This is a genomic window from Paractinoplanes rishiriensis (genome assembly GCF_016862375.1).
GTDB classification, from domain to species: Bacteria; Actinomycetota; Actinomycetes; order Mycobacteriales; family Micromonosporaceae; genus Actinoplanes; species Actinoplanes rishiriensis.
On record NZ_BOMV01000073.1, the window covers coordinates 115,344 to 203,969 of the forward strand.

The 88,626-nt window shown below is 72.9% G+C and carries 66 protein-coding genes (1 of these 66 cut by a window edge); 32 read left to right on the plus strand and 34 right to left on the minus strand.

Annotated elements, in window-relative coordinates; translation table 11 throughout:
- The 6 genes in view from Ari01nite_RS34770 to Ari01nite_RS34795 are tightly spaced (at most 33 nt apart) and all read left to right on the plus strand, a layout consistent with a single transcriptional unit that may run on beyond the window.
- Positions 1 to 4,345 carry the 3' portion of a non-ribosomal peptide synthetase gene (locus Ari01nite_RS34770; RefSeq protein ID WP_203786500.1) on the plus strand. Its footprint begins 2,786 nt before the window's first position, so only the last 4,345 of its 7,131 coding nucleotides appear in the window; its start codon lies beyond the left edge, outside the window; its stop codon occupies positions 4,343 to 4,345.
- Complete coding sequence (locus Ari01nite_RS34775; protein ID WP_203786501.1) at positions 4,342 to 5,091, plus strand: SDR family NAD(P)-dependent oxidoreductase; 750 nt, start codon at positions 4,342 to 4,344, stop codon at positions 5,089 to 5,091. Before Ari01nite_RS34770 ends, Ari01nite_RS34775 begins: the two co-directional genes overlap by 4 nt.
- Before the next feature lie 33 nt (positions 5,092 to 5,124).
- A complete protein-coding gene (gene vioD, locus Ari01nite_RS34780; protein WP_239163289.1) occupies positions 5,125 to 6,231 on the plus strand; it encodes a capreomycidine synthase in 1,107 nt (368 codons plus the stop codon).
- Positions 6,228 to 7,253: a Rieske 2Fe-2S domain-containing protein gene (locus Ari01nite_RS34785; RefSeq protein ID WP_203786503.1), complete on the plus strand. Its 1,026-nt coding sequence runs from the start codon at positions 6,228 to 6,230 to the stop codon at positions 7,251 to 7,253. The genes vioD and Ari01nite_RS34785 overlap by 4 nt, the downstream gene beginning before the upstream one ends.
- Complete coding sequence (locus tag Ari01nite_RS34790) at positions 7,250 to 8,020, plus strand: thioesterase II family protein (protein WP_203786504.1); 771 nt, start codon at positions 7,250 to 7,252, stop codon at positions 8,018 to 8,020. The genes Ari01nite_RS34785 and Ari01nite_RS34790 overlap by 4 nt, the downstream gene beginning before the upstream one ends.
- A gap of 2 nt (positions 8,021 to 8,022) precedes the next feature.
- Positions 8,023 to 8,748 (plus strand): thioesterase II family protein, encoded by a 726-nt coding sequence (locus Ari01nite_RS34795; RefSeq protein WP_203786505.1) that lies wholly within the window; start codon positions 8,023 to 8,025, stop codon positions 8,746 to 8,748.
- Here the strand turns inward: Ari01nite_RS34795 and Ari01nite_RS34800 are convergent.
- Both Ari01nite_RS34800 and Ari01nite_RS34805 read right to left on the minus strand, forming a co-directional pair.
- Complete coding sequence (locus tag Ari01nite_RS34800) at positions 8,742 to 9,740, minus strand: D-2-hydroxyacid dehydrogenase (protein ID WP_203786506.1); 999 nt, start codon at positions 9,738 to 9,740, stop codon at positions 8,742 to 8,744. The genes Ari01nite_RS34795 and Ari01nite_RS34800 overlap by 7 nt on opposite strands.
- Entirely contained in the window at positions 9,689 to 9,895 is a 207-nt protein-coding gene (locus Ari01nite_RS34805; RefSeq protein ID WP_203786507.1) for an MbtH family protein, read from the minus strand. Before Ari01nite_RS34805 ends, Ari01nite_RS34800 begins: the two co-directional genes overlap by 52 nt.
- 174 nt (positions 9,896 to 10,069) lie before the next feature.
- Between Ari01nite_RS34805 and Ari01nite_RS34810 the strand changes: the two genes are divergently transcribed.
- Genes Ari01nite_RS34810 through Ari01nite_RS34855 form a run of 10 tightly spaced genes read left to right on the plus strand, consistent with a single transcriptional unit; the run spans position 10,070 to position 25,910 of the window.
- Positions 10,070 to 11,869: a non-ribosomal peptide synthetase gene (locus Ari01nite_RS34810; protein WP_203786508.1), complete on the plus strand. Its 1,800-nt coding sequence runs from the start codon at positions 10,070 to 10,072 to the stop codon at positions 11,867 to 11,869.
- A gap of 3 nt (positions 11,870 to 11,872) precedes the next feature.
- Positions 11,873 to 13,174: a cytochrome P450 gene (locus tag Ari01nite_RS34815; RefSeq protein ID WP_203786509.1), complete on the plus strand. Its 1,302-nt coding sequence runs from the start codon at positions 11,873 to 11,875 to the stop codon at positions 13,172 to 13,174.
- Positions 13,161 to 14,432: a cytochrome P450 gene (locus Ari01nite_RS34820; protein WP_203786510.1), complete on the plus strand. Its 1,272-nt coding sequence runs from the start codon at positions 13,161 to 13,163 to the stop codon at positions 14,430 to 14,432. Before Ari01nite_RS34815 ends, Ari01nite_RS34820 begins: the two co-directional genes overlap by 14 nt.
- Before the next feature lie 9 nt (positions 14,433 to 14,441).
- On the plus strand, positions 14,442 to 15,455 hold the full coding sequence (gntD, locus tag Ari01nite_RS34825; protein ID WP_203786511.1) for a guanitoxin biosynthesis L-enduracididine beta-hydroxylase GntD: 1,014 nt from the start codon (positions 14,442 to 14,444) through the stop codon (positions 15,453 to 15,455).
- Positions 15,455 to 18,631, plus strand: coding sequence for a condensation domain-containing protein (locus Ari01nite_RS34830; protein ID WP_203786512.1), 3,177 nt, complete (start codon positions 15,455 to 15,457; stop codon positions 18,629 to 18,631). The genes gntD and Ari01nite_RS34830 overlap by 1 nt, the downstream gene beginning before the upstream one ends.
- The gene (locus Ari01nite_RS34835) at positions 18,628 to 19,788 is read left to right on the plus strand and encodes a pyridoxal-phosphate-dependent aminotransferase family protein (RefSeq protein ID WP_203786513.1); all 1,161 of its coding nucleotides are present in this window, start codon (positions 18,628 to 18,630) and stop codon (positions 19,786 to 19,788) included. The genes Ari01nite_RS34830 and Ari01nite_RS34835 overlap by 4 nt, the downstream gene beginning before the upstream one ends.
- Entirely contained in the window at positions 19,785 to 23,423 is a 3,639-nt protein-coding gene (locus tag Ari01nite_RS34840) for a non-ribosomal peptide synthetase (RefSeq protein WP_203786514.1), read from the plus strand. Before Ari01nite_RS34835 ends, Ari01nite_RS34840 begins: the two co-directional genes overlap by 4 nt.
- Positions 23,420 to 23,722 (plus strand): phosphopantetheine-binding protein, encoded by a 303-nt coding sequence (locus tag Ari01nite_RS34845; protein WP_203786515.1) that lies wholly within the window; start codon positions 23,420 to 23,422, stop codon positions 23,720 to 23,722. Before Ari01nite_RS34840 ends, Ari01nite_RS34845 begins: the two co-directional genes overlap by 4 nt.
- The gene (locus Ari01nite_RS34850; RefSeq protein ID WP_203786516.1) at positions 23,719 to 24,987 is read left to right on the plus strand and encodes a cytochrome P450; all 1,269 of its coding nucleotides are present in this window, start codon (positions 23,719 to 23,721) and stop codon (positions 24,985 to 24,987) included. Before Ari01nite_RS34845 ends, Ari01nite_RS34850 begins: the two co-directional genes overlap by 4 nt.
- On the plus strand, positions 24,984 to 25,910 hold the full coding sequence (locus tag Ari01nite_RS34855) for a thioesterase domain-containing protein (RefSeq protein ID WP_203786517.1): 927 nt from the start codon (positions 24,984 to 24,986) through the stop codon (positions 25,908 to 25,910). The genes Ari01nite_RS34850 and Ari01nite_RS34855 overlap by 4 nt, the downstream gene beginning before the upstream one ends.
- Here the strand turns inward: Ari01nite_RS34855 and Ari01nite_RS34860 are convergent.
- From Ari01nite_RS34860 to Ari01nite_RS34915, 12 genes are all read right to left on the minus strand, one after another.
- Entirely contained in the window at positions 25,900 to 27,045 is a 1,146-nt protein-coding gene (locus Ari01nite_RS34860; RefSeq protein WP_203786518.1) for a winged helix-turn-helix domain-containing protein, read from the minus strand. The genes Ari01nite_RS34855 and Ari01nite_RS34860 overlap by 11 nt on opposite strands.
- 15 nt (positions 27,046 to 27,060) lie before the next feature.
- The gene (locus Ari01nite_RS34865) at positions 27,061 to 27,837 is read right to left on the minus strand and encodes a thioesterase domain-containing protein (RefSeq protein ID WP_203786519.1); all 777 of its coding nucleotides are present in this window, start codon (positions 27,835 to 27,837) and stop codon (positions 27,061 to 27,063) included.
- Positions 27,834 to 30,917, minus strand: a complete 3,084-nt coding sequence (locus Ari01nite_RS34870; protein WP_203786520.1) for a non-ribosomal peptide synthetase — start codon at positions 30,915 to 30,917, stop codon at positions 27,834 to 27,836. Before Ari01nite_RS34870 ends, Ari01nite_RS34865 begins: the two co-directional genes overlap by 4 nt.
- Positions 30,914 to 31,537, minus strand: coding sequence for a hypothetical protein (locus Ari01nite_RS34875; RefSeq protein WP_203786521.1), 624 nt, complete (start codon positions 31,535 to 31,537; stop codon positions 30,914 to 30,916). The genes Ari01nite_RS34870 and Ari01nite_RS34875 overlap by 4 nt, the downstream gene beginning before the upstream one ends.
- Positions 31,455 to 32,711 (minus strand): hypothetical protein, encoded by a 1,257-nt coding sequence (locus Ari01nite_RS34880; RefSeq protein WP_203786522.1) that lies wholly within the window; start codon positions 32,709 to 32,711, stop codon positions 31,455 to 31,457. Before Ari01nite_RS34880 ends, Ari01nite_RS34875 begins: the two co-directional genes overlap by 83 nt.
- Before the next feature lie 9 nt (positions 32,712 to 32,720).
- Complete coding sequence (epsC, locus tag Ari01nite_RS34885; RefSeq protein ID WP_203786523.1) at positions 32,721 to 34,910, minus strand: serine O-acetyltransferase EpsC; 2,190 nt, start codon at positions 34,908 to 34,910, stop codon at positions 32,721 to 32,723.
- A gap of 7 nt (positions 34,911 to 34,917) precedes the next feature.
- Positions 34,918 to 36,066, minus strand: a complete 1,149-nt coding sequence (locus Ari01nite_RS34890) for an NAD(P)/FAD-dependent oxidoreductase (RefSeq protein WP_203786524.1) — start codon at positions 36,064 to 36,066, stop codon at positions 34,918 to 34,920.
- Positions 36,053 to 36,400, minus strand: a complete 348-nt coding sequence (locus Ari01nite_RS34895; protein ID WP_203786525.1) for a cupin domain-containing protein — start codon at positions 36,398 to 36,400, stop codon at positions 36,053 to 36,055. Before Ari01nite_RS34895 ends, Ari01nite_RS34890 begins: the two co-directional genes overlap by 14 nt.
- On the minus strand, positions 36,394 to 37,767 hold the full coding sequence (locus Ari01nite_RS34900) for a diaminobutyrate--2-oxoglutarate transaminase family protein (protein WP_203786526.1): 1,374 nt from the start codon (positions 37,765 to 37,767) through the stop codon (positions 36,394 to 36,396). Before Ari01nite_RS34900 ends, Ari01nite_RS34895 begins: the two co-directional genes overlap by 7 nt.
- Positions 37,764 to 39,077: a SidA/IucD/PvdA family monooxygenase gene (locus Ari01nite_RS34905; RefSeq protein WP_203786527.1), complete on the minus strand. Its 1,314-nt coding sequence runs from the start codon at positions 39,075 to 39,077 to the stop codon at positions 37,764 to 37,766. The genes Ari01nite_RS34900 and Ari01nite_RS34905 overlap by 4 nt, the downstream gene beginning before the upstream one ends.
- Positions 39,078 to 39,283: 206 nt before the next feature.
- Positions 39,284 to 39,526, minus strand: a complete 243-nt coding sequence (locus tag Ari01nite_RS34910; RefSeq protein ID WP_203786528.1) for a hypothetical protein — start codon at positions 39,524 to 39,526, stop codon at positions 39,284 to 39,286.
- Positions 39,527 to 39,766: 240 nt separating this feature from the next.
- Positions 39,767 to 40,864: an alpha-hydroxy acid oxidase gene (locus Ari01nite_RS34915; RefSeq protein WP_203786529.1), complete on the minus strand. Its 1,098-nt coding sequence runs from the start codon at positions 40,862 to 40,864 to the stop codon at positions 39,767 to 39,769.
- Positions 40,865 to 40,963: 99 nt separating this feature from the next.
- Between Ari01nite_RS34915 and Ari01nite_RS34920 the strand changes: the two genes are divergently transcribed.
- The 4 genes from Ari01nite_RS34920 to Ari01nite_RS34935 all read left to right on the plus strand — a co-directional run bounded on the left by Ari01nite_RS34920 (position 40,964) and on the right by Ari01nite_RS34935 (position 49,069).
- Positions 40,964 to 43,309 (plus strand): glycoside hydrolase domain-containing protein, encoded by a 2,346-nt coding sequence (locus Ari01nite_RS34920; RefSeq protein WP_203786530.1) that lies wholly within the window; start codon positions 40,964 to 40,966, stop codon positions 43,307 to 43,309.
- Between the two features lie 5 nt (positions 43,310 to 43,314).
- The gene (locus tag Ari01nite_RS34925; protein ID WP_203786531.1) at positions 43,315 to 44,331 is read left to right on the plus strand and encodes a hypothetical protein; all 1,017 of its coding nucleotides are present in this window, start codon (positions 43,315 to 43,317) and stop codon (positions 44,329 to 44,331) included.
- A 74-nt stretch (positions 44,332 to 44,405) separates the two neighbouring features.
- Positions 44,406 to 46,139: a methyl-accepting chemotaxis protein gene (locus Ari01nite_RS50325; protein ID WP_239163285.1), complete on the plus strand. Its 1,734-nt coding sequence runs from the start codon at positions 44,406 to 44,408 to the stop codon at positions 46,137 to 46,139.
- A 74-nt stretch (positions 46,140 to 46,213) separates the two neighbouring features.
- Positions 46,214 to 49,069: a toll/interleukin-1 receptor domain-containing protein gene (locus tag Ari01nite_RS34935; RefSeq protein ID WP_203786532.1), complete on the plus strand. Its 2,856-nt coding sequence runs from the start codon at positions 46,214 to 46,216 to the stop codon at positions 49,067 to 49,069.
- On the opposite strand, the gene Ari01nite_RS34940 is transcribed toward Ari01nite_RS34935, so the two are convergent.
- The 9 genes from Ari01nite_RS34940 to Ari01nite_RS34980 are packed head-to-tail and all read right to left on the minus strand — an operon-like array spanning position 49,066 to position 59,725.
- A complete protein-coding gene (locus Ari01nite_RS34940; RefSeq protein WP_203786533.1) occupies positions 49,066 to 49,572 on the minus strand; it encodes a flavin reductase family protein in 507 nt (168 codons plus the stop codon). The two genes, Ari01nite_RS34935 and Ari01nite_RS34940, sit on opposite strands and share 4 nt — an antisense overlap.
- A complete protein-coding gene (locus Ari01nite_RS34945) occupies positions 49,569 to 50,714 on the minus strand; it encodes an LLM class flavin-dependent oxidoreductase (RefSeq protein WP_203786534.1) in 1,146 nt (381 codons plus the stop codon). Before Ari01nite_RS34945 ends, Ari01nite_RS34940 begins: the two co-directional genes overlap by 4 nt.
- A 3-nt stretch (positions 50,715 to 50,717) precedes the next feature.
- Positions 50,718 to 51,923: an SfnB family sulfur acquisition oxidoreductase gene (locus Ari01nite_RS34950; protein ID WP_203786535.1), complete on the minus strand. Its 1,206-nt coding sequence runs from the start codon at positions 51,921 to 51,923 to the stop codon at positions 50,718 to 50,720.
- On the minus strand, positions 51,920 to 53,584 hold the full coding sequence (locus Ari01nite_RS34955; RefSeq protein WP_203786536.1) for a dipeptide ABC transporter ATP-binding protein: 1,665 nt from the start codon (positions 53,582 to 53,584) through the stop codon (positions 51,920 to 51,922). The genes Ari01nite_RS34950 and Ari01nite_RS34955 overlap by 4 nt, the downstream gene beginning before the upstream one ends.
- Positions 53,581 to 54,417 carry an ABC transporter permease gene (locus Ari01nite_RS34960; RefSeq protein ID WP_203786537.1) on the minus strand — a complete coding sequence of 279 codons (837 nt, stop codon included), beginning with the start codon at positions 54,415 to 54,417 and terminating at the stop codon, positions 53,581 to 53,583. The genes Ari01nite_RS34955 and Ari01nite_RS34960 overlap by 4 nt, the downstream gene beginning before the upstream one ends.
- A complete protein-coding gene (locus tag Ari01nite_RS34965; protein ID WP_203786538.1) occupies positions 54,414 to 55,346 on the minus strand; it encodes an ABC transporter permease in 933 nt (310 codons plus the stop codon). Before Ari01nite_RS34965 ends, Ari01nite_RS34960 begins: the two co-directional genes overlap by 4 nt.
- 7 nt (positions 55,347 to 55,353) lie before the next feature.
- Positions 55,354 to 56,973, minus strand: a complete 1,620-nt coding sequence (locus Ari01nite_RS34970; RefSeq protein ID WP_203786539.1) for an ABC transporter substrate-binding protein — start codon at positions 56,971 to 56,973, stop codon at positions 55,354 to 55,356.
- Positions 56,970 to 58,364 carry an NtaA/DmoA family FMN-dependent monooxygenase gene (locus Ari01nite_RS34975; RefSeq protein WP_203786540.1) on the minus strand — a complete coding sequence of 465 codons (1,395 nt, stop codon included), beginning with the start codon at positions 58,362 to 58,364 and terminating at the stop codon, positions 56,970 to 56,972. The genes Ari01nite_RS34970 and Ari01nite_RS34975 overlap by 4 nt, the downstream gene beginning before the upstream one ends.
- Positions 58,361 to 59,725, minus strand: coding sequence for an LLM class flavin-dependent oxidoreductase (locus Ari01nite_RS34980; protein ID WP_239163286.1), 1,365 nt, complete (start codon positions 59,723 to 59,725; stop codon positions 58,361 to 58,363). Before Ari01nite_RS34980 ends, Ari01nite_RS34975 begins: the two co-directional genes overlap by 4 nt.
- 41 nt (positions 59,726 to 59,766) lie before the next feature.
- On the opposite strand from Ari01nite_RS34980, the gene Ari01nite_RS34985 reads away from it, so the two are divergent.
- The 10 genes from Ari01nite_RS34985 (at position 59,767) to Ari01nite_RS35030 (ending at position 74,028) form a co-directional block, all read left to right on the plus strand.
- Positions 59,767 to 60,786, plus strand: a complete 1,020-nt coding sequence (locus tag Ari01nite_RS34985) for a LysR family transcriptional regulator (protein WP_239163287.1) — start codon at positions 59,767 to 59,769, stop codon at positions 60,784 to 60,786.
- Between the two features lie 66 nt (positions 60,787 to 60,852).
- Positions 60,853 to 62,475, plus strand: coding sequence for an ABC transporter substrate-binding protein (locus tag Ari01nite_RS34990; protein ID WP_203786541.1), 1,623 nt, complete (start codon positions 60,853 to 60,855; stop codon positions 62,473 to 62,475).
- A complete protein-coding gene (locus Ari01nite_RS34995; protein ID WP_203786542.1) occupies positions 62,472 to 63,401 on the plus strand; it encodes an ABC transporter permease in 930 nt (309 codons plus the stop codon). Before Ari01nite_RS34990 ends, Ari01nite_RS34995 begins: the two co-directional genes overlap by 4 nt.
- Positions 63,401 to 64,231 (plus strand): ABC transporter permease, encoded by an 831-nt coding sequence (locus Ari01nite_RS35000; RefSeq protein ID WP_203786543.1) that lies wholly within the window; start codon positions 63,401 to 63,403, stop codon positions 64,229 to 64,231. Before Ari01nite_RS34995 ends, Ari01nite_RS35000 begins: the two co-directional genes overlap by 1 nt.
- Positions 64,231 to 65,835: a dipeptide ABC transporter ATP-binding protein gene (locus Ari01nite_RS35005; RefSeq protein ID WP_203786544.1), complete on the plus strand. Its 1,605-nt coding sequence runs from the start codon at positions 64,231 to 64,233 to the stop codon at positions 65,833 to 65,835. The genes Ari01nite_RS35000 and Ari01nite_RS35005 overlap by 1 nt, the downstream gene beginning before the upstream one ends.
- Positions 65,832 to 66,995 (plus strand): acyl-CoA dehydrogenase family protein, encoded by a 1,164-nt coding sequence (locus tag Ari01nite_RS35010; protein WP_203786545.1) that lies wholly within the window; start codon positions 65,832 to 65,834, stop codon positions 66,993 to 66,995. Before Ari01nite_RS35005 ends, Ari01nite_RS35010 begins: the two co-directional genes overlap by 4 nt.
- Entirely contained in the window at positions 66,992 to 67,168 is a 177-nt protein-coding gene (locus tag Ari01nite_RS35015; RefSeq protein WP_203786546.1) for a hypothetical protein, read from the plus strand. The genes Ari01nite_RS35010 and Ari01nite_RS35015 overlap by 4 nt, the downstream gene beginning before the upstream one ends.
- A gap of 89 nt (positions 67,169 to 67,257) precedes the next feature.
- Positions 67,258 to 69,603, plus strand: a complete 2,346-nt coding sequence (locus tag Ari01nite_RS35020) for a hypothetical protein (protein ID WP_203786547.1) — start codon at positions 67,258 to 67,260, stop codon at positions 69,601 to 69,603.
- Positions 69,604 to 69,616: 13 nt separating this feature from the next.
- On the plus strand, positions 69,617 to 71,389 hold the full coding sequence (locus tag Ari01nite_RS35025) for a M20/M25/M40 family metallo-hydrolase (RefSeq protein ID WP_203786548.1): 1,773 nt from the start codon (positions 69,617 to 69,619) through the stop codon (positions 71,387 to 71,389).
- 560 nt (positions 71,390 to 71,949) lie between these two features.
- Positions 71,950 to 74,028: a glycoside hydrolase family 2 TIM barrel-domain containing protein gene (locus Ari01nite_RS35030; protein WP_203786549.1), complete on the plus strand. Its 2,079-nt coding sequence runs from the start codon at positions 71,950 to 71,952 to the stop codon at positions 74,026 to 74,028.
- Between the two features lie 199 nt (positions 74,029 to 74,227).
- On the opposite strand, the gene Ari01nite_RS35035 is transcribed toward Ari01nite_RS35030, so the two are convergent.
- From Ari01nite_RS35035 to Ari01nite_RS35045, 3 genes are all read right to left on the minus strand, one after another.
- Positions 74,228 to 74,620: a hypothetical protein gene (locus Ari01nite_RS35035; protein ID WP_203786550.1), complete on the minus strand. Its 393-nt coding sequence runs from the start codon at positions 74,618 to 74,620 to the stop codon at positions 74,228 to 74,230.
- The gene (locus tag Ari01nite_RS35040; RefSeq protein ID WP_203786551.1) at positions 74,604 to 75,518 is read right to left on the minus strand and encodes a glycoside hydrolase family protein; all 915 of its coding nucleotides are present in this window, start codon (positions 75,516 to 75,518) and stop codon (positions 74,604 to 74,606) included. Before Ari01nite_RS35040 ends, Ari01nite_RS35035 begins: the two co-directional genes overlap by 17 nt.
- A gap of 79 nt (positions 75,519 to 75,597) precedes the next feature.
- Positions 75,598 to 76,599 (minus strand): pectate lyase family protein, encoded by a 1,002-nt coding sequence (locus tag Ari01nite_RS35045; RefSeq protein WP_239163288.1) that lies wholly within the window; start codon positions 76,597 to 76,599, stop codon positions 75,598 to 75,600.
- A gap of 139 nt (positions 76,600 to 76,738) precedes the next feature.
- On the opposite strand from Ari01nite_RS35045, the gene Ari01nite_RS35050 reads away from it, so the two are divergent.
- The gene (locus Ari01nite_RS35050) at positions 76,739 to 77,962 is read left to right on the plus strand and encodes an RNA polymerase sigma factor (protein WP_203786552.1); all 1,224 of its coding nucleotides are present in this window, start codon (positions 76,739 to 76,741) and stop codon (positions 77,960 to 77,962) included.
- 70 nt (positions 77,963 to 78,032) lie between these two features.
- Here Ari01nite_RS35050 and Ari01nite_RS35055 read toward each other — a convergent pair whose 3' ends face one another.
- The 8 genes from Ari01nite_RS35055 to Ari01nite_RS35090 form a co-directional block, all read right to left on the minus strand.
- A complete protein-coding gene (locus Ari01nite_RS35055) occupies positions 78,033 to 78,257 on the minus strand; it encodes a hypothetical protein (RefSeq protein WP_203786553.1) in 225 nt (74 codons plus the stop codon).
- An 85-nt stretch (positions 78,258 to 78,342) separates the two neighbouring features.
- Positions 78,343 to 78,756 (minus strand): S26 family signal peptidase, encoded by a 414-nt coding sequence (locus Ari01nite_RS35060; protein ID WP_203786554.1) that lies wholly within the window; start codon positions 78,754 to 78,756, stop codon positions 78,343 to 78,345.
- Complete coding sequence (locus Ari01nite_RS35065) at positions 78,753 to 79,424, minus strand: ABC transporter ATP-binding protein (RefSeq protein ID WP_203786555.1); 672 nt, start codon at positions 79,422 to 79,424, stop codon at positions 78,753 to 78,755. The genes Ari01nite_RS35060 and Ari01nite_RS35065 overlap by 4 nt, the downstream gene beginning before the upstream one ends.
- A gap of 48 nt (positions 79,425 to 79,472) precedes the next feature.
- Positions 79,473 to 82,316, minus strand: a complete 2,844-nt coding sequence (locus Ari01nite_RS35070; protein WP_203786556.1) for an FtsX-like permease family protein — start codon at positions 82,314 to 82,316, stop codon at positions 79,473 to 79,475.
- A 17-nt stretch (positions 82,317 to 82,333) separates the two neighbouring features.
- On the minus strand, positions 82,334 to 83,101 hold the full coding sequence (locus tag Ari01nite_RS35075) for an AfsR/SARP family transcriptional regulator (RefSeq protein WP_203786557.1): 768 nt from the start codon (positions 83,099 to 83,101) through the stop codon (positions 82,334 to 82,336).
- A complete protein-coding gene (locus Ari01nite_RS35080) occupies positions 83,098 to 84,933 on the minus strand; it encodes an ABC transporter ATP-binding protein (RefSeq protein ID WP_203786558.1) in 1,836 nt (611 codons plus the stop codon). The genes Ari01nite_RS35075 and Ari01nite_RS35080 overlap by 4 nt, the downstream gene beginning before the upstream one ends.
- The gene (locus tag Ari01nite_RS35085; protein ID WP_203786559.1) at positions 84,930 to 85,448 is read right to left on the minus strand and encodes a peroxiredoxin family protein; all 519 of its coding nucleotides are present in this window, start codon (positions 85,446 to 85,448) and stop codon (positions 84,930 to 84,932) included. Before Ari01nite_RS35085 ends, Ari01nite_RS35080 begins: the two co-directional genes overlap by 4 nt.
- Before the next feature lie 60 nt (positions 85,449 to 85,508).
- On the minus strand, positions 85,509 to 86,045 hold the full coding sequence (locus tag Ari01nite_RS35090) for a MauE/DoxX family redox-associated membrane protein (RefSeq protein ID WP_203786560.1): 537 nt from the start codon (positions 86,043 to 86,045) through the stop codon (positions 85,509 to 85,511).
- A 582-nt stretch (positions 86,046 to 86,627) separates the two neighbouring features.
- Here Ari01nite_RS35090 and Ari01nite_RS35095 point away from each other — a divergent pair.
- The gene (locus Ari01nite_RS35095) at positions 86,628 to 88,493 is read left to right on the plus strand and encodes a rhamnogalacturonan lyase family protein (protein WP_203786561.1); all 1,866 of its coding nucleotides are present in this window, start codon (positions 86,628 to 86,630) and stop codon (positions 88,491 to 88,493) included.
- The last annotated feature ends 133 nt before the right edge of the window (positions 88,494 to 88,626 follow it).

Sequence of the window (88,626 nt, forward strand, 5' to 3'; positions counted from 1 at the left end):
CGCGGCCCAGCTGCGCACCTACCTCGGCGACGTGGTGCCGGCGTACATGGTGCCGTCCGCCTATCCGCTGCTGCCGGCTCTGCCGTTGAACCGCAACGGCAAGCTGGACCGGGCCGCGCTGCCGGAGCCGTCCTTCGACAACGACGAGCGGCAGGCCTTCGTGACCCCGCGGACCGACGAGGAACGCCTGGTCAGCGAGGTGTGGGCGGAGGTGCTCGGCGCCGGGCGGGTCGGCGCGCACGACAACTTCTTCGCCCTCGGCGGACACTCCCTGCTGGCCACCCGCGCCATCACCCGGCTCCGCGAGGCCACCGGCCGGCGCATCCCGTTGTGGATCATCTTCCAGTCGCCGACCGTGGCCACCTTCGCCGAGCAGTTGGCACAGGCGCCGCCGGAGGTGTCCGACCGGGAGCCGATCACCGCCCGGCCGCGGCTGGGCGCGGCGCCGGCCGCCTACTCGCAACGCCGTCTCTGGTTCCTGGAACGGTTCTCGCCCGGCACGGCCACCTACCACATCCCGTCCGCCGAACGGTTGCGCGGCCCGTTGGACGAGCGGTCGCTGCGCCGTGCCCTGCGCGAGGTGGTGCGCCGGCACGAGGCGCTGCGCACCCGGTTCGACGACACCGGCGGTGACCTCGTGCAGATCGTCCTGCCGGACGCGCCGTTCGACCTGGCGGTCGAGGCGGTGCCGGGCACCGGCCCGGCCCAGCTGGCCGCCGCGCTGGCCCGGCTCGACGAGGAGGCCCGGACGCCGTTCGACCTGCGGCGCGGGCCCCTGCTCCGGGCCCGGCTGCTGCGCCTCGGCGCCGAGGACCACCTGCTGACCATCACGGTGCACCACATCGCGTTCGACGGCTGGTCCGCCGGGATCTTCTACGCCGAACTGGCCGCGCTCTACCCGGCCTACCTGCAGAACCGCCGGTCACCGCTGCCCGAGCCGGCCCTCCAGTTCAGCGACTACGCGGTCTGGCAGCACGAGCGGCGGCAGCGGTCGGCGTACGCCCGGCAGCTGGACTACTGGACCACCCAGCTCGCCGGCGCGCCACACCGGCTGGACCTGCCGTACGACCGGCCGGCGCCGACGATCCGGTCGCACCGCGGCGGGGTGGTCGAGGGCCCGATCGACCCGGCCGTCTGGCAGCGGCTCGACCGGGTCGCCTCGGCCACCGGCTGCACCCGGTTCATGGTGCTGCTCGCAGCGTTGCAGGCGGTGCTCACCCGGTACACCGGACAGTCCGACATCTGCGTCGGCTCGACGGTGGCCGGCCGGACCCGGCCCGAGCTGGAACCGCTGATCGGGTTCTTCGTCAACACGCTGGTCCTGCGCACCGACCTCGGCGGCGACCCGACCTTCACCGAGCTGCTCGGCCGGGTACGCCGGGTGTGCCTGGACGCGTTCGACGCGCAGGACGTGCCGTTCGAGCACCTGGTGGAGCTGCTGCGCCCGCACCGCGATCCCGGCACCACGCCGCTGTTCCAGGTGATGCTGACACTGCACAACACACCCGGTGGCTCCTTCACGCTGCCGGGAGTGACCGCCGAGCCGGTCGAGCCCGACCTGGTGACCGCCAAGTTCGACCTCTCCATCCACGTGTCGCCGGTCCGGGACACGGCCGCCGTCCTGATCGAATACAACGCCGACGTCTTCGAGGCCGGTACGGTCCGCCAGCTCGCCGGCTACTTCGACGCGCTGTTGCAGGCGGCCCTGGTCAGCCCGGACGAGCGGCTGTCCGACCTGGACCTGCCCGGCACGGACGACACCCCGGCGGCCGGGCCCGCACCGCGGCGGGCGACCCTGGTCGATCTGTTCGCCGCTCAGGTCGCAAGCCGCCCGCAGGCGGTGGCTCTGCGGTGCGCTGGCGAGTCGTTGACCTACCGGCAGCTGGACGAGCGGTCCGACCGGCTCGCGCACCGGCTGGCCGCCCGGGGAGCCGCCGCGGAGCACCGGGTGGCGATCTGCCTGGACCGCTCGCCCGAGCAGGTCGTCGCCATCCTGGCCGTGCTCAAGGCCGGCGGCACCTACGTGCCACTCGACCCCGGCCACCCGGACGAGCGGCTGCGCCTGATCCTGGCCGACGCGGCGCCGGCGCTGCTGCTGACCGATCCGGTCACGGCCGGACGCATCGCCGGCGGCTGCGCCACCCTCGACCCGTGCGACGAGACCGGCGAGCTCACCCGGCCACCGGCAGGTCCGCTGCCCGGCACCGCCGCCTACGTCATCTACACCTCCGGCTCCACCGGCCGGCCCAAGGGCGTCGTCGTCGAGCACGACCAGGTGGTGCGGCTGTTGCGGGCGACCGAGGCGCACCTCGCCTTCGGGCCGGACGACGTGTGGACGATGTTCCACTCGTACGCCTTCGACTTCGCCGTCTGGGAGATGTGGGGCGCGCTCGGCTACGGCGGAACGCTCGTGGTGGTGCCGCGGGACGTCGCCCGGGCCCCCGAGGATTTCGCGCGGCTGCTGGCCGCCGAACGGGTGACCGTGCTCAGCCAGACCCCGTCCGCGCTGCGCGAGCTCGGCAGAGTCCTGCCGGCGGAGACATCGCTGCGCTACGTCGTGCTCGGCGGCGAGGCCGCCGTCCCCGCCGACCTGAGGCGCTGGTTCGACCGGCCCGGTGATCAGTGCCCCTCGATCGTCAACCTCTACGGCATCACCGAGACGACCGTGCACACGACGGTGCGCCCGATCACCGCCGCCGACACCCGGCTGAGCCGCAGCCCGATCGGCCGGGCCCTGCCGCACGCCCGCGTCCACCTGCTGGACGAGCGGATGCGGCCGGTGCCGCCCGGCGCACCCGGCGAGCTGTACGTCGGCGGCGCCGGACTGGCCCGCGGCTACCTCGGCGCCGCCGGGCTGACCGCCGACCGGTTCCGGCCCGACCCGTTCGGCGCGCCGGGTGACCGGTTGTACCGCAGCGGCGACCGGGCCCGCCGCGGCCCGGACGGCGACCTCGCCTACCTGGGCCGCTTGGACGACCAGGTGAAGGTGCGCGGCTACCGGATCGAGCCGGCCGAGATCGAGGCCGTCCTCGGCGACCACCCCGCGGTGCGCTCCAGCGCCGTCCTGCTGCGCCGGGTGGCCGGTGAGCCGGCACTGGTGGGCTACGTGGACACCAGCGTCGAGGTCGCCGCCGGCGAACTGCGCGCATACCTGGCGCGGCGGTTGCCGCAGCACCTGGTGCCCGCGGCGATCGTCCCGGTCGGTTCGTGGCCGCTGACCCGCAACGGCAAGCTGGACCGGTCCGCGCTGCCGGAACCCGGCACGCTGGCGGGCCCGGCCGGCGCCTCGGCACCGCCGCATTCGGCGACCGAGCGGCAGCTGGCTGACCTGTGGAGCGAGCTGCTGGGGGTCAAGCGGGTCGGGCGGGACGACGACTTCTTCGCCCTCGGCGGGCATTCGTTCCTGGCCCTGCGGCTCATCGACCGGATCCGGCGCGACCTCGGCGTACCGGTCGGCGCCGCGACCATCTTCCAGGCTCCGACGGTGGCCCGGCTCGCCGCGGCCATGGCAGCGCCGGACCGCGACACCGGATCGCCGCTGGTTGCCCTGCGCGGGCCCGGCGAGGGTGCCGCCCCGGCGCTCGTGCTCGTCCACCCCATCGGCGGCAACGTGCTGTGCTACGCCGGCCTGGCCCGTGCCCTCCCACCCGGGTACCCGGTACACGGGCTGGTCGCCGCGGGCCTGGACGGGGAGGCGGCGCCGGCGATGTCCATCCCGGACATGGCCGAGAGCTACCTCGCCGCCCTGCGCGACGCCGGCCTCGATCCGCGCCGCATCGTGCTGGCCGGCTGGTCGATGGGCGGCGTCGTCGCCTTCGAGATGGCGCGCCGGCTGGCCCGCGACGGCGTACGGCCGCCGGTGCTGCTGATCGACACCTACCCGCCCGATCCGGAGCCGGGTGCGGAGCCGGACGACGCCGAGCTGGTGGCCGCGTTCGCCGCCGACTGGGGCCGCACCGCCGGCGTCGACCTGGGCCTGGACGCCGCGGAACTGGCCCGGATACCGGCCGGGCGACGCCTCGGACGCCTGCACGAGCGGGCGACCGGGCACGGCCTGGTCCCGCCCTCGCTCCTCGCGGCGGCGTTGCGGGTGTTCGCCGCGAACGCCGGCGCCCTGGCCGGGTACCTCCCCGGCGGCCGCTACGACGGCGAGGTCGTCCTGCTCGCCGCCGGCGACGGACCGGCCGGCGAGGACGGTCCGGCACCGGGCTGGGCGCGGTGGGTGGACGGCATCCTGACCCTCGAGCGGGTGCCGGGCGACCACTACCGCCTGCTGCACCCGCCGGGGCAGGCGGCCGTGGCCGCGGCCGCCGCCGCGCTGCTCGACCGGACCGGTCGCCGATGAGCGGCTCGCTGGCCGGCCGGGTGGTGCTGGTCACGGGAGCGGCCACCGGCATCGGTGCGGCCACCGCGGTGGCCTTCGGACGGGCCGGCGCCGGCGTCGCGGTCAACCACTGGCGGCAGCCGGCCGAGGCCGCCGGGGTCGCCGCCGCGATCGAGGCGGCCGGCTCCCCCGCCGTCGTGCACGAGGCGGACGTCCGGGACGCCGCCGCGGTGGCCGGCCTGGTCGACGACGTCCGGCAGCGGCTCGGGCCGGTGGACATCCTGGTGAACAACGCGGGGGTGATCTCCCGGTCGACGTGCGCCGAGCTGGGCGAGGACGAATGGGACCGGGTCGTCGACACCAACCTCAAGGCCGTCTACCTGTGCAGCAAAAACGTGATTCCGGAGATGACCAGGCGGGGCTGGGGTCGCATCGTCAACATCGCCTCCGAGCTGGCGTTTGTCGGCGAGGCCCGGCTGGTGCACTACTGCGCCGCCAAGGGCGGGGTGCTCGCACTTACCCGGGCGCTGGCCCGGGAGCTGATCGGCGCGGGCATCAACGTCAACGCGGTGGCGCCCGGGATGACCGAGACACCGATGCTGACCGCCAATCCGGTCACCTTCAACGACCGGGTCCGCGAGACGATCCCGGCCGGTCGCTGGGGGCGGCCCGCGGAGGTGGCCGAAACCGTGCTGTTCCTGGCCTCGGACGCCGCCGACTACTACGTCGGGTGGACGTTCAGCCCCAACGGCGGCGTCGTGATGTGACCGCCCGGCACCGGAAGGAGCAACGACGTGCGGATGGGACCGGCCCGGCTGGAGGACTGGCTGCGCGACCGCTATTTCACCGCGACCTACGACCTGAGCAGCAGCGGGGTCGAGCCGTGGAGTTACGGCGAGCTGCGCGACCGGCTCGGCCTCGACCCGGCGCGGCTCGACCGGATCCGCTTCACCGACAATCCCTCGCTGGGCAACGGGTGCCTCCGCGAGGCGCTCGCCGCCCGGTTCGCCGGTGGTGACCCGGACCGGGTGATGACCACGCACGGGTCCAGCGAAGCCGCCTTCCTGGTGTTCAACGAGCTGCTGTCGGCCGGGGACCGGGTGGTGGTGGTCGAGCCCGCCTACCACGCCCTGCGCGACGTACCCGAGGCGATCGGCTGCGAGGTGGTGCCCTGGCGGCTGCCGGCCGAGCGGGACTTCGCCGCCGACCTGGCCGAGCTGGACCGCCTGGTCGCCCCGGGGACCCGGATGGTGATCGTGAACCTGCCGCACAATCCGACCGGCGCCACGATCACCGCCGCGCAGCAGCGCGAACTGGTCGACGTCGTGCGCGGCGCCGGCGCGTACCTGCTGTGGGACGCGGCGTTCGCCGAGCTGACCTACGGCGGGCCGGCGCTGCCCGACCCGGCGCTCACCTACCGCCGGTGTATCTCGCTGGGCACGCTGTCCAAGGCGTACGGCCTGCCGGGGCTGCGGGTCGGCTGGTGCGTGGCCGACCCGGACCTGTTGCCCCGGCTGCTGCCGCTGCGCGATCGCATGACGTTGGCGCTGTCCCCGCTCGTCGAGTTCGTCGCCACCGCCGCGGTGCGGCGGGCCGGCGTGCTGCTCGCCGATCGGCTGCGGCAGGCGGCCGAGAACCGGGAATCGCTGCTGGCGTGGGCGGCGACCGCACCCGGCGTGGCGCCGCTGGCGCCGCCGGCAGCCGGGGTGACCGCGTTTCCCCGGCTGCTGGTGGACGACGTGGACGCGTTCTGCACCGGGCTGCTCGCCGCCGAGGGGGTGCTGCTCGCGCCCGGTTCCTGCTTCGGCCATCCCGATCGGGTCCGGCTCGGTTACGGCGGCAACCGGCGAGATTTCGAGCTGGGCCTGGAAAGGACGTCGGCGATGCTGGCCAAGGTGGCGCGATGACGGCTCTGGAAGCGATCGAGCGACGGTTCCTCCGGCACGTCTGGTTCCCGGTCGCCCGGCGCGACGACGTCGGCGAGGCGCCGGTGCGCGCCACCCTGCTCGGCACCGACCTGGTCGTCTACCAGGCGGGTGACCGGGTCGTGGTCGCCGCCGGGCACTGCCCGCACCGGGGGATGGCGATGTGGCTCGGCCGCCCGACCGCCGACGGGCTGGAATGCCCGTACCACGGCTGGGTCTTCGCCGCGGACGACGGCCGCTGCGTACGGATCCCGTCGCTGCCGGACGGCACCGCGGCGGGGCCGCCCCGCCTGCGCACGTATCCGGTGGCAGTGGCGTACGGGCACGTCTGGACGTCCCTGGCCGAACCGTACCTGCCGATGCCTGAGCCCGCGGTGCCGGCGGACCGCGGCTGGCGGTTCGCCTACGGCGTTCCGCACGACCTGCGGTGCGGGATGCGCCAGCTGACCGAGAACTTCCGCGACATCTCGCACTTTCCGTTCGTGCACGCCGGCACGATGGGCGACCAGGCGCGCCGGGTGGTCGATCCGTACCGGGTGGTGCGCGACGGCTGGCGCCTGCGGTGGGGCATGACGACCGACCTCGGCGGCACGGCGCTGGGCGGCAACACCGCACTGGCCAACAAGATCCGGTTGACGCACGGCGTGGTGCTCCCGATGGCGGCGACCGTGCACACCGAGTTTCCGGACGGCGGCCGCCGCTTCCTCGCCCAGTTCGCCACGCCGCTGGACCAGGACGGCGGCCGGGTACGGCTGTTCTGGACGCTCGGCATCGACCACATCGTGCGGGAGAAGCACGGCGTCGACATGAACGAGATGTGGGACTACGAGCGGCGCATCTTCGAGGAGGACTACCCGATCGTGGAGAACCAGGTGCCCGCCGAGGCCCCGCTCGATCTACGCAGCCAGCAGCACACGGCGGCCGACCGTTACAGCGTGGTGTACCGCCGGACCTACGCCGAGTTGCTCCGCGCCTTCGCGGCCGACACCGGGACGCAGTCGTGACCATCGCCGCGGGCACTTGGACCGTACCCGTGCGACGCCTGGCCTACCCCCGGGCCCGGCTGATCGGCGTGCCGTACGCGGGCGCCGGAGCGGCCGCGTTCCACGGCTGGCCCGCCGAGCTTCCCGAGTGGCTGGAGCTCTGGGCGGTACGCCTGCCGGCCCGGGAGACCCGGATCGGTGAGCCCCCGATGGCCGACGTACACGCTGTGGTTGCCGCCGTCGCGGACGCCCTCGCCGGGTTCGACGACACCCCGTATGCCCTCTACGGGCACAGCATGGGCGCCCTGGTCGCCTTCGAGCTGGCCCGCGAGCTGCGCCGGCGGGGATCACCCGCGCCGGTGCGCCTGTGCGTGTCCGGCCGGCGGGCGCCGCAGCGGGCAGACGACCTGCCCGGCATCTGTCACCTGCCGAAACCGGAGTTCCTGGCGGCGGTCCGCCGGCTCAACGGCATACCGGAGCAGCTCTTCGACGAGCCCGGGCTGATCGACGTCCTCGAGCCGGCGCTGCGGGCCGACTTCGCGGTCTGCGAACGGTACCGGCACACGGCCGAGGAGCCGCTGGCGACCGGGCTGTCGGTGTTCGGTGGCGACCGCGACCCGACCACCGACCTGGAGCAGCTGCACGCCTGGCGCCGGCAGGCCGCCGGCCCGTTCGTGCTGCGCACGTATCGCGGCGACCACTTCTTTGTCCACACCCGCCGCCGGGAACTGCTGACCGATCTGGTCGGCGACCTGGGCCGGGTAGTCAGCTCGACGGAACGGGCCTGAGCATGGCCGGACGGTGGTCACTCAAGCCGGTGCCGGCGCACGCGCGCCGGTTGCTCTTCGGTTTCCCGTACGCCGGTGGCGGCGCCTCGCTGTACCGGCAGTGGCCCCAGGAGGTGGCCGGCTCCTGGTTCTGCCCCCTCCAGCCGCCCGGGCGGGAACACCGGTTCGGCGAACCGCCGGTGCGCACCCACGCCGAGTTCACCGCCGCGCTGGTGGAGTTCCTCGCCGGTTATCGCGACCGGGAGTACTCGTTCTTCGGGCACTGCGGAGGCGTACCGCTGGCACTGAGCACGGTGCTCGCGCTGGAGGACGCCGGCCTGCCGTTGCCGGTCCGGGTGTTCGCCTCCGGGTGGGGCGCACCGCACCGCGGTCTCTACGGCCCACTGAACTTCGTCGACCTGCGGACGGCGGACCTGCACGCGGAGGTACGCGGGCTGTTCCGGCGCATCGGGCTGACGGCCCGCCCGGACGTCGTCGACATCGCCGCCGCGAATCTGCGGGTCGACCTGGAACTGCACCGGCCGCACCGCTACGACGCCGCCCGCTTCCTGCCGGCGCCGGTCACCGTGATCGCCTGGAGCGACGACGACGTGGTGCCGGTCGACCAGGTATGCGACGGCTGGGCGGAGTGCGCGGACGTGACGTACCACGTGCTACCGGGCGAGCACTTCGCCTTCACCCGCTGCCCGGACGCGCTGCGTGAGCTGTTCGCCCGGCCGGCTCAGTAGCCGGTCACCGGGTCGAAGCCGGTGAGCGGCTCGCCGCGGCGGTACCGCGCGATCCGGTCCAGGTAGCCGGCGACGAATCGCTCGTCGGTGGCCGGGGTCCGGTCGGCACAGTGCGGCGAGATCAGCAGATTCGGTGTGGTCCACAGGCCGGAGTCCGGCGGCAGCGGCTCGACGTCCAGCACGTCCAGGGCGGCGCCGCCGAGCCGGCCCGAGCACAGCGCCCGGACCAGCGCGTCCTGGTCGACCACCGGCCCGCGCCCGACGTTCACCAGCAGCGCATCGGGTGCCAGCCGGCCGAGTTCGGCGGCGCCGACGAGGCCCCGGGTGCACGCGGTCAGCGGCACCGCGACGACCAGGACGTCCAGGCCGGTCAGGAACGCCGCCAGCCGGTCCGGCCCGTACACGGCGCTCAGCTGCGGGAACTCGGGCGGATCGTCCGTTACGCCTCGCGCGGTGCGGCGCAGGCCACGCACCCGGGTCCCGAAGGCCGCCAGCAGCCGGGCGCATTGCTCGCCGACGTCCCCGAGACCGAGCACGCCGACCGTGCAGCCGGCCAGCTCGCGCAGCTCGAACGGATCCAGCCAGCGGCGCTCGGACTGCGCCCGTAGCAGCTCCGGCACCCGTCGCAACAGGGTCAGCAGCAGGACGACGACGTGCTCGGCCACGGCCGCGCCGTGTGCGCCCCGGCCGGTGGTCAGCACGGTCCGGGCGGGCTGCAGCAGTGCGGCGATCCGTGGGTCGACGCCGACACTGCGGGTCTGTACCCAGGCCGGCGCCGGCCCTGCGCCGAGCAGATCGAGCAGCGGCTCGGGGTCGTACGTCCAGGCCAGCACGGCCTCGGCCGGGCCCTGGTCGACCGGAGTCGCCTCCGGCCAGGCCCGCTCGACCCGCCGCAGACAGTCGTCCGGCGGATCACCGAGCACCGCGAGGCGCACCCCGGTCAGCGCGACTCCATGGCGAGGCGCACCGAGCGCGGCCGCATGTCCGTCCACACCTGCTCGATGTGCGCCAGGCAGTCCTGTTTGGTGCCCTGGACGCCGTCGGCCCGCCAGCCGGCCGGCGGCTCGCGGTCGGCGAACCAGATCGAGTACTGCTCCTCATCGTTGATGACGACCTGGTACGTACGGCTGTCGTCCTCGTCGGACATCGTGCGGCCTCCCCCATCGGCGGTCCGGATTCCGCCGCCGACGCTAGGCCCCGGGCTGCCGCACCACATCAACACTTGTCCACCGCGGGGCTCAACGACGCGCCGATGTCAGGCCGGCTTCCGCGCTCATAGCCTCGGCGGCAACAGCGCCGATCACCGAATCCGAGGATCTCGATGCACGGGGATGACAGGCTCAGGATCGCAGCCGGCACCGTCACCGCGATGGTCGACCGGTGGACGTCGCAGCGGCCGGACGCGGTGGCCGTCGCCGAAGGCACCAGCACGCTCACCTACCGGGAGCTCGACGACCGGGCGAACCGGCTGGCCGCACTGTTGCGCGCCCGGGGTGCCGGGCCGGAGACCTTTGTCGGGGTGGCGCTGCCGCGCTCGACCGACCTGGTGGTCGCGTTCCTCGCCGTGCTCAAGGCCGGCGCCGCCTACGTGCCGGTGGACCTCGAGTACCCGCCGCAACGACAGGCGTTCATGCTGGCCGACGCCGGCGTCACCGCGATCGTGAGCACCGCCGAGGTGATCGGCGGCGACGGCCTGCCGCTGCACGGGTGCCCGGCGCCGGTCATCACGATGGAGCAGGCCGCGGACGCCGGCACCGGGGCTCCGGCGCCGGTGCTGGGGCGGCACGCCGCGTACGTCATCTACACCTCCGGCTCGACCGGCGTCCCGAAGGGCGTCGTCGTCGAGCACGACGACGTGGTGGCGCTGGTGACCGACGAACCGCGCCTGGCGGTGCGCCCCGGCGACGTCGTGGCGCAGCTCGCGCCCACCTCCTTCGACGCCTCCACGTTCGAGATCTGGGCGGCCCTGTGCCGGGGCGGCACGGTCCGGCTGCTGCCCGGCCCGCAGTTGTCCGTCCAGGAGCTGAGCGCGCAGCTGCGGAAGTGGCGGCCGGACTGGCTATTCCTGACCACCGGCCTGTTCCACCTGCTCGCCGACTTCGCGCCGGACTCACTGGCCTCGGTCGGCACGCTGCTCACCGGCGGGGATGTGCTGTCGCCCAAGCACATCCGGACGGCGGCCGGCGTCGGCTCGACCCGGGTGCACGCGGCGTACGGCCCGACGGAGACCACCGTGTTCGCCTCGCTGCACGACGCCGGGCCGGACGACCACGACATCGTTCCGCTCGGCCGGCCGCTGGCCGGCATGACGATGCGCGTGCTCGACGCCGACCTGCGTCCGCTGCCGGCCGGTCAGATCGGCGAGATCTACCTCGGCGGTGCCGGGATCGCCCGCGGGTACCAGTTGCGTCCCGGTCTCACCGCGGAGCGGTTCCTGCCCGACCCGTACGCCGGCGGCGCGGGGGTCCGCATGTACCGCACCGGAGACCGCGGCCTGCGGCGGCCGGACGGAACGTTCGAGTTCCACGGCCGGATCGATCGCCAAGTCAAGATCCGCGGCTTCCGGATCGAGCTGGGCGAGATCGAGGCGGTGCTCACCGCGCATCCCGCCGTCGGCGGCGCCGTGGTCGTGGCCGTTCGGACTCCGGACGGGGGCAAGCGGCTGGCGGCGTATGTGGCCGGCGGCGAACCGGTGATCTCCGAGCTGCGCTCGTGGGTGGCGCAACGGCTGCCGGCCTACGCGCTGCCCTCGTTCTACGTCACCCTGCCGGCGCTGCCGCTGGACAGCAACGGCAAGTTCGACCGCGGCGCCCTGCCCCAGCCCTGGACCTCGCGATCCGCGCTCACCGGCCTGCCCGGCTTCGTGCCGCCCGGGACGCCGGCCGAACGGACCATCGCCGGCGCCTGGACCGACGCGCTCGGCCTGGACACCGTCGGCGTGCACGACAACTTCTTCGAGCTGGGCGGCGACTCGCTGCTCAGCGTCAGCGTGCTGGAACAGCTGCGCGCCGAGGGCATCGACCTCACCGCCGGCGCGTTCTTCGGCAATCCGACGGTGTCCCAGCTGGCCGCGTACGTGTCCTGCGGTCTCGAGACGGCAGCCGCCGGGGATCGGGGCTGAGCCGTGCGGATCGGCGGCAACCCCGGCAGCCCGGTTCCGCTCGCGGCCATCGACCTGGTCGCGCCCGAGCGGTACCGCAGCGGCGACCAGCACCCGGCGTGGCGCACGCTGCGGCAACAGGCGCCGGTGTGGTGGCACGACCGCGGCGGGCAGACCGGCTTCTGGTGTGTGACGCGGCACGCCGACTGCGAGCGCGTGCTGAAGGACCACCGCTCATTCAGCTCGGCGGGCGGCACGATCCTGGCCTCGGTCGGCGCCCCCGACCCGGCCGGCGGCCGCACCATCTCGCTGATGGACCCGCCGCGGCACACCGTGCTGCGGACGACAGCGATGCGCTGGTTCAGCCACTCGGTCGTGCGGCGGCGGGCCGGCCGGATCCGCGGCCACGTGCGCGCGCTCGCCGACCGCCTGGCGGCCGGTGAGATCGACTTCGCCGCACTCGCGCGCCGGCTGCCGATGGCGGTCACCGGTGAGCTGATGGGAATCCCGGAGCGGTACTGGGACGACCTGGCGCACTGGACCGCGGTGGGCCTCGCGCCCGAGGACCCGGCCTGGTCGCCGGGGCCGGACGTGGACGCCACGTTGCGCCGGGCGCACCACGAGATCTTCGCCTCCTTCCTCGAGATCATTCAGGCGGTACGCGCTCGGCCCGGCGACGACCTGATCTCGGCGCTGATCCGGCTCGCCCCGGACGGCCGGCCGATGGACGACCGGACCGTGCTGATGAACTGCTACAGCTTCATGGCCGGCGCCAACTCGACCACCCCGCATGTCGCCGCCCACACGCTGCTCGCTCTGATCGAGCGCCCGGCCCTCTGGCACGAGCTCGCCGCCGCGCCGGATCTGCTCGGCGCGCTGGTCGAGGAGGGCGCGCGGTGGACCTCCACCCCGCACCATCTGGTGCGCCGCGCGGTCACCGAGGTGCGTCTGGGCGGCGTACGGATCGCAGCGGGCGACTGGGTGGCCGCGTGGCTGCCCTCGGCCAACCGGGACGAGACGGTGTTCACCGACCCGTACACCTTCTCCCTGCGCCGGCCGTCCAACCCGCACCTCGGCTTCGGCGCCGGACCGCACTACTGCATCGGCGCGCCGCTGTCCCGGATGGCCCTGACCATGTTGTTCGAGGAACTCCTCGGCCGCTTCGAGCGCATCGAGCCGGCCGGCCCGCCCCGCCACCTCTACTCGAACTGGATCAACGGGCTCACCTCGATGCCGGTCGCCGTGACGCCGCGCCGGCGGGTCCGCGGGGCGGTCCATGATCCGGTCGCCGCGATGGAGGACGCCCGTGCGCATGATCACCCCTGACCTCGAGAATCTGCCCGAACTCGGCGAGATCGACCTGTACGACCCCGAGCGGTACCGGACCTCGTCGCAGCACCCGGCCTGGCACACCCTCCGGCTGCGGGCGCCGGTCTGGCCGCAGTCGACACCGGACGGTGACCGGTTCTGGTCGGTCACCCGGTTCCACGACGTCTCCACTCTGCTCATGGACGACAAGCGGTTCAGCTCCGCGTACGGGACCATCCTGGCGGTCGCCAAGGGCGACATCGCGGCGGGCAAGACGATCAATTTGATGGACCAGCCGGATCACGCGGGCGTGCGTCTGCCGGCCATGCGGACGATGTCGACCCGGGTGGCGCGCGACCGCAAAGAGGCGGTCCGCCGGCACGTGCGCCGGGTGCTCGGCAGCGCACTCGACGGCGGCACCGTGGACTTCGCCGAGCTGGCCGCGCACCTGCCGCTGGCCGCGGTCGGCGACATCGTCGGCATACCCGAATCAGCCTGGCCGGGGCTCCCCCGGCTGGCGATGGCCGGCGTCGCGCCCGGTGATCCGTCGTATTCGGCGGGGGCCGAGTCGGACACCCTCACCGGCGCCCACTTCGAGATCTTCGCGATGTTCACCGAGCTCGTCCGGGAACGGCGGCGCCGGCGGCGCGACGACCTGATCTCCGTGCTGCTGGACGCCGACCTCGGCGGCCGCCGGCTGAGCGAGCACGAGCTGGTGCTCAACTGCTACAGCTTCCTGATGGGCGCGGTCACCACCACGCCGCAGGTCGCCGCCCACCTGATCCAGGTGTTCATCGACCAGCCGGGCACGTGGCGTCGCGTCCGGCAGGATCCCGCGCTGGTGCCCACGGCGGTCGAGGAGGCACTGCGCTGGGCGTCGCCCACCAACCACCTGATGCGGCGCGCCCGGTGCCCGGTGCGCCTCGGCGGCACGCTGATCGACGAGGGCGACCTGGTCTGCGGGTGGGTCGCCGCGGCCAACCGCGACGAAACCGTCTTCGCCGAGCCGTACGCCTTCGACCCGGCCCGCCAGCCGAACCCGCACCTGGCGTTCGGCGTCGGTGCGCACCGGTGCATCGGCGGCCCGCCGGCCCAGGTGGTCCTCGCCGTCCTCCTCGAGGAGCTGTGCGGGCGGGTCGACGAGATCGTGCCGGCCGGCGCGCCGGTGCACATGCGATCCAATTTCATCAACGGCATCACGAGCCTGCCCGTGGAGTTCCGACCCGGCGGCCGTTCCGAGCGGGTCGCGGCCGGTGCCGCGACCGTCACCCGATGAGGCGACGACATGGACGAGATCAGGTTGACCGCCCGCGAGGTCGAGCAGTGCCGGACGGTGGTGCGCGAACTCGCGGTCTCCTTCGGCACCGTCGAGGACCCGGAACTGCTGGCCCGGGCCACCGTGCACGCCCAGGAGCTGCCCCGCCCGCTGCGGTACCGGCTCAACGACTTCCGGCTGGCCGAGAGCAGCGCCGCCGTGCTGATCAGCGGATTTCCGGTGGACGAGGACCGGATCGGGCCGACGCCGGAGCGCTGGGGTGCGCAGCCCGACACCACCAGCACGTTCCCCGAGGAGGCGTTCTTCCTGCTGTGCGCCAGCCTGCTGGGTGAGCCGTTCGGGTGGGCGACCCAGCAGGGCAGCCGGCTGGTGCACGACATCGTGCCGATCCGCGGCCACGAGGAGTTGCAGCTGAACTCGGCCAGCACGACGCAGATCTGGTGGCACGTCGAGGACGCGTTCCACCCGTTCCGGGCCGAGTACCTGGGCATGATGTGCATGCGCAACCCGGACCGGGTGGCCACCACGTACGCCCCGGTCAACGGCGTGAAGCTGGCGTCCGATGTGGTGGACGTGCTGTTCCAGCCGCGGTTCGTGATCCGGCCCGACGAGTCGCACCAGATCGAGGCGGACGCCGGCGACGAGGGCACCATGGTGCGGCGCAGCTACGAGCGGGTCGGCCAGATGCGCGACGAGCCGGTCCGCATCGCGGTGTTCTTCGGCGACCGGGACGCGCCCTACCTGCGGCTCGACCCGTACTTCATGGACCGCACCCCGGACGACCCGGAAGCCGAGGCGGCACTCGCGGCGCTCAGCGCCGAGCTGGACCGCACGCTGACCGATCTGACGCTGGCACCGGGCCAGATCGTGTTCGTCGATAACTACCGGGCGGTGCACGGCCGCAATCCGTTCCGGCCGCGCTACGACGGGCGCGACCGCTGGCTCAAGCGCGTCAACGTGACCCGTGACCTGCGCAAGTCAAGGGAGCTGCGGGCCGGGCCGGATGCCCGGGTGCTGTACTGATGACCGCAGGATTCGTCTCGGACGACCTGCGGGCCCGGGTCGACGCACTGCCGCCACAAAAGCGCGCGCTGTTCGAACGGCTGCTCGCCGAACGGTCCCGGCCGGGCGTGCACGAGCTGTCGGTGACGCAGCAGGGCCTCTGGTTCCTCGACCGGGTGCTGCCGCGCAGCCCGCTCTACACCATCGCGTGGCGCTGCGAGTTGCGCGGCCCGCTCGATGCCGGCGCCTTCGAGCGGGCCGTCAACGCGACGGTCGCGCGGCACGAGACGCTGCGCACCAGGTTCGGTTTGATCGACGGGCGGCCGGCTCAGCTGGTGGCACCGGAACTGGTGCTGCGGGTGCCGGTGGAGGACCTCAGCGCCACCCCCGGCCAGCAGCGGGAAACCCTGCTGGACGGCCGGATCGAGGAGCTCACCGCGGACGGCTTCGACCTGTCGCACGGGCCGCTGCTGCGAGTCACCGTGTTCCGGCTGGCCGCCGAGCGGCACGTGGTGCTGCTGCTGGCGAACCACATCGTGTTCGACTACGTGTCCACCGACATCTTCCTGGCCGAGGTGGTGCGCGGCTACGACGCGCTGGTCACCGGCCGGGAGCCGGATCTGCCGGCGCTGCCGATGCAGTACGGCGACTTCGCACGGTGGCAGCGCCGCCATCTCAGCGGCGACCGGCTGGCCGCGCTCACCAGGTACTGGACGGACCGGCTGGCCGGCGCGGACGGCGTTCCGGACCTGCCCACCGATCGGCCGCGCCCGGCGGTGCAGTCCTTCCGCGGCGCCGGGCACGTCTTTGCCGTGCCGGCCGAGGTGATGGAACCGCTGCGCGCACTCGCCCAGCGCGAACGGGTGACGCTGTTCATGGTCTATCTCGCCACGTTCCAGACTCTCCTGCACCGCTACAGCGCGGCGGCTGCGGTCAGCGTCGGCGTGGCGGTCGACGCGCGGACCCGGCCGGAGCTGCGCCCGCTGATCGGCTTCTTCATCAACTCGGTGGTGGTGCGCACCGACGTCTCCGGCAACCCGTCGTTCCGCGACCTGCTCGACCGGGTGCGCCGGGCCTGCCTAGAGGCGTACGAGCACCAGGATCTCCCGTTCGATCAGGTGGTGGAGGCGGTGGCTCCGGCTCGCAGCCTCAGCCACAACCCGCTGTTCCAGGTCACCTGCGCCCTCGACGAGCCGGTGTCGCTGGGACTGGCCGGCGGCGGTGTCGAGGTCATCGCGCTCGACGCGGTGCACACCGGTCAGGCGAAATTCGATCTTTCTTTCGGCGGTACGCTGCACGGCGGTGCGGCGCAGGTACGCGTCGACTTCAATCGGGACCTCTTCGACGAGGCCACGGTCGCCCGGATGGGCCGGCACTTCGTCGCGCTGCTGGCCACCGTCGGCCGCGACGCCCGGCAACCGATCGACCGGCTCCGCCTGACTGACGACCGGGAACGGTCAGCGGTCCTCGGCTGGGGCATCCCGGAGGCGCTCCCCCGGCCGGACGTCATCGACGCTTTCGCCCGGCAGGCCGCCGCCCACCCGGATACGCCGGTCCTGGTCGACGGCGAGTTGCGGCTCTCCTATCGCGAGCTGGCCGAACGGGTGGCCGCTACCGCCGCCCGGCTCACCGGCGACGGCATCCGCACCGGTGACGTGGTCGGCATCGACCTGCCGCGCGGCGCCGACCAGTTGGTGCTGGTGCTGGCCACTCTCCAGGCGGGAGCAACGGTGGCGCCGGCATCCGGTCCGGCCCCGACCGGCCCGACTTCCGCCGGGCCGGCTCCCGCCCAAGCCGGGCGTCTGGTGGCCTGCCGCACCCGCACCGCCGGCACCACCGGAGCGGCCCGGACCGTGGAGGTGACCCGGGCCGCGCTGGCCGCCGCCGTGGCCGGATATGCCCGCGCCCTCGGCCCGCGGCCCGGCGACCGGATCGCCTGGCTCGCCGAGCCGGGCAGCCCGGAGGCCGTCGAGACGATCGGTCTGGCGGTGTCCACCGGCGCCACGCTCCACCCCGTGCCGGCGCCCACCGCGGCCGGTCTGGCCGAGGCCGCCCGGCTCGGCGCGGTGACCATGGCCCTGCTGCCCGGGGTGCTGGCCCGGCAGGTCGACGCGGAGACGCTGACCCGGCTGCGGTCGGCCGTAGCGATCGGCGAGGGCCGGCCCGGGGCCGCCCACGCCGGGCTGGTGACCGCTTACGGCACCGCCGAGACCGGACCGGTGGCCTGGACCATGGCCGGACCCGACGAGACCGGGGCGGTTCAGCTGGGCCGTCCGGCGCCCGGTTCCCGGGTGTACGTGCTCGACGACCGGCTGGAACCGCAGCCGGTCGGGGTCCACGGCGAGGTCTACCTCGGCGGGCCGGGGCTCGCCCGCGGGTACCACGACTCGCCCCGGGCGACCGCCGGCGCGTTCCGGCCCGATCCGTTCGCCGGCGAGCCGGGAGCGCGCATGGTTCGCACCGGTGACCGTGCGCGATGGCGCGCCGACGGCACGCTGGAGTACGGCGGGCGGATCGGCCGCCCCTGGTCCGACGCGGCCGGCCGGCCGTTGCCCTGCCTGCGGATCGCGGCAGTGGTCGGCACCCACCCGGCGGTGGCCGACGCCGTGGTGGTCAACCTCCGGCGCCGGCACGCCGACCCGGTCCTCACCGCGTACGTCGTTGCGCACGCCGACTGCGTCGCACCGGACCTGCGCGAGCTCCAACGCTTTCTGGCGGCCGCGCTGCCCGACTATCTGATTCCCGGCGCGGTGGTGGCGGTGCCCCGGCTGCCGTCCGGTCCGACCGGTCGCCTGGACCTCGCCGCCCTGGCACCGCCCGACGCCGAGGTCGCCGGGCGACGTCCGGCGTTGCCGCGCAACGCCACCGAACGGGTGCTGGCCGGCGCCTGGGCCCGGGTGCTCGGGGCGTCCGACGTCGGCGCCGACGACAGCTTCTTCGATCTGGGCGGCCACTCGTTGCTGGCGGTGCAGCTGCTGGCGTACGTCGGCGAGTTGTTCGGCCTGGAGCTCGAGCTGTCCCTGCTGTTCCAGGCCGTGACGCCGGCCGCGCTGGCCGCGGAGCTGGCCGGGCGGCTGGGCGGGGCCGACCGGCTGGAGACCACGGCGACCGCCGTCGAGGCGGTGCTGACCATGTCCGAGGAGGAGCTGGCCGCACGGCTTGCCGAGACGGACGCCGCACCCGAGGAGATCCCATGAGGCACAAGTACCGGCTGATGGTGCCCGGCCCGACGACGATGCCGCCCGAGGTGATCGCCGCTGGGGCGCTGCCGGTGTTCGACGAACGGATACCGCGCTTCGCCGAGCTGTTCCGGCAGGTCCGGGACAACCTGCGCGCGGTCTTCCGGACCCGCAACGACGTGCTGGTGTTCGCGTCCAGCATGACCGGCGCGATGGAGAGCGTGCTGCAGAACGCGTTCTCACCGGGCGATCGGGTGCTGGTCGCCGTCAACGGCTTCTTCGCGCAGCGCTGGGCCGACATGTGCCGGGCGCACGGGCTGGCGGTCACCGTCCTGCCGGTGCCCTGGGGTGAGCCGGTCGACCCGGCCCGGGTCTCGGCGGCCCTGGCCGCGCACCCGGATGTCGTCGGGGCCGTGGGCGTCCACTGTGAAACGTCGACCGGGGCGCTCAGCGATCTCCGCGGTTTTGCCGCCGTCACCGGCGCGGCCGGTGTGCTCTCCGTCGTCGACGCCGCTTCCAGCCTTGGCGCGGACGAGTTGCGCACCGACGAGTGGGGCGTCGACGTGGTGGTCGGCGGCGGGCAGAAGGCGCTCATGACGCCGGCCGGGCTGAGTTTCGTGACGGTCAGCGAGCGGGCCTGGGACGCGCACCGCCGGTCCACCGGTGCCCGCTACTACTTCGACTGGACGGCCACCCGGGACGCCGTCGAGACTCGCGGCGCCACCCCTTTCACGCCCGCGGTCAGCCTGATCGTCCAGCTGGACGTCGCACTGACCCGGATCCTGGCCGAGGGCCTACCACAGGTGTGGGCCAGGCACGAGAAGATCGCCGGGGCCGTGCGCGCCGGCCTCGAGGCACTCGGGCTCCGGGCGACGGTCGCGGCCGAGCACGCCAGCGGCGCGGTGACCGGGGCCTGGCTCCCGGACGGCCTCGACGGCACCACGCTCGTCGCCCGCCTACTGGACGACTACGGGGTCCAGATCACCGGCGGTCTCGGCCCGCAGGCCGGCCGGGTGATCCGCGTCGGGCACTGCGGGTACGTCGACATGCTGGACGCCGTCGCCACCCTCGCCGCGCTGGAGCAGGCCCTCGCCGACTGCGGGCACGTGGCCGCACCGGGCGCCGGCGTGACGGCCGCCCGGCGAACGCTGAACGGCGCGGGAGTGCTCCGATGACGGCCACCACGCTGCCCGCCACGCCGGTGCCGCTGGTGCACGACATGGTCGGCCGGCACGCGGAGCAACGGCCGTCGGCGCCGGCGCTGGAGCACGACTGCGGCGTACTGACCTATGCGGACCTGGACCGGCGGGCCGGCCTTCTCGCCGCCGGCCTGCACGGCTACGGCGTCACCACCGAGTCGGTGGTGGCGATCCTCGCCCACCCGTGCCCGATGGTCGTCGTCGGCGCGCTGGCCGCCATGCGCGCGGGCGCCGCCTGGGTTCCGGTCGATCCGGATTACCCGCCGGAGCGGATCGCGTCGGTGCTGGCCGACAGTGGTGCCGCCGTCGTGGTCGCCGAGCCGGGCACGGCCGCGCTGGTGCCCGCGCACGACGGCCGGCCGGTGCTGGTCGTTCCGCCGGACGCGGCCGGGTACGACGACGGTGCCCGGCTCCCGCTGCCGCCCCCGGCGCCCGGCAACGCGGCATGCGTGATCTACACGTCCGGCTCGACGGCCGCCCCCAAGGGTGTCGTGATCACCCACCGCGGGCTGTCCAACCTGGCCGTCATCGCCACCCGCCGGTTCGGGCTGCAACCTGGCGACCGGTTCCTGCAGATGGCCTCGATCAGCTTCTCCGCGTTCTTGGAGGAGGTGTTCCCGGCCCTCTACGCCGGCGCGACGGTGCTGCTCGCCGGTTTCCGTCGCGCCCTCACCTCGGTGCCCGAACTGCTGCGCGTCCTCGACGAGCGGGCGGCCACCGCGTTCGGCATCACCACGGCGCACTGGCACGAGCTCGTCGACGAGCTGACCCGCTCCGGAGCGCGCCTCCCGGCCGGGGTCAGGTTCGTGCTGATGGGCGGCGAGCACGCCCGCCCGGACCTGGTGGCGAAGTGGCCGGACCTGGGGCCGCCGCTGGTGCACGTCTACGGCCCCACCGAGGCGACCGCCACGGTCACCTACTTCCACACCGGGGAGTGTGACGAGGCCGAGCTGCGGGCCGGGCGGCTGCCGATCGGCACTGTCGTCGCCAACCTGCACGTCCGCCTGCTCGACGACGAGATGCGGCCGGTGCCGGCCGGTACTCCCGGCGAGCTGTACGTGGGTGGCGACGGGCTCGCCCGCGGCTACCGCAACGCCCCCGCCCTGACCGCGGCGCAGTTCCGGCCCGACCCGCACGGCACGCCCGGCGACCGGTTGTACCGGACCGGTGACCTCGTCGTGCTCGGCGCGGACGGCAACCTCGAGTTCGTCGGCCGGGTCGCCGGGCGCGGCGGCCAGCAGAAGCTGAACGGCCACCGGTTCCTGCCGGCCGAGATCGAGGCGGCGCTGGAGTCCTCGCCACTGGTGCGCCGCGCCGCAGTGCTGGTCCGGGAGGACCGGCCGGGGCAGCGCCGGATGGTGGCGTACCTGGTGGCTGAGCCCGGTGCGGCGCCGACCGGGCCGGCGCTGCGGGCACACGTCGCCCGCACACTTCCGGAACCGCTCGTCCCGGCCGCCTTCGTGTTCCTCGACGAGCTGCCGCTGACCTCGCACGGGAAACGGGATCTGGACGCGTTGCCGCCGCCGGAGTCGGCGCGGCCCAGGCTGGACCACCCGTACGTCCGGCCGGCCACGCCCACCGAGTCGGCGCTGGCCGGTATGTGGTCGGCGCTGCTCGGGGTCGCACCGGTCGGGGCCACCGACAACTTCTTCGAGCTCGGCGGCGACTCCCTGCTCATGGGCCGGTCGACGGCGCGGCTGCGGACCCGGTTCGGCGTCCGGCTACCGGCCGCCGAGGCGTACGGCGCCGACACGGTGCGCAAGCTCGCCGCTCAGCTCGACCGGCGGCGCGCTGCCGGGGAAGCCCCGGACGCGGACGACCTGACCCGCTCGCGGCGCCGATCGCAGCTGGTCAGCCAGGCGTTGCAGGCGAAGGGCTCGCTGTCCGGCGCCACCCTGCTCTCGGTCAGCCAGCAGGGTCTCTGGGTGCTGCACCAGCTCAGTCCGGCCAGTCCCCGGTACAACGTGGCGTTACGCCTGCGGATCACCGGGCCGCTGGAGGAGGACCTGTTCGCCCGGGCGCTGGACGCGGTCGTCGCGCGGCACAATGCGCTGCAGTGCCGGTTCGGCACCGTGGAGGGACGAGCGGTGCAGGCGCCCCGGTCCGCACCGGCCGGCGCCGCCCTGCGCCGGATCGAGGTCGACGGACTGGCCCCCGAGGTGCAGGTGAACGTGGTAGACGGCGACATCACCACGGACGCCGCCCGGCCGTTCGACCTGGAGCGGGGGCCGATGTTCCGGGCCGCGCTCTACCGGCTCGGCGATCACGAGTACGAGTTCGCCTGGACCGCCCACCACCTGGTGTTCGACGGATGGTCGGCCCGGATCCTGCTGGACGAGCTGGCCGCCTGCTACGCCGCCCTCCGCGACGGCGTACCGCCCGCCCTGCCGGAGCCGGCCGCCGGCTACCGGGACTTCGTGAGCTGGCAGCGCGACCGGCTGCGCGGCCCGGACCACGACCAGATGCTGCGATTCTGGTCGGACCGGCTGCGCGACCCGCCACCCCCGCTCAACCTCACCGGACGCTCCCGGCCGGCGGGGTATGACGCGGTGGCCGCGAACCTCCGCCTCCCGCTCTCCGGCGGACTGCACGACGGGCTGACCCGCCTGGGCCGGGCCGAACGCGCGACGCCGTTCATGGTCCTGCTTACCGCCTTCTACGCCGCCCTGTACCACCGCAGCGGCCGCACCGACCTGTGCGTCGGCTCCCCGGTGGCCAACCGGATGCGGCCGGAGTTCGAGCAGGTCGTCGGGTTCTTCGTGAACACCGTCGTGCTGCGCGCCGACGTCTCCGGCGAACCCACCTACCGCGAGCTGCTGCGCCGGGTGCGGGCCATGTGCCTGTCCGCCTACCAGCATCAGGAGCTGCCGTTCGACGTCCTCGTCGAACATCTCCAGCCGGCCCGTGAGCACGGCGTGAACCCGCTCTTCCAGATCAACTTCGCGGTGGACACCGCGTTCGGTTCGGACACCGGGATGCCCGGGTTCGTGCTGCATCAGGGCCGCGAGGTGCCGCTCGGCGCGGCCAAGTTCGACCTCACCTGGCTGGTCGAGGCGACCGGCGGCGGGTATGTGGTCGCCGTCGAGTACGACCGCGATCTGTTCACTGCCGGCGAGGTTACCGAGCTCGCCGGCATGTTCCGGACGATTCTCCAGGACATGGTGGCCGACCCGCAGACACGGGTGTCGCGGTCCGTGCCGCCGGGGTCGACGGCGGCCGGGCCGCCGGCGACCCCGGCCGGCGACCGGGTGACCCGGCGGCTCCAAGAGATATGGTCGGCCGCGTTCGGTGGCCTGGCGGTCGGCGTCGAGGACGACTTCTTCCAGCTCGGCGGCCATTCGCTGCTCGCCTCGGAGCTGTCGCTGCAGATCGGTGCCGCGTTCGGCATCGAGCTGCCGCTGCGCACCTTCTTCGAGGCGCCGACCATCGCGGAGCTCGCGTCGATCGTGCGGGACGCCGACCCGGTGGAGCCGTCCGGCTGGCCATCGGAGCCGGTGACCGGTGACCGGTCACTGCGGGAACTCCTGGCGGAGATCGAGAGCCTGCCCGACGAGCAGGTGACGGCCGCCAGCACCGACATCGATCCGGAAAGGCGGGCTACGCGGGGATGACGACGAGTGTGCAGAACGGCCCGGCGGACCGGGCCGGCAAGGGGCTGTCCAGCGCGTACCGGCAGCCCGGAACACCGCTGGAGGCGGATCTGGCCCGGCTCTTCGCCGCCCGCCTCCAGGTCGCGCCGGTCGGCGTCGACGACGACTTCTTCGAGCTGGGCGGCCACTCGCTGATGGCCGCCGAGCTGCTGCTCGACATCGAGCAGGAACTGGGCTTCGAGGTCACCGCACGCACCCTGTTCCTGCAACCGACCATCGCGCAACTGGCGGCGACGATGGCCGGGACGGAGGAGCGATGAGGCACATACCCCGGAGCGATCCGGACTCCGTCGACCTGGACGCTGCGGATCTGGCCGACCCGGCCACCTTCCGCGACGGCGATCCGCACGCCATCTGGTGGGCGATGCGCGAGCGCGACCCGGTGCACTGGCATCCGCCCACCCCGGATCGGATCGGCTTCTGGTCGGTGACGCGGTACCCGGACGTGGAGGCGGTCCTGCGCGACCACCGCGCCTTCACCTCCGAGGGCGGCACCCTGCTGACCCTGCTCGGCCAGCCCGACCCGGCCAGCCGGCAGCAGTTGTCCGCCACCGACCCGCCCCGGCACACCCGGATGCGGGCTCCGCTGCAACGCCTGCTCACCGGGCGCGACACGCAGCAGCACGCCGGCCTGATCCGGGAGCGGGTGATCCGGATGCTGGCCCCAGCGGCCGGCGGCGAGCCGTTCGACTTCGCGGCCGCCGTGCACAGCCTGCCGGTGGTCACGTTCGGCACGCTGATGGGGCTGCCCGAGGACGACTGGTCATGGCTGGCGCACACCGCGGAGATGGCCGTGGCGCCCGACGATCCGGTCTACCGGCTGCCGGAGGGGCGGGTGGAGACCGCCCGCCGCGCGCACCGGGAGCTGTTCGCCTACTTCCAGGACGCCGCCACCCGGCGGGCCCGCGCGCCGGGCGACGACCTGCTCAGCCTGCTGCTAACCATGGAGGTCGACGGGGAACCGCTCGATCGCGGCGCGGTGCTCGCGAACTGCTACCTGCTGCTGATCGGCTCCACGGTGACCGTGCCCGAGGTGCCCAAGGCGGCGCTCGCCGAGCTCATCCGGAACGGCGGCTACGCCGATTGGGCGGACCGTCCGGAGCTGCTGCACAGCGGCGTGGAGGAGGCGCTGCGCTGGGCCTCCCCCGCCAACCACGTGCTGCGCTACGCGACCCGGGACGGCGTGGTGGGCGACCGGCGGATCGCGGCCGGCGAGGCCGTGGTGGTCTGGTACGGCTCGGCCAACCGGGACGCGGCGGTGTTCCCCGACCCGTTCCGGTTCGACGTGCGCCGCCAGCCCAACCGGCACCTGACCTTCGGCAGCGGCCCGCACTACTGCGTCGGCTTCGCGGTCGCCCGGCTCACCCTGCACATCCTGTTCGAGGAGCTGTTCCGGCGGTTCGCCGGCTTCGAGCTGGCCGGTGAGACCGCGCACGTCACCTCGAACTTCATCGCCGGTATCACCCGGATGCCGGTGGTCGCGCGGCCGCGCACGCTCGCCGGAACGGCGGCCGGGTCGTGGTGAGCGGCGGCAAGCCGCGGTGGCTGCTGCACGAGCCCGACGACAGCGCCGAGGCCCGCCTGTTCTGCCTGCCGTACTCGGGCTGCGGCGCCAGCATGTACCGGCGCTGGCCGCGACGGCTCGGCGGCCTGGAAATCTGCCCGGTGCAGCCGCCCGGCCGGGAGAACCGGATGCGGGAACCGGCGTACGGCACGTATGCCGAGCTGGCGGCCGATCTCATCGCGTCGCTCGCCGGCTACTTCGACCGGCCGTTCGGGTTCTTCGGCCATTGCGGTTCGGCTCTGTCCGCGTACGAGACGGCAGTGCAGCTGGAGGCTGCGCACGGACCGCAACCCACCGCAGTCTTCGTGTCGTCACAGGTGGCGCCGCAGGACGGCCCGTACGGCTCATATGTGACCATGTCCGACGCCGAGTTGCGGGACGAGGTGGGTGTGCTCATCCGGCAGATGGGCGGCACGCCGACTCCACAGCTGGTCGAGCTGTGTTACGAGGTGATGCGCGCCGACGTCGGCGCCAACGCCCGGTACCGGATCGCGGAGCCGGCCGTGCTGCGGGCACCGGTGGTCGCAATCGGCTGGGACGCCGACACCAACGTGGATCACCGGCTGATGGGTGGCTGGGCCGCGTGCAGCCGGGATCCGGTCGCGGTCGTGTTGTCCGGGGCGCACTTCCAGTTCCTGGACGCGCCGGCCGACCTGCTGGACGTGTTCGCCGCCCACCTCGCCGGCACCCGGCAGACCTGGCGGGTCACCGTCGACCGCGACGTCTGCGTCGGTTCCGGCACCTGCACCGCGGCCGCGCCGCACGCCTTCGTGCTGGACGACGAGGACAAGTCGACGCCACTGCTGCCGCTGCTGGAGCCCGATGAGAGCGTCCGGCTCGCGGTCGACATGTGCCCGACCGCGGCGCTGCGCCTCACGATCTGAGCAGCTGCCGCAGCCGGTCGGCCAGGCCGGCCGGCTCGGTGTGCTCGACCACGATGTCGTCGCAGGCCACCCACGTCGCCGCGGCGCGCACGGCGGCGACCAGGTCGGCGGCGGCGTCCGGCTCCTCCAGGCAGGCGTGCCGGACCACCAGGGTGGAGCCGTCCCGGGCCGGGTCGACCCGGCCGGCGATGCGCCCGCTCGCCAGCACCGCCATGGTGAAGTAACCGTGCAGTCGCTGCGGCTTCGGCCGGTAGGCCTCGAGCAGCACCACGACCCCGAAAAGCCGCCGCATCCGTTCCCGTGACCAGATCAGCGAGTCGAACGGGGACAGCAGCGCCGGCCGGCCGGCTGGCCCGGTCGCGGCGCCGAGCGTGCCCGGCAGCGTATAGCCGACCTCGGGCCAGCCCTCGACCTGGACGGCGATCAGGTCGCTGCGCCGCACGGCGGCGTCCACCGCGCGCAGCCGCAGCCAGAAATAGTCGGCGATGTCCCGCCGGGTGGCCACGCCGAGCGCCGTCACCGCGGCCCGGACCAGCGTGTCGTGGCACTCGTCGTCGCTCGGGTCGGCGGCGAGCAGATCGGCCGGGAGGACCCGTTCCGGCAGGTCGTAGACCCGTTTCCAGCCACGCCGGTCGGTGCAGGCGATCGCACCGGTCGCCCACAGCCACTCCGCCATCGTTTTCGCCTCGGACCACTCCGACCAGCCGCCGGACCGGCTGGCACCGCCCAGGTCGGTGACCGTGACCGGCCCGTCGGCGAGCCGGGCACGCACCTCGGCCAGCGCGCGCCCGGGTGGGCCGGCGGCGGTCATCCGGGCCAGCTTCTCGCGCCGGCGGAAGGCGAACGAGGGCCACAGAGCGGCCGGCAGCAGGCATACGCCGTGGGCGGGATACTCGAACGCGGTTGCCGGACGCGCACCCCAGTAGGCCCGCTCGATCGCCGGCCGGCTGGCCGGGCCGATCCGCGCGTACTGCACCAGCTCGTGCGACCGGGCCAGGACCGCGATCGTGTCCAGCTGCACCGCGCTGATCCGGCTCAGCACCTCGGACGGATCGCGGCCGGCCGGAGCACCACCGAAACCCTGCGCGTGCAGCGCCAGAGCGGTCGCCTCCGCCGCGTCCATGCTGAGCTTCACCGGCACGTCTCCCCCTCAGTCGCGGCTGGCGGCTACCGTGTCGAGCGCCGCGGCGAGGGCGGGCACGTCGTGCGGCTGCCACATCGAATAGTGGTCGCCGGGCACCTCGATCACCACCGCCTGCGGGGTGAGATCGAGCCAGCCGCGCCACGGCTCGGCGGAACCGGTGCCGCGCACGACGGTGACCCGGCCGGTCCAGGGTCGCGGCCGGTAGCTGCGGTGGGCCCGCATGTTGGCGCGGAAGACCGCGTACCGCCGGCCGCCCGCCCGGTCCGCCACGTCCTGCGGGGCGAGCCGGTATCCGGCCAGGTCGGCGGCGAAGGCCGCGGCGATCTCGTCCTCGGTGGGTTCGGGGAAGGGTCCCGGTACCGCCCCGTCGATCAGGATCAGCCGGTCGACCACCGCGCCCGCCGCGGTGAGCTGGTGCGCCATCTCGAAGGCGACGGTGGCGCCGAAAGACCAACCGCCGATCAGGTACGGCCCGGCCGGGCACCGGCGGCGCAGGGTGCCCAGGTGGTCCGCCGCGATCGCCGGCAGGTCGGTCAGCGGCTCGTCGTCGGTGCTCAGCCCGCGCGCCTCGAAACTCTCCACCGGCTGCTGCGGGCTCATCAGGGAGCGGAGCGGCAGATACGGGTACGGCGAGCCGGACACCGGCGGCACCAGGAACAGCGGGGGCCGGTCGCCATCCGCCTTGATCGGCACCGAAACGGCGCGGCGCACCGGCTGCGGGGCCGCGGCCCGCATCCGGGCCAGCAACTCGCGCCGGCGATCGGACAGCGGTGGCCCGGTCACGCCGGGCCCGGGCCCGCGGTCAGCCGGCTGACCTCCTCGCCGGACATTCGCTCGACCTCGTCCAGCAAGTCCTGGGCGGCCGCCTCCGCTTCCCCGTGGACGCGCTCGACCAGTCTCGCGATACCCGCCACCGTCGGCTCCTCGGACACGTCCGGGGCGGTGAGGGTGAGCCCGAACGCCTCGTTGACGGCGGCGGTGACGCGGATCAGGTCGAGGAGCGGATCGGCGCTCGCCTCCAGCAGGCTTTCGTGTACGCCGACGGCGTTGGCGCCGCTGCCGAGGATGTTGCCGACCAAGGTCGCGACCTGCTGTTCGGCCGGTGTGCGCGGTGGCTGGAAGCGGCCGGCCGCCGGGTCGTCGCGGTGGTGCAGTGCGGCCAGTGCGGCGCGGTCCACTTTGCCCACATTGGTCAGCGGCAGCCGCTCCAGGCTCAGGTACTGGCCCGGCACCAGATTGGCCGGCAGCGTCTCGGCGAGCCGCCCGCGCAGCGCCTCGCCGTCGACCGTGCCGGTGGCGGTCACCACGTGCGCGATCAACCGGGTCGGCCCAGCGCCGTCCCGGTACGCGAGGACCGCCGCCCGGTGCACACCGGGTTGCGCCGTGAGCGCCGCCTCGATCTCCTCGAGTTCGACCCGCAGCCCGTTGACCTTGACCTGGGTGTCGGCGCGGCCGAGAAAGAGGATCTGGCCGTCCTCGCTCCACATGCACAGATCACCGGTGCGGTAGATCCGGTGCCCGGGACGGAACGGGTCGGCGAGGAACCGCTCCCGGGTCAGGTCCGGCCGGTTCAGGTAACCCCGGGCCAGGCCGGCGCCGCCGATGTAGAGCTCGCCGACGACGCCGACCGGGCACGGCCGCATCGCGGCGTCGAGGATGTAGGTGAGCCGGTTGGGCATGGCCCGGCCGATCGGCGGCGGCGACTGCCACCGGCGGTGCTCACATTCGTAGGCGGTGCAGCCCACGGTGGCCTCGGTCGGCCCGTACCCGTTCACGAACCGCCGGCCCGGCGTGTTCCAGCGGGTGACCAGGTCGCCGGTGCACACGTCCCCGCCGACGACCACATACCGCAGGTCCGGACACGGTTGCAGCTCGACGTTGTTGAGCACGGCGGGCGGGCCGAAGACACAGGTGATGCGCTCCTCGGCGATGAGCCGGCCGAGCGCCTCCGGCGATGTGCGGACCCGGTCGGGCAGCAGCACCAGCGCGGCGCCGCAGGTGAGCGCCGTGAAGATCTCGCCCTCGGCGAAGTCGAACACGAGCGCCATGTGCTGCACCATGCGGTCGTGCGGGCCGAGGCCGAACAGCCATCGCGGCCACAGCACGAAGTTGGACAGCGAACCGTGTTCGATCAGGGCGCCCTTCGGCCGGCCGGTCGATCCGGACGTGTACAGCACGTAGGCCAGGCTGTGCTCGTCGGCGACCTCGGCGAGCAGCTCGCTGTCCGGTTGCCGTTCGATCGCGGGCCAGTCCGCGTCCAGCCGGATGACGGTGGCGTCGGCCGTCGCCGGCAGCCGATCGCGCAGGTCGGAGCTGGTGATGACCACCCGGGTGGCGGTGTCGGCGAGCAGGAACGCGGACCGCTGCGGCGGATGGGCCGGATCGAGGATCGCGAAGGCACCGCCGGCCTGCAGGATGCCGAGCATCGCGACGACGACCTCGAAGCCGCGGTCTAGGCAGACAGCGACGATGTCGTCGCGGCCGACACCTTCGGCGCGCAGCCGACGGGCCAGCATCCGGGCGCGCCGGTCCAGCTCGCCGTAGCTCATCTCGGCGCCCTGGTGCCGCAGCGCGACCGCGCCCGGATCGCGGCGGGCGTGTGCGCTGACCTGCCGGTGCACCGGCTCGCGCGGGTACGGCACGACCGGGCCCTGCCAGCCGGCGAGTACCTCGGCCCGCTCCGCACCGGTCAGCAGCGGCAGCCGCGACAACGGCCGTCCCGGGTCGGCCACGCCGGCCCCGGCGAACACCTCGACGTGGCGCAGCAGCCGCTCGATCCGGCTCCGGTCGAACAACTCCTCGTTGTAGTCGGCCCGGAGCTGGACGCCGTCCGCCGACTCGGTCACCACCAGCGCCAGGTCGGCCGTACCGATGTACGGGGCGGGATCTGCCGGTTCGATCGCGAGCCCGGGCATCTGCGGCAGGACCGGTGCCGGCCCGCCGATGCCGATCGTCACCGCCATCGGCGGGACATGGCCACCGAGGTGTCGCCGCACCGCACCGAGCGGCGCCTCGCCGTGCCGGTCGGCCGCGTCGAAGGCTTCGGCGCACCGGCGGACCGCCGTGCCGAAGGCCGGGTCTCCGCTGAGATCGATGCGCACCGGCACCGGCTCGGTGAACGGGCCGAGCCAGCCGGGCGAGCCCGGACCGCGGCGCAGCGAGCGGGACGTACCGACCACGATGTCCTGCTGGCCGCAGTAGGCCCCCAGCACGGCGAGCGCGGCGGCCCGTACCTCCTCAATGTGCGCCGCAATCCGCAGTGTCGCCCGGCCAGCGCGGCCCGCCGGGCGCCGGGGCCGCTGCCGGCAGGCCGCCAGTGCGAGCGGGGAGGCGCCGTCGAGCAGCCCGGCCCAGTACGCCAGGTGCGGCTCCAGCGCCGGTCCGCAGCGGGACCGGCGCTCCTCGGCGGCGTAGTCGGCGAACCGGAACGGCGGCCCGGTGACCGGTTCGCCGCGGTAGGCGGCGAACAGTTCCGCCAGCAGCCCCGGCACCGAGTCCTCGTCGAGGCACACCCGGTGGGTGCTGATCGACAGGACGTGCTCGTCGGCGCCCACGCGGCGCAGCCGGGCCCGCAGCACGTCGCCCGCCGCCAGATCCAGCGGCTCGCCGGTGCGGTCCGGGGCGAGCGCCACGGCAGCGGCCGGGACGGTGGACTGGCGCGGGCCGGCCGGGGTCAGGATCACCCGGGTGCGCAGCACCGGATGCCGCACCGCCAGTGCGGTCAGCGCGTCCGCCAGCCGGCGTTCGTCGAGGCGTCCGTGCAGCCGGACGGTGATCGGCAGGTCGTGGGCGTCCGGCCGGGTGCTCAGGTGATGGCCGACCCACAGCTCTTCCTGCGCGTAGGACAGCGGCTGACCGGTCATCGGCCGCTCCCGTCGGCGGCGCCGGCAGCCGGCCGGACCCGGATGGTCAGGCCGCCGTGCAGAACCCGGTGCTGCTGCTCACCCGGAGCGGCAGTGGCGGGCAGGTACGCCTCGAAGAAGTCGAGGTAGTCGGGGCAGAGGGCGCGCAACACGGGCGCGATGTCGGTGCCGAGCGCGGCGGCGGCGCCGCGCACCGCCATGGCGGACATGACGGTGGTCGGGGCCGGCGGCGCCACCGCGGCGAGGGCTGCCGTGAGAGCGCTGTGCCGCATCGCCTCGGCGATCTCGGCGGCCAGGTCGGGGTGCCGGCCCTCCCAGACGATCACCCGGACCACCAGGCCACCGACCACCGGGGCGTGCCACAGCGGGAGCGGCGCCTTGGTCGTGCGGCTCGGGCCGGCCAGGGCGAGGCGCCACGCCCCGCCGCCGTGCGGGTCGTCCGGCCGGACCACCGGCGGCCGCCCGCTGAGGTCCCAGCACCAGGCCAGCACCTGCACGTCGGCCTCCGGGTCGAGCACCCGGCGCACCATGCACCGGCTATCCGGCTCCAGCGTCAGTTCGTCGATCGCGACCTCGACCGGATCGCCGGAGGCCGGGAACGAGACCGGCACCGGCTGCATCGCCCGGGTGATCTCGCGCAGCGTCGAGAGCGGTTGCGGACCCCGGATCCCGAACTCGGTCGCGGCTTCGCCCGCGGCAACGGCGGGAAAGGCGTCGAATGAACCGTGACTGATCAACGGCATGGCTTCCTCCACGCAGATGGGCGACTGTGCACGCCGCGAGGACCACCAACGGCGCGATGCCGGCCGGGCCGGCGAACGGAAGGATCGACACGTAGATCAGCGCCGCGACCGCACCGGCGATCCGCCGGGCACCGGTCCCCAGCACGGCCGCCGCGGCGGCCGTGCTGGCGAACACGGCGAGGCCCATGGCCGCGGGGACGCTGAGGAGGTCGAAGAGATCGGTGTGGCGCGTGGCGAGCAGCACCACACCAACGGCGGCGACGGTCCCGGCCACGACCGCCGCGTATGCCCGGGTGCCCGGTGGCCGGTCACCGGCGAACAACCCGGCGGTGGCGGACAGGTTGCGTACGCAGGCGAGGACGCAGACCGCGGCGCCGGCGGCGGCGATCGGGCGCGGCGGCTGCGGCACCTCGGCCAGCGCCAGCAGGACACCACCCAGATACACCAGACCGACGAGGAGCACGGCCGCGACGACGGTCCGGGTGCGCGGCCGGTCCAGGCGCAGCGTCGCCTCCCAGCCGACGAAGGCGAAGACCACCAGGGCCGCGGTCCGGGGCCAGCCGCCGTCGGCGACCGGCGCCAGGTCGGCGGGCCGGACGGCGAGGGCGGCGCACCCCACCGTCACCGGCAACGCCAGGCGTGACCAGCGAACCGGCACCTCCGCCCGGACCGCACCGAGACCCGCTGCCAGGACCAGGATCAGCAGCGCGGCCGGCAGCGTGACCGTTGGCCGGCCCACCGCCTGCGCCACGAACGCGCCGCCCACTGCGGCCACCACGGCCTGGCCCACCGTCACGCCGATCAGGTACCACCACCGGACCGCGGCCGCCGCCGGGGCGCCGAACGCCGCACCGGTCAGCCCGGCCGGCCCGCCGGACGACGGGCCGGCGTGCGGCGCCAGCGCGAGCACCAGCAGCAAGCCGGCCGGCAGGTGCACCAGCCAGCCGGCGACCGACACCGCTCCGAACGCCTCGACGGTCAGCGCGGGCAGGAACAGCGCCCCGACGCCGACGACGGCCGTGGTGAGCGGAACCGGGCCGCGGGTTCGCATGGACGTCACCTAGCCGGCCACGAAGCTGGGCCGGTAGTCCGCGGCGATCTCCTGTCCGGGCGCGACCAGCGGGACGCCGGGCGCGGGCCATGGCGGCGGGCCGTCCGGCGGCAGCGCTCGAAGGTGCGACCAGACGCGCGCCGACCAGGTGGGCATCAGCGGCGACGCCACCGCGGCCAGCACCGCGAGCAGCTCGGCGTGTGCGGCGAGGGCGCCGTCGTCGGTCTCGGTCCACCGGCTCAGGTCGCGGCTCGCGTGGCGGGCCGCCTCGGCGATCGCGCCGGCGGCGCGGCGCACCGAGAACGTCGCCGGCTCCAGGGCGTCCGCGACCGCGACCGGCAGCCGGTCAGCGAGCTGCCGGATGTCCGGCGGCCAGGCCGACGCCGCGGTGGCCGGCACGGTGCCGCCGGCCTTGCGGATCCGGTCGAACAGCGCCGCGGCCCAACCGTCGAGCTGTTCGGTCAGCAACACCCGGTAGCACTCCTCGAAGTCGGCCCGGGCGAAATTGGTGGGGCCGGTTTCCGGATTCGTCAGGCACAGGTGGAACCGCAGCGCGTCGGCGGGCACCTCGCGCAGAAAGTCCGAGCCCCAGATGGCGTGCCCGCGGCTGGTGGAGAACTTCTCTCCGTCCAGGTGGTAGAAGCTGTTGCTGATCACGTAGCGGGGCCGCACCGGCGAGCCCGCGGCGAGCAGCTGCGCCGGCCACAGCACGGCGTGCGAGAAGCTGCAGTCGAAGCCGATGAAGTGGACCAGGGTGGTGTCCTCGTCGTTCCACAGCCGGTCGGCCAACCCGGGTTCGCCCAGCGCGGCACCCAGGCCCTCGGTGGCTGCCATGTACCCGTAGATGCCGCTGAACCAGGTGTCCAGCACGTGCCCCTCCCAGCCGCTGAGCGGCACCGGCACGCCGTACGGGTAAACCCGGCTGACCGGCGTGTCCGGCAGGCCGAGCAGGATCAGCTCACGGCAGAAGTCACCGACGCCGCGCGGCCAGCGTTGGGTGTCGTAGAGCCGGCGCAGCGCCGCGGCGTGCCGGGACAGCGGCAGGACCAGTCGGCGGCTGGGCCGCGGCACCGGCTGTTCGCCGCACCGGATGCAGCGCCCGTCGAGCACCCCCGCCGGATCCTGCGGGAACCCGCAGTCCTCGCAGTAGGTACCGTCGCACGGCAGTCGGCAGTACCGGCACAGACCGCGCAGGTCGGCCTCGTAGAGGAACTGTTCGCACCGTTCGCAGTACGGTGTCGGCATCGTTCGCTCCTCGATCACCCCGGCGTCGTACAGCGCACGGAAGTGCCGCTGGACCGTCTCGGCGTGCCGGGGCTCGCGGTGCGGGTGCGCGTAATAGTCGGGCACCATGCCGGCCAGCGACAGGGTCTCCTCGATGCGGCGGGTGTACCGGAAGGCGGTCTGCCGGGCGGTCTCGCCCAGTTCCCGGGCCCGGCGCGCGACGTAACAGGACTCGTCGTCGGTGTAGCTGACGTAGCGCACCGGCACCTGGCGGGCGCTCAGGTATCGGCGGAGCACGTCGGCGCCGAGGAACGGCCCGCTCAGGTGACCGAGGTGCAGATCGCCGTTGGGATTGGGCGGCGCGCAGGTGATCAGGACCTGGCCGGTGACAACGGACATGGCGGCAGTTCCTTCCGGGCTGAGCAGAGGATCGATGACGGCCGGCGGCCGGCGCCGTATCACCGCACCGGCCGGCACCAGCGAATTCGGCGGCAGGTCGGCCAGCACGATGGCGCGGGCGCCGATCCGGCAGCCGGCACCGACCACCACGGGCCCGAGCACGGTGGTGCCGGTGCCGAGGACGACCTGGTCGCCGATGGTCGGGTGGCGCTTGCGCGGCTGCTCGCCGTCCCGGTCGTGCCACCAGCCGGCGGAGCCCAAGGTGACGCCGTGGTAGAGCATCACGTCGTCGCCCACCTCGGCGGTCTCGCCGATCACCACACCGGAGCCGTGGTCGATGAAGACCCGCCGGCCCAGCACGGCGCCGGGATGGATCTCGATGCCACCGGAGATCAGCCGGCCGACCTGCGCGACGAGACGGGCGGCGAACCGCCGTCCCCGCGCGTAGAGGGCGTGACTCAGCCGGTGCAGCCACAGGGCGTGCAGGTGCGGGTACAGCAGGGTTTCCGCAACGGATCCGGCGGCCGGGTCCTTGGCCAGCACCGTCCGGACGTCTTCGACCATTCGCGCAGCCACCGGGACCTCACATGCACCGGTAGTCGACGTCTGGCCGGATCGGCGCCCCACGGCCGAACCGGTCGGGGCGGTACGGCTCGAGCTCCGGCCGCGGCTCGCCGGTCACCAGCTCCTCGGCAACCGCCCCGCCGACCGCCGGCGCGACCTTGAAGCCCCCGCCGCTGAAGGCCGTGCACAGGTACAGCGACGCCGGCTCGCCGGCCGGGCCGATCAGGGCGTGCCGATCCTCGGTGTACGCCTCCAGTGCGGCTGCGGCGCGCACCACCGGCACCCCGGCGAGGGCGGGTATCCGTCGGGTCAGCCGGTGCCGGGCGGCCGCGACGGACGCCGGTTCGGGCCGTCCGGCGGCCGGCTGCGCGGCCGGGTCCGGCTGGTCCAGGGGCACGCCGAACCACACCCCGCCGGCCGGCACCGGTCGCGCATACATGGCGATGGTGTCGTCGATCAGGACGTGCGGCACGGCGGCCGGACCGCCGGTCACGGCGTAGCCGATGCGCCGCGCCCGGACCGGCAGCCTGGCGCCGGCCGACCGGCACAGCGGTGCCGAGCGAGTCCCGCTCGCCACCACCACCTGACCGGCCGAGTGCCGGCCGGTGGCGGTGTGCACGCCGGTGACCCGGTCGCCCGCCAGGGACAGCGACAACGCCGTGGTGCCGTGCACCACCCGGGCACCGTGGCGAACGGCGGCGGCCAGCAGTGATCCGGTGGTGCGCCGAGGGTCGGCGAACCCCCCTCGCGCCTCGTAGGCGACCACGCCGACTCCGTCGAGGCTCAGCTCCGGCTGGTCCGCCGCGTACTGCTCCAGGCCGAGCACCTCGGTGGCCACCCCGTACCCGCGCACCGTCGCGGCCATCGTGGTGACCGCGGCCCGCCGGTCGGCGCCGGCGAGGAACGCGAACCCGACCTGGCGGAACCCGCAGTCGCCACCGACCTCCTCGGCCCATCGTTCGAAGGTGGGCAGGCTGCGGGCGGCCAGCAACGCGTCGTGGCGGTCGCTGTGGTGCATCCGGACCTGCGCGGCCGATCGCGCGGTGGCACCGCGCGGCCGGTCACCGGCCTCGAGGACGGTGACCGTGGCGCCGCGCCGGGCGAGGTGGAAGGCGATGCTCGCGCCGACCACGCCGCCGCCGACGACGAGCACGTCACTGTGCCGCAACTGTCGCACCCCACCACAGCGCGAGCAGCCGCAGCGGCCGGTCGCCGTCGTTGTGCAGCGAATGCGGCAGGCCCGGCGGCACCAGGACGGTCTGTCCCGGTGACACCCGCCGCTTTTCCGTGTCCACCTCCATGACGCCGGCCCCGTCGACGAAGAAGAACATCTCCGACTCGCCGTCGGGGTTGACGTGCCGGCGCATCGTGTCGCCCGGTTCGACCACCACCCAGGCGCCACCCTCGTACGGCTCGTCACCGAGCCGGACGAGCCGGCCGGCTCGCACGTTGTAGTCGGGCTCGGCACTCAGGTCCTGGTCCGCCCACCGGTGCGTCAGCATGTCGCCACCTCGGCCTCCGCGATCGCCTCGTCGAGCACGCGCAGGGCGGCCGAGACGACGGTGTGCGTGACGTTCAGCGGTGGCAGCAGCCGGACGACGGCGCTCCGGTGGCCACCGACCTCCACGATCAGCCCGCGCCGCAGAGCCTCCGCCTGGATCCGGGCGGCGCGGTCGCCGTCCGGTGCGCCGGTCGCCGGATCACCGATCTCGAGGCCGAGCATCAGGCCCAGGCCGCGGACCTCCAGCACGCTCGGGTGCCGGACCGCGATCCGTTCCAGCTCCGCGAGCGCCGACCGGCTCTGCCGTGCGACGTTGGCCAGCACGTCTTCCCGGCGCATCACCTCGAGGGTGGCCACGCTGGCGGCGAAGGCAAGCTGGTGCCCGCGGAACGTGCCGATGTGGGTGCCGGAGGCCCAGGTGTCGAGCCGCCGGTCGTACATCATCGCGGCAACCGGCAGGCCGATGCCGCCGGCCGCTTTGGACATCAGGATCACGTCGGGTTCGATGTCGTACTGCTCGAAGGCCCACCACGTGCCGGTGCGGCCGTACCCGGTCTGCACCTCGTCGACGACGAGCGGTATGTCGAGTTCCTTGGCGGTCTCCGCCACGGTGCGCACGAAGCTCGTGGTCGCCGGCACCGCGCCGCCCTCACCCTGCACCAGTTCGAGGATGATCGCGGCCGGCCGGGGCACGCCGCCGTAGTCGTTGTGCAGGCTGGTGCGCAGCAGCGTGGCGCAGTTGGTCTCGCACGACCGCGGGTTGAGCCCGAGCGGGCAGCGCAGGCAATAGGGGTACGGGAAGAAGTGCACCCCGCCGAGCTGGCCGGGCACAGCCTCCTTCGGCGCGACCAACCCGCTGACCGCCATGGCGCCGTGCGTGGAACCGTGGAAGCCGCCCTGGAAGGACACGATCGTCGACCGTCCGGTGTGTGCCTTGCAGAGCTTCATCGCGGCCTCGACGGCGTTGGCGCCCGTCGGCCCGCAGAAGTGAATCTTCATCCGGTTCCGCATCCGCTCCGGCAACAGCTCCCGGTGTCGCTCAACGAACTGCCAACGGATCTCGGTCGGCAGGTCGAGGCCGTGCACGTGGGTGCGCAACTGCCGTTCGACGGCTTCCACGACGTACGGATGGCTGTGCCCGATCGGCAGTGCGCCCGCCCCGGTGAGGAAGTCGATGAAGACGTTGCCGTCGACGTCCTCGAGGTACGGTCCGTACGCCGCGGCGACCGCGACCGGCAGGCGGCGCGGATAGGTGCGCGCGTTGGATTCGGTGGCCACCTGGTTCGCGAGGTAGCGGGCCGAGTTGGGCCCCGGGACCTCGGTCCGCATGCGCAGTTGCACCGCCTCGGTGAGCGCGGGCGAGATCATCGGGCCTCCTCGTGCTGCTCCGGCCAGCCGGCAGCCGCCGACAGCTCCTTGGCGAGGCTGGTCGCGATGGTGGCCGAGCGGATGGACAGCAGGCTGAACGAACCGGCGTCACCGAGCCCGTGGGTGGTTTCGCAGAGGCCGTTGAGATAGATCGGCGGCAGAACGGCACCGGGGCGCGGGCGCAATCGGTAGTCCCGGCCGACCAGCGCCCGGCCCGACGGCGTGCGCCCCACCAGGTCCGCGATACCGGCCAGCACCTCGGGCAGGAGCTCGGGACCGGACTCGTCAGTCAGGTCGTGGTATCCGGTGGCGAGCACGACGACGTCCGCCCGCAACCAGGTGGCGTCGCCGCGGTGCCGCTCGGTCAGCTGCAGCCGGAGGCCGTCCGGCTCGGCACGCACCTGGGTGACCCTGGTGTGGCGCAGCAGCCGGACCCGTTCCCGGTCGTCCAGGCGGTCCTCGTACATCTGCGCATAGAGCGCCTGCAACACGTCCGGGTCGCTAGCGGAGTAGTTGGTGTGCCGCAGTTGCCGGTCGAGATCGGCCTTGGCCGCTTCGGAGGCGTCGTAGTAGTAATCGGTGAACGCGGGAAAGTAGACCTCGTTGGTGAACGGGCTGAGGTCCTTCTGCCGGTGGCCGAACTCGCGCAGCACGTTCACCACCCGGGCCCGCGGAAAACTGCGGGCCAGGTCGAGAACGAGTTCGACGGCCGACTGGCTGGCGCCGACGACGACGATGACCGGCTCGGGAAGAGCGTCCAGCACCGCTCGCCTCTGCAGGTAGGCCGACGAGTGGAAGATCCGGTCGTCGGTGCTGCCGGCGAACGGCTCCGGGATGCGCGGGCGGCGCCCCGGCGCCACCACGGCGGCGCGAGCGCGGACCGTCCGGCCGTCGCTCAGCTCAGCCTCGACGCCCGCTCCCTCGCTGCCGGTCAGGCGGAGGGCGGCCACCTCCAGTCCGAAGTCGACGCGGTCGGCGAACTGCTCGGCGACCCAGGTGACATAGCGGGCGTAGTCCTTGCGAAAAGGGTACGGCAGGCCGAGGTTGAGGTACTCGAACAGCCGGTCGTTCTCGAAGAGGTAGTTGAAAAACGTGTACCGGCTGCGCGGGTTGCGCGGCAGGGCGAGGTCGCGGGCCGCGTTGTGCTGGATGTCCGAGCCGTCCAGCAACATGCCCGGCTGCCAGGCCGGTACGGATCGGCGCTCGACGTACCGGGCCGCAAGGTGCACGTCCATCTCGTCGAGCGCGACGGCCAGGGCGATGTTGCCGGGCCCAAACCCGACCCCCAGAACGTCCACATAACCGGTCACATCTCACCCGCTCCCGCGACGAATGCCTCGGGCTTGCCGCCTCCGGCAGAACCGACACTAGGAGCGGACCGGCCCGGGTGTCGTCGCGTACGCGTTGCCCACGACCTCAACAGTTCGCTGACTGCGTTGCCGGCCTGGCTCGGCGCGGGCTGCTTTCTACTCCGCGGCGCGGAACCTGCGGTATCGGCCGCCGATCAGCAGCAGCGTCAGGCCGGCCAGCACCACGCCCACGCCGTAGAGAGCCGCCCCCGGCCCCGTGATCGGCAGCGTCCCGCCACCCGCGCCACCGGTATCGGACCCGAGATCGAGCTCCCGGCGCCCGCCGAGGTGCAGCGCAGCGTGCTCACCGTCGGCACCTCGCAGCCCTGGGCGGGCCGGAACGCCGTGCCGGCCGGTGCGGTCAGGTCGGCGGTCCAGCCGGTGGGGGCGGACGGGCCCCGGTTGGACACGGTCCAGGCGAGGTTGCCGACGCGGACGCCGCGCGGGATCGTCAGGCTGATCTGCCGGGTGCGTTCGACGGCGAGGCCCCCGGTTCCACGCGGTCATCTCCAGCGGCAGTGCCTCGGCCGGCTCGGAACCCCAGACCGGAACGTTGGTCAGCTCGACGTCGGTGCCCCGCGAGAAACAGACGCATATCGAACTCCCGAGGGCGTAAGAGGCGCGGAGGACGGCAAACCATACCGCCGCCGCTACCGCGATGGGCGCCGCACCATGGCGGGCGTCAGGTCGGCCAGGCACGGGCGGCCGGTCAGCGCCATCGCGAGCTCCAGCTCGGCCCGCAGCCCGCCCAGCACGCCGGCCACCCCCTCGGCGCCGCCCGCCGCCAGGCCCCACACCGGCGGGCGGCCGACCAGCACCACGTCGGCGCCCAGGGCCCGGCACACCAGGACGTCCACACCGCGACGCACGCCGCCGTCGACCAGGACCGGGATGCGGCCCTCGACGGCCTCGGCCACGGCGGGCAGGGCGTCCAGGGTGGCGAGCGCGCCGTCCAGCTGGCGTCCGCCGTGGTTGGACACCACGATGCCGGCGGCGCCCGCGTCGACCGCGCGGGTCGCGTCGGACGGGTCGAGGATGCCCTTGAGCACCACCGGCAGCCCGGTGCGGTCGGCCAGCCAGCTGATGTCCTCCCAGCGCAGGCCGGGATCGTAGGTGGCGCCGACGTGGGTGGCCAGCGCCGAGCCGCCGGTGATCGGGACGCCGGTCAGCGCCATCGTCTCGGGGTCGATGTTCTGCGACTGCGCGTGCGGCGGGATGGCGAAGCTGTTCCGGACGTCGCGCCGGCGGTCGCCGAGGCGCGGCGTGTCGACCGTGACGACCAGAGCGGTGAAGCCGGCCGCCCGGGCCCGCGCGACCAGGTCGAGCAGGATGGCGCGGTCGCGCAGCACGTACAGCTGGAGCCAGCGCGCTCCCCCGGCCTCGGCGATCTCCTCGTACCGGGCGCTCGCGAACATCGACGCGATCATCAGGGTGCCGGTGGCCGCGGCGCCCGCGGCCGTCGCCGCCTCGCCGTCCGGGTGCCAGAGGCGCTGGTACGCGACCGGGGCGACGCCGATCGGGGCGGCCAGCCGGGCGCCGCACACCTCGACCGCGGTGTCCACCGTGGTCACGTCGACCAGCACCCGCGGCACCACGGTCACCTCCTGGAACGCCGCCACGTTGGCCGCGAGCGTCCGTTCCGCGCCGGCGCCGCCCTCCAGGTAGTCCCAGGCGCCCGGCTCGGCACCCGCCTGCGCCCGCGAACGGTAGTCGTCCACAATCGTCTGCCTTTCTCTGTCCCGAGCCATTTAATTACCCAGGTAACAGCCATTGAAAAATATTTATGGACGCCGACCGGAGCGCCTGTTATACCTGTGCTACTCACGGGGGTGACAATGGTTGATCAAATGGTGCTCAGGGCACAACGATGGGTCAATTCCACGTACGGTTCGGTGGCCGGTTACAACCGTTGCGCCGAGGACGGCCAAACCGGTTGGAACACCATCTTCTCGCTGACCCGGGCCCTTCAGCACGAGCTCGGCATCACCGCGCTGTCCGACAACTTCGGCCCCACTACCTATGCCCGGCTGACCGCGTACGGACCGGTCGGCGTCGGCTCGGCCAACATGAACATGCGGAAGATCGCCGAGGCCGCGCTGTACTGCAAGGGCTACAACGGCGGCGTCATCGACGGCGCGTTCGACGTGGGCGCCACCCAGATCGGGCTGACCTCGCTGGTCCGTGACATGGGCCTGCCGCTGACCGGCGCCGTCACCGACGTCACGCCCAAGGTCTTCAAGTCGCTGCTGAACATGGACGCGTTCGTGATGACCGCGGGCGGCAAGGAACCGGTACGGGTCTGCCAGCAGTGGCTCAACGGCACCTACCTCGGGCGTGGCCAGTTCTTCATCGGGCCGACCGACGGGCATTTCTCCCGGGCCGTGCAGGTGGCCCTGGTCTACGCGATCCAATATCAGCTGGGCATGACCGACGGCCAGGTCACCGGCTACATCGGCCCGGGCACCAAGACCGGGCTGCAGACCCAGGCGCTGGTCGGCGAGGGCAGCCAGGACACCGGCGCGCGGCACTGGGTGCGGCTGTTCCAGTGCGCGCTCGCGTTCAACAACTACGGCAACCGCTGGGGCGAGGGCGGCGGCACCTTCACCGCCGACATGGCCCGGATCGTCAAGGTCTTCCAGCGGTTCTGCATGCTTCCGGAGACCGGCCGGGGTGATTACCAGACCTGGATGTCGCTGCTGGTCTCGACCGGCGACCCCGAGCGGCGGGGCCGGGCGATCGACTGCATGATCCCGCTCAACAGCGCCACGATCAAAACCGTCAAGGATCACGGGTACGAGATAGCCGGCCGTTACCTGAACGGCGGCACCAACAAGGTGCTGACCCACTCCGAGATCGCGCTGATCACCGACAACGGGATGTCGTTCTTCCCGCTGTACCAGGAGTGGGGCGACGGACTCCAGCACTTCAACTACGACCAGGGCCGGTCGGACGGCGCGGCGGCCTGCAGCGCGGCGCGCGGCTTCGGCATCCCGTACGGCACCACGATCTACTTCTCGGTCGACTTCGACGCACAGGACCACGAGATCACCAGTGCGATCCTGCCGCACTTCCGGGGTGTGCGCGACGCCGTCGCGGCGGACGGCAACCAGTACGCGGTCGGCGTCTACGGCTGCCGCAACGTCTGCCTGCGGCTGGAGTCCGCCGGCCTGGCCGGCCGCAGTTTCGTCAGCGGCATGTCGACCGGCTACAGCGGTAACCTGGGCTTCCCGCTGCCCGGCAACTGGGCGTTCGACCAGATCAAGAACACCGTGCTGGCACCCGGCACACCCGGCGCCGTCGAGATCGACAACAACATCGTCTCCCGCCGCGACCTGGGGGTCGACAGTGTCACCCGGCCCCGCGAGATGAACGACGGCTTCTACACCATGCTCATCTGGCTCGAGGCGCGGGCCGGGCAGCACCGGCAGGCGTTCCCCGACCGGTCCGGCCCGGAACTGGTCGCCCAGTTCCTCCGGATGCGCTCCGACCGGTTCAAGTTCCGTGGCTCGGACACCGTCTTCGGCGAACTCGACACCGCGTTCATCGAATTCGTCCGGGGTTACCTGGGCCGGCCGGACGATTACCCGCTGCGCGACCCGAAATACCTCTGGGATTCGGACATCGACCATTTCGGGGCCTCGTTCGGCGCGTTCCTGAACCACGGCATCCCGGACGACGTCCGCAACGTCAATCTGGCCGACTTCGGCGCGTGGGGCGGCGACGCGCTCAGCATCCTCGGCCAGTGGTATCAGAGCGGGCTCGGCCCGGGCGAGGCGTACGCCTTCGCGAAGGACCGGTTCGCCACCCGGGCCGACAACTCCTACATGACCCTCGGCGACTGGTTCGCCGACGTCGACGCGTTCGTGATCGGTCAGCAGAGCAAGGCCGACCCGTCGATCCCGCTGTCCACGCTGTTCCGGCACCACTACGCCACACCGGCCGCGGCGGGCGAACGCTTCCTGGACTACTACGTCCGCCGCTTCCAACGGCGGGCCGACTATGTGCTGCTCTGCGCGGAGCACATGTTCGACGATCCCGGCGACGCGATGACCGAGATCGTCCGCAACGGGTTCTGGCTCGACCAGTTCGCCGACGCGGGGGCGCTGACCCCGGGCATGACCTCGGCGACCGCCCGGACCGCGGTGGCCCGGGCCTTCGCCGAGACCGTCGTCCAGTTCGCCTACGGGGAGTGAGCGCGATGCAGAACCCACTCGTCTCGCGCCGGCAGATCCTGACGCTGGCGGGGCTCACGCTGGGCGTGGGCGTCGTCGCTCCGGCCGGCCCAGCCGCCGCCGCGCCGGCGGACGACGTCGTGCTGGAGCCGGTCGCCGACGAACCGGTGGCCGTGCTCTCCGGCGAGGGCGGCGCGCCCGCGGCCGTCCCGCGCCGGCTCGCGGTGCGCCTGGTGCGCACGGCCGGCCTGCCGGCCGGCGCACAGATCGCGATCACGTTCGACCCGCGGGTGCACACCCCGCTGCCCGCGGCCGTGGTGCTGCACCGGGGCCGCCCGGTCCCGGCCGCCACGACGACCGCCGCCGACCCGGCGACCGGCCTGCACACCAGCACCGTCACGCTGACCGGTGCGGTGCCCGCGGACGGTGACCTGGTCGCCGTCGTCGGCGCCGCGCGCCCGCTGATCTTCCCGTCCGACCTGGTCCGGCGGCCGGCCGCGCCCAGCGCCCGGGTCGCCACCGCGCGCCGGCGGCTGGAGCCGGCCCGGCCGTCCTCGTTCGGCGGGCCGGCCCTGCCGTGGGGCGTGGAGGTGGACGGGGTGTGGGCCGCCCGCTCGTGGGGTGCCGGCGGCCGCTACCGCTACTACGTGCCGGTGCGGGTGTCGCTGACCGGGACCGGGCCGGGCCGGGGGCCGGCCGCGGCGTTCTCGGTGACCCTCGACCCGAGGTTGGCCGGCGCGGTGACGGTCGCGTCGGCGCGGCTCGGCGACCGGCCGTACGCGGGGCGGATCCGCCCCGCCGGGGAGAGCCGGACCGCCTCGGCGTACCGGACCCGGTGGCGCGCGCCGGCCGGGCTGGCCGCCGGCGAGGTCCTCGACGTCTACCTGACCGTGTCCACCACGCTGCCGGCCGGCCCGCTGACCGGCGTCACGCATCCGGTGGTCGCGGCCGTGACGACCGGCGCCGCCGCGGCCCAGCGGCACACCGGCCGGGAGACCCTGAGCCGCACCGACTCGGTCTGCGGCGACGTTCCGAGTGGGTGACCCCAGGGACGCCTTTCGGGGACGCGCGGGGCGGAACGGCTCAGCACCGGACGGTAAGCGCCGAACCTAGTGTCGTGGAGGCTTTCGGGGGCTGGCGCATCCTCGCTCTGCTCGCCGTCGTGCTCGCCGGGCTGATGACCCCGCTGTCCGTGATCACCCTGCGCTCGTTCGACCGGGTGGAACAGCATCTGCTGGTCAAGGAGGCCGAGGAGCTGCGGATCGCGCTCAGCGAGCGCGCCGCCAGCATCGTCGACATCGGGGTCACCATCGCGGCGGGCTCCGGCGCCGGCCGCGCCGTGGCGGACACCGACCAGCGCCGTTTCGCGGCGGACTTCCCGGCCGCCCAGGTGCGCGACCGCTACCGGCTGTCCGGCGTCGCCGGGGTGGGCCCGGACGGCCGGTTCCGGGTCGGCGGGCTGGCCGGGCCCGACGGCTACCGGCCGCTGCCGGCCGGCCTGGACGATCCGGCGGTGCTGCGCAGCATGATCGAGCCGGACGCGGCCGCGGGCACCGCCACCTGCGGCGTCACCTCGGCGAGCGGCACGCCCACGGTGTTCTGCGGCCTGCCGGCGGACCCCGGCAGCGGCTCGCTGATCTTCCTGCGGGCGCTCGACGCCACCGGCCTCGACCTGATCACCCAGACCACCGAGGATCCGACCCGGCTGCGCGGCTCGCCCCGCGCCGACAGCCTGCGGCACGCCGACCTGCCGAGCCGGCTCGGCCCGCTCCAGGTGCACACCGCGGTGGTCGGCGACGAGGTCTCGGTGCAGGCCACCCTCGCCGGGGTGGACGGCGTCCCGGTCACCTTCGAGCTGCTGGAGGAGCGGCCGGTCCGGGCCGCGGCGGTCGGCACGATCACCTCGATCGCGGTGGTCGTCGCCCTCGTGATGATCGTGCTGGCGGTGCTGCTCCAGCGCGTCGTGCACGGCAGCGTGCGCCGGCACATCCGGCCGCTGCGCCGGGCCGCCGAGGAGATCATGGAGACCGGTGACCTGAACGGCCGGGTGCCCGATTCGCCGCACCCCGACCTCAAGGCGATGGCGCAGGCGGTGAACGGCATGCTCGCCGCCTTCGAGGCGCAGGCGATCGAGCTGGTGACGGCCCGGGGCCGCAGCGAGTTCGAGCGGCAGCAGCAGCTGACCTCCGAGGAGCAGTCCCGGGAGGAGACGCTGCGCCGCATGCAGGCCGAGTCGGAACAGGTCATCGGCGGTATCGCCTACCAGCTCGGCGACGCCGTGCGGGAGGTCGACACCGTGCGCGAGTCGGTGGTCAACATCAACGCCGGCGCCGCGGCCGCGCACGCCGCGACCGAGCAGATGGCCGACCACGCCGCGCAGGCCGACCGGGCCGCCGAGGCGCTCACCGTCAGCCTGCCCACCGCCACCGACATGGTGGCGCTGATCGCGCAGATCGCCGGGCAGACCCGGATGCTCGCGCTCAACGCCACCATCGAGGCCGCCCGCGCGGGCGAGGCCGGCCTCGGCTTCGCGGTGGTCGCCGACGAGGTCCGCAAGTTGGCCGACGACACCTCCAGCTCGGCCGAGCGGATCACCACGACGCTCGGCACGCTCACCGCGACCGCCACCGACGTGTCCGGCGCGGTGGCCACCATGACCGACGCGATCGCCAGCGTGCGGAGCGCCATCGAGCAGGTCCGCACGGTGGCCGACGACCAGCAGCACAGCATCAGCGGCCTGATCACCCAGGTGCAGAACGCGATCGCCCAGATCGACCAGCTCGCGCACACCGAGGCGCCCGCGCTCGACTCGGCGGACGGCCCGCCGGCGAACGATTTCGAGCTGTTCTGAAGCCGCCACCTCGTCACCTGGGAACGGACAACCGGGACGGCTGTCACCCGGCCGGGGTTCCTATAGTTCGCGAGGTGGGACAACTAGGCGCAAAGCGCACACCGCCGGACGGCTATGCGGCATTCATCTCCTACAGCCACGCGCAGGACCGGCTTCTCTCCGCGGCGCTGCAGAGCGAACTGGAGCGATTCGCGGGCTCGTGGTGGCACCCGCGCCGGATGCGGGTGTTCCGCGACGAGACGAACCTGACGGCCTCGCCCGGCCTGTGGCCCAGCATCGTGGATTCGATGCGGGCCGCCGAATGGTTCATCCTGCTCGCCTCGCCCGGCGCGGCGGGCTCGGTGTGGGTGCGCCGCGAGGTGGCCTGGTGGGTGGCGAACAAATCACCCGACCGGATGCTCATCGCGCTGACTTCGGGCCGGGTGCACTGGAGCGGGGACGACTTCGACTGGTCGCGCACCGACGCGGTCCCACCGACGCTCGCCGGGGTGTTCCCGGACGAGCCGCACTGGATCGACCTCAGCCGGGTGCCCGCGGCGGACGAGCGGCCGCAGCTGGGCGACACCGTTGCGAAACTGGCGGCACCGATCCTCGGGGTGGACGAAGACACCCTGGCCGGCGAGCACGTCCGGCAACGCCGCCGCACGCGGCGCACGGTCTGGGGCGTCGTCGTCACGCTCACCGCGCTGCTGCTGGCGGTCAGCACCGCGACGGTGGCCGCCCTGGTCCAGGCGGACCGGCAGCGCGAACAGGCCGGGATCGCCGCCGCCCGGGAACTGGCCACCCTCGCGGACGGCCTGGTCTCGTCCGATCCGCGGACCGCTCTCGGGCTCAGCCTGGCCGGCACCCGGATCCGGTCCAGCCCCGAGTCCGAGCAGGCGGTGTATCGAACCCTGGCCGCGACCCGGTACCTCAGCACGCTGGCCGGTCACCGCGCCGCGGTGAAGGCGGTGGCCTTCGCCGGATCACTGCTGGCCACCGGCTCCGACGACCACACCGTACGGCTCTGGGATCTGACCGACCCGGCCCGGCCGCGACCGGTCGGCGCCCCCGTCGACCCGGGCGTCGGTCCGGTGGCCGCGCTGGCCTTCGAGCCGGGCACCCGGCGGCTGGCCGTGCTCGGCGTCCACCACGAGCAGACCGGTTCGGAGACCACCCAGCTGGCACTCTGGGACACCGCCCGGCCGTTCGCGGGCCGGCCGGCGCCGAAGCGGTGGCGGGGCATCGGCACCAGCCTTGCCTTCCTCCCGGGTGCCGGCCTGCTCGCGGTCAGCACCGTGACCACCTTCGGCGGCAGCGGCCCGCTCCGGCTCTGGGACATCCGCACCGCCGAGCCGGACCTGGTCAGCGAAAACGCCGCCGAGGACGCCGGGCCGGTCTACAGTCTGGCGGCAGCGGCCGACGGCAGCTTCCTGGTGACCGGGAACGCGCATGGCGACGGCACCGACAGCGGCGGCGAGACCGGGGTCTGGCGGCTTGCCGACGGGCCGAGGCTGGAGCGCACCGCGTCCCTCGACACCGGACCGACCACGTCCGTCGCGATCAACCCGGCCGGGACCGTGATCGCCGCCCTGGGCCAGGACAGCACCCCGGTCAACCAGTTGACCCTGTGGGACGCGCGCCGCCACCGCCGCCTCGGCCCGCCGATGACCCGCCACCCGGACGCCATCAGCACGATCGCCTTCGCTCCGGACGGACGGACCCTGGCCGAGGCCCGCTCCGACCAGACCACCCTGCTCTGGGACGTCAGCGACCCGGGCCGGCCGGACGTCGTCGGCGAACCGCTGGCGGCCCACAGCGAGGGGGTCGAGGCGGTCGCCTTCTCGCCGGACGGCCGGACGCTGGTCACCGCCTCGGCGGACGCGCAGGCGATCCTCTGGGACGCGCGCGGCCGGGCGCGGCCGGCGCTGGCGCAGACCGTCCCGGGCACCCCGCCGGGCGGGGCCGGCCGCAGCCCCGCCCTGCACCGGCTGATCGTCGCCGGTGGCACCCAGTTCGGCGGCGGGTTCGAAGCCACCACGTCACCGGACGGCCGCCTGATGGCCACGGTGAGCGCCAATCAGCAGACCACCCTCTGGGACCTCAGCTCCGGCCGCGCACCGAACCGGCTCGCCGTGCTGCCGACCGGGGCCACCGCCGATCCCTTCACGCCCGTCCTCCCGCAGTTCGACGCCGCCGGCCGGTACGCCGTGACCGGAACCGACACGCACGATACGGACAGCGAGCTCCACCTCTGGGACCTGTCCGTACCCGGCCGGCCGCGGCGCCAGGGAGCACCGCTGACCGGGTTCACCCGGCCGATCGCGCTCTCCCCCGACGGCCGCCTGCTCGCCGCCACGCAGAAGGGCCCCGGCGGCGGCGGAGTCGGCACGGTCCTCTTCGACGTGACCGACAAGGCCCGGCCCCGGCGCATCACCACGATCGACGCGACCCGCGAAGCCTTGGTCGTCTCGCTCGCCTTCGCGCCGGACGGCACCATGCTCGCCGTCGGGGACGACGCGAAGACAGTGCTGTTCGACCTGTCGGATCCCGCGAACCCGGGACGGTTCGGCCGCCCGCTGACCGGGTTCGGCGGGCTCGTCGCGTTCGCGCCCGACGGCCGGACGATGGCCGTCGCGAGCGAGGCGGAGGAACACGGCGGACTGACCCTCTGGGACATCACCCGCCGCACCGATCCGCGGCGCATCGGTGATCCCTTCCTCCCGGCCGGTGCCGGCGGCGGTACGGCCGCGCTCGCCTTCGGCCGCGACGGTAAGACCCTGCTGACCGGCGGCCACGACTACACGATCCGGGTGTGGGACCTGTCCGCGCAGACCGCCCTGCGCGCCGATCCGGTCGGCCTGGCCTGCCGGCTCACCGACGCCGGCCTGTCCGCCCGGGAGTGGGCCCGGTACGTCGTCGGGCGCGGCTACCAGCCCGGATGCCGCTAACCGAGCTGGAGGCGGCCGAAGCGGCTGCGGTGGAACACCAGCGGGGACGGTTCGCTCAGACCCGCCTGGCCGACCGCGTGCAGTTGCAGCAGGACGATCGTGTGGTCGCCGGCCAGTACCTCGCGGTAGATGGTGGTGTCGAAGTGGGCCAGGCCGTCGTCGAGGGTGACCGCGCCGTCGTCGGTCGCGGTCACCGGCAGGCCGTCGAAGCGCTGGGCGACCGCGCCGGCCAGCTGGCGGGCCACCGCGGAGTGGTGGTCGGCCAGGATGGTGACCCCCAGGTGGGCGGCGCGGCGCAGGTCGGGCCACGTCTTGGAGGCGTTCGCGATGGAGAACGAGACCAGCGGCGGGTCCAGGCTCACCGAGGTGAACGAGCTCGCGGCCAGGCCGACCGGCAGGCCGTTGACCAGGGCGGCCACCGCCACCACGCCGCTCGGGAAGATGCCGAACACCTCGCGCAGCCGGGTGGCGTTGAGGTCCTGGTTGGTGCGCAGCGGGGTCATCGGACACCGCCGAACGGGACGGCCGGGGCCACCTGCCGGACCGGGGCCGGATGCCGCCAGCGGCCGCGACGGGACAGTTCGGGGAGCACGCCCTCGCCGAACCGGTAGGCCTCCTCCAGGTGCGGATAGCCGGAGAGCACGAACTCGGTGATGCCGGCCTCGGCGTACTGCTCGATCAGGTCGGCGATCTCCTGGTTGCTGCCGACCAGGGCGGTGCCGGCGCCGCCGCGGACCAGGCCGACACCGGCCCACAGGTTCGGGTGGATCTCCAGGGACTCCTTGGTGCCGCCGTTGAGGGCGAGCATCCGGCGCTGGCCCTCGGACTCGCTGCGGCGCAGGCCGGCCTGGACCTCGCGGATCTGCTCCGCGGAGATGCCGGACAGCAGGCGGCCGGCCTCGGCCCAGGCCTCCTCGGCGGTGTCCCGGGCGATGGTGTGCACCCGCAGGCCGAAGGCGATGTTGCGGCCCTGCCGCTCGGCCAGGTCGCGCACCGTGCGCACCTTCGCGGCCACCGCGTCCGGCGGTTCGCCCCAGGTCAGGTAGACGTCGCTGTGCCGGGCCGCGACGTCCAGGGCGGCCGGTGACGAGCCGCCGAAGTAGATGCCGGGCAGCGGGTCGGGGAGCTGGGCGAGGAGCGCGTCGGAGAGCCGGAAGTGGCGGCCCTCGAACTCGACCGGCTTGCCCGACCAGAGCGCCCGGACGATCTCCAGGAACTCGCCGCACCGCTCGTACCGGGTGTCCTTGTCCAGGAAGTCGCCGTACATCCGTTGCTCGTGGCTCTCTCCCCCGGTGACCACGTTGAGCAGCAGCCGGCCGCCGGACAGGTTCTGGAAGGTACCGGCCATCTGGGCGGCCAGGAACGGCGAGATCAGGCCGGGCCGGAACGCGACCAGGAACTTCAGCCGCTCGGAGACCGCGCTGAGCATCGCGGTGGTGATCCAGGCGTCCTCGCACCAGGCGCCGGTAGGGGTGAGTGCGGCGTCGAAGCCGAGCTGCTCGGCCGAGCGGGCGATCTGGCCGAGGTAGGCGACGGAGGCGGGCCGCCCGCTCGATCCGGCGGGGGTGCCGTGGCCGCCGCCGACGATGTGCCGGCCGTCGCCGCCGTTGCTGGGCAGGAACCAGTGGAATTTCAGGTCGGTCATGGCTCACACCTGTCCGTGGTTGGGTGGCGGGGTCCCGTCGACGGCCCAGCGACCGAGGTGCTGGATCTTCCACGCGGCGGGGTCGTGGAGTGTGTGGGTGCGGGCGTTGCGCCAATGCCGGTCCAGGCCGGTCCCGGCGGCGGCGGAGCGGGTGCCGGCCACCTCGAACAGCCGGCTGCCGGCCTCGAGAGCGGCGGCGGTGGTGGCGGCCCGGGCGGCGGCGACCGCCAGGGACGCCTCGGTCACGGCCGGCACGGTCAGGTCGAGGTCGGCCCGGTCGACCGCCCGGGCCGCCGCGCCCAGCAGGGCCTCGGCGCCCCGCACGGCCAGCTCGATCTCGCCGAAAGCCTGGGCGACCAGGGGATCATCGGCCGCGCGGTCCACTTTCGCATCGGGATAGGGCCGGCTCTTTTCCCGTACGAACTCAGCGGCGTCACGCAGAGCGGAGCGCGCGATCCCGGCGTCGATGGCGGCGTGCAGGACCTGGGCGAATGCGCCGTACGTCTGCGGGCCCTCGAAGGTGACCGCGAACGGCGTGATCAGGTCGTCGCCGACCTCGACCGCGCGCAGCACCACCGAGCCGCTGGCCGTGGTCCGCTGGCCCAGCCCGTTCCAGTCGTCGACGACCTGGACACCCTCGGCGTGCCGATCCACCCAGGCCACCACCAGAGGGCCGTCCGGGCCGAGGTGGGCGAGCACCGGGATCCGGTGGGCCAGCAGCGCCCCGGTGGCATAGAACTTGCGGCCGTCCAGCCGCCAGCGCGCCGGCCCGTCCGCGGTCAGCGTGGTGCGGATGTCCCGGACGTGCCTGGTGCCGGCCTCGGACTGGGCGTTGCCGAACCGGCGCCCGGCCAGCACCTCGCCGAACAGCTGCCGCTGCTGGGCGCCGGTCCCCTGAAGCCGCAGCTGGTTGACGTAGACGAAGTGGCTGTGCGGGATCTGGCCGATGTTGGGGTCGCCGGCCGACAGCAGCCGGACCACCTCCACCACGGTCGCCACCGGCAGGCCGGCCCCGCCGTGCTCGCGCGGAACCGTGATGGCCAGCAGCCCGGACCCGCTGAGCCGGTCCAGCTCGGCCAGCGGCAGGATCCGGCGGGCGTCCCGGTCGGCCGCGTCCCGGGCGAACTCGGCGGCGAACTCCGCGGCGGCCGCCACCGCCTCGTCCGCACCGAGCCGGGGCACCGTCGCGCGGTCCAGTTGGGCGGTCATGCCGGCCCCAGCCGGGGCACCGCGGTGACCAGCCGCCGCGTGTACGGGTGCTGCGGCCGTTCGAAGACATCGTCGGCGGCGCCGTGTTCGACCACCTTGCCGTCCTTCATCACCAGGATCCGGTCGCTCACGTGGTGGATCACCCCCAGGTCGTGCGAGATGAACAGGTAGCTCACGCCCAGCTCGTCCTGCAGGTCGGTGAGCAGGTCGAGCACCTGGGCCTGGATCGAGACGTCGAGCGCGGAGGCCGGCTCGTCGCAGACCAGCACCGTCGGCTCCGGCGCCAGCGCCCGGGCGATCGCCACCCGCTGCCGCTGGCCGCCGGAGAGCCGCAGCGGCGCCGCGGTCAGATGTTGCTCGCCGAGCCCGACCTGTTCGAGGAGGCGGACGGCCCGTTCGCGGGCCTCGGCCCGGGAGCTCGGCGGCCGGGCCGCGGTGGTGAGCGCGTCGGTGAGGATCCGGCCCACCGGCCAGCGCGGGTCGAACGAGCTGAGCGGGTCCTGGTAGACCACCCCGATCTGCTGGCGCAGCAGCCGGCGCCGGGCCGGCGGCAGCGCCGTCCAGGGCTTGCCGTGCAGCACCGCCTCGCCCGCGGTGGCCTGCAGGATGGCCAGCGCCATCCGGGCCAGCGTGGTCTTGCCGGAGCCGGACTCGCCGACCACGCCGAGCGTCTCGCCGGCGAACAGGTCGAACGAGACGTCGTCGACGACGGTCCGGTCCACCTTGTCGGGGCCGCGGAAGACCTTGGTGAGGTGCCGGCCCTGCAGCACCGGCCGGTCCGGGTCGACCGGCCGCCGTTTCCGGGGCACCGGGCTGGTCAGCCGGGTGCCGCGGGTGTGCTCGGACGGGATCGCGTCGAGCAGCTTGCGGGTGTATTCGTGCCGCGGGCGGCGCAGCACCTGGGCGGCCGGGCCGTGCTCGACGATCACGCCGTCCCGCATCACCGCGACCTCGTCGGCCATCCGGGCCACCACCGAGAGGTCGTGGCTGATCAGGATGAGCGACGTGCCGCGGTCCTTGGCCGCGGCGAGCAGGTCGAGCACCTGGGCCTGGACCGTGACGTCGAGGGCCGTGGTCGGCTCGTCGGCGATCAGCAGCGGCGGGTCCAGCGCGATCGCCGAGGCGATCAGGGCCCGCTGGCGCAGGCCGCCGGACAGCTCGTAGGGCCGCTGGCTGGCCTTGACCTCGGGTTCCGGGACGCCGACCGACGCGAGCAGCTCGATCGCCCGGGCCTGCCGGGCGGCCCGGTCGCCCCGGCCGTGCAGCCGCAGCGGCTCGGCCACCTCGTCGCCGACCCGGCGCAGCGGGTCGAGCGAGACGAGCGCGTCCTGCAGCACGAAGCCGGCCCGCCGGCCGCGCAGGCTCCGCCAGGCCCGCTCGCCGGTGGTCAGCAGGTCGTGGCCGTCGAGGTCGAGCCGGTCGGCGCTTACCCGGGACCGCGCCCCGGTCAGCCCCACCAGGGTGCGGGCGGTGACGCTCTTGCCGGACCCGGACTCGCCGACGATGGCCAGGCAGCCGCCCGGCCGGGCGGTGAACGAGATGCCCTTGACGACCTCGGTGTCCCCGAAGGCCACGCGCAGGTTCTCGACCCGCAGCAGGGCGGCGCCGGGTTCGCGGCCGTCCTGCTCGACCGGGTCTGCCAGGTAGTCCACGGTGGTCATTGCGACGCTCCTCCGAGTCGGTTCTGCAGGGTGCGGCCCAGTGACGTCACCGAGAGCGCCACCAGGACGATCACGAGGCCGGGCAGGATCTCCAGCCACCACGAGGTGGTGATGTGCAGCCGGCCCGCGTCGAGCAGCGCGCCCCACTCCGAGCTGGGCGGGGGCACCCCGAGGCCGAGGAACGACAGGCCGGCCGCCCAGACGATCGACTGGCCGACGCCCAGGGTCAGCACCGCGACCAGCGGCCGCATGGCGTTCGGGAACAGGTGCTGGCGGATCACCGCGAAACGGGAGTGCCCGAGCGCGGCCGCCGCCTCGATGAAGCCGGCCTGGCGTACGGCCAGAACCTGTCCCCGGACCATCCGGGCGTAGCCCGGCGCCGAGCCGATGCCCACCGCGACGATCGCGGTGGCCAGCGACGGACCGCGGATCGCGATGATCAGCAGGCCGAGCAGCAGCGCCGGGAAGGCGAACGCGACCTCGATCACCCGGGTGATGGCGCCGTCGACGATCCCGCCGGCCAGCGCCGCGGTGAAGCCCAGCAGCACCGCGATCAGGAACGCCAGCGCGGTCGCGCCGAGCCCGATGCCGAGCGACTGCCGGGAGCCGTGGATCACCCGGGTGAGCAGGTCCCGGCCGGCGTCGTCGGTGCCGAACGGGTGCCGCCAGGACGGCGGCTGCAGGGTGTTGTGCAGGTCGATCGCGGTCGGGCTGCGGTCGGTGAGCAGGCCCGGGGCGACCGCGGCGACCAGCACGAACACCACCACGAGCAGCGCCAGCACGGTGCCGGCCGACGGCAGCGAGCGCATCCGGGGAAGGGCCAGCGTGGTCATCGGGCCAGCCTCGGGTCGATCAGCGAGTAGGCCAGGTCGACCAGCAGGTTGGCCACCACGTAGACCGCCGCCACCAGCAGCACGATCCCGGTGACGGTCGGCAGGTCGCGGGTGTTGACCGCGGTGACCAGCACCTGCCCGATCCCCGGCCGGCCGAAGATGTTCTCGGCGATCACCGCGCCGGAGATCAGCGCGCCCAGCGCCCAGCCGGACAGCGTGATCGCCGGGAGCACGGCGTGCCGGAGCACGTGCCGCAGGCGTACCCCCAGATCGGACATCCCCCGGGTCCGCGCCGTGGTCACGAACGGCTGGTCCATCACCTGCACGAACTCGTCCCGGGTGACCTGGCCGAGGAAGCCGGCCAGCGGGATCGCCAGGGTGAGGACCGGCAGCACCGTGCCCCACGCGGTGGTGCCCCCGATGATCGGGAAGATCCGCAGCTGGACCGCGAACACCACCAGCAGCACCACGCCAACCCAGTAGTGCGGCAGGCTGGCGGTCAGCGCCTCCCACGCGCTGCCCAGGCTGGACAGGACCCTCCCCCGCCGGGCGGTCGCCAGGGTGACCAGCAGCGCCAGCACCCAGGCGACCAGCAGCGCCGCGACGGTCAGCGTCAGGCTCGGCAGCAGCTGCCCGCCGATCACCTCGGTCACCGGCCGCTTCTGGGTGTACGACGTGCCGAGGTCACCCTGGAACAGGCCGGTGAGGTAGCTGAGGTACTGGGTCAGGATCGGGTCGTCGAACCCGAACTTCTCGTTCAGCGGGGCCAGTTCCTCGGCCGTCCACGCCTTCTCCTGCCCGGTCTGCAGGTTCATCAGCGCGGTGGCCCGGTCGCCCGGCACGGCCAGCTGGGCGAAGAAGGTCACCGAGGCGGCCGCGACGATCACGGCCACCGAGGAGGCCAGTTTGGTGGCGAAACGCCGGATCATCACCGGCTCACTTCGTGAAGTACGCGTCGGAGAAGACCGGCTCGCCCTGGCTCTTCTCCAGCCACACGTCCTTCAGGTTCGGCGCCACCGCGTACGTCGAGTTCTGGGTGTAGAGCCCGATGCCGGCCGCGTCGTCCTGGATGATCTTCTGGGCCTGGCCGTAGAGGGCGTTCGCCTTGGCGGTGTCCGGCTCGGTGTTGGCCTGCTGGATGGTCTGCGACAGCGTCTCGTTGTTGAAGAACGACCGGTTGTTGAAGTTCGGGTTGTCGGTCACCGACGGCCGCCAGACGATCCAGAGGATGGCCGAGCTGGGGCTGGTCCAGTAGGACGGGGTGGCGTCGTACGTGCTCGGGTCGGAGTACTTGCCGCCCCACAGCTCGGCCTGGGTGGCCGGGACCAGCTTGACGTCGAAGCCGATCTGCTTCCACTGCTCCTGGAGCACCTGCAGGACGGTCGCGCCCTCCTGGGTGAAGATGAACGCGGCACCGTAGACCAGCCGGATGGTCAGCGGCGTGCCGTTCTTGGTCCGCGTGCCGGCCGCGTTGCGGGTGGTCCAGCCGGCCTGGTCGAGCAGCTGACCGGCCTTGACCGGGTCGTAGGCGTACGCCTTGGCGACCTCGGCGTCGTAGCCCGGCGTGGCCTGGCTGACCGCCGGGTTGCCCTCGTACGGGATCACCCCGTGGAAGCCCGCCTCGACCGCGGCCTTCCGGTCGGCGCCGTAGGCGAACGCCTGCCGGACCAGCTTGTCGGTGAACGGCCCGGCCTTGGTGTTGATGTAGAACGACACCGGCTTGCCGGGCGTGATGTAGCGGATGGTCTGGTACCGCGACTGGGCGTCCTTCCAGTTCACCGTCGGCACCTCGTAGACCACGTGCGACTCGCCGGTGCTCAGCGACGCATAGCGGGCCACCGGGTCGGCGACGAACTTCCAGCGCACCTCGTCGACGATCGCCGGGCCCTGGTGTTTCGCGGTGGCCGGCCAGGACGTGTAGGCCGGGTTCTTGGCCAGCACGACCTCCTCGCCGTGCTTCCACTCCTTGACCACGAAACCGCCCGAGCCGATCGGCTTCTCGCAGTTCTCCTTCTCGGTGCGGCTCTGGAACGCGGTCGGCGACTGGATGCCGAAGTAGCCCTGGGTGATCAGGGTCAGGAACGGCGGGTACGGCTTGTTCAGACTGATCTCGACGTGCGCCGGGTCGATCGCCTTGGCGGCCTTGTAGTAGGGGTCGATGGACACCTTCGCGGTGCCGTTGCCGCCCTTGTTCTCCCAGTAGTCGAAGTTCCAGGCGACGGCGGCCGCGTCGACCGGAGTGCCGTCGGTGAACTTCACGCCGTCCTTGAGGGTGAACGTGTATTTCAGGCCGTCCGGCGAGACCGTCCACGCGGTCGCCAGCCACGGCTTGACCGTGTCGTCGTCGGCCAGCGTCACCAGGTTGTCGAGCACCTGGCGGGAGATGTACGCCTGCTGGATCCAGCCGCCGAAGATGCACGGCGGCTCCTGGACGTGACCGTAGATGATCGTGCCGCCGGTCTGCGGGGTGCCGCCGGCGGACGCGGCCTCACCGGCACCGCATCCGGCGGCCAGGCCGGCGACGGTGAGGGCGGCTATGGCGCGGCTGAGTCTCATCGCACTGTTTCCTTTTGAAGAACGGGCTCGGGCAGATGGGCGCCGCCGCGGTAACGGGTGGCGAAGTGCCGGTCGGGCAGCCGGTCCCCGGCGCCGAAGATCCGGTCGCGGAGGGACTCGTGCTCGTCGTACTCGCGGCGGAGGCGGCCACGCTGCCGCAGAACCGGGACGACGTACTCGATGAAGTCCCGGGCGGTGTCGTAGGAGTGGTACTGGAGCAGGTTGATCCCGTCGATGCCGACCTCGTCGAGCCAGCGCTCGATCTCGTCGGCCACCCGCTCCGGGGTGCCGACCGCGAGCAGCGGCTGCCGGCCCAGGTCGCCGAAGCCGGCCAGGTATTCGCCGACGGTCTGCTCGGGGTCGAACGCCCGGAACCGGCCGGCCCGGCCCTCGCCGGCGCCGACCTCGGCCAGCGTCGCCTCCGGCGGGTGCGCGGCCGGGTCCCAGGGCAGGCTGGCGTGCGCCAGGTAGCCGTCCCGGCTGGTGAGTTCCTGGTAGCGGGCGAGTTTGGCCTTGGCCTCGGCCTCGGTGGGCGCCACCACCACGCCGGCCATGGTGACGAACCGGACGTCCTCCGCCCGGCGGCCGGCCGCGACGGCCGCCGCCCGGATGCCGGCGATGGTCTTCTGCAGGAACGCGGTGTCCGGCCCGCCGGTGAACACCACCTCGGCGTGCTTGCCGGCGAACCTCGTGCCGGCCGCGCTGGCGGTCGCGGTGAACAGCACCGGGGTCCGCTGCCGGGTCGGCGACGGCAGGTGCGGCCCCTCGACGGAGTACCAGCGGCCCTCGTGGTGGATCGGGCGGATCTTGCTGGCGTCGGCGTAGACGTTTCCGTCCCGGTCGGCAACGATCGCGTCGTCGTCCCAGGAGCCCTCCCACAGCTTGTAGAGGACGTCCAGGTATTCGTCGGCCCGCTCGAACCGCTCGTCGTGCTCGACCTCGCCGTCGTGCCCGAAGTTCCGGGCGGCGTTGGGCAGGTAGGACGTGACGATGTTCCAGCCCACCCGGCCCTTGGTGAGGTGGTCCAGGGTGCTCAGCCGGCGGGCCCAGGCGAACGGCGGCTCGTACGTGGTCGAGAAGGTGATGCCGAAACCCAGGTGCCTGGTCACCGCGGCCATCGCCGGGACGACCGAGGCCGGGTCGTTGTTGGGGATCTGCAGGCCCTCCCGGATCGCGGTGGCCGCCGACCCGCGGAACACGTCGTAGGTGCCGATCACGTCGGCCAGGAACACCGCGTCGAAGCCGCCCGCCTCGAGCAGTTTCGCCAGCTCGGTCCAGTACTCGATGTCGTTGAACCGCTCCCGGTGGTTGCCGGGCAGCCGCCACAGCCCGTGCGTGATGTGGCTGACGCAGTTCATCTCGAACAGGTTGAGGATCAGGCGCTTGGTCATCGGAACGCTCCCCGGTAGCGGGCGGCGGGGTGGCTGTCCGGCAGCCGGTCGCCGCGGCCGAACAGCTTCTGCCGCAGCGTGCCCTCGGCGTAGTCGTGCCGGGCCAGGCCGCGCTTGCGCAGCACCGGAATGACGTGCTCGACGAACTCGACGTAGCTGCCCGGTATCTCGGCGTTGACCACGTTGATCCCGTCCACCCCGGCGTCCCGCCAGCGGTCCAGCTGGTCGGCGATCTGCTCCGGGGTGCCGGTGACCCGGCCGTTACGCGCGGTGTAGTGGGCGACGTCGCGCAGCGTGGGTACCCGGTCGGTGACCAGGTCCTTGATCCAGCCGACGATCGACTGCACGCCCTCGGTGCGCAGCTCGCCGACCGGCCGGTCCAGGTCCTCGTGCCCGAAGTCGATGCCGACCGCGCCGGACATGTGCGACAGCTGCGCGTCGTAGTCGATCCACTCGTCGAGTTCGTCGCTCCGGCGCTGCGCCTCCTCCTCGGTCGAGCCCACCACAAAATGCAAACCCTGGAAAAACTTGAGGTCGTACGGGGAGCGCCCGTGCCGGACGGCCCGTGCGCGGATGTCCGCGGTGTCCCGGGCGGCGGCGCCGGTGTTCGGCGCCACGATGAAGATCGCCTCGGCGTTCCTCGCCGCGAACGTGCGGCCCGCCTCCGAGGCGCCGGCCTGGAACAGCAGCGGCGTGCGCTGCGGCGACGGGCTGACCAGGTGGGGGCCCTCGACCCGGTAGCGCGGGCCCTCGTGGTTGATCCGGTGGATCTTGTCGTAGTCCGCGTGGATGCCGGTGGCCCGGTCCTGCAGCAGCGCGTCGTCCTCCCAGGAGCCTTCCCAGAGCTTGTACGCGACGTCGACGTACTCGTCCGCCCAGGCGTACCGCTCGTCGTGCTTGGTCAGGCCGTCCAGCCCGAAGTTGCGCGAGGCGTTGGGCAGGTAGTTGGTGACGATGTTCCAGGCCACCCGGCCGTTGCTGGCGTGGTCGAGGGTGGAGATCCGGCGGGCGAAGTTGAACGGGTGTTCCTGCAGGATCGAGGCCGTGAACGCGATGCCCAGGTGCTCGGTGGCGTACGCGATCGCGCTGGCCAGCACCGACGGGTCGTTGCTCGGGACCTGGAGGCCCACCTCGACGTACTTGCGTTCGTCGCCGCGGTAGGGCGAGTACAGCCCGACCACGTCGGCGAAGAAGATCGCGTCGAAGCCGCCGCGCTCGAGCGTCTTCGCCAGGTCGACCCAGAGGCCGAGGCTGTTGAAGTCGGCCTGGCGCGCGGTGGGCCGGCGCCAGGTGCCCTGGATGATGTGGCTGGCCGTGTTCATCACAAAGGCGGCGAAGTGCAGTGGTGGTCTGTCCGGCATGTGCTCTCCAATCCCTACGGGGAATATAGGCTTTGTGGGTTATGGTGGCGCAAGACGCCTGGCGGACGGCATTGCCGATCACCCCGACGCCCACCCCGATCACCCAGGCCCCGATCACCCAGGCCCCGATCACCCCCGGAGTTCCGATGCGCATCGAGCAGCTCGAGTACCTCGCCGCCGTGACCCGCTACGGCTCGCTGCGCCGCGCGAGCGACCAACTGCACGTCTCCCAGCCGGCCATCAGCGAGGCCATCCGCAAGCTCGAACGGGAGCTCGGCGTGACCCTGCTGGACCGGCACCGCTCCGGCGCCCGGATCAGCCTGGCCGGCCGCGAGCTGCTCCAGCCGATCGTCGACGTACTGGAGTCGGTGGACCGCCTCAAGGCCGCGGCCGGCGATCAGCTGGCCACCCGGCGGCTGCTGCGGATCGGCACGGTCAACGCCGGCACCGCCTCGCTGCTGCTGCCCGCGGTGCGCGCGTTCCAGGCGGCCCAGAGCCGGGCCGCGGTCGAGGTCCGCAACCTGCAGCAGGACGAGATCCACGTCGCACTGGCCGAGGGCACCCTCGACCTGGGCCTGGTCAACCTGCTCGACGGCGACGACGTACCACCCGGCCTCGAGGCCACTCCCCTGCTGGCCGGCCGGCCCGCCGCGGTGCTGCCGGCCGGGCACCGCCTGGCTCAGCAGGCCGCCGTATCGGCCGGCGACCTGCGCGGCGAGCGCTTCGTCGCGATGCGCTCCGGCTACCTGATGTACCGCTACGCCCACCGGCTGTTCGGTTCCGACCTGCCGGCCGCGTGGCACTCCACCGACGGCGCCGAGATGGGCAAGATGATGGTGGCCGAGGGCATCGGGCTCACCGTCCTGCCGGACTACAGCGTGCTGGGCGACCCACTGGAGCGGGCCGGCCTGATAGTGACCCGCCCGCTGGCCGGCGACACCACGGTCATCACCATGACCGCCCTGCACCGCCGGGAGACCCGGGTGCTGCCAGCCGTTGTCCAGCTGCTCGGCCACCTGCGCGAGCGAGCCCGGCGCCCGCTGCGGGAACGCACGGCCTGATCCGCGGCGTCCCACTATCCAGAACGTACCTTGTTTTCCTATAGCCTTACTAGGAGATTGGCGAGCATGAGATCACTCGTGCTCAAGGCCGTCCTTGCCGCCTCCCTGCTCGCGGTGACCGCCTGCTCGTCGGCCGCCGCCGAGGGCGGTTCCGCCACCGGCGAACCGGTGCGCGGCGGTGAACTGACCTACCTGGACGCCGAGATCCCGATCTCCGCGCTGATCCAGGAACAGGGCACCTGGCAGGACCGCGCGCTGTTCTGGAACATCACCGACCGGCTCCTGCACCGCAACGCCGAGACCGGCGAGCTCGAGCCGTGGATCGCGGAGAGCTGGAAGGTCTCCGCCGACGGCCTGCGCTACGACTTCGTGATCCGCGACGGGGTCACCTACAGCGACGGCAGCCCGCTCGACGTGGCGAGCGTGCAGCGCAACCTGACCCGCCAGATCTTCGGCGACCAGCAGAAGGCGCTCGCCAAGAACTTCGCCTTCCCGGCCGAGGGCGAGATCACCACCGAGCCCGCGTCGCGGACTGTCACCGTACAGCTCAAAAAGCCCTGGGCTCCTTTTCTCGGTGCGCTGACCGGGTGGGCGGCCGGCCTGGTCGACGACTCGGTGTTCGGACTCACCCGGGAGCAGCAGTCGGAGTACAGGAACCTGGTCGGCAGTGGGCCGTTCGTGGTCGAATCGGTCGAGTACGGCAAGTCCTACGTGCTCAAGCGCCGCCCCGGCTACGCGTGGGCGCCGAAAAGCTCGCCCAACCAGGGCGAGGCATACCTCGACAAGATCACCGTCATCCCGGTCCAGGAGGATTCGGTACGCCTCGGCACGCTCCGCTCCGGCCAGGCCGACCTGCTGCGGTACGTGCAGCCCAGCGAGGAGAAGTCGCTCGGTGCGCAGGGCTTCACGGTGGTGGCGCGCAGCGGCGTGGGCCTGACCAACCAGTGGCCGCTGCGCCAGAACGTCTGGCCCGGCGACGACGTCAACGTCCGCAAGGCGCTCCAGATCGGCATCGACCGCGACCGGATCATCAAGGACCTCTACACCGGGAACTGGTCGGCGGCGACCGGCGTGCTGTCCCCCGGCACGCTCGGCTACACCGACGCGTCCGCCCAGCTCGCCTACGACAAGGACAAGGCCGGCCAGTTGCTCGACCAGTCCGGATTCACCGCGCGCGACGCCGAGGGCTACCGCACCAAGGACGGCAGACGGCTCAAGCTGCGCACCTACGTCGACGTCTACGACAGCACCGCCAAGGCGCTGTTCCAGCACGCCCAAGCGCAGGTCAAGGAGCTGGGCATCGAGCTGGAGATCGACGAGACCGACTACGGCTCGTACAGCCGGACGGTGACCGCCGACCCGCTGGTCAACTTCACCCGCAGCGGCTGGCCGCACCCGGACCCGGCGCACGGCCTGTGGAACAACTACGCCTCCGGGCGGGCCGACCAGCTCAAGCTCAAGGGCGCCGACGCCAAGCTCGAGCAGCTGCTCGACCGGAGCCTGCACGCGACCAGCGTCGAGGCTGAGCAGGCCGCCCTCGCCGAGACCCAGAAGTACCTGCTGGACAACGCGCTGACCATCCCGATCCTGAACGACACCCAGGTCTACGTCGGCGCCAAGGACCTGCAGGGCTTCTCGCTCTCCGACGGCGGGCTGCCCAACTACCAGCGCGCCTGGCTGAACCGATGAGGTTCGCCGCCCGCCGCGTGGCGCAGGCACTGCTGGTGATCTTCCTGTCCTACACGCTGGTCTTCGCCGTGCTGTTCGTGCTGCCCGGCAACCCGATCGAGGACAAGATCACCAATCCGCTGAACCCGCTGCCGGAGGCCGTGGTCAAGCCGCTGATCGAGTACTACAACCTGGACCTGTCGCTCTGGCAGCAGTACCTCGTCACGCTTCAGCGGCTGGTCACCGGCGACTTCGGCTACTCGCTGGTGACCGGGCAGGCGGTCACCGACCTGTTCGCGCAGGGCCTGGCCGAGACGGTCGTGCTGGCCGCGGTGGCCCTGGTGTTCTCGGTGGTGCTGGCGCTGGTGGTGGCGCTCACCGCGGTGTTCTTCCCGGTGCCGGCGGTGCGGGCGTTCGTGCGTACGCTGCCCGCGGTCTTCCTGTCCACGCCGAGTTTCCTGGTCGGGTTCGTCCTGCTGGTCGTCTTCTCGTTCCGGCTGGGCTGGGTGTCGTCGATCCGCGACGAGGGCCTGATCTCGTACGTGCTGCCGGCCCTGACCCTGGCCATCGCGGTGAACGCGCCGATCGCCCAGGTGCTCATCCAGGGCCTGAGCCGGGCCAGGGGCGAGCCGTTCGTCACCGTTCTGAAGGCCAAGGGCGTGCCGCCGTTCACCGTCGCGGGCCGGCACATCCTCAAGAACGGCTCGATCCCGGCACTGACGCTCACCGCGCTCACCGTCGGCGACCTGCTGGCCGGCGCGACGATCGTGGAGACGGTGTTCAACCGTACCGGCATCGGGTTGATCACCGAGCGAGCCGTCCGCGAGCAGGACACCCCGGTGGTGATGGCGGTGGTGATCCTGGTGTCCACCCTGTTCGTGGTCATCAACCTGGTCACCGACCTGCTGTACCCGGTGATCGACCCGCGCATCGGCCGGGTGGCCTGATGGCCGTCGTCGCGCCGGTCCGCGCCGCCCGGCTGCGCGAGGTCACGGCGCTCGACGGGGTGGCCATCGCGATCGTCACGCTGCTCGCGGTCGCCGCGGTCGCGCCCGGCCTGCTGACCCCGTACGACCCGCTGCTGCCGGACCGCGACGCCATCCTGGCGGCGCCGTCCGCGGCCCACCCGTTCGGCACCGACTACCTGGGCCGCGACCTGCTGTCCCGGGTCCTGCACGGCACCGTCCGGACCTTGGTCGGCTCGGCCGTCGCGGTGCTGATCGGGCTCGGTGCGGGCACCGTGCTGGGCCTGGTGGCGGCGTACTTCCGAGGCGCCGTCGACGCGGTCATCTCGCGGATCGTCGACGTGCTGCTGTCGATTCCCGGCCTGCTGCTGTCCATGGTGGTCGTGGTGGCGCTCGGCTTCGGCGCACTCAACGCGGCGATCGCCGTGGGGGTGTCGTCGGTCGCGGTCTTCACCCGCCTGATGCGGTCCGAGACGCTGACCGTCGCCGGCCTGCCGTTCGTCGAGGCCAGCCACCACCTCGGCGGCACCCGCCGGCAGGTGCTGCTGCGGCACGTGTTCCCGAACTCGTACCACGCCGTGCTGTCGCTGGCCGCGCTGCAGTTCGGGCTGGCCATCGTGTGGATCTCGGCGCTGAGCTTCCTCGGCTACGGCGCCCCGCCGCCGCAGCCGGAGTGGGGCCTTCTGGTCGCCGAGGGCCGCGACTACGTCGTCTCCTCCCCCTGGCTGATCGTGATCCCCGGCCTGGTCATCACGGTCTCGGTGCTGTCGATCAGCCGGGTCAGCCAGTTCGTCAAGGAAAGGCTCTCGTGATGATCCGCGTCGAAGACCTGAGGATCGGGTACGCCGCCGGCCGCGACCGTCCGGTCGACGCGGTGCACGGCGTCTCCTTCGAGATCGGCCCGGGGCAGACCACCTGCCTGGTCGGCGAGTCCGGCAGCGGCAAGAGCACGATCGCGCACGCGGTCAGCGGGCTGCTGCCGGCCAACGGCGCGATCACCGGCGGCACCGTCCACCTGCTCGGCCGGGACGTCACCCGATGGGCACCGCGGCAGTGGCGGGAACTGCACGGCGCCTCCGTCGGCTTCGTCCCGCAGGATCCGCTGAGCTCGCTGGATCCGCTGGTCCGGGTCGGCGACCAGATCGCGCAGAGCCTGCGGGTGCACCGCACCGTACCCCGCGACCGGGTGCGCGGCCGGGTGCTGGAACTGCTCGAGCACGTCGGGATCCCGGACCCGGCGACGCGTGCCCGGGCGTACCCCCATCAGCTCTCCGGCGGCCAGTTGCAACGCGTGCTCATCGCCACCGCGATCGCGGCTCGCCCGTCGGTACTGATCGCCGACGAGCCCACCTCGGCGCTCGACGTGACCGTGCAGAAGACCATCCTCGACCTGCTCGGCGGCCTGCAGGACGAACTCGGGCTGGCGGTCCTGTTCATCACCCACAACCTGGCACTCGCCCAGGAGCGGGCCGACCGTCTGGTGGTGCTGCAGAACGGCGTGGTCAAGGACAGCGGCCCGGCCCGGCAGGTGATGGAGAACCCCCGGGACGAGTACACGGTGACGCTGCTGTCGCACGAACCGGCCCAGCGCCCGGACAGGTACGCCGACCACCTCGACGCCGACCCCGACGCCCCGGCGGTGCTGGAGATCGACGGGGTCAGCAAGGCGTTCGGCCCGGTCCACGCGGTCGGCGACGTCTCGCTGCGGCTCACCCGGGGCTCGATCCACGCCCTGGTCGGCGAGTCCGGCTCCGGCAAGACCACGCTGGCCCGGATCGCGGCCGGCCTGACCGGCTTCGACGCCGGCCGGGTCACCGTGCTGGGCCGGCCGCTCCCACCCCGGCCGGAAGTGGCCAATGACCATCCGGGTGACCTCCAGCTCGTCTACCAGAATCCGCTGGCCGCGGTCGACCCGCGCTACACCGTGGACCGCATCGTCGACGAACCGCTGCGCCTCGCCGGGGTGGCGCGCGACGAGCGGCGCCGCCGGGTCCGGGAGATCCTCGACCGGGTGGCGCTGCCGGCCGCGGTGCTGCCCCGCAGGCCACGGGAGATCTCCGGCGGCCAGCGCCAGCGGGTCGCGGTCGCGCGTGCCCTCGTACTGGCGCCAAAGATCTTGATCCTGGACGAGCCCACCTCGGCACTCGACGTGACCGTCCAGGCCCAGATCGTCGACCTGCTGATCGAGCTGCGTCGCGAGCAGGACCTGACCTACCTGTTCATCTCGCACGACCTCGGCCTGGTCCGCCAGATCTCGGACACCGTGACCGTGCTGGAGGCCGGCACCGCGGTCGAGCACGGCCGCACCCGCGCGGTCTTCGACTCCCCCGCCCACCCCTACACCCAGCGGCTGCTCGACGCCGTTCCCGGCCGGCACCGCGCGCCGGCGCTGGCCCTCCGGGAGGACAACGCATGAACCTCGACCAGTTCACGCCGATCATCGAGCGGATCCGGGCGAACGCCGCCACCCGGGAACGCGACCGGACCCTGCCCCACGACGACGTGCGGGCCCTGGCCGAGACCGGGTTCGGTGCCCTGCGGCTGCCGGCCGGCGAGGGCGGCCGCGGTATCAGCCTGGCCGGCTTCTTCGCGCTGCTGATCCACCTCGGCGCCGCCGACTCCAACCTGCCGCAGATCTGGCGCAACCACATCGCGTTCGTCGAGGACCGGCTGCAACCGGCGCCCGCCGGCCGCAACGGACACTGGCGCAAGGTGATCGCGAGCGGCGCCGTGGTGGGCGGGGCCTGGTCCGAGCGCGGCACCACCTTCGACAACCCGAACACCCACCTGTCCCCGGACGGCCTGCTGACCGGCACGAAGTACTACAGCACCGGCAGCATCTTCGCCGACTGGATCAGCGTGGCGGCCAAACAGGGCGACGACCACGTGATCGCCGTCGTCAACGCGACCGCCCCCGGCGTGGAGGTCGTCGACGACTGGTCCGGCATCGGCCAGCGCACCACCGGCAGCGGCACCGCACGGTTCACCGGCGTCGAAGTCGACGACCGCGGCGTCTTCCCGTTCCTGGACCGCGCGCCCTACCAGGAGGCGGTGTACCAGCTGGTCCACCTGGCAACACTGGCCGGCACCGCCCGCGCGGCCCGCGACGACCTGGTCGAGGCGGTCCGGAACCGCACCCGCGCGTACAAGCACGGCCTCGGCGAGACCGCCCGCGAGGACGCCCAGGTTCTGGCCGTCGTCGGCAAGGTGGCGGCCCTCGCCTACGCCGCCGAGGCCACGGTGCTGTCCGCGGCGCGTTCCCTCGACCCGGTCGCCGACCTGGCGATAGCCGGCGAGGACGACCTGGCCACCCCGATCCACCGGGCCACCATTGCGGTGTACGAGGCACAGGGCGCGGTCACCGAGTTGGTGCTGCAGGCAACCACATTGCTGTACGACGCGCTGAGCTCGTCGGCCCTCGACGAGAGCACCCTGCTCGACCGCCACTGGCGCAACGCCCGCACCATCACGTCGCACAACCCGCGCATCTACAAGGACCGCATAGTCGGCAACTGGCACGTGAACGCGACCCCGCCGAGCCTGGGCTTCGACCGCGCCCGCGAGGCGGCCTCATGACGGCAATCGACACCCGGCAGTGTCCGACGATCGGCGTGCTCGTGTTGTGCCGCGGCGGCGGGACGGGTAAGGGGACGAAATCGGGAAATACTCGGGTGAAAATCCTGCTTCGCGGCGGCACGGTGGCCGTGGTGATTGCGGGCGACGGCGCCTGGACGGTGAAGCCCAGCTAGCAGGTCTGCCGTCTTGTCCGGCATCCGACGGGTGACATTCATGGACACGCCGCCGTCGGCGGTTCGAGCATTGCCACGGAGGTGCCGCGATGACCGAGCCCGTTTCCGACCGCGACGACGTGCAGCACGTCGACCATTTGCAGCAGCCCTATGTCGCCTCGGCGGGCGGGCCGCAGGCGTTTGCCGCCGTCACGCCGGAAGGGCTCGCCGACCAGTATCTGCGGGATGTCGGCACCCGGGCCCTGGGCATCGACGAGACGATGCTGCCGGGGGCGCCGGCCGGTCTCGCCGACGGCGGCAGTCTGCTGGTGCTGGCCGAGGAGAAGCAGGTTTTCGGTACGACGTCCGTCTCGTACCAGCAGACCTTCCAGGGGCTCCCGGTGTGGGAGGCCGGCGTCACCGTCACGGTGCTGTCCGAGCCGATGCGGGTGACCGCCAGTCAGTCCTCGGTGCACCCCGACGTCTCGGTGCCGGAGCCGGGTGGCCGGTTCGGGCCGGACGAGGTGGACCCGCCCGGGTTCGCCGCGCTGCTCGGCCTCGGCGATGCGGCGAAGGTGACGCTCAACGGCACCCGGGCGCTGATCTACCGGTACGAGCCGGACCAGCGCACCGACCCGCAGGTGCACACCGACGGCGGGTTCGAGAGCGGGCCGCCGACGCTGGACCTGCCGCCGGTGCCGGACGAGGTCGTCGCGGGACAGCACTACGTGGTCACCGAGGTGCTGTTCACGCTGCCGGTCGAGGGTTACGGCGTGGGCGCGGGCGGCGGGGTCAACTGGCGCGCCTTCGTGGAGCAGCGGACCGGCGCGGTGCTCTATCTGCGCGCGTTCGTCGCCGCCGCCACCGCGCTGGTCTTCCGGACCGATCCGCTGACCGCGGGTGGCGGGGAGTCCGCGACGCCGATCGCCGGACCGGCCTTGCTCAACGGGTTCCGCGCGCAGGTGCCGCTGGACGGCCTGACCGCGGCCAACCCGCAGGGGCTGGCCGGCGAGTTCGTGGAGATCGTCGACAGCGAGCGCCCGGTCTTCGCCCCGCCGCGGGTGGACGACCCGCCCGGCAGCTTCCACTTCGACGTGGCCACCCGCGAGTTCTCCGCGGTCAACGCCTACCACCACTGCGACGCGCTGTTCCGCTACATGGCGGGCATGGGTTTCGACGTCCGGTCCTACTTCGACGGCACCCGGTTCCCGATCCCGGTCGACGCCTGCGCGCTCAACGACGGCAAGAACGCGATGGCGCCGGGCAACGTACGCGGTGATGGATCTGGTGGTTTTGTCTTCGGTCTCACCGCGGCGGCCAACCCGGCGGCCTGTGGCATCGCCGCCGACGCCCGGGTGGTGTGGCACGAGTTCGGCCACACCCTGCTGTGGGACAGCGTCCACCATCCGAACTTCGGCTTCGCGCACAGCGCCGGCGACAGCCTGGCGGCGATCCTGCTGGACCCGGAGTCGGCGCTGCGCGACGGCCCGGGCACCCGGTTCGCGACGTTCCCGTGGCTGCTGCCGAACCGCCGGCACGACCGGGACGTCACCGAGGGCTGGGGCTGGGCCGGCAGCAAGTTCGAGCCGTTCGTGCGGGGCGGCATCGACCAGGCCGGGTACCTGGCCGAGCAGATGCTCTCCACCACCCTGTTCCGGTTCTACCGCGCGCTCGGCGGCGACGCCGCGGACGTCCGCCGGCGCCAGCTCGCCGCGCGGCAGACCGCATACCTGATCTTCCGGGCGATCGGCACGCTGGCCGGCAATCCGATCGTCCGCACCCCGCGCCCGGACGTGTTCGCCACCTCGCTGATGAACGCCGACATCGGCACCGCCGACTTCGAGGGCTACCGGGGCGGCGCCGTGCACAAGATGATCCGCTGGGCGTTCGAGAAGCAGGGCCTGTACCAGCCGCCCGGCACCCAGCGGCCGGCGGACCGGCCCGGCGCACCGCCGGACGTCGACGTCTACATCGAGGACAGCGCCACCGCTCCGCGGCAGGGCGAATACGAGTTCCAGGAGGAGTTCGGGGAGTCGCCGGACGTCTGGAACCGGGTGGATCCGGGACCGGGCGGCGGCGAGCATGAGGCGCCGGTGCCGGGACAAACCAATTTCGCGTACGCCCGGGTGCGTAACCGCGGCACCCAGCCGGCGCGCAACGTGCGGGTGCGCGGCTTCGCCGTGCCGGCCAAGGGTGACCGGGTCTGGCCGGCCGACTACACGCCGCTGGGCACGCCGGAGCTCGCGGTCGGCGAGCCGATCCCGCCGGGCGGCAGCGTGCTGGCCGGCCCGTTCGAGTGGACGCCGGACGGCGAGCAGGGCCTGCTGATGGCGGCCCGCGCGGACGGCGACCCCAGCGTGATCGATCCCGAGACGTTCAACCCGTGCGCCACCGGCCCGACGCCGGAGTGGCAGCTGGTGCCGTTCGACAACAACCTCGCGCTGCGCGCCGGCTGAGCGGGAGAGCACCATGGACACCGCCGATTCCGTCGTCTTCTTCGACCTCGGTGACACGCTGGGCACCCCGGTGCTGTCGCCGCCGCCGGTGCATCTGGTCGGCTTCCAGCCGTTCGGTTTCGCGGTGGAGGTCCTCGACGAGCTGCGCGGGCGCCGGCTCGGGATCATCTCGAACACCGGCCAGGACGACGGCACCGCGGTGGACGCCGTCCTGCACGCGGTGGGCCTGCGCGACCGGTTCGAGACCGCGCTGCGCATCTACAGCCGGGATGTGGGCCTGCGCAAGGACTCGCCGGAGATCTTCCAGTTGGCCGCCGGCCGGGCCGCCGTCGCCGCGGAGCGCTGTGTGTTCTGCGGCGAGGACGCGAGCGAGCGCGGGTTCGCCCGGCAGGCCGGCTGGCGGACCGCGCCGCACCCGCTGCTGGTCGAGGACGTGCTGGCCGGTGCGGTGCTGCGCTACCTGCGGATCACCGTGGCCAGTGACTGGCCCGCGGTGCTGAGGCGCCTGCGGGTGGTCCCGCTGCACGTCACCGCCGAGACCGTGTACGCGATGGCGGCGGAACGCGCCGTGACCGAGCTGACCGGTCTCGGCTTCGCCGTGCAGCCGCTCGGCGAGGTGGACGCGCCGCAGCACACCGACCTCTACCTGTTCCGCGACGACGCGACCGCGGCCGGCCGGTTCGGTGTCGCGGACGACGAGGCGGGCCTGATCGTCGCGCTCCCGGCCGGGCAGTCCCCGGACGACTATCACGCCGCCGCATCGCGGCACGGTCACCACGTACGCCTGCTCCCGGACCCGTCGCTGCTCGCTCCCGCCGCCCATCGGCCACCGGCCGCGGCCGCGCTGACCGAGACGACGGCGCCGGACCCGAAAGCCTTCGCCGACCTGACCGGCGAGACGATCGCCGACCGGGTGCGGCGCTACTGCACGGAGCCGATCGGCAGCCGGCACGTGGCCCATCCCGGCAACCGGCGGGCGGTCGACGAGATCGCGACCGAGTTCGCCGGGCTGGCCGGCGGGCGGCTCACCGTACGGCTGCTGCCCTTCACCCACGGCGGCCGGACCCTCTTCAACGTGGAGGCCACCCTGCCCGGCGAGTCCGAGGCGGCCGTGCTGGTCACCGCCCACCTGGACGCCACCGCCATGTCCAGTCAGCCGTACCGGCCGGAACGCGACCCGGCACCGGGCGCCGACGACGACGGCAGCGGACTGGCCGCCGTGCTGGCCATCGCCGAGCGCCTGGCCGCACTGCTGCCGGAGCCACCCGTACACACTCTGCGGTTTGTGCTTTTCAATGCGGAAGAACAGGGGCTGGTCGGCAGCGGCGCCTACGCCCGGCAGCAGCGGGCGGCGGGCGCCGACATCCGGGCGGTCCTCCAGCTGGACATGATCGGCTTCAACCGGTCGGGCCCGCGGAGCTGGGAACTGCACGCCGGGCACCGCACCGACCCGGGCGTCGAGTCGGCCTCCCGCCAGCTGGCCGGCGAGCTGCACCACCTCACGGCGCTGATGGCACCGGAGCTGGAGCCGCCGCAGATCTACCACAGCGACCTGCCCGGCGGCGACCCGGCCGACGGCCGCAGCGACCACTCGTCGTTCCAGCTGCGCGGTTATCCGGCGTGCCTGGCTTCCGAGGACTTCTTCGCCGGGCCGGCCGGCACCGACCCGGAGCCGAACCCGGACTACCACCGCAGCACCGACACGTTCGTGGACCCCGAATACGCGGCCGACATCGCCCGGGTGGTGGCCGCCGCCGCCTTCCTGCGCGCGACCACAGCGCCGTAATACATCGACAGTCTTGACTTGGTTATCGGCTCCGCGTTTCTATGTAACCGTTTTAATCGTTGACGGTCCGGAGGTCGCGGTGAACGGTCAGAGCGCGGGTGTGCGGCGTCGGTCGGTGCTGGTCGGCGCGGGCGTGGTGGCGGCCGCGACGTCGGTGGCCCTGCTGCGCGAGCAGGCCGCCGAGGCGGCGACCCCGAGCAGCCGGACGGTCTACCACCTGAACCCGGACTGGCGGTTCATCCAGCGGGATGTGGCGGGAGCGCAGGCGCCGTCGTTCGACGACTCCTCGTGGCTGCCGGTGAGCGTGCCGCACACCCACAACGACGTCGACTCGTTCGACGACTACATCACGAGTTCCGGCGAATCCGCGGTGGCCATGCAGGTCACCTGGTACCGGAAAAGGTTTACCATGCCGGCCGCGCACGCCGGCCACAAGGTGCTGCTCGAGTTCGAGGGCGTGCGGCAGGCGGCAGGCGGCCACGGTCTACGTCAACGGCACCCAGGTCGGCCGGTACGAGAACGGGGTCGCGCCGTTCGGCTTCGACATCACCGACCGCATCGTGTTCGGCGGCGAGAACGTCATCGCGGTCAAGGCCGACAACACCAAGTGGCGGCCCGAGGAGGCCACCGGCATGCCGTTCCAGTGGGACACCCGCGACTTCAACCCGACCTACGGCGGGCTGACCCGGAACGTGCGGATGTACGTCCTGCCCCGGACCTACTTCACGTTGCCGCTTTACACCAACCTCAAGACCATGGGCACGTACGTGTACGCGACCGCGCACAACGTCGGCGGCGCGACCGCGACGGTCACCGTCGAGGCCCAGGTACGCAACGAACAGAGCACCGCCCGCACGGTCACCGTGTCGGCGAACGTGATCCAGGCCGACGGCACCGTACGCGCGACGATCATCGGGGCGCCGGTCACCCTGGCCGCGGGCCAGACGCAGGTGGTGACGCTCGCGCAGCGGATCGGCCAGTTGCGGTTCTGGGAGCCGGGCGCGCCGCACCTCTACACGGTCGAGATGGTGCTGTCCGAGGGCGGCGTGCTGCTCGACGCGTACCCGGTCACCACGGGTTTCCGGAAGACCGAGTTCCGGGGCGGCGCCGTCGACGGCGGCGTGTACCTCAACGACCGGCACCTGTTCCTCACCGGCTACGCGGTCCGGGCCAGCAACGAGTGGGCGGCGATCGGCGGCGCCGTGCCGGAGTGGATGACCCAGTTCGACGGCCAGTTGATCCGGGACAGCAGGGCCAACCTGATCCGCTGGATGCACGTCGCCGCCAGCCCCGGCAACATCCGGATGACCGACCGCTACGGCATCGTGTCCATCCAGCCGGCCGGCGACAAGGAACGGGACGCGGTCGACCGGCAGTGGCAGCAGCGCGTCGAACTGATGCGCGACGTGCTGATCTACTTCCGGAACAACCCGAGCATCCTGTTCTGGGAGGCCGGCAACAACTGGATCACCGCGGCCCACATGGCCGAGATGACCGGCCTGCGCAAGACCTGGGACCCGAACGGCGGCCGGGCGATGGGCTGCCGGGCCATCTCGGACAATGCCGCGTACGGGGGAACCGCCGCGGTCGACGCGGCCGAGTGGGTCGGCACGATGCTCAACCGGCACTACTCGGTCTACGCCCGCGACCGTAAACCGATCATCGAGTGCGAGTACACCCGCGACGAGGCGCCCCGCCGGGTCTGGGACAACGCCTCGCCCCCCGACTTCGGCTACCTCACCGGCCCCGACGTGACGTACCACCTGACCTCGGAGGACTTCGCCGGCAAGCACGCCGCGCTGACCCGCTACGAGTTCTGGGGCCAGCGGATCCAGGGTCCCGGCGACCGCCGCTACTCCGGTGCCGCCGCGCTGATCTGGGCCGACTCCAACCAGCACGGGCGGCAGTACGGCTGGGAATGCGCCCGCCTGTCCGGCCGGGTCGACGCCGTACGCCTGCCGAAGGAGTCCCTGCACACCTACCGGGTCATGCAGAACCCGGCCGCCGATCTGCACATCCTCGGCCACTGGACCTACCCCGCGAACACCCGCAAGACCGTGTACGTGATGGCCTCCGCCCCCGTCCGGCGGGTGCAACTGCTGGTCAACGGCGTCCAGGCCGGCAACAGCACGACGCCCGCCCAGGACTTCCTGCACACGTTCCCCGACGTGGCCTGGCAGTCCGGCACCCTCACCGCGGTCGGCTTCGACGCCTCCGGAGCCGAGGTGTTCCGAACCGCCAAGTCCACCACCGGCGCCGCGACCGCGCTGCGCCTGACCGCGTACACGGCCCCCGGCGGCCTGCGAGCCGACGGCAGCGACATAGCTTTCGTGGACGTCGAGGCGGTCGACGCCCAGGGCCGCCGGATGCCCACCCACCAGGCCCGCGTCGACTTCACCCTGACCGGCCCGGCAAAGTTCCTGGGCGGCTTCAACGCCCACCTGCCCGGCAGCGTGCACAAGCCCCACGTGAACACCGAGTGCGGCATCAACCGCGTCTTCCTCCGCGCCAGCCGCACCGCCGGCCCGATCACCCTGCAGGCAACCTGCGCCGGCCTGACCTCAGCCACCGTCACGGTGACGTCCGCCGCCTTCCCGACCACCGGCGGCCTGACCACCCAACCACCGGCGCAGTTCTGACGGCAATCCACCGCGAGACCTTCCCGAGCGCCATCCCTGTTCCCAGCCGGTGGTTCCCCGCAACCGCATTCGCGACTCGGAGCCGCTAACGCAACGATCGCGGGGCTGTCCGTGCGCGGCGGCGACCCGTCAGCCGCATTCCGCCTTTGCGCCCACGCAGCATTGCGCCCACGCATCGCTACGTTTGCCCGAGGCCCGGTCAGCCGCCGGGGCAGGTGGCGGGGCCGCCGCTGCGTTCGACGCAGGCGGGTTCGGGGATCTGTTCCGACGCGCGGCTTGCTAGTGCGTTGCTCGCGGAACCCGCCGCGGCCAGCAGCAGCACCGTGATCGCCACGCCGCGCAGGCGCGGCGCGCGGCCCCGGGCCAGGCCCAGGAGCACGGCCGCGAGGACGCAGGTTGCGACGATCACCCACGCGGTGACCTGATCGGAGCGGTCCGCGACGACCCAGTCCGGCATCAGGCTGACGAACGACGCCGGGCTCACCACCAGCAGCACGGCCAGGGCCACCAGCGCGGCGCACCCGCCCAGCAGCGCGGTGCCGAGGACCGTGACGCCGCTGCGGTCGGTGACTTGGTTACCGTTCTCCCCCATAGCGCAGCACGCTACCCTCGACCGGCAACACCGGGGCGTTCCGGACCTCGGTCCGGTCGCAGACCAGCCGGCCGTCCACCACGGACAGACGCGCAACGTGCACCGCGGAACGCCGGGACTCGTACTCCTCGTCGCCGACGCCGGGGAGCCGGCCGGGATGGGTGAAGTAGAAGGCGTACTCGCCCACCACGTCGGCGTGGAACCCGATCGGGGCGTCGTCCAGCAGCAGCCCCTGCGGCTCCCAGCCGTCCAGGTCGGACGAGCGCAGCACCCGCTGGCCGCGCCACTCGTCGACCAGCATCCAGTGGTGGCCGCCGAGTTCGAACACGTTCGGGCCCTCGTGCGCCCGGCCGCCCACCGCCAGCCCGCGGACCCGCCACGAGTACAGGTCGTCGCTGTCGGCCGCCCAGGTTTGCGAATCGTCGGCCTCGTCCTTGTACCACATCCGGTGGCCGCCGCCGGGGAGCGCGGCGACACAGGCGTCGATGACGTACTTCGACGACAGCTCGAGCGTCGAGCGGTAGGTCCAGCCGAGCAGGTCGGGGCTGGTGTAGTGCCGGATGTGCCGCTCGTGGCCCGGCCACTGCTCGGGCACGCCGCGGATCACCGACACGTACATGTGATAGGTCTCGCCGTCGTCGATGATCTCCGGTGCCCAGTACGTGTGCCGGCCCCACTCGGTGTCCAGGCCCGCCAGCACGCCCCGGTACAGCCAGGTCGCGCCCCCGTCGGTGGACGAGGCCACGCCCAGGTCGGTGCCGTGCACCCAGCTGACGCCCGGCAGGCCGGGCTGGTTGGCCCGGCGCGCCGTGTAGACCATCCACCAGGCCTGCTCGGCCCGGTTGAACACCAGGACCGGGTCGGCGGCACCGTCGAAAACCGGGTCACGAAAGATCATGGGGACGATTCTTTCCGAGGAGCCGACTAGCCGAGGATCCGGGGCGCGGGACGTGCACCCCGCGCCCCGGGAGTCCCGTTTACAGGCCGATGCTGGCCTGGGGTCCCGCGTGGGTGCGCAGCATGGCGGGGATGTCGGCGGCGGGGTGCAGGGTGTACGAGTAGAAGCTGCTCGGGTTGAACGCCGAGCCGAGTGTCTGCTGTTTGCCGGTGCAGTTGACCAGGATGCTGCCGGTCTGGCGCAGCTGTGCGGTGGAGTCGGGGTAGAACGGGTCCTTCGTGCCTTCGAAGTAGCTGTTCTCGATGACCATCTTGGTGGCGCCGCGGCTGTAGTTGCCGTAGCCCTTCACGCCCTGCAGGTAGTTGTTGTACATGTGGGCGTACGCGATGTTGTCCCCGCTCGGGTTGCGCGAGTTGGTGTTCTGGAACCAGTTGTGGTGGATCGTGATGCGCGCGGTCACGTTGGTGGTCCAGCCGATGCCGAACGTCTTGTTGTTGTTGGCCAGGTGGTTCCAGGACACGGTCAGGTTGGTGGTGTCCTTGCGGGAGTCGATGAGGCCGTCGTTCATCCGCTGCAGCCGGTTGTGGTCGATCCAGATCCGGTTGGCGGTGTCCATCTGGATGGCGTCGTAGTCGTAGGCGTCGTCACCCGGGTCGTCGTCCGCCATGGTGGTGTCGCGGATGGTCAGGTTGCGGATGATGACGTTCTGCACCCCGGCCGCGAGGAAGAACCCGCCGCCGACGATGTGCCCGGCGGTACCCACCCCGATGATCGTCTTGTTCGAGGCGACCCGCAGTTCGGTGCCTTTCGGGCTGATGTTGATCGTGCCGGCCACCCGGATCACGTACGGGCTGCTGGACGTCACGTACTGGTTGAGCTGGGCCTGGGTGGTGACCGTGACGGTCTGCCCACCGGCACCACCGGTCACACCGGTCGCGAAACCGTCCGCCACATTCGAGTACGGCGCGGCCAGCGTGCTGACGCTGTCGTCGGCCTGCGAGACGTTCGCCGCGGTGGTCACCGCGGCGGGGATCACTAGCGCGGCCAGGGCGGCCGGCAGCAGGAAGCGGAGCTTTCTCACCAAAGTCCCTCTCGGTCCGTAGTTATCGCCGGACGAGGCGATTTGACCTGATAGCTGCTACGAGACCGTCCCGGGTTACCGAAACCTCAGAAATAAATTCTTTACTGTGCACCGCCGAGGCTGCCACGATCTGCCCGTTATGACGGAGAAGACCGGGACCGCGACGGCCCGCCTGGTCACCGCGGCGCAGGCCGGCGACGAGACGGCCCTCGCCACGCTGATGGCGGCCCATCTCCCGGTGGTCACCAGGATCGTCGGCCGGGCGCTCCAGGGGCACGCCGACGTGGACGACGTGGTGCAGGAGACGATGGTCCGGGTGATGCGCGCCCTCCCCCGCCTGCGCGAACCGGACCGCTTCGAGCCCTGGCTGAACGCCGTCGTGCACCGGCAGATCCAGCTCTACCTGCGGGGCCGGCGCCGGCTCCTGGACCGTCGCGAGGAGATCGGCACCGAACCGCCGGATCCCGGCGGCGACTTCGCCGAGCGGACCGTCACCGAACTGCTGCTCGCCGACCAGCGCCGGGAACTCACCGAGGCCGCCGCCTGGCTGGACGACGACGACCGGCGCCTGCTGTCGCTCTGCTGGCGCGAGACGCTCGGCGAGCTGACCCGCGCCGGGCTCGCGGCCGCGCTGGCCGTCAATCCGAAGCACGCCGGGGTACGCGTACGGCGCATGAAGGTTGGTCTTGAGGCTGTTCGCGGGATGGTGCGGGCGCTGAACGCAGCACCGCGCTGCCCCGATCTGGCCCGGGCCGTGCACGGCTGGGACGGCAAACCCGGCCCGGTCTGGCGCAAGCGGCTGACCCGGCACGTGCGCGACTGTGGCCGCTGCTCGCAGCACCAGCGTGGCCTGGTGTCCCCGGAGAAACTGCTGCTCGGCGTCGTGTCGCTGCCGGTCGCCGCGGAGGTGACGGCGAGCTCGGTCTCGCACGTCCTCACGCTCAAGCTGGCGGCCGGCGCGGCCGCGGTCATCATCGCGGCCGGCGGCGGTTTCGTGTACGCGGTCACCGAGTCACCGGCACCGCCCGGCAGCACTCGCGCGGTCGCGGTACGGCCACAGGTCCCGACGCCCCCGGTGCCTTCCGCAGGCACCGAAATCAAGAAGGCCGTCGCGGACATCGTCGTGGCGCCGGACGGTTCCGGCGACGGCACCGGGACGCTCCAGCGGCCGTACGCCACCCTCGCCAAGGCCGTCGCCGTGGTCCGGCCGGGACAGACGATCGTCCTGCGCGGCGGCACCTACCGGCCCGCCACCAGCGTAACGATCGGGAGGAGCGGCACACCCGACCGGCGGATCATGCTGACCGGCTACCGCGACGAGCGCCCGGTCATCGACGCCGCCGGCATCGTCGGCGACGAGTAGACCCCGCGGTCGGCTTCCTGGTGCGCACCGGCGGCGGCGCCGGAGCCGGGCCGCCGCCTCCCGCGCCGACTCAGCAGCAGCCGGCGCGGTAGCTGACCGGGTAGCGGGTGCACTCCTGGGTCTGCATCGCGTAGCAGCGCCACTGCCCGCTGACGTAGCGGGAGAAATAGTAGTAACAGAACGGCCCGCCGCACCCCGCGCCCCCGTACTGGCAGTGCGAGCACGCCGAAGCCTTGGCTTTGGGCAGCATGGCGGCCAGCATCCGGTCGCCGAGCCGGGTGATCGTCTTGGTCACGTCAGCCTCTCCGCTCTCTTGGCACCGACCTCGTGTCGGTACCGCCGAGACTGCCGGGAGGCGCTAACGATGCACTAACGAAGCGCTACCGCTGGACCACGACCCCGGCCAGGTCGGTCATCGGGATGAAGCCCCAGCTGCGCGAGTCGGCGCTGCCGGGATGGTCGCCGATCAGCACCGTCATGCCGGCCGGCACGAACAGGTCGGCCGTGCCGGTCGCGGGCAGCACCGATTCCGGTACCGGGTCGCCGGGCAGCGCGACGAGTCGTTTGACCAGCCAGCTGGTCAGGTAGCCGCCGCCCTCCTGGTGCCGGGCGATCACCACGTCGCCGCGCCGGAAGCGGCGGGTGCGGCGCACCAGCACCCGGTCGCCGTCCCGGTACGCGGGTGCCATGCTGTCACCGACCACGTCGATCACCAGGAAACGGCGGCGGGCGGCCACCACCAGCCCGACTGCCGTGACGGCAGACAGCGCCGCCGCGACGCGCCACGCGGTCACCGGAGGCGCCCGTCGCGCAGGTGCAGCGCGGCGTCGCATCGTTCGGCAATCCCGGGGTCGTGGGTGGCCACCATGACGGTCGTGCCGCGCTCGTCGCGCAGGGTCAGCAGCAGATCCATGATGGCCGTGCCGGTACGCGAGTCCAGGTTGCCGGTCGGCTCGTCGGCCAGCAGCAGGCGCGGCTCGTTGACCAGCGCGCGGGCGATCGCCACCCGCTGCTGCTGCCCGCCGGACAGCTGCGACGGCAAGGCGGCCGCGCGATCGTCGAGGCCCACCACCTTGAGCAGTTCCCGCGCCCGCTCCTGCTTGTCGAACGCGGTCCGGAACGGCAGCACCGGCGCGAGCACGTTGTCCAGCGCGGTCAGCGCCGGCAGCAGGTGGAACCGCTGGAACACGAACCCGACCGTCCGCCGGTACCCGGCCAGCGCCTTGCGGGACAGCTTGCCGATGTCCTGACCGGCCACCACGATCGAGCCCGAGTCCAGGCGTTCGATCGCGCCGATCAGGTGCAGCAGCGTCGACTTGCCGGAGCCGCTCGGGCCGGTCAGCGACACCGCCGTGCCCGGCTCGGCCTCGAGGCTGACGCCGTCGACCGCGGCCAGCCGGGAACCGTCCGGCAGCGGGAACGCCTTGCGGGCCTCGGTGATACGCACAATGGGATCGGTCATCGGCTCATTCCTGGGCGAGGAGCTGGTTATTCCTGGGCGAGGAGCTGGCTATTCCTGGGCGAGGAGCTGGGCGGTGGGCAGCTTGCGGAGCATGGCGATCGGCACGATCACGGCGAGCGCGGCCACCACGATCCCGGCGGTCAGGGCGGCGGCCGCACACCACCACAGCGCGGCCGTGACGCCGCCGGCGAACAGCGACGCGCCGGACAGGCCGAGCCCGGCACCGAGCACGCCGCCGATCGCGCCCATCGCCAGCGCCTCCGTGGTGACCAGGCGGTTCAGCGTACGGTCGGTCCAGCCCACCGCGGTGAACAGCGCGAGCTGCGGCGCCCGTTCGGTGATGTTCAGGTAAAGGACATCGGCCACCGACGCGACGCCGAGCACGATGGTCACCGCCACCGCCAGGTAGTCGACCGTGCGCGCCTGCAGGGTGACCGCCTCGCCGAGCAGCGTGCCGGTGACCGCGCCGCGGAACGCGAACGTGATCGCCAGCAGCATGGTCAGCGCCGCCACCCCGATGAACAGGCTGGCCGCGCCCAGCAGCGTCCGCCCGGGCGAGCGCAGCAGGTTGGCCAGCGCCAGGCCGGTCACCCGCCGCGGCGAATGCATCCGGGCGGCCCGGGCCGACACCGCCGGCCGGATCGTGGCGGCCGGGTCGGGGCGCGCCGCCCGCCAGGCCGGACCGCCACCGGCCAGCAGCGCCAGCAGCACCGCGGCCGGGATCGTCAGCAGCAGGTGGGTCCAGCTCAGGGTCAGCCCGAACGCCCACGCCAGCGGGATCGCCACGATCGTGCCGAGCAGCCCGGCGGCCAGCCCCACCGCGGCCATCTCGGCCGCCAGCAGGGTCATCAGATGTCGCCGGGTCCAGCCGACACAGGCCAGAATCCCCAATTCCGTACGACGCGCCCGCACCGCGGCCCGGCTGGCGTTGAGGACGGCCAGCGCGCACACCGCGAGCACCAGGCCGGACAGCAGCACGCTCTTGCGGTCGGCGGCCTTGACCAGCACCGCCGCTACGCCCTTCTTGACCCACGGCTCGGCCAGCACGAGTTCCGGGCGGCCGAACTTCCCGGCCGGATACCGCACCGGCACCGCCGTCGGCGACGAGCCCAGGGTGATGTCCACCTGCAGTCCGGTGCGCTCGGCGATCCGCTGCGCGATCAGGCGTACCCGCTCCCGGGACAGGTCGTCGAGACCGACCTCGCCGCTCAGCCGGACCCGCACCATGCTCACCGGCGCGGCCCGGTTCAGGTCCAGTTCCGGGTAGCGCGGCTCGGTCCGGTAGCCGTTCGGGTCGAAGATCTTTTCGGCTGCCGCCATGGTGGTCAGCATCAGCGGCGGCTGGGCCAGCAGGCCGGTCACGTTCGCGTTGGGTTCGAGCTTGCGCCCGTGCAGCGCGGCGCGCGACGCCTCGTCGGCGCCGGCCACCCCGGGCTGGAAGTAGGTATCCATCGGCACCGCCGACAGCGCGCCGCCCAGCTGCACCTTCGCCGGGTCGAAGGTGCCGATCGCGTCCAGCGCCACGTCCGGCATCCCCCGCTCGCCGACCTGGATGTTGTGCTCGCTGGTGTCGACGCCGTGCTTACCGATGCTGTCGCGCACCGCGGTGTCGGAGAACTCCATCGGCACCCAGCCGGCCAGGCCGCCCTCGTCGCCGACGTCCCAGATCTTGCGGTTGTAGGTGACGCCCTCGGCGCGCCGGCCGTCGCCCTCGCCGGCCGAGTGCACCGCGCCGACCGTCCAGAACTTGTCCAGCCACAGCGAGTCGCTGGTGTAGATGTCGCTCTCGTCGGCCGCGCCGGCCGGGTGCCGCATGCGTTTCACCAGATCGCCGTACGGGGCGTCGATGCGCACCGTGCGCCGCTCGACCGATGCACCGGCCCGCCCGCCGAGCGCGGCCCGCAGCGGCCGGTCGTCCTCGGTGGTCCGGCGCACCAGGTCGACCGCGCCCGGGTCCAGCCGCTGGATGTCCAGCTCCAGCGTGGAGTCGGTCTGCGGCCGGTCGGTCATCAGCACCGGCAGGACCGAGTACGGGTATTTCACGTCGGCCAGCCGCCGGGCGGCGGGCTTCTCCCCCGGCCGGAAGTAGCGGCCGGTGGAAACCGCGCCGTCCAGCCCGGCCAGCGCCGCCTCGGACTCGGGATCGACCGCCGCGACCAGGAACGGAATCGACCACAGCAGGGTCACCCGGGCCGCGGTCGGCCGGCCCGAACCGTCCTTCGAGCCCGGTCCGCCGGTGCAGGTCAGCGAGGACCGGGAGGTCAGGTCGGTGGGGTCGGTCTGGTCGCTCTGGTAGATGATCCGCACGCCCGGGCAGACGTGGCTGCGGCGGCCGTCCGCGCCGACCTCCTGCGGGCGCAGGTCCTTCTCGGCGCTGCCCGGCAGGTCGGTCCGCGGCGTGTCGATCCGGTTGCGGGTGGCGTAGAGGTAGTGCGCGCCGTCCGGGATCCGGCTCAGCCCCGCGTCGGTCACCCAGGACGGCTGCACCCGGAGCACCTGCCGCTCGGCGCCCGGGTCGAGCAGGCCGGCCAGGTCGACCGTGATCGGCACGGTGCGCATCAGATAGCCGATCATCGACACCGGCGCCGCGATGTCCACTCCCGGCACGTCCCCGATCTGCCGCCACTGCGCCAGGCTGATGCCGCCGCGCATCCCGGCCAACTGCCCCGGCTGCACCAGATTGCGCTGCTGCTCCAGGGGCAGCACGGCGCCCTTCGGGCGGACCAGGATGTCGTACGCGGGGCGGAAGTTCGCCTGCACCGTGCCCACCGCGTCCAGCCGGGACGTCACCGCCGCGCCGGTCAGCAGGGTGAACCCGGTGACCGCGACCGCGATCATCGACAGCATCACCAGCGACCGGCGCCCGCGCGCCCGCCACTGTGCTGCAACCATCCGTAACACCGTTCGATCTACCCCTTCATGACTTCCCGGCCGCGGATCTCGTCGGCCAGCCGGGTGATCCGCCGGCCCGGTGCCACGCCCAGGTCGGCCGCGAGCGTCCGGCGCAGCCGCTCGTGCACGGCCAGCGCCGCCGCCAGGTCGCCGCGTTCCCGGTGGGCCGCCATCAGATGTTCCCAGGCCCGCTCCCGGTACGGGGCCTGCCGGACCAGCAACTCCATGGCGTCGATGACCGCGTCGTGGTCGCCGAGCGCCAACTCGGCCGCGGCCAGGTCCTCGGTGGCCCGCCAGCGCCGGTCGTCGAGCGAGCCGGCCATGCTGGTCAGCCACGCCGACGACCGGATGTCGGCGCACGCCGACGCGCCGCGCCACACCCGCAACGCCGCGGTCAGCAGCGCCGCCTGCTCGCCCACCGGTGCCTGCCGGGCCCGGCGGGTCAGGTCGTCGAACCGGACCAGATCGGTCGTGGCCCGGTGCCGGCACAGCACGTACCCGGGTGGTTTGGTCTGGAGGACCTCGGCGGCATCCGGGCCGCCCAGCCGGGCCAGCCCCTGCCGCAGCGCGCAGACGTGTCCCTGGAGCTTGGTGGTGGCGGTCATCGGCGGCCGGTCGTCCCAGATGGCCTCGAGCAGTTCGGGCACGCTGACCGCGGTGCCGACGCTGAGCCCGAGCGCGGCCAGCAGCGCCCGCCGGCCCGGCCCGCCGACCGCCATCGGCCGGCCCGCCACGGTGACCTCGAGCGGCCCGAGCAGCGCGATCACCACCGCCGGCGCGGTCATGAGGCCGCCTCGGCGTATCCGGCCGCCTGCAGCCGGAACAGCTCGGCGTAGCGTCCCCGCGCCGCCATCAGCTCGGCGTGGGTGCCGCGTTCCGCCAGCACGCCGTCGCGCAGCACCACAATGGTGTCGGCGTCGCGCACGGTGTTGAGCCGGTGCGAGATCAGCAGGCTGGTGCGCCGGCGGCGCAGCGACAGCAGCCGGTGGTGGATGTCGTGCTCGGCCTGCACGTCCAGCCCCGACGACGGCTCGTCCAGGATCAGCAGGTCGGCGCCGTCGCGCAGGCAGGCGCGGGCCAGGGCGAGCCGCTGCCACTGCCCGCCGGACAGCACGACGCCCGCCGAGTCTCCCGCTTCGTCGGTGAACGCCCTGGTCAGCATCGTGTCGTAGCCGCGCGGCAGGGCGTCGAGCGCGGTGGCCACGCCGGCCGTCTCGGCCGCCGTTCCGATCCGGGTGCTGTCCTCGGCCGCGGTCAGGTCGCCCACCGCGATGTTGTCGCGCGCGCTGAACTCGTACGCCATAAAATCCTGGAACGTGGCCGCGATGCGTGCCCGCAGCGAAGCCGGCTCATAGCCGGCGATGTCCACGCCGTCCCAGCGGATCACACCGCGGGTCGGCCGGTAGAACCCGCACAGCAGCTTGACCAGCGTCGACTTGCCGGCCCCGTTGTCGCCCACCAGGGCCAGCGAGGTGCCACGCGGGATCCGCAGGGTGACCCCGCGCAGCACCCAGTCGTGCTCGGGCGCATAGCGGAACCACACGTCGTCGAACTCCACGCCCTGCTCCATCCCGGGCGCCGGGGGCAAACCTCTGGGCGTACGCGTCACCGCCGTCACGTCCACGTAATGGCCGAACATGATCAGCGTCTCGCCGGCCATCGCGAACTGGTGCACCAGCCCGGACACCGACATCTGCACGGCACCCAGCGCGGCGATCACCACCACCAGGTCGCCGACCGTGCCCCGGCCGTCGAACACCTGGCGCACGAACACCGCGAGCGCGATCAGCGACACCACGCCGGTCAGCACGGCCAGCGCCCCGTCCACCCGCAGCGCCAGCCGGTCCTGCCGCCGTTCCTGGCTCTGCGCCGCGCGCAACTCGCGCATCATCCGGCCGCGGAAGAACGCGCCGAGCCCGAACAGCCGGATCTCCTTGGCCGCGCGCATGTCGAGCAGCAGCGCCGCGTAGAAGGCCTGCCGGCGCAGCAGCGGCGCGGTGCGCTCCATCATCTCGCCGCGCAGCCGGGCCAGCCGCACCTGCGCCACGAGGGTCGGCACCGCGGCCAGGAAGACCAGCGCGGCGACCGGCACCGACCACAGCAGCAGGGTGGCCGCGAACGTGCCGATCGTGATCAGTTCCTGGCCCACCCCGATGACCATCGTGCTCAGCTGGGTCGGCGCGAACCGGCTCGCCTCGGTGGCGAGCCGCAACCGGTCGTGGAACGTGCTGTCCTCCAGTTCGGCGAGTCCCGGGTGTGCGGAGACAGCGGAGAAAAGCTCGATCTGGGTACGCGCGAGCACGCGCCGCTCGGTCTCCCGCTGCACGTACTGGGACACGTGGGAGACGACCGGCGACAGCAGGCCCAGCACCCCGAAACCGAGGACACCCACCGTGATCTCGCCGGTGTCCCGCGCGGTGAGGCCCTCGATGATCGCCCGGGTGAACCAGGCCAGTGCCACCGGCGCGAGGCCGCCGTAGACCATCAGGACCACGCTGAGCACGGCCGCGCCCGGTGCGGCGCCGAGGTAGATCCCGAACGCGCGGCGGAGCAGCCGCCCGGCACGGCGGAGCAGCCGCCCGGCACGGCGGAGGTCCGGCAGTCGTGGCGGGCTCATCGGCCGCCCAGCACCTCGTCGACGCCGTGCCCGTTGGCGACCAGCACGCCGGCCTCGTCGAACATCAGCAGTGTGGGCGTCGAGTCGACCTGGAACGCACCGGCCAGCGGCCCGAACCCGGGCTCGGTGACCAGCCGGCCGGCCTTGCGCAGCAACGGGGACAGCTCGTCGTCGTCGCCCACGCCGAGGACGCTGACCACGGTCACGCCCCGGGCGGCCAGGTCGTCGGCGCGCTCGGCGAGGCGTTCGGCCTGCGCCGGGCAGTGCCGGCAGCCGGACGAGAAGAACGCGACCAGCGCCGCCCGGCCGGCCAGGTCGGCGCGGGAGAAGTCGCCGCCCTCGGCCGTGAAGTCGGGCATCGCTTCGCCGGGCGCCATGCCGGTCTGCGGTGGCGTGGTGATCTCGACGAGCTGCCGTTCGGTGTCCCGCAGCCGGCGGATGACGGCGGCGCTGAGGACCAGGTCGATCAGGACGAGCACGGTGAGGATGGCGACCGCCACGGACAGAAGGACCATAATCGTGCCTCCGGAGGGGTTCGGTGGGGCTTCAGGCCGGGTGAGCTCAAGCCAGGGGGCTCAGGCCGTCGGGGTCGCGCGCCGGAACAGCCAGACGAGGTCGTCGAGCCAGACCAGGGCCGCCACGCCGACGGCGGCCGCGGCGGCCGCGGTCAGCGCCTGCGGTGCGCTGATGCCGGTGAGCGGGCCGGCCGGCGCGAGCACGGCCGCTGCGGCGGCGACCGTGCCGAGGAATCCGCCGCGCAGCACGTGCCGGCGGGCCACCGGGGTGCTCGACGCGCCGAAGCAGTGGCAGCCCGCCCGCGCTCCGCGCCGGACCGCGACGGCGAGCGCGGCGGTGAAGCCGGCGAAGAGGAGAGCGGCGGCGGCGAGGCCCGGCACGGTGCCGGCGGGCCAGGCCAGCAGGACGAGCACGGTGGCCTCGGCGCCGATCGCCAGCGCCGCGACCGGGCGGCCGAGGCGCGGCCGGACCAGTCCCATCTCGACGACGGCGGCGGCGAAACCGCGGAAGGCGGCGCGGCCGCGGAGCTTGCCGGCCAGCGAGACCACGAGCACGCCGGCGATGAGCAGAATGATGCTAGCTATGACAACCCGCATTGGTCCCCCGTGACCGTGCGTTGCATGGCTTCAACGGGTAGGAACCTACGGGGCGCGATCGACGATAGTCAACCGGACCGGTGCAGATTCCATTAAGACGTATCTCGCAGACTGTGAACGTTAACCACGCTCCGCACCCACCCCGGCGAGCGTCCCGCCATCATCCGTGTTTACGTTCACATAGCGCACCGGCAGCCGATTGGCGCGGCGCGGACGGCCGGACAGCAGCCCAATGCGCGGACCCGGAATTGGCCCGGAATGCGCTGCCTATTTGCGCCTTCCCGCACCCCGGAATTGCCCCGTCGCAGCGCCACCCAACCCCCGCCCGCCCAGCGCAGCGCCACCCAACCCCCCGCCCGCCCAGCGCCACCCCGCCCCCGCCAGCGCAGCGCCACCCCGCCCCCGCCTGACCGCGCGCCGCCGCCCCCTCTCCACCGCATGCTCAGGTTGAAACGTTTTCACGATGCCGCGCGAGCCATGCAGCACGTGGCATTGACAGTCGTGAACTCGTCTGGTTCCCTCGTCGGCAGTCCTTAGTAAACGTTTCCACGTGGAGCCGCCATGTTCGCTCGGAGACAGCTCGTGACACTGATCGCGGCCGGCGTCGTGCTGACCATGGCCGCCACGACCGGCGCGGCGGTGGCTGCCGCCGCGCCGGCCCGGGTGATGGAAAACCTGGGCCGCGGCGTCGTCGCGGTGCGCGCCAGCAGCACGAGCGTGCTGGTGAGCTGGCGCCTGCTCGGGTTGGACCCGGACGGTATCGGGTTCAACGTGTACCGGTCGGCGGCCGGTGGTGCGTACGCCAGATTGAATCCGGCGGTGCTGACCGGGGGCACGAACTTCACCGACGCCACGGCGAACCCGGCGCAGGCCAACAGCTATCAGGTCCGCCCGGTGGTCGGCGGCGTGGAGCAGCCGGCGAGCCGGGCGTTCACGCTGCCCGCGAACAACGCCGTCGAACCGGTGGTCCGGGTGCCGCTGCGGGCCGGCGGAGCGGTCAAGTTCGTCTGGGTCGGTGACCTGGACGGCGACGGCGAGTACGACTACGTGGTCGACCGGCAGACCTCGCCGCAGACGATCGAGGCGTACCGGAGCAACGGGCAGTTCCTCTGGTCGGTGAACATGGGCCCGAACAGCACCGACCAGAACAACATCGAGGGCGGCTCGGCCACCATCGACGTCGGCCACAACGACGGCGTCACCGTCTACGACCTGGACAGCGACGGCCGCGCCGAGGTGGCGGTGCGGATCGCGAACGGGGTCCGGTTCGGCAACGGCACGACCTTCTCGAACGCCGACAACAACCGGCAGTTCATCGCGATCCTGGACGGGATGACCGGCGCGCCGCGGGCCACCGCCCCCGTGCCCACCGACTATCTGTCCGACGGCCCGATGTACGCCCGCTTCGGCGTCGGCCACCTCGACGGGGTGAGTCCGAGCCTGGTCGCGTACATGAAAAACCGGATCGGCTCGGGCGGCTTCAACCTGATGTACACGGCGTGGCGGTTCACCGGCAGCGCGCTGAGCATGCAGTGGAAGTTCCTGCGCGGCAACCAGGACCTGCCGGACGGGCACAACACCCGGATCGTCGACGTGGACGGCGACGGCAAGGACGAACTCGGCGAGATCGGCTTCCTGCTCAACGGCAACGGCAAGCTGCGCTACTCGCTGGCCCCGCAGGGCGTCATCCACGGCGACCGCTGGTTCATCGCCGACATCGACCCGGCCCGCCCCGGCCTGGAGGGCTACGGCATCCAGCAGGACCACCCGAACGGCCTGCTCGACTACTACTACAACGCCGCGACCGGCGCGATGATCTGGAAACACAGCACCACCGCCCCCGGCGCGGACGCCGGCCGCGGCATGGTCGCCGATATCGACCCGCGGCACGCCGGCATGGAGACCTGGTCGATCAACGGCGAGGTCAACTACGAACAGGGCAGGCCCACCGGCCTCTACAACGCGCCCACCAACCGCCTTGCCGAACCGGACACCACCAAGCAGCCGTGGCCGCACATGGGCGTGTGGTGGGACGGCGACCCGCTGCGCGAACTCTTCAACGCCGACCCGTTCCCGGACCGCCGCGACGCCCGCATCGAGAAGTGGGACCCGGCCAACCCGGCCGCGCCGCCGTCCCTCCCCCGCGTGGTGACCGCGTCCAAGCACGGCGCCGTGACCGCCCTGGGCAACAGCGTCTACCCCACCCTGATCGCCGACATCCACGGCGACTGGCGCGAGGAGGTGGTCCTGGTCAGCCCGTCCTTCGACCAGCTGGTCATCTTCACCACCGACAAGCCGGCCGGCATCCGCCTGACCACGCTGGCGCACAACCCGGCCTACCGCAACGGCATGACGCTGAAGGGCTACCTCCAGTCCAGCAACCCCGACTTCTTCCTCGGCAACGGCATGACCGCACCCCGCCGGCACGCCATCAGGTACGCCTCGTGAGCTCGATGGCGTCGCGGGCCTCGCGGCGCGGGGATACCGGCAGCACCTCGCCCGGCCCGGCGTAGCCCAGGCGTACCACCAAAAACGGCTCGCCGGGGTCCGGCAGCAGGCGGCGCAGCAGTTCGCGCGGCCA

Bases quoted from the DNA above. Each gene is read 5' to 3' on its own strand.
- Ari01nite_RS34775 (WP_203786501.1), top strand. From the start codon at position 4,342: ATGAGCGGCTCGCTGGCCGGCCGGGTGGTGCTGGTCACGGGAGCGGCC.
- vioD (WP_239163289.1), top strand. From the start codon at position 5,125: ATGGGACCGGCCCGGCTGGAGGACTGGCTGCGCGACCGCTATTTCACC.
- Ari01nite_RS34785 (WP_203786503.1), top strand. From the start codon at position 6,228: ATGACGGCTCTGGAAGCGATCGAGCGACGGTTCCTCCGGCACGTCTGG.
- Ari01nite_RS34795 (WP_203786505.1), top strand. From the start codon at position 8,023: ATGGCCGGACGGTGGTCACTCAAGCCGGTGCCGGCGCACGCGCGCCGG.
- Ari01nite_RS34805 (WP_203786507.1), bottom strand. From the start codon at position 9,895: ATGTCCGACGAGGACGACAGCCGTACGTACCAGGTCGTCATCAACGAT.
- Ari01nite_RS34810 (WP_203786508.1), top strand. From the start codon at position 10,070: ATGCACGGGGATGACAGGCTCAGGATCGCAGCCGGCACCGTCACCGCG.
- Ari01nite_RS34820 (WP_203786510.1), top strand. From the start codon at position 13,161: ATGATCACCCCTGACCTCGAGAATCTGCCCGAACTCGGCGAGATCGAC.
- gntD (WP_203786511.1), top strand. From the start codon at position 14,442: ATGGACGAGATCAGGTTGACCGCCCGCGAGGTCGAGCAGTGCCGGACG.
- Ari01nite_RS34830 (WP_203786512.1), top strand. From the start codon at position 15,455: ATGACCGCAGGATTCGTCTCGGACGACCTGCGGGCCCGGGTCGACGCA.
- Ari01nite_RS34835 (WP_203786513.1), top strand. From the start codon at position 18,628: ATGAGGCACAAGTACCGGCTGATGGTGCCCGGCCCGACGACGATGCCG.
- Ari01nite_RS34840 (WP_203786514.1), top strand. From the start codon at position 19,785: ATGACGGCCACCACGCTGCCCGCCACGCCGGTGCCGCTGGTGCACGAC.
- Ari01nite_RS34845 (WP_203786515.1), top strand. From the start codon at position 23,420: ATGACGACGAGTGTGCAGAACGGCCCGGCGGACCGGGCCGGCAAGGGG.
- Ari01nite_RS34850 (WP_203786516.1), top strand. From the start codon at position 23,719: ATGAGGCACATACCCCGGAGCGATCCGGACTCCGTCGACCTGGACGCT.
- Ari01nite_RS34870 (WP_203786520.1), bottom strand. From the start codon at position 30,917: ATGACCGGTCAGCCGCTGTCCTACGCGCAGGAAGAGCTGTGGGTCGGC.
- Ari01nite_RS34875 (WP_203786521.1), bottom strand. From the start codon at position 31,537: ATGCAGCCGGTGCCGGTCTCGTTCCCGGCCTCCGGCGATCCGGTCGAG.
- Ari01nite_RS34880 (WP_203786522.1), bottom strand. From the start codon at position 32,711: ATGCGAACCCGCGGCCCGGTTCCGCTCACCACGGCCGTCGTCGGCGTC.
- Ari01nite_RS34895 (WP_203786525.1), bottom strand. From the start codon at position 36,400: ATGCTGACGCACCGGTGGGCGGACCAGGACCTGAGTGCCGAGCCCGAC.
- Ari01nite_RS34900 (WP_203786526.1), bottom strand. From the start codon at position 37,767: ATGATCTCGCCCGCGCTCACCGAGGCGGTGCAACTGCGCATGCGGACC.
- Ari01nite_RS34915 (WP_203786529.1), bottom strand. From the start codon at position 40,864: ATGGCTCGGGACAGAGAAAGGCAGACGATTGTGGACGACTACCGTTCG.
- Ari01nite_RS34920 (WP_203786530.1), top strand. From the start codon at position 40,964: ATGGTGCTCAGGGCACAACGATGGGTCAATTCCACGTACGGTTCGGTG.
- Ari01nite_RS34925 (WP_203786531.1), top strand. From the start codon at position 43,315: ATGCAGAACCCACTCGTCTCGCGCCGGCAGATCCTGACGCTGGCGGGG.
- Ari01nite_RS34940 (WP_203786533.1), bottom strand. From the start codon at position 49,572: ATGACCCCGCTGCGCACCAACCAGGACCTCAACGCCACCCGGCTGCGC.
- Ari01nite_RS34945 (WP_203786534.1), bottom strand. From the start codon at position 50,714: ATGACCGACCTGAAATTCCACTGGTTCCTGCCCAGCAACGGCGGCGAC.
- Ari01nite_RS34950 (WP_203786535.1), bottom strand. From the start codon at position 51,923: ATGACCGCCCAACTGGACCGCGCGACGGTGCCCCGGCTCGGTGCGGAC.
- Ari01nite_RS34955 (WP_203786536.1), bottom strand. From the start codon at position 53,584: ATGACCACCGTGGACTACCTGGCAGACCCGGTCGAGCAGGACGGCCGC.
- Ari01nite_RS34960 (WP_203786537.1), bottom strand. From the start codon at position 54,417: ATGACCACGCTGGCCCTTCCCCGGATGCGCTCGCTGCCGTCGGCCGGC.
- Ari01nite_RS34965 (WP_203786538.1), bottom strand. From the start codon at position 55,346: ATGATCCGGCGTTTCGCCACCAAACTGGCCTCCTCGGTGGCCGTGATC.
- Ari01nite_RS34970 (WP_203786539.1), bottom strand. From the start codon at position 56,973: ATGAGACTCAGCCGCGCCATAGCCGCCCTCACCGTCGCCGGCCTGGCC.
- Ari01nite_RS34975 (WP_203786540.1), bottom strand. From the start codon at position 58,364: ATGACCAAGCGCCTGATCCTCAACCTGTTCGAGATGAACTGCGTCAGC.
- Ari01nite_RS34980 (WP_239163286.1), bottom strand. From the start codon at position 59,725: ATGCCGGACAGACCACCACTGCACTTCGCCGCCTTTGTGATGAACACG.
- Ari01nite_RS34985 (WP_239163287.1), top strand. From the start codon at position 59,767: ATGGTGGCGCAAGACGCCTGGCGGACGGCATTGCCGATCACCCCGACG.
- Ari01nite_RS34990 (WP_203786541.1), top strand. From the start codon at position 60,853: ATGAGATCACTCGTGCTCAAGGCCGTCCTTGCCGCCTCCCTGCTCGCG.
- Ari01nite_RS34995 (WP_203786542.1), top strand. From the start codon at position 62,472: ATGAGGTTCGCCGCCCGCCGCGTGGCGCAGGCACTGCTGGTGATCTTC.
- Ari01nite_RS35000 (WP_203786543.1), top strand. From the start codon at position 63,401: ATGGCCGTCGTCGCGCCGGTCCGCGCCGCCCGGCTGCGCGAGGTCACG.
- Ari01nite_RS35005 (WP_203786544.1), top strand. From the start codon at position 64,231: ATGATCCGCGTCGAAGACCTGAGGATCGGGTACGCCGCCGGCCGCGAC.
- Ari01nite_RS35010 (WP_203786545.1), top strand. From the start codon at position 65,832: ATGAACCTCGACCAGTTCACGCCGATCATCGAGCGGATCCGGGCGAAC.
- Ari01nite_RS35015 (WP_203786546.1), top strand. From the start codon at position 66,992: ATGACGGCAATCGACACCCGGCAGTGTCCGACGATCGGCGTGCTCGTG.
- Ari01nite_RS35020 (WP_203786547.1), top strand. From the start codon at position 67,258: ATGACCGAGCCCGTTTCCGACCGCGACGACGTGCAGCACGTCGACCAT.
- Ari01nite_RS35025 (WP_203786548.1), top strand. From the start codon at position 69,617: ATGGACACCGCCGATTCCGTCGTCTTCTTCGACCTCGGTGACACGCTG.
- Ari01nite_RS35035 (WP_203786550.1), bottom strand. From the start codon at position 74,620: ATGGGGGAGAACGGTAACCAAGTCACCGACCGCAGCGGCGTCACGGTC.
- Ari01nite_RS35040 (WP_203786551.1), bottom strand. From the start codon at position 75,518: ATGATCTTTCGTGACCCGGTTTTCGACGGTGCCGCCGACCCGGTCCTG.
- Ari01nite_RS35050 (WP_203786552.1), top strand. From the start codon at position 76,739: ATGACGGAGAAGACCGGGACCGCGACGGCCCGCCTGGTCACCGCGGCG.
- Ari01nite_RS35065 (WP_203786555.1), bottom strand. From the start codon at position 79,424: ATGACCGATCCCATTGTGCGTATCACCGAGGCCCGCAAGGCGTTCCCG.
- Ari01nite_RS35070 (WP_203786556.1), bottom strand. From the start codon at position 82,316: ATGGTTGCAGCACAGTGGCGGGCGCGCGGGCGCCGGTCGCTGGTGATG.
- Ari01nite_RS35075 (WP_203786557.1), bottom strand. From the start codon at position 83,101: ATGACCGCGCCGGCGGTGGTGATCGCGCTGCTCGGGCCGCTCGAGGTC.
- Ari01nite_RS35080 (WP_203786558.1), bottom strand. From the start codon at position 84,933: ATGAGCCCGCCACGACTGCCGGACCTCCGCCGTGCCGGGCGGCTGCTC.
- Ari01nite_RS35085 (WP_203786559.1), bottom strand. From the start codon at position 85,448: ATGGTCCTTCTGTCCGTGGCGGTCGCCATCCTCACCGTGCTCGTCCTG.
- Ari01nite_RS35090 (WP_203786560.1), bottom strand. From the start codon at position 86,045: ATGCGGGTTGTCATAGCTAGCATCATTCTGCTCATCGCCGGCGTGCTC.